Annotated in this window: 101 protein-coding genes, 1 tRNA gene and 1 other RNA gene (2 of these 103 cut by a window edge); 53 read left to right on the top strand and 50 right to left on the bottom strand. The window is 69.2% G+C overall.

Features of this window, described 5'->3' with window-relative positions:
- On the top strand, positions 1–2490 hold the 3' portion of the coding sequence (gene aceE, locus FJ887_RS14525; protein ID WP_140955723.1) for a pyruvate dehydrogenase (acetyl-transferring), homodimeric type. 276 nt of this gene lie to the left of the window's left edge; 2490 of the gene's 2766 nt are visible here — the last part of the coding sequence; the start codon falls outside the window, past its left edge; it ends in the stop codon at positions 2488–2490.
- A 3-nt stretch (positions 2491–2493) separates the two neighbouring features.
- Here the strand turns inward: aceE and FJ887_RS14520 are convergent, their stop codons facing one another.
- A complete protein-coding gene (locus FJ887_RS14520) occupies positions 2494–3279 on the bottom strand; it encodes an IclR family transcriptional regulator (RefSeq protein WP_137826657.1) in 786 nt (261 codons plus the stop codon).
- A 156-nt stretch (positions 3280–3435) separates the two neighbouring features.
- On the opposite strand from FJ887_RS14520, the gene FJ887_RS14515 reads away from it, so the two are divergent.
- The 3 genes from FJ887_RS14515 (at position 3436) to FJ887_RS14505 (ending at position 7062) form a co-directional block, all read left to right on the top strand.
- On the top strand, positions 3436–4815 hold the full coding sequence (locus tag FJ887_RS14515) for an NAD-dependent malic enzyme (RefSeq protein WP_137826656.1): 1380 nt from the start codon (positions 3436–3438) through the stop codon (positions 4813–4815).
- Positions 4816–4906: 91 nt separating this feature from the next.
- On the top strand, positions 4907–6256 hold the full coding sequence (locus FJ887_RS14510) for a DUF6986 family protein (RefSeq protein ID WP_137826655.1): 1350 nt from the start codon (positions 4907–4909) through the stop codon (positions 6254–6256).
- Positions 6253–7062 (top strand): bifunctional allantoicase/(S)-ureidoglycine aminohydrolase, encoded by an 810-nt coding sequence (locus FJ887_RS14505; RefSeq protein ID WP_137826654.1) that lies wholly within the window; start codon positions 6253–6255, stop codon positions 7060–7062. The genes FJ887_RS14510 and FJ887_RS14505 overlap by 4 nt, the downstream gene beginning before the upstream one ends.
- A gap of 82 nt (positions 7063–7144) precedes the next feature.
- Here the strand turns inward: FJ887_RS14505 and mqo are convergent, their stop codons facing one another.
- Both mqo and FJ887_RS14495 read right to left on the bottom strand, forming a co-directional pair.
- Positions 7145–8620 (bottom strand): malate dehydrogenase (quinone), encoded by a 1476-nt coding sequence (gene mqo, locus FJ887_RS14500; RefSeq protein WP_137826653.1) that lies wholly within the window; start codon positions 8618–8620, stop codon positions 7145–7147.
- A 116-nt stretch (positions 8621–8736) separates the two neighbouring features.
- Complete coding sequence (locus FJ887_RS14495; protein ID WP_140955724.1) at positions 8737–10467, bottom strand: RNA polymerase sigma factor; 1731 nt, start codon at positions 10465–10467, stop codon at positions 8737–8739.
- A 431-nt stretch (positions 10468–10898) separates the two neighbouring features.
- Between FJ887_RS14495 and FJ887_RS14490 the strand changes: the two genes are divergently transcribed.
- Together FJ887_RS14490 and FJ887_RS14485 are read left to right on the top strand one after the other, a co-directional pair.
- Positions 10899–11975: a histidinol-phosphate transaminase gene (locus FJ887_RS14490; RefSeq protein WP_137825123.1), complete on the top strand. Its 1077-nt coding sequence runs from the start codon at positions 10899–10901 to the stop codon at positions 11973–11975.
- Entirely contained in the window at positions 11975–13357 is a 1383-nt protein-coding gene (locus tag FJ887_RS14485) for an FAD-binding oxidoreductase (RefSeq protein WP_137825122.1), read from the top strand. The genes FJ887_RS14490 and FJ887_RS14485 overlap by 1 nt, the downstream gene beginning before the upstream one ends.
- Here FJ887_RS14485 and mmuM read toward each other — a convergent pair.
- The gene (gene mmuM / locus FJ887_RS14480; protein WP_137825121.1) at positions 13335–14279 is read right to left on the bottom strand and encodes a homocysteine S-methyltransferase; all 945 of its coding nucleotides are present in this window, start codon (positions 14277–14279) and stop codon (positions 13335–13337) included. The genes FJ887_RS14485 and mmuM overlap by 23 nt on opposite strands.
- 21 nt (positions 14280–14300) lie before the next feature.
- Here mmuM and tgt point away from each other — a divergent pair, with 21 nt between their 5' ends.
- Positions 14301–15551: a tRNA guanosine(34) transglycosylase Tgt gene (tgt, locus tag FJ887_RS14475; protein ID WP_137825120.1), complete on the top strand. Its 1251-nt coding sequence runs from the start codon at positions 14301–14303 to the stop codon at positions 15549–15551.
- On the opposite strand, the gene FJ887_RS14470 is transcribed toward tgt, so the two are convergent.
- Both FJ887_RS14470 and FJ887_RS14465 read right to left on the bottom strand, forming a co-directional pair.
- On the bottom strand, positions 15542–16267 hold the full coding sequence (locus tag FJ887_RS14470; protein WP_171007017.1) for a queuosine precursor transporter: 726 nt from the start codon (positions 16265–16267) through the stop codon (positions 15542–15544). The genes tgt and FJ887_RS14470 overlap by 10 nt on opposite strands.
- Positions 16248–18902, bottom strand: coding sequence for a M3 family metallopeptidase (locus FJ887_RS14465; RefSeq protein ID WP_137825119.1), 2655 nt, complete (start codon positions 18900–18902; stop codon positions 16248–16250). Before FJ887_RS14465 ends, FJ887_RS14470 begins: the two co-directional genes overlap by 20 nt.
- 99 nt (positions 18903–19001) lie before the next feature.
- On the opposite strand from FJ887_RS14465, the gene FJ887_RS14460 reads away from it, so the two are divergent.
- Positions 19002–20063, top strand: a complete 1062-nt coding sequence (locus FJ887_RS14460) for an AI-2E family transporter (protein ID WP_137825118.1) — start codon at positions 19002–19004, stop codon at positions 20061–20063.
- A 97-nt stretch (positions 20064–20160) separates the two neighbouring features.
- On the opposite strand, the gene FJ887_RS14455 is transcribed toward FJ887_RS14460, so the two are convergent.
- Positions 20161–20394: a hypothetical protein gene (locus tag FJ887_RS14455; RefSeq protein WP_137825117.1), complete on the bottom strand. Its 234-nt coding sequence runs from the start codon at positions 20392–20394 to the stop codon at positions 20161–20163.
- Between the two features lie 101 nt (positions 20395–20495).
- Positions 20496–21488: an alpha/beta hydrolase gene (locus FJ887_RS14450; protein ID WP_137825116.1), complete on the bottom strand. Its 993-nt coding sequence runs from the start codon at positions 21486–21488 to the stop codon at positions 20496–20498.
- Between the two features lie 143 nt (positions 21489–21631).
- Here FJ887_RS14450 and FJ887_RS14445 point away from each other — a divergent pair, with 143 nt between their 5' ends.
- Positions 21632–22654: a GlxA family transcriptional regulator gene (locus tag FJ887_RS14445; RefSeq protein ID WP_137825115.1), complete on the top strand. Its 1023-nt coding sequence runs from the start codon at positions 21632–21634 to the stop codon at positions 22652–22654.
- A gap of 429 nt (positions 22655–23083) precedes the next feature.
- On the opposite strand, the gene FJ887_RS14440 is transcribed toward FJ887_RS14445, so the two are convergent.
- Positions 23084–25273, bottom strand: a complete 2190-nt coding sequence (locus FJ887_RS14440; protein WP_140955725.1) for an HNH endonuclease signature motif containing protein — start codon at positions 25271–25273, stop codon at positions 23084–23086.
- Between the two features lie 609 nt (positions 25274–25882).
- On the opposite strand from FJ887_RS14440, the gene FJ887_RS14435 reads away from it, so the two are divergent.
- Positions 25883–26347 (top strand): DUF779 domain-containing protein, encoded by a 465-nt coding sequence (locus FJ887_RS14435; protein WP_137825113.1) that lies wholly within the window; start codon positions 25883–25885, stop codon positions 26345–26347.
- A gap of 54 nt (positions 26348–26401) precedes the next feature.
- Here the strand turns inward: FJ887_RS14435 and FJ887_RS14430 are convergent, their stop codons facing one another.
- The 6 genes from FJ887_RS14430 to FJ887_RS14405 are packed head-to-tail and all read right to left on the bottom strand — an operon-like array spanning position 26402 to position 34657.
- The gene (locus FJ887_RS14430) at positions 26402–27751 is read right to left on the bottom strand and encodes an alkylhydroperoxidase domain protein (RefSeq protein WP_137825112.1); all 1350 of its coding nucleotides are present in this window, start codon (positions 27749–27751) and stop codon (positions 26402–26404) included.
- Complete coding sequence (locus tag FJ887_RS14425; protein ID WP_137825111.1) at positions 27748–28959, bottom strand: LLM class flavin-dependent oxidoreductase; 1212 nt, start codon at positions 28957–28959, stop codon at positions 27748–27750. Before FJ887_RS14425 ends, FJ887_RS14430 begins: the two co-directional genes overlap by 4 nt.
- Positions 28960–28966: 7 nt before the next feature.
- Positions 28967–30883 carry a dipeptide ABC transporter ATP-binding protein gene (locus FJ887_RS14420; protein ID WP_140955726.1) on the bottom strand — a complete coding sequence of 639 codons (1917 nt, stop codon included), beginning with the start codon at positions 30881–30883 and terminating at the stop codon, positions 28967–28969.
- Positions 30880–31806, bottom strand: coding sequence for an ABC transporter permease (locus tag FJ887_RS14415; protein WP_137825109.1), 927 nt, complete (start codon positions 31804–31806; stop codon positions 30880–30882). The genes FJ887_RS14420 and FJ887_RS14415 overlap by 4 nt, the downstream gene beginning before the upstream one ends.
- A complete protein-coding gene (locus FJ887_RS14410; protein WP_249356709.1) occupies positions 31803–32939 on the bottom strand; it encodes an ABC transporter permease in 1137 nt (378 codons plus the stop codon). The genes FJ887_RS14415 and FJ887_RS14410 overlap by 4 nt, the downstream gene beginning before the upstream one ends.
- 2 nt (positions 32940–32941) lie before the next feature.
- Entirely contained in the window at positions 32942–34657 is a 1716-nt protein-coding gene (locus tag FJ887_RS14405) for a TIGR04028 family ABC transporter substrate-binding protein (RefSeq protein WP_137825107.1), read from the bottom strand.
- A 225-nt stretch (positions 34658–34882) separates the two neighbouring features.
- Here FJ887_RS14405 and FJ887_RS14400 point away from each other — a divergent pair, with 225 nt between their 5' ends.
- The 3 genes from FJ887_RS14400 to FJ887_RS14390 all read left to right on the top strand — a co-directional run bounded on the left by FJ887_RS14400 (position 34883) and on the right by FJ887_RS14390 (position 37097).
- Positions 34883–35578: a VOC family protein gene (locus FJ887_RS14400; RefSeq protein ID WP_137825106.1), complete on the top strand. Its 696-nt coding sequence runs from the start codon at positions 34883–34885 to the stop codon at positions 35576–35578.
- Positions 35566–36228, top strand: coding sequence for a VOC family protein (locus tag FJ887_RS14395; protein WP_137825105.1), 663 nt, complete (start codon positions 35566–35568; stop codon positions 36226–36228). Before FJ887_RS14400 ends, FJ887_RS14395 begins: the two co-directional genes overlap by 13 nt.
- A gap of 83 nt (positions 36229–36311) precedes the next feature.
- Positions 36312–37097, top strand: coding sequence for a DUF3152 domain-containing protein (locus FJ887_RS14390; RefSeq protein WP_249356708.1), 786 nt, complete (start codon positions 36312–36314; stop codon positions 37095–37097).
- A gap of 39 nt (positions 37098–37136) precedes the next feature.
- Here FJ887_RS14390 and FJ887_RS14385 read toward each other — a convergent pair whose 3' ends face one another.
- Complete coding sequence (locus FJ887_RS14385; protein ID WP_137825104.1) at positions 37137–37832, bottom strand: MerR family transcriptional regulator; 696 nt, start codon at positions 37830–37832, stop codon at positions 37137–37139.
- Between the two features lie 123 nt (positions 37833–37955).
- On the opposite strand from FJ887_RS14385, the gene FJ887_RS14380 reads away from it, so the two are divergent.
- Together FJ887_RS14380 and FJ887_RS14375 are read left to right on the top strand one after the other, a co-directional pair.
- Entirely contained in the window at positions 37956–38426 is a 471-nt protein-coding gene (locus FJ887_RS14380) for a DUF4188 domain-containing protein (protein WP_137825103.1), read from the top strand.
- A 149-nt stretch (positions 38427–38575) separates the two neighbouring features.
- Positions 38576–41122 carry an ATP-dependent Clp protease ATP-binding subunit gene (locus FJ887_RS14375; RefSeq protein ID WP_137825102.1) on the top strand — a complete coding sequence of 849 codons (2547 nt, stop codon included), beginning with the start codon at positions 38576–38578 and terminating at the stop codon, positions 41120–41122.
- Between the two features lie 160 nt (positions 41123–41282).
- Here FJ887_RS14375 and FJ887_RS14370 read toward each other — a convergent pair whose 3' ends face one another.
- The 3 genes from FJ887_RS14370 to FJ887_RS14360 all read right to left on the bottom strand — a co-directional run bounded on the left by FJ887_RS14370 (position 41283) and on the right by FJ887_RS14360 (position 43739).
- The gene (locus FJ887_RS14370; RefSeq protein WP_137825101.1) at positions 41283–42302 is read right to left on the bottom strand and encodes a DUF4073 domain-containing protein; all 1020 of its coding nucleotides are present in this window, start codon (positions 42300–42302) and stop codon (positions 41283–41285) included.
- A 76-nt stretch (positions 42303–42378) separates the two neighbouring features.
- Positions 42379–43164 (bottom strand): YidC/Oxa1 family membrane protein insertase, encoded by a 786-nt coding sequence (locus FJ887_RS14365; RefSeq protein ID WP_137825100.1) that lies wholly within the window; start codon positions 43162–43164, stop codon positions 42379–42381.
- Positions 43165–43391: 227 nt separating this feature from the next.
- Complete coding sequence (locus FJ887_RS14360; RefSeq protein ID WP_250786256.1) at positions 43392–43739, bottom strand: hypothetical protein; 348 nt, start codon at positions 43737–43739, stop codon at positions 43392–43394.
- An 81-nt stretch (positions 43740–43820) separates the two neighbouring features.
- Here FJ887_RS14360 and FJ887_RS14355 point away from each other — a divergent pair, with 81 nt between their 5' ends.
- The gene (locus FJ887_RS14355; RefSeq protein WP_137825098.1) at positions 43821–44480 is read left to right on the top strand and encodes a ClpP family protease; all 660 of its coding nucleotides are present in this window, start codon (positions 43821–43823) and stop codon (positions 44478–44480) included.
- Positions 44480–45061, top strand: a complete 582-nt coding sequence (locus FJ887_RS14350) for a ClpP family protease (RefSeq protein WP_137825097.1) — start codon at positions 44480–44482, stop codon at positions 45059–45061. Before FJ887_RS14355 ends, FJ887_RS14350 begins: the two co-directional genes overlap by 1 nt.
- A gap of 74 nt (positions 45062–45135) precedes the next feature.
- Here the strand turns inward: FJ887_RS14350 and FJ887_RS14345 are convergent, their stop codons facing one another.
- The 3 genes from FJ887_RS14345 to FJ887_RS14335 form a co-directional block, all read right to left on the bottom strand.
- Positions 45136–45498 (bottom strand): helix-turn-helix domain-containing protein, encoded by a 363-nt coding sequence (locus FJ887_RS14345; RefSeq protein WP_137825096.1) that lies wholly within the window; start codon positions 45496–45498, stop codon positions 45136–45138.
- A 197-nt stretch (positions 45499–45695) separates the two neighbouring features.
- Entirely contained in the window at positions 45696–46739 is a 1044-nt protein-coding gene (locus tag FJ887_RS14340) for a CNNM domain-containing protein (RefSeq protein WP_349290514.1), read from the bottom strand.
- Positions 46736–48082, bottom strand: coding sequence for a hemolysin family protein (locus FJ887_RS14335; protein WP_140955727.1), 1347 nt, complete (start codon positions 48080–48082; stop codon positions 46736–46738). Before FJ887_RS14335 ends, FJ887_RS14340 begins: the two co-directional genes overlap by 4 nt.
- Positions 48083–48337: 255 nt before the next feature.
- On the opposite strand from FJ887_RS14335, the gene FJ887_RS14330 reads away from it, so the two are divergent.
- A complete protein-coding gene (locus FJ887_RS14330; RefSeq protein WP_140955728.1) occupies positions 48338–49366 on the top strand; it encodes an iron-siderophore ABC transporter substrate-binding protein in 1029 nt (342 codons plus the stop codon).
- On the opposite strand, the gene FJ887_RS14325 is transcribed toward FJ887_RS14330, so the two are convergent.
- On the bottom strand, positions 49296–50369 hold the full coding sequence (locus tag FJ887_RS14325; RefSeq protein ID WP_140955729.1) for a helix-turn-helix transcriptional regulator: 1074 nt from the start codon (positions 50367–50369) through the stop codon (positions 49296–49298). The two genes, FJ887_RS14330 and FJ887_RS14325, sit on opposite strands and share 71 nt — an antisense overlap.
- Positions 50370–50476: 107 nt before the next feature.
- Here FJ887_RS14325 and FJ887_RS14320 point away from each other — a divergent pair, with 107 nt between their 5' ends.
- The gene (locus FJ887_RS14320) at positions 50477–50872 is read left to right on the top strand and encodes a RidA family protein (RefSeq protein ID WP_140955730.1); all 396 of its coding nucleotides are present in this window, start codon (positions 50477–50479) and stop codon (positions 50870–50872) included.
- Here FJ887_RS14320 and FJ887_RS14315 read toward each other — a convergent pair.
- The 5 genes from FJ887_RS14315 to FJ887_RS14295 all read right to left on the bottom strand — a co-directional run bounded on the left by FJ887_RS14315 (position 50814) and on the right by FJ887_RS14295 (position 54882).
- Positions 50814–51344, bottom strand: coding sequence for a GbsR/MarR family transcriptional regulator (locus FJ887_RS14315; protein WP_140955739.1), 531 nt, complete (start codon positions 51342–51344; stop codon positions 50814–50816). The two genes, FJ887_RS14320 and FJ887_RS14315, sit on opposite strands and share 59 nt — an antisense overlap.
- Positions 51344–52810, bottom strand: coding sequence for a L,D-transpeptidase (locus tag FJ887_RS14310; protein ID WP_140955731.1), 1467 nt, complete (start codon positions 52808–52810; stop codon positions 51344–51346). The genes FJ887_RS14315 and FJ887_RS14310 overlap by 1 nt, the downstream gene beginning before the upstream one ends.
- 182 nt (positions 52811–52992) lie before the next feature.
- An RNA gene (gene ffs, locus FJ887_RS14305) (signal recognition particle sRNA small type) lies at positions 52993–53088 on the bottom strand.
- Between the two features lie 55 nt (positions 53089–53143).
- Positions 53144–54457, bottom strand: a complete 1314-nt coding sequence (locus tag FJ887_RS14300; protein WP_140955732.1) for an RNA polymerase sigma factor — start codon at positions 54455–54457, stop codon at positions 53144–53146.
- Positions 54457–54882, bottom strand: coding sequence for a YciI family protein (locus FJ887_RS14295; RefSeq protein WP_140955733.1), 426 nt, complete (start codon positions 54880–54882; stop codon positions 54457–54459). The genes FJ887_RS14300 and FJ887_RS14295 overlap by 1 nt, the downstream gene beginning before the upstream one ends.
- 270 nt (positions 54883–55152) lie before the next feature.
- Between FJ887_RS14295 and FJ887_RS14290 the strand changes: the two genes are divergently transcribed.
- From FJ887_RS14290 to FJ887_RS14280, 3 genes are read left to right on the top strand one after another with little or no spacing between them, the layout of a single operon-like run.
- The gene (locus FJ887_RS14290; protein WP_140955734.1) at positions 55153–56223 is read left to right on the top strand and encodes an efflux RND transporter periplasmic adaptor subunit; all 1071 of its coding nucleotides are present in this window, start codon (positions 55153–55155) and stop codon (positions 56221–56223) included.
- The gene (locus tag FJ887_RS14285; RefSeq protein WP_140955735.1) at positions 56223–57032 is read left to right on the top strand and encodes an ABC transporter ATP-binding protein; all 810 of its coding nucleotides are present in this window, start codon (positions 56223–56225) and stop codon (positions 57030–57032) included. Before FJ887_RS14290 ends, FJ887_RS14285 begins: the two co-directional genes overlap by 1 nt.
- Positions 57029–58228, top strand: a complete 1200-nt coding sequence (locus tag FJ887_RS14280) for an ABC transporter permease (protein ID WP_140955736.1) — start codon at positions 57029–57031, stop codon at positions 58226–58228. Before FJ887_RS14285 ends, FJ887_RS14280 begins: the two co-directional genes overlap by 4 nt.
- Positions 58229–58445: 217 nt before the next feature.
- Here FJ887_RS14280 and FJ887_RS14275 read toward each other — a convergent pair whose 3' ends face one another.
- A complete protein-coding gene (locus FJ887_RS14275) occupies positions 58446–59963 on the bottom strand; it encodes an MFS transporter (protein ID WP_140955737.1) in 1518 nt (505 codons plus the stop codon).
- A 101-nt stretch (positions 59964–60064) separates the two neighbouring features.
- Between FJ887_RS14275 and FJ887_RS14270 the strand changes: the two genes are divergently transcribed.
- Together FJ887_RS14270 and FJ887_RS14265 are read left to right on the top strand one after the other, a co-directional pair.
- Positions 60065–60994 carry a helix-turn-helix transcriptional regulator gene (locus FJ887_RS14270; protein WP_181365676.1) on the top strand — a complete coding sequence of 310 codons (930 nt, stop codon included), beginning with the start codon at positions 60065–60067 and terminating at the stop codon, positions 60992–60994.
- Positions 60995–61055: 61 nt separating this feature from the next.
- Positions 61056–61143 (top strand) — tRNA-Ser (locus FJ887_RS14265).
- 826 nt (positions 61144–61969) lie between these two features.
- Here the strand turns inward: FJ887_RS14265 and FJ887_RS14260 are convergent.
- The 3 genes from FJ887_RS14260 to FJ887_RS14250 all read right to left on the bottom strand — a co-directional run bounded on the left by FJ887_RS14260 (position 61970) and on the right by FJ887_RS14250 (position 65044).
- Positions 61970–63559: a SpoIID/LytB domain-containing protein gene (locus FJ887_RS14260; RefSeq protein ID WP_250786255.1), complete on the bottom strand. Its 1590-nt coding sequence runs from the start codon at positions 63557–63559 to the stop codon at positions 61970–61972.
- 130 nt (positions 63560–63689) lie between these two features.
- Complete coding sequence (locus FJ887_RS14255) at positions 63690–64223, bottom strand: type 1 glutamine amidotransferase domain-containing protein (RefSeq protein ID WP_140955467.1); 534 nt, start codon at positions 64221–64223, stop codon at positions 63690–63692.
- Positions 64224–64453: 230 nt separating this feature from the next.
- Entirely contained in the window at positions 64454–65044 is a 591-nt protein-coding gene (locus tag FJ887_RS14250; protein WP_140955468.1) for a TetR/AcrR family transcriptional regulator, read from the bottom strand.
- Between the two features lie 28 nt (positions 65045–65072).
- On the opposite strand from FJ887_RS14250, the gene FJ887_RS14245 reads away from it, so the two are divergent.
- Positions 65073–65744: a hypothetical protein gene (locus FJ887_RS14245; protein WP_140955469.1), complete on the top strand. Its 672-nt coding sequence runs from the start codon at positions 65073–65075 to the stop codon at positions 65742–65744.
- On the opposite strand, the gene FJ887_RS14240 is transcribed toward FJ887_RS14245, so the two are convergent.
- The gene (locus FJ887_RS14240) at positions 65734–66693 is read right to left on the bottom strand and encodes an NADP-dependent oxidoreductase (protein WP_140955470.1); all 960 of its coding nucleotides are present in this window, start codon (positions 66691–66693) and stop codon (positions 65734–65736) included. The two genes, FJ887_RS14245 and FJ887_RS14240, sit on opposite strands and share 11 nt — an antisense overlap.
- 188 nt (positions 66694–66881) lie before the next feature.
- Here FJ887_RS14240 and FJ887_RS14235 point away from each other — a divergent pair, with 188 nt between their 5' ends.
- Positions 66882–67280 (top strand): YciI family protein, encoded by a 399-nt coding sequence (locus tag FJ887_RS14235; RefSeq protein WP_140955471.1) that lies wholly within the window; start codon positions 66882–66884, stop codon positions 67278–67280.
- Positions 67281–67388: 108 nt separating this feature from the next.
- Positions 67389–68063, top strand: coding sequence for a DNA alkylation repair protein (locus FJ887_RS14230; protein ID WP_140955552.1), 675 nt, complete (start codon positions 67389–67391; stop codon positions 68061–68063).
- A 30-nt stretch (positions 68064–68093) separates the two neighbouring features.
- Here the strand turns inward: FJ887_RS14230 and FJ887_RS14225 are convergent, their stop codons facing one another.
- From FJ887_RS14225 to FJ887_RS14215, 3 genes are all read right to left on the bottom strand, one after another.
- Positions 68094–68465 carry a winged helix-turn-helix domain-containing protein gene (locus FJ887_RS14225; RefSeq protein ID WP_140955472.1) on the bottom strand — a complete coding sequence of 124 codons (372 nt, stop codon included), beginning with the start codon at positions 68463–68465 and terminating at the stop codon, positions 68094–68096.
- A 29-nt stretch (positions 68466–68494) separates the two neighbouring features.
- Positions 68495–68914, bottom strand: coding sequence for a hypothetical protein (locus FJ887_RS14220; RefSeq protein ID WP_140955473.1), 420 nt, complete (start codon positions 68912–68914; stop codon positions 68495–68497).
- Positions 68915–69045: 131 nt separating this feature from the next.
- Complete coding sequence (locus FJ887_RS14215; protein ID WP_140955474.1) at positions 69046–69495, bottom strand: flavodoxin family protein; 450 nt, start codon at positions 69493–69495, stop codon at positions 69046–69048.
- Positions 69496–69537: 42 nt separating this feature from the next.
- Here FJ887_RS14215 and FJ887_RS14210 point away from each other — a divergent pair, with 42 nt between their 5' ends.
- The 3 genes from FJ887_RS14210 to FJ887_RS14200 all read left to right on the top strand — a co-directional run bounded on the left by FJ887_RS14210 (position 69538) and on the right by FJ887_RS14200 (position 71798).
- Positions 69538–70452: a Sir2 family NAD-dependent protein deacetylase gene (locus FJ887_RS14210; protein WP_140955475.1), complete on the top strand. Its 915-nt coding sequence runs from the start codon at positions 69538–69540 to the stop codon at positions 70450–70452.
- Positions 70453–70472: 20 nt separating this feature from the next.
- A complete protein-coding gene (locus FJ887_RS14205; RefSeq protein WP_140955476.1) occupies positions 70473–71051 on the top strand; it encodes a TIGR03085 family metal-binding protein in 579 nt (192 codons plus the stop codon).
- A 255-nt stretch (positions 71052–71306) separates the two neighbouring features.
- On the top strand, positions 71307–71798 hold the full coding sequence (locus tag FJ887_RS14200; RefSeq protein WP_140955477.1) for a DUF4190 domain-containing protein: 492 nt from the start codon (positions 71307–71309) through the stop codon (positions 71796–71798).
- 156 nt (positions 71799–71954) lie between these two features.
- Here FJ887_RS14200 and FJ887_RS14195 read toward each other — a convergent pair whose 3' ends face one another.
- The 8 genes from FJ887_RS14195 to FJ887_RS14160 form a co-directional block, all read right to left on the bottom strand.
- Complete coding sequence (locus FJ887_RS14195; RefSeq protein WP_140955478.1) at positions 71955–73577, bottom strand: polyamine aminopropyltransferase; 1623 nt, start codon at positions 73575–73577, stop codon at positions 71955–71957.
- Positions 73578–73656: 79 nt separating this feature from the next.
- On the bottom strand, positions 73657–74085 hold the full coding sequence (locus FJ887_RS14190; protein WP_140955479.1) for a DUF350 domain-containing protein: 429 nt from the start codon (positions 74083–74085) through the stop codon (positions 73657–73659).
- A gap of 154 nt (positions 74086–74239) precedes the next feature.
- Positions 74240–74794, bottom strand: a complete 555-nt coding sequence (locus tag FJ887_RS14185; RefSeq protein WP_219993836.1) for a hypothetical protein — start codon at positions 74792–74794, stop codon at positions 74240–74242.
- Positions 74794–75414, bottom strand: coding sequence for a DUF2617 family protein (locus tag FJ887_RS14180; RefSeq protein WP_140955480.1), 621 nt, complete (start codon positions 75412–75414; stop codon positions 74794–74796). Before FJ887_RS14180 ends, FJ887_RS14185 begins: the two co-directional genes overlap by 1 nt.
- Positions 75414–76037 (bottom strand): DUF4178 domain-containing protein, encoded by a 624-nt coding sequence (locus FJ887_RS14175; protein ID WP_250786254.1) that lies wholly within the window; start codon positions 76035–76037, stop codon positions 75414–75416. The genes FJ887_RS14180 and FJ887_RS14175 overlap by 1 nt, the downstream gene beginning before the upstream one ends.
- Positions 76038–76080: 43 nt before the next feature.
- Positions 76081–77121, bottom strand: coding sequence for a GNAT family N-acetyltransferase (locus tag FJ887_RS14170; protein ID WP_140955481.1), 1041 nt, complete (start codon positions 77119–77121; stop codon positions 76081–76083).
- An 83-nt stretch (positions 77122–77204) separates the two neighbouring features.
- The gene (locus FJ887_RS14165; RefSeq protein WP_140955482.1) at positions 77205–77408 is read right to left on the bottom strand and encodes a hypothetical protein; all 204 of its coding nucleotides are present in this window, start codon (positions 77406–77408) and stop codon (positions 77205–77207) included.
- Entirely contained in the window at positions 77408–78097 is a 690-nt protein-coding gene (locus FJ887_RS14160; protein WP_140955483.1) for a DUF1707 SHOCT-like domain-containing protein, read from the bottom strand. The genes FJ887_RS14165 and FJ887_RS14160 overlap by 1 nt, the downstream gene beginning before the upstream one ends.
- Before the next feature lie 140 nt (positions 78098–78237).
- On the opposite strand from FJ887_RS14160, the gene FJ887_RS14155 reads away from it, so the two are divergent.
- The 12 genes from FJ887_RS14155 (at position 78238) to FJ887_RS14100 (ending at position 93978) form a co-directional block, all read left to right on the top strand.
- Positions 78238–81852, top strand: a complete 3615-nt coding sequence (locus tag FJ887_RS14155; RefSeq protein WP_140955484.1) for a DNA polymerase III subunit gamma and tau — start codon at positions 78238–78240, stop codon at positions 81850–81852.
- A gap of 5 nt (positions 81853–81857) precedes the next feature.
- Entirely contained in the window at positions 81858–82454 is a 597-nt protein-coding gene (recR, locus tag FJ887_RS14150) for a recombination mediator RecR (protein WP_137825126.1), read from the top strand.
- Between the two features lie 209 nt (positions 82455–82663).
- Positions 82664–83983, top strand: a complete 1320-nt coding sequence (locus tag FJ887_RS14145) for an aspartate kinase (RefSeq protein WP_137825063.1) — start codon at positions 82664–82666, stop codon at positions 83981–83983.
- Positions 83980–85032 carry an aspartate-semialdehyde dehydrogenase gene (locus tag FJ887_RS14140; protein ID WP_140955485.1) on the top strand — a complete coding sequence of 351 codons (1053 nt, stop codon included), beginning with the start codon at positions 83980–83982 and terminating at the stop codon, positions 85030–85032. Before FJ887_RS14145 ends, FJ887_RS14140 begins: the two co-directional genes overlap by 4 nt.
- Before the next feature lie 144 nt (positions 85033–85176).
- A complete protein-coding gene (locus FJ887_RS14135; RefSeq protein ID WP_140955486.1) occupies positions 85177–86244 on the top strand; it encodes a metal ABC transporter solute-binding protein, Zn/Mn family in 1068 nt (355 codons plus the stop codon).
- A complete protein-coding gene (locus FJ887_RS14130; RefSeq protein ID WP_249120905.1) occupies positions 86244–87209 on the top strand; it encodes a metal ABC transporter ATP-binding protein in 966 nt (321 codons plus the stop codon). The genes FJ887_RS14135 and FJ887_RS14130 overlap by 1 nt, the downstream gene beginning before the upstream one ends.
- The gene (locus FJ887_RS14125) at positions 87206–88120 is read left to right on the top strand and encodes a metal ABC transporter permease (RefSeq protein ID WP_140955487.1); all 915 of its coding nucleotides are present in this window, start codon (positions 87206–87208) and stop codon (positions 88118–88120) included. Before FJ887_RS14130 ends, FJ887_RS14125 begins: the two co-directional genes overlap by 4 nt.
- A gap of 10 nt (positions 88121–88130) precedes the next feature.
- On the top strand, positions 88131–89033 hold the full coding sequence (locus tag FJ887_RS14120) for a metallophosphoesterase (RefSeq protein WP_140955488.1): 903 nt from the start codon (positions 88131–88133) through the stop codon (positions 89031–89033).
- Positions 89034–89088: 55 nt separating this feature from the next.
- Positions 89089–91749 carry a Sp36 family protein gene (gene sp36, locus FJ887_RS14115; RefSeq protein ID WP_250786253.1) on the top strand — a complete coding sequence of 887 codons (2661 nt, stop codon included), beginning with the start codon at positions 89089–89091 and terminating at the stop codon, positions 91747–91749.
- Positions 91750–91779: 30 nt separating this feature from the next.
- Complete coding sequence (locus tag FJ887_RS14110) at positions 91780–92253, top strand: RidA family protein (protein ID WP_140955489.1); 474 nt, start codon at positions 91780–91782, stop codon at positions 92251–92253.
- Positions 92243–93217: an NUDIX hydrolase gene (locus FJ887_RS14105; RefSeq protein ID WP_140955490.1), complete on the top strand. Its 975-nt coding sequence runs from the start codon at positions 92243–92245 to the stop codon at positions 93215–93217. The genes FJ887_RS14110 and FJ887_RS14105 overlap by 11 nt, the downstream gene beginning before the upstream one ends.
- On the top strand, positions 93214–93978 hold the full coding sequence (locus FJ887_RS14100; protein WP_140955491.1) for an MBL fold metallo-hydrolase: 765 nt from the start codon (positions 93214–93216) through the stop codon (positions 93976–93978). Before FJ887_RS14105 ends, FJ887_RS14100 begins: the two co-directional genes overlap by 4 nt.
- A gap of 157 nt (positions 93979–94135) precedes the next feature.
- Here FJ887_RS14100 and FJ887_RS14095 read toward each other — a convergent pair whose 3' ends face one another.
- Positions 94136–94813, bottom strand: a complete 678-nt coding sequence (locus FJ887_RS14095) for a Crp/Fnr family transcriptional regulator (protein WP_137827074.1) — start codon at positions 94811–94813, stop codon at positions 94136–94138.
- A gap of 198 nt (positions 94814–95011) precedes the next feature.
- On the opposite strand from FJ887_RS14095, the gene nth reads away from it, so the two are divergent.
- Entirely contained in the window at positions 95012–95752 is a 741-nt protein-coding gene (nth, locus tag FJ887_RS14090; protein WP_181365654.1) for an endonuclease III, read from the top strand.
- Positions 95749–96522 (top strand): NUDIX hydrolase, encoded by a 774-nt coding sequence (locus tag FJ887_RS14085; RefSeq protein WP_140955492.1) that lies wholly within the window; start codon positions 95749–95751, stop codon positions 96520–96522. The genes nth and FJ887_RS14085 overlap by 4 nt, the downstream gene beginning before the upstream one ends.
- 323 nt (positions 96523–96845) lie before the next feature.
- Here FJ887_RS14085 and FJ887_RS14080 read toward each other — a convergent pair whose 3' ends face one another.
- Together FJ887_RS14080 and acs are read right to left on the bottom strand one after the other, a co-directional pair.
- Positions 96846–97253, bottom strand: a complete 408-nt coding sequence (locus FJ887_RS14080) for a phage holin family protein (protein WP_140955493.1) — start codon at positions 97251–97253, stop codon at positions 96846–96848.
- A 115-nt stretch (positions 97254–97368) separates the two neighbouring features.
- The gene (gene acs, locus FJ887_RS14075; protein WP_140955494.1) at positions 97369–99303 is read right to left on the bottom strand and encodes an acetate--CoA ligase; all 1935 of its coding nucleotides are present in this window, start codon (positions 99301–99303) and stop codon (positions 97369–97371) included.
- A 289-nt stretch (positions 99304–99592) separates the two neighbouring features.
- On the opposite strand from acs, the gene FJ887_RS14070 reads away from it, so the two are divergent.
- From FJ887_RS14070 to FJ887_RS14050, 5 genes are all read left to right on the top strand, one after another.
- The gene (locus FJ887_RS14070) at positions 99593–102892 is read left to right on the top strand and encodes a hypothetical protein (protein ID WP_140955495.1); all 3300 of its coding nucleotides are present in this window, start codon (positions 99593–99595) and stop codon (positions 102890–102892) included.
- Between the two features lie 218 nt (positions 102893–103110).
- Positions 103111–104118, top strand: coding sequence for a septum site-determining protein Ssd (ssd, locus tag FJ887_RS14065; RefSeq protein ID WP_137826959.1), 1008 nt, complete (start codon positions 103111–103113; stop codon positions 104116–104118).
- Positions 104115–105284 (top strand): TadA family conjugal transfer-associated ATPase, encoded by a 1170-nt coding sequence (locus FJ887_RS14060; protein ID WP_140955496.1) that lies wholly within the window; start codon positions 104115–104117, stop codon positions 105282–105284. Before ssd ends, FJ887_RS14060 begins: the two co-directional genes overlap by 4 nt.
- Positions 105281–105970 (top strand): type II secretion system F family protein, encoded by a 690-nt coding sequence (locus FJ887_RS14055; RefSeq protein ID WP_140955497.1) that lies wholly within the window; start codon positions 105281–105283, stop codon positions 105968–105970. Before FJ887_RS14060 ends, FJ887_RS14055 begins: the two co-directional genes overlap by 4 nt.
- A 6-nt stretch (positions 105971–105976) precedes the next feature.
- Positions 105977–106612 carry a type II secretion system F family protein gene (locus tag FJ887_RS14050; protein ID WP_137826962.1) on the top strand — a complete coding sequence of 212 codons (636 nt, stop codon included), beginning with the start codon at positions 105977–105979 and terminating at the stop codon, positions 106610–106612.
- 165 nt (positions 106613–106777) lie between these two features.
- On the opposite strand, the gene FJ887_RS14045 is transcribed toward FJ887_RS14050, so the two are convergent.
- Both FJ887_RS14045 and FJ887_RS14040 read right to left on the bottom strand, forming a co-directional pair.
- Entirely contained in the window at positions 106778–108136 is a 1359-nt protein-coding gene (locus FJ887_RS14045) for an MFS transporter (RefSeq protein ID WP_250786252.1), read from the bottom strand.
- A gap of 206 nt (positions 108137–108342) precedes the next feature.
- The gene (locus tag FJ887_RS14040; RefSeq protein ID WP_137824838.1) at positions 108343–109377 is read right to left on the bottom strand and encodes an MBL fold metallo-hydrolase; all 1035 of its coding nucleotides are present in this window, start codon (positions 109375–109377) and stop codon (positions 108343–108345) included.
- A 99-nt stretch (positions 109378–109476) separates the two neighbouring features.
- Between FJ887_RS14040 and FJ887_RS14035 the strand changes: the two genes are divergently transcribed.
- The 4 genes from FJ887_RS14035 to FJ887_RS14020 all read left to right on the top strand — a co-directional run bounded on the left by FJ887_RS14035 (position 109477) and on the right by FJ887_RS14020 (position 111650).
- Positions 109477–110394, top strand: a complete 918-nt coding sequence (locus tag FJ887_RS14035) for a LysR family transcriptional regulator (protein WP_137824839.1) — start codon at positions 109477–109479, stop codon at positions 110392–110394.
- Between the two features lie 170 nt (positions 110395–110564).
- Complete coding sequence (locus FJ887_RS14030) at positions 110565–110963, top strand: DUF4244 domain-containing protein (RefSeq protein ID WP_250786251.1); 399 nt, start codon at positions 110565–110567, stop codon at positions 110961–110963.
- A gap of 1 nt (position 110964) precedes the next feature.
- Entirely contained in the window at positions 110965–111336 is a 372-nt protein-coding gene (locus tag FJ887_RS14025; RefSeq protein ID WP_137824840.1) for a TadE family type IV pilus minor pilin, read from the top strand.
- Entirely contained in the window at positions 111333–111650 is a 318-nt protein-coding gene (locus FJ887_RS14020; protein WP_137824841.1) for an Rv3654c family TadE-like protein, read from the top strand. The genes FJ887_RS14025 and FJ887_RS14020 overlap by 4 nt, the downstream gene beginning before the upstream one ends.
- Before the next feature lie 40 nt (positions 111651–111690).
- Here the strand turns inward: FJ887_RS14020 and FJ887_RS14015 are convergent, their stop codons facing one another.
- Positions 111691–113329: the 3' portion of a DEAD/DEAH box helicase gene (locus FJ887_RS14015; protein WP_137824842.1), read on the bottom strand. The gene runs 638 nt beyond the window's last position; 1639 of the gene's 2277 nt are visible here — the last part of the coding sequence; its start codon lies beyond the right edge, outside the window; its stop codon occupies positions 111691–111693.

Raw genomic sequence — 113329 nt, 5'->3', positions numbered from 1 at the left:
CGCTGGAACGCCGCGATGCTCGTCCACCGCGCGCAGCGCCCCGACGTCTCCGTCGGCGGCCACATCTCGACATACGCCGGGGCCGCGACCCTCTACGAGATCGGGCTCAACAACTTCTTCCGCGGCCAGGACCATCCCGGCGGCGGCGACCAGGTCTTCTTCCAGGGCCACGCCTCCCCGGGGATGTACTCCCGGGCGTTCCTCGAGGGCAGGCTCACCGAGGCCCAGCTCGACGGCTTCCGCCAGGAGGCCTCGCGGGCCCCGCACGGCCTGAGCTCGTATCCGCATCCGCGGCTCATGCCCGAGTTCTGGCAGTTCCCGACCGTGTCGATGGGCCTCGGCCCGATCAACGCGATCTACCAGGCGCAGATGAACCGCTACCTCCACCACCGGGGCATCGCCGACACGAGCGACCAGCGGGTGTGGGCGTTCCTCGGCGACGGGGAGATGGACGAGCCCGAATCGCGCGGGGCCCTCCAGCTCGCGGCGAACGAGGGCCTCGACAACCTCACCTTCGTCGTCAACTGCAACCTCCAGCGCCTCGACGGGCCGGTGCGCGGCAACGGCAAGATCGTCCAGGAGCTCGAGGCGACCTTCACCGGGGCCGGCTGGGACGTCATCAAGGTCCTCTGGGGCCGGGAATGGGACGAGCTGCTCGCCGCCGACCGCACGGGAGAGCTCGTGCGCATCATGAACGAGACCCTCGACGGGGACTACCAGACGTTCAAGGCCGAGTCCGGCGGGTTCATCCGCGACAACTTCTTCGGCCGCTCACCGGTGACGAAGAGCCTCGTCGAGCACCTGAGCGACGACGACATCTGGAACCTCAAGCGCGGCGGCCACGACTACCAGAAGGTCTACGACGCCTACGATCGGGCGGTCGCGGTGACCGGCAGGCCGACGGTCATCCTCGTCCAGACGGTCAAGGGCTACGGGCTGGGCACGAGCTTCGAGTCGCGCAACGCCACGCACCAGATGAAGAAGTTCACCGCCGCCGACATCAAGGTCTTCCGCGACCGGATGGACATCCCGATCAGCGACAAAGTCATCGACGACGATCCCTACGCCGTGCCCTACTATCATCCGGGCGCGGGCGACGAGGCGATCGAGTACCTTCTCGAGAAGCGGCGGAGCCTCGGCGGCTTCGTCCCCGAACGGCGGCGCTCCCGCTCGCAGATCTCCCTGCCCGCGGTCAGCGACAAGGCGTTCGCGCAGGCAGCGAAGGGCTCGGGCCACCAGCAGGCGGCGACGACGATGGCCTTCGTCCGCCTGCTCAAGGACCTCATGCGCGAGAAGGGCGTCGGCGAGCGGATCGTGCCGATCATCCCCGATGAGGCCCGCACCTTCGGCATCGACGCGTTCTTCCCGACGGCGAAGATCTACAACCCCAACGGCCAGAACTACCTCGCCGTCGACCGGGAGCTCTTCCTCTCCTACAAGGAGGCCCCGACCGGGCAGCTCCTCCACGTCGGCATCAACGAGGCGGGGGCGGCGGCCGGGTTCACCGCGGCGGGCACCGCGTATTCGACGCACGGGCAGCCGATGATCCCGATCTACGTCTTCTACTCGATGTTCGGCTTCCAGCGCACCGGCGACGCGTTCTGGGCGGCGGCGGACCAGATGACCCGCGGGTTCATCATCGGCGCGACCGCAGGGCGGACGACCCTGACCGGGGAGGGGCTCCAGCACGCCGACGGGCACTCGCCGGTGCTCGCGGCGACGAATCCGGCGCTGCGGATCTACGATCCCGCGTACGGCTACGAGATCGCCCACATCGTCCGCGACGGCCTCCACCGGATGTACGGCGAGCACGACCTCGGCGACGATGAGCGCAACGTCATGTACTACCTCACCGTCTACAACGAGCCGATGCTCCAGCCGGCCGAGCCCGAGGACGTCGACGTCGATGGGATCCTCGCAGGCCTCCACCGCATCGCCGAGGCGGGGGCCGGTGCGCCGTCCGACGCCGGTACCCAGCGGCCGCAGGCTCAGCTGCTCGCCTCGGGCGTGGCCGTGCCGTGGGCGCTCGAGGCCCGCGAGCTGCTCGCCGCCGACTGGGGCGTCGACGCGGCCGTGTGGTCGGTGACGTCGTGGGCGCAGCTGCGCCGAGAGGCGCTCGACTGCGAGGCGCAGCGTCTCCTCGACGTCGAGGCGGAGCCGCGCGTGCCGTATGTGCGCCGGCGCCTCGGGGCAGAGCCGGGGCCGATCATCGCGACGAGCGACTTCGATTCGACCCAGCCCGATCTCCTCCGGCCGTTCCTCACCCAGGACTTCGCGACGCTCGGTGCCGACGGCTTCGGCTTCTCCGACACCCGGGCCGCGGCGCGCAGGCACTTCAGGATCGATGCGCACTCGATGGTCGTGCGCACCCTGCAGCTCCTCGCCGACCGCGGTGAGGTCGACGAGAGGGCACCGGTCGAGGCCGCGGCGACGTACCGCCTCGGCGAGGTCACGGCGGGCACCTCGGGCACCGCCGGCGGGGACTCCTGAGGCTCAGGCCCCGGGCTGCATGTCCGCGCTGATCTGCTCGGCGACCGAGCGCAGGAGCGGGATCGCGCGGGCGGCGAAGTCGTCGTCGACGCGGCTGATCGGGCCGGACACGGAGATCGCGAGCGGAGAGGGGGCACCGGGCACCGACATCGCGAAGCAGCGGACGCCGAGCTCCTGCTCCTGCTCGTCGATCGAGTACCCGCGCTGCCGGATCCGCTCGAGCTCGGCCTCGAGCTCCCCCAGGGTGCCGATGCTGTGCTCGGTCGGCGTCGGCATCCCGGCGGTCGCGACGATGCTGCGGACCTGCGCGGGGTCGAGCTGCGCGAGGATCGCCTTGCCGACTCCCGTGTCGTGCATGTGCGTGCGCCGGCCCACCTCGGTGAACATACGCATCTGCCGGTCCGAGGCGACCTGATCGACGTAGACGACCATGTCGCCGTCGAGGGTCGCGACGTTCGCCGACTCCCCGAGTTCGGCGACGAGGGTGCGCAGGTGGGGGCGGGCGATCGCGCCGAGCTGCGCGCCGGCGAGGTTGCCGAGGCGGACGAGGCCGGGGCCGAGCGCGTACCCGCGGTTGGGCAGCTGCCGGACGATGCCGAGGCTGACGAGCGTGCCGAGGAGACGGTGGATCGTCGGCAGCGGCAGGTTGACGTCGGCGGCGATGTGGCTGAGCGTCGCCGACCCGGCGGAGTTCGCGATGCACTCGAGGAGGCCGAATGCGCGTTCGACGGATTGGACTCCGCCCTTGGTCTGGCGGACCGCAGGGGTCTCGGCGTCGTTCGTGGTCATCCGTTGTCCTCTTCCTCGAAGTGGGCGACACTTCCGCACAGTCTAGCGTCGAATGGAAGAAAGTTTCCGTTCGGCGCCGTCGCCCGCTAGATATTCCGCAATACAGAAGCTAACATCCATAATACGGAAATGATTCCATCAGAGAGGATGACAGTCATGGCTGTTCCCAGCCCCGGATACTCCATCACCCTGCGTGTGGCCACCGCCGTCGGCCAGTCGTCGACGTCCGATCTCGTCGCGGCCGCGGCGAAGACGGGAGCGGGCATCACCGCGCTCGACGTCGTCGAATCCACCCCCGACACCGTCGTCATCGACGTCAGCGCCGACACCCGCGACGTCCCCCACGCCGAGGAGGTCGCGAGCGAACTCGGATCCCTGCCCGGCGTCGACGTCAGGAAGGTCTCCGACCGCACCTTCCTCCTCCACCTCGGCGGGAAGCTCGAATCGACCCCGAAGGTCCCGCTGCGCAACCGCGACGACCTCTCCCGCGCCTACACCCCGGGGGTCGCCCGCGTGTGCAAGGCGATCGCTGAGAACAAGGACGACGCCCGGCGCCTGACGATCAAGCGCAACACCGTCGCCGTCGTCACCGACGGCACGGCGGTGCTCGGGCTCGGCGACATCGGCCCCGAGGCCGCGATGCCGGTCATGGAGGGCAAGGCCGTGCTCTTCAAGCAGTTCGCCGGAGTCGACGCGTGGCCGGTCGCGCTCGATACGAAGGACACCGAGGAGATCATCGCGATCTGCAAGGCGATCGCCCCGGCCTACGGCGGGATCAACCTCGAGGACATCTCCGCGCCCCGCTGCTTCGAGATCGAGCGGCGCCTGCGCGAGGAACTCGACATCCCCGTCTTCCACGACGACCAGCACGGCACGGGCATCGTCACGCTCGCGGCGCTGAAGAACGCGCTCACCGTCGTCGGCAAGGACATCGGCGACGTCCGCATCGTCGTCTCCGGCGTCGGTGCCGCCGGCCACGCCATCATCCGTCTCCTCCAGGTCGCCGGCGCCCGGACGATCATCGCATGCGGACGCGACGGGGCGATCGGCCCGAACTCGACGGTCGACACCGAGCACAAGCGGTGGCTGCAGGAGAACACGAACCCCGAGGGGTTCACCGGAACACTCAAGGAGGCGGTCGTCGGCGCGGACGTCTTCATCGGCGTCTCCGCCCCGAACATCCTCGACGGCGCCGACATCGCGGCGATGAACGAGGGCGCGCTCGTCTTCGCGATGGCCAACCCCGACCCGGAGGTCGACCCCGCCGAGGCGCTCAAGCACGCCGCGGTCGTCGCCACCGGGCGCAGCGACTACCCGAACCAGATCAACAACGTCCTCGCGTTCCCCGGCATCTTCCGCGGCCTCCTCGACGCCGAGGCCACCGATGTCGACGAGAACATCATGGTCGCCGCCGCCGACGCGATCGCCTCGTGCATCGCGCCCGAGGACCTCCACCCCGGCTACGTCATCCCCTCCGTCTTCGACCCGGAGGTCGCGAACAGGGTCGCCGAGGCGGTCGCCTCGGTGTCGAAGTGAGTCGGAGGGTGCTGAGATCAGACATGAGCGACAATGGGGTGATCCCGGCATCGTGGCCGGACTCACGCCGACAGACAGGGAAAGAGGAACAGTGAAGCAATCCACGCTCGATGACATCGATGCTCTCCTCACGGACACCGACGAGGTGCTGAGCACGCGTTATCCGGGCGATCGGGACGTCCGCCAACCCATCCACACGGTCTACGTCCCAGGTCACCAGGTCACCCCGACACTGCCGCGGGAGTGGGGTGAACAGGCGCTGGCGGCCGTCGAGGCCGGCGGCGGCATGGTCCAACTGGCCGAACGCGTCATCGTCGCCTCCCGCAAGGAGATGGGGGAGAGCTTCGGGGCGACCCCGCCGAGCCTCCACCAGGTCGCCAGAGAGGCCGAGCAGCTCGCCGAGGCGGTGACGACGAAGCTTGCGACCGAGCCGATCGAGGATCTGCGCATCGACTTCGAGGACGGGTTCGGCGACCAGGGCGACGCCGCCGAGGACGCGGCCGTCATCGCGGCCGCGCGCACCGCGGTGGCCGGTCGCGCCGAGACCGGGGCGCCGGCCTTCGTCGGCATCCGGTTCAAGTCGCTCGAGGCCGCGACGCGGGCGCGCGGACTGCGCACACTCGACCTCTTCGTCACCGAGGTGCTCGCCGCGAACGGGGGAGCGCTGCCGACCGGGCTCGTGCTCACCCTGCCGAAGGTGAGCACCGTCGACCAGGTCAGCGCCATGGTGCTCGCGGTGCGCAGCCTCGAGGAGGAGCACGGCCTGCCCGCCGGATCGATCACCTTCGAGGTCCAGGTCGAGACCCCGCAGATCGTCCTCGGCGCCGACGGCACCGTGCCGCTGACCCGGGCGCTCGACGTCGGGCAGGGCCGGATCACCTCCCTCCACTACGGGACGTACGACTACTCGGCCTCGCTCGGCATCGCCGCGGCCTATCAGTCGATGGAGCACCCGGTCGCGGACTTCGCGAAGAACCAGATGCTCCTCGCCGTCGCCGGGACCGGGGTTCACCTCTCCGACGGGTCGACGAACATCCTCCCGGTCGGCGACCCCGAGGCGATGCACCAGGCGTGGAGCCTCCACGCCCGCCTCGTCCGCCGCCACCTGCGCCGCGGCATCTACCAGGGCTGGGACATGCACCCGCACCAGCTGCCGACCCGGTTCCTCGCGACCTTCCGGTTCTACCGGGAGGGCCTCGAGCTCGCCGCCGCCCGCCTGCGCAACTACGTCCACGCGACGGATTCGGCGGTCCTCGACGAACCCGCGACGGCGAAAGCGCTCGCCCGCTACCTCAGCCGCGGCCTCACCTGCGGCGCCCACACCCCCGACGACATCGCCGAGCGCACCGACCTGTCGGCCGGCGACCTCGAGCTGCTCGCCCGGACGGGAACGCTGACCGGTGAGCCGCTGTCCACGACGACGAAGGAGACGCACGCATGACCACCTACTGGGCCCCGACCGGGGGACACCCACCGCAGACCGATCTGCTCACCGACCGGGCGATCGTCACCGAGGCCTACACCGTCATCCCGCGCGGCGTCCTGCGCGACATCGTCACCTCGGCGCTGCCGGAGTGGACGGACACGCGGTCATGGGTGCTCTCGAAGCCGGTGGCCGGGGGCGCGGTGACGTTCTCGCAGACGATCCTCGAGGTCGCGCCCGGCGGCGGGTCGGAGGCACCGGAGCCGCAGCAAGGGGTCGAGGGCTTCCTCTTCCTCATGGCCGGCGAGCTCACCGTCACCCACGAGGGCACCGCACATGTCCTCACCCCCGGCGGGTTCGCGTACCTGCCGGCCGGGTCGGCGTGGAGTGCGCGCTCGACCGGCACCGAGGCGGCCCGCTTCCACTGGGTGCGCAAGCGCTACCAGCCGGTTGCGGGGCTGACCCCGGAGGCGGCCTTCGGCAACGAGGCCGACGTCGAGCCCGCAGCGATGCCGGGCACCGACAACCGGTGGCGGACGACGCGGCCGCTCGATCCGGCGAACCTCGCCTACGACATGCACGTCAACATCGTGACGTTCGAACCCGGGGCGGTCATCCCGTTCGCGGAGACGCACGAGATGGAGCACGGGCTCTACGTCCTCGAGGGCAAGGCCGTCTACCGCCTCAACGGCGACTGGGTCGAGGTCCAGGAGGGCGACTTCATCTCGATGCGCGCGTTCTGCCCCCAGGCCTGCTATGCCGGTGGTCCCGGGCGCTTCCGCTACCTGCTCTACAAGGACGTCAACCGGCAGGTCGAGCTCTAGGACTCCGGGACTCAGGGACGACTGCCGCCCTGCGGCTCGGATGAGCGGCAGGGCGGCAGGGGCTCCGTCGAACTGGAGCGCCTCAGATGAGCTGGAGGGTGCGGGCGGTGTATTCGGAGAGCTCGGTGAGCAGGGTCTCGTCGTCGGCGAGGTCACGGCCGAGCGAGGGCACCATGTCCTTGAGTGCCGGCTCCCAGCCGTCGTACTGACGCGGGAAGCACGTCTTGAGCAGGCCGAGCATGATCGCCACGGCCGTCGAGGCTCCGGGAGAGGCGCCGAGGAGGGCGGCGATCGAGCCGTCGGCCGAGGACACGAGTTCCGTGCCGAAGCCGAGGACGCCGCCCTTGCCCGGGACGTTCTTCATCACCTGGACGCGCTGACCGGCCTGGATGAATTCCCAGTCGGAGGGGTCGACGGAGGGGATGAACTCGTTCATCGACTCGAAGCGGGCCTTCTTCGAGGCCGCGAGCTCCGAGAGGAGATAGGTGACGAGGTCGGTGTTGTCCTTCGCGACGCCGAGCATCGTGCCGAGGTTGTTGCCGCGCACGGAGAACGGCAGGTCGGTGAAGCGGCCCTGCTTGAGGAACTTCGGGGAGAACCCGGCGTAGGGGCCGAAGAGCAGGTACTCGTTGCCGTCGACGACGCGGGTGTCGAGGTGGGGCACCGACATCGCCGGGGCGCCGAAGGACGCCTGACCGTAGACCTTCGCCTGGTGGCGGGCGACGAGGTCGGGGTTGGCGGTGCGGAGGAAGATGCCGGAGACGGGGAAGCCGCCGTAGCCGCGGCCCTCGGGGATGCCGGACTTCTGGAGCAGCGGCAGGGCGCCGCCGCCGGCGCCGATGAAGACGAACTTCGCCCCGATCTTGTGCGTCTCGCGTGAGAGCAGGTCGCGCACGGTGACGGTCCAGCCGTCGGAGGAGCGGTCGAGGTCGGTGACCTGGTGGCTCGTGCGGATCGTCGCGCCCTTGTCGGCCATGTAGCGCAGCAGCTGGCGGGAGAGCGACCCGAAGTCGACGTCGGTGCCGATCTGCGTGCGGGAGATGCCGTTGACCTGCCCGGGGCCGCGGCCCTCGAACATCAGCGGCAGCCATTCGGCCTGCGTGGCCGGGTCGTCGGTGAACTCCATCTCGGCGAACAGCGGGTTGCGCACCATCTGCTCACGACGGTTCTTGATGTAGTCGCGTCCCTTCTCGCCACGTCCGTAGCTGATGTGCGGGACCTGGTTGATGAAGTTCTTCGGTTCGGGGAGGACGCCGTTGTCGACGAGGTGCGACCAGTACTGGCGTGAGTGGTGGAACTGCTCGTTGATCTGCGCGGCCTTCGTCAGGTCGATGTGGCCGTTCGCGTCCTCAGGGGTGTAGTTGAGCTCGCAGAGAGCGGCGTGGCCGGTGCCGGCGTTGTTCCAGGGGTCGGAGCTCTCCTTCGCGACATAGTCGAGCTTCTCGTAGACCCGGATGTCCCATTCGGGCTGGAGTTCGGTCAGCATCGCGCCGAGGGTGGCGCTCATGATGCCGCTGCCGATGAGGACAACGTCGACCTTTTCCTGCGTTGAGGGCATTTCCACTCGCAATCTTCGTCAGAGGCGTGAAGTATCGACCTTCAGACTACTCCGAGCACAGGTTCAACCCGAAGTCGGGGGACGGGCGCACCGGTGTCAGGAGACGAGGATCACGCTCAGTGGCAGTGCCATCCCCAGCCGACGTCGTGGCAGCGGCCACCCGGGTCCGAGGGCGTCGGCGTCGGAGTCGGCGTCGTCGGCGGGGGCGACGTCGGGGGAGGTGAGGTCGGCGGTGGCGACGTGGGCGGTGGCGTCGTCGGCGGTGGCGACGTGGGCGGCGGGCTCGTCGTCGGCGGATCCGAGGGTGTGGGCGGCGGAGGTGTCGTCGGTGGCTGCGTCGGCGATGGCGGCTGTGGGGGATCGGTCGGCGGTGCCGGGGGAGGCGCAGGCTCCCCGGGGCCGGGGTCTCCTGGGCCTGGATCGCCGGGACCGGGATCTCCAGGACCCGGGTTGCCGGGGCCGGGGTCGCGCGGTGCCGGCGGTTCCGCGTTCGGCCCGCCGGGCTCTCCCGGGGCCGGGGGCGCCGGGACCCGCGGCTGCGCCGGAACCGGAGCCGCGTTGCGGGGGCCCTCGTCGTCGGGGCCCGCGGGATCCTCGGCGTCGGGAGACCCGGCCTCCGGCGGTGCCGCCGGCGAGCGCACATCATCGCCGAGGTCGTCGTCGGTCAGGCCGGTCTCCGGCTGCACCGGTGACGACGTCGGCCCTTCGGCCTCCGGGGTGCCCCGGTTCGGGTTGAGTGCCCAGACGCCCGCGGCGATCGCCGCCGTCGCGATGACGACGGCCGCGGCGATCTTGAGGCCGAGGGCGAACCCGGATCCTGTGCCCGACGAGCCTCCCTGACCGCCGGCCGACTCCGGACTGAAGAACACGGTCTCGGAGTTCTGCGCGGCAGAGGCGTCGGGCGCGGTGGCACCGCCGGCGGCTCCAGCGAGAGCCTCCGGGAACTGCTCGGACTCGATGAGAGCGCCGGCGAGGACGGCGGGGGTGAGCCACGCCCCGAGCTTCGTGTTGATCTTCGTCAGCAGCACGGACTGGCGGCGACAGTAGCGGCAGTGGCGCAGGTGCGTCTCGACCGACTTTCCGCGTTTGATGCCGAGCTGATTGCGGACGTAGCGCGCGAGCTCCGAGGAGTACTCCGCACACGACGGCTTCGCCGGTTCGACATGCTCCTGCAGGTACGCCGTCCGCAGACCCTCCCGGGCGCGGTGGAGGAGCGAATGGAACGAGTTGACCGACAGTCCCAGCGACTCCGCGGCGGCAGCGGTCGGGGTGCCGTCGATGTCGATGAGCGTGATCGCCGTCTGCCACGTCGCCGGCAGAGTCCGGAAGGCGCGGCCCAGCTGGTCGCGTTCGGAGACCTCGCTCGCATGGTCCCGGCTCGTGCCGCCGGCGAGGAACGCCAGCACGTCGGGTTCGACGGTCGTCGTCGCCCCCGTCATCGCGGTGAGCCGGAACGACTCCGAGCGCACCGCGGTCATGAGGTAGGACTTGAAGGACTCCTGCGGACCGGCGCCGTTGCCCCACGCGCGCCAGATCTTCGCGAACGCCTCGGCCACGGCATCCTCGGCGCGGGTGTAGTCGCCCGTCAGCCGCAGAGCGAAGTGGAGGGCCGGCAGGCGGTGGCGGGCGTAGAGCTGCGCGAATGCGCGGCGACCGGCTTCGGAATCGGGACCGCGGTCGACGATGACCGTGCAGAGCTCGGCGTCGGCGGCCTCGCGCTCCGCGGCCTCGGGGTCCTCCGCGGCGGATGCGGCGGATTCTGAGTCGTATTCGGCGTCGTGTTCGGCCTTGCGTGCCGCAGATTCCGGGTCGTCGGAAGCGGAGTCGGGAATCCTGGGGTCGGACATCGGTTCTCTGCCTCGGGTGGGGATCAGGGCGTCGCTGCTCACGGGGAGGGCGCAGCGTCGGCGGCGGGCGCGGAAAGCGGGGAAGCGCTGATTGAATATTCTAGTTTCCCCACTGCCATCCCACAATCGCTCACGTGCGATCGTCGGCAGGATGTCTGGAGCCGTCGGCAGGACGCCAGTGATCGCCGGCAGCTGCGGCTGTGACGAAGAATTCACCCGATCTCGCGAACGAAGGGCGCCTCCCGCGGGTCTACTTCTGCAGAAGGGGCCGCCACCCACGGCCGCTTCGCATCCGGCGGCGACCACCCACCGAGTCCGGATGCCCCTCGAGTCCGCGACTCATCCCCGGTGGCCCTGCAGAATCACGTGACTGCAGGGCCATCTTCGTCCCCGCCGTGCCCTGCGCCTGTTGCGTGTGTCACGATAAGACCATGTCGAAACGATTCCTCCTTCGTGATGCGCTGTCCCAGTTCCCGCCCTACAAGCCGGGCAAGCCCCCGGCCGACGCCCCGGGACTGACCCCGTACAAGCTGTCGTCGAACGAGAATCACCTCTCACCGCTGCCGGGCGTCCATGACGCCGTCGTCGCGGCCACGCAGACTCCGGCGGCCTACCCCGATCCGAAGTCGACGGGTCTCGTCGCCGATCTCGCCGCCTACCTCGACGTCGACCCGTCCGAGGTCGTCACCGGGGCGGGGGCCTCGGAGATCCTCTCGGCGCTGACGAACATCACCCTCGAGGCCGGCACCTCCGTCGTCTACCCGTGGCCGTCGTTCGAGATGTACCCGATCCTCGCCGCCGCCCGCGGGGCGGAGAAGCGGGCCGTGCCCCTCCTGCCCGACGGTCGGCACGACTTCGCCGGGATGCTCGCGGAGATCGACGAGACGACCCGTCTCGTCCTCCTCTGCTCGCCGAACAATCCCACCGGACCGTCCGTGCGCACCGCGGAGCTCGAGGGCTTCATGGCCGAGGTCCCGGGCGACGTCATCGTCGCCCTCGACGAGGCGTACTGGGAGTTCGCCACCGACGCGGAGGCGGTCGACGGGCTCGCGGCCTTCCGCGAGTACCCCAACCTCGTCCTCGCCCGCACGTTCTCGAAGGCGCACGGGCTCGCGGGCCTGCGCGTCGGCTACGGGGTCGCCGACCCGGAGATCGCGACCGCGCTGCGTCAGGTCGTCGCTCCGTTCAGCGTCACCGCCGCCGCCCAGGCCGCGGCCGCGGAGTCGCTGGCCCGCACCGATGAGGTCCTCGTCCGGGCCAAGGAGGTCGCGGCCACCCGCGACCAGTTCGCCGCCGACCTGCGTGCCCTCGGGTTCGACGTCCCCGATGCGCAGGGCAACTACGTGTGGATCGCGCTCAGCGATGAGGATGCCGAGGCGTTCGAAGAGGCGTGCGGCGCCCAGGCCGTGGCGATCCGCCGTCTGGCCGGCGGGGTGCGCGTGAGCATCGGCGCCGACGAGGCGCTCGACCGGGTGCGTGCCGTCGCCGCGGACTTCGCCGCCCGCTGATGCCCGAGCTCGCCGACCTCGCCGCGCAGCTGAGCCCAGGGGCGCTCGTCACCGACCGCGATGTCGTCGACGGCTACCGCTCCGATCGGGCCCTCTTCTGTCCGGCGGGGGAGGCGCTCGCCCTCGTCCGCGCCCGCACCGTCGACGACGTCGTCGCGGTCATGCGCTTCGCCACCGCGCACCGCATCCCCGTCGTCACCCAGGGAGCGCGGACCGGTCTGTCCGGCGGTGCCAACGCCGTCGACGGGGCGCTCCTGCTCAATGTCGCGGGGCTGACGGAGATCCTCGAGATCGATTCCGTCAACCAGCTCTGCCGGGTCCAGCCCGGGGTCATCAACGCCGACCTCAAAGTGGCGCTTGCCGCCGAAGGGCTCGCCTACCCGCCGGACCCCGGATCGGTGGCGATCTCGACGATCGGCGGCAACGTCGCGACGAACGCCGGGGGCATGTGCTGTGTCAAGTACGGGGTGACGAAGGACTACGTGCGCGCACTCACCGTCGTCCTCGCCGACGGCACGCTCACCCGCCTCGGCCGGGAGACGGCGAAGGGGGTCGCCGGCCTCGACCTCGCCGCGCTCTTCACTGGTTCCGAGGGCAGCCTCGGCGTCATCGTCGAGATCACCCTCGGACTCACCCCGGCACTGCCGGCACCGGTGACGGGGGTCGGGATCTTCCCCGACACCGAGGCGGCCGGGGCCACGGTCTCGGCGTTCATGGCGGCCGGGGCGGCGCCGTCGATGCTCGAGTTCCTCGACGGGGCGACGATGGCGATGATCAACGCCTACGGCGACTTCGGTCTGCCCGCCGACGCCGGTGCGCTCCTCCTCGTCCAATCCGATGCCCCGGGCGCTGACGGCCGGGCCGAGCTCGCCCGGTTCGCGGAGATCGCGACCGCGCACGGGGCCACCGAGGTCGTCGTCTCCGACGATCCCGCCGACAGCGACCTCCTCGTCGCCGCCCGGCGGGCCGTGGCACCGGCGATGGAGCAGTACGCCACTGGGATCGGCGGCGGGGAGCTCGTCGACGACGTCTGCGTGCCCCGGTCCCGCCTCGGCGAGTTCTTCCGGCGGCTGCGGCTCATCGACGAGACGTACGACGTCGAGGTCGCCACCGCCGGTCATGCCGGGGACGGGAACATGCATCCGAGCGTCGTCTTCGACGCCCGGGACGAGGCGATGGTCGCGCAGGCGCAGGCGGCGTTCGCCGAGATCATGCAGCTCGGCCTCGACCTCGGGGGGACGATCACCGGCGAGCACGGGGTCGGCTACCTGAAACGCGAGTGGCTGGGCCGGGAGCTCGATGCCGGGGCGGTGCGGATGCACCGCGCGATCAAGGACGCGCTCGACCCGCTCGGCATCCTCAACCCGGGGAAGATGCTCTGAGCCGGCCGGCGAGGACGGCGATGTCGTCCGGGGTCGTCCGGCAGCAGCCGCCGATGAGGCGGGCGCCGAGGCGGGTCCACGTCGCGACGGGCCACGCGGCCGGAGTCGCGGCCCCGGTCGTCCACCTCATCGTCGCGGCGTCATAGGTCTCACCCGAGTTCGGATAGGCGATGAGCGGCAGGTCGGTGGCCGCGGCCAGCGCCGCGAGCGCGGGGGCGACGAGAGACGGGCGGACGCAGTTGACGCCGAGGCCCCGGATCAGCGGGGTGCCCGCGACCGCCTCGGCGACGGCCGACAGCGGGGTGCCGTCGGGCAGGTGAGTGCCGTCATCGGACAGGGTGACCGTGAGCCAGGCGGGCACGGCGTGGGCGTCGACGAGCTCGGCGAGGACCCGGATCTCCGGCAGGCACGGCTGCGTCTCGAGCGCGAGGACGTCGACCCCGGAGTCGACGAGAGCGTCGATACGGGGACGGTGGAAGGCGGCGAACTCGCCGGCGGTGAGCCGGTAGTCGCCGGTGTACTCCGAGCCGTCGCCGAGGGCGGCCCCGTACGGTCCGACCGAGCCGGCGATGAGCGCCGCGCCGGCCGCGGCCTTCCTTGCCGCGGCCTCCCTCGCCGCTGCCTCCCTGGCCACAGCGACGCTGTCGGTGATGAGCGCCCGCCCCGCGGCCGGTGAGAGACCCGCGCGGGCGAGGCCGAGCGGGCTGATCTGATAGCTCGCGGTCGTGAGCACCTGGGCACCGGCAGCGGCGAAGGCGGCGTGCACCTCGGCGAGGATCTCCGGTCTCTCACGCAGCAGGGCCGCCGACCACAGGTCGTGGTCGAGGTCGAGCCCGCGCGCCTCGAGGGCGGTGCCGAGCCCGCCGTCGAGGACGGTGGGAGGGGAGGAGCCGTCGAGGACGGCGCTGACGGTCGGGGCCATCCACCCAGTTAAACTTGGCGGGTGACCGAAATCGAATCGCCCGCAGCATCTGAGACAGCGCCCATCAACGACCGTTCGCAGTTCGGCTTCGAGGTCGGCACTCGGCTCGAGACGGGCGGGCGCACCGGCGTCATCACGACCCCGCACGGGCAGATCCGCACCCCCGCCTTCATCCCGGTCGGCACGAAGGCCACGGTCAAGGCCGTCAAGCCCGAGGACGTCGCGGCCCTCGGCGGGCAGGCCGTCCTCGCCAACGCCTACCACCTCTACCTCCAGCCCGGTTCGGACATCGTCGACGAGGCCGGCGGTCTCGGCCGATTCATGAACTGGCCCGGCCCGACGTTCACGGATTCCGGCGGCTTCCAGGTGATGAGCCTCGGTGCGGGATTCAAGAAGGTCATCTCGATGGAGGTCACCGGCGAGCAGAACGACGATGCGATCGCCGTGGGCAAGGAGCGGCTGTCGAACGTCGACGACGACGGGGTGACATTCAAGTCGCACCTCGACGGGACGATGCACCGCTTCACCCCGGAGGTCTCGATGCGCGTCCAGCATGAGCTCGGCGCCGACATCATGTTCGCCTTCGACGAGCTGACGACGCTCGTCAACACCCGCGGCTACCAGGAGACCTCGCTCGAGCGGACCCGGTTGTGGGCGATCCGCTGCATCGAGGAGCACCGGAGGCTCACCGCCGAGCGGACCCACCGGCCCTACCAGGCGCTCTTCGGCGTGCTCCAGGGAGCGCAGTACGAGGATCTGCGGCGCAAGGCCGCGCGTGACCTCGGTGCGATGGACTTCGACGGGTTCGGCATCGGCGGGGCCCTGGAGAAGGAGAACCTCGGCACGATCATCCGCTGGGTGTGCGAGGAGCTGCCGGAGGACAAGCCGCGGCACCTCCTCGGCATCTCCGAGCCCGACGACCTCTTCGAAGCGATCCGCACCGGTGCGGACACCTTCGACTGCGTCTCACCGTCACGGGTGGCGCGCAATGCCGCGATCTACACCCGCGACGGACGCTACAACCTCACCGGGGCGAAGTACCGCCGGGACTTCGGGCCGCTCGACCCCGAGTGCACGTGCTACACGTGCGAGAACTACTCCCGCGCGTACCTTCGGCATCTCTACAAGGCCAAGGAGATGCTCTTCTCGACGCTGTGCACGATCCACAACGAGCACTTCGTCGTCAGCCTCGTCGCCGAGATCCGGCAGGCGATCGAGGACGGCCGCTTCGCCGAGCTCGAGTCCGAGGTGCTCGGCCGCTACTACGCGTGACCCGGTGACCCGTCACCCGGCTGCCCGTAGCTCGGTTCGTGGCGTTTGACGACCGTGATCACCCGGTAGGTGACCGGCAGGAGGATGACCTCGACGGCGACCTTGTAGACGAAGCCGACGACGACGTAGTTGACGAAGTCCCAGCCGGGGATGACCCCGGCGAAGGCGATCGTGCAGAAGAGGAGCGTGTCGACGAACTCGCCGACGCCGGTCGAGGTGAGCAGCCGGACCCACAGCTTCGATTCGCCCATCCGCTTCTTCACCGCGACGAGGACGTAGGAGTTGAGCAGCTGGCCGACGAAGTACCCGGCGAGTGAGGCTGCGACGATGCGCGGGTAGAAGCCGAGGACGGCGGCGAAGGCGTCCTGGTTCTCGTAGCCGGGTCCCGGCGGGGAGATGAGGACGAGCCAGAAGACGAAGGTCGCGAGGATCTGCAGGGCGAAACCGGTGATGACGGCCTTGCGGGCGGCTCTGAAGCCGTAGACCTCGCTGATGACGTCGCCGAGGATGTAGGCGATGGGGAAGAGGAACGCTCCGCCGTCGGTGACGATGGGGCCGAAGCCGATGACCTTCGTCGCCGAGATGTTCGAGATGATGAGGACCGCGCAGAAGACCGCGAGGAAGATTGCATAGTAGCGACCCCGGGACGAGGCGAAGGCGGCGAGGCGGTGGCTCGGCTGGTCGAGATGATCCTGCTCAGGATTCGTCTGCGACAACGTCGATCTCCTTCCCGCCGGTGAGGTCGACGAGCTGAGCGTAGGTCAGGGGCATCATCGAGTTCGGGGTGCCCGCGGCGGCCCAGAGCTCCGGGTAGCCGCGCAGGGCGACGTCGATGTACGTGGGAATCGGGGCGGGGTGGCCGACCGGGGCGACACCGCCGATGACCTGCCCGGTGGCGGCCCGGACGAGGTCCTTGTCCGCCCGGTCGAGCGCGTCGACGCCGATGAGGCGGGCGACGTGGTCGGTGTCGACGCGGTGCGCGCCCGAGGTCATGATGAGCACCGGGTCGCCTCCGGCGGAGAAGATCAGGCTGTTGGCGATCGCCCCGACCTCGACCCCGACCTTCTCCGCCGCCGAGGCGGCCGTGGGCGTGGCCTCATCGAAGAGTCGGACGCGGGGAACGATGCCGTGGGTTTCAAGGATCTCGGCGATGCGGGTGTTGTTCGCATGGTGCTTCGGATCCGGGGGCGCAGCAGTGTCGGAGGCGGCCGGAGCTGCGCCAGGGTCGGCAGTGTCGGCGCCAGAGGCAGTGTCGGCGGCTGGGGCCGTTGCGTGCGCCTCAGCGTCCGCCGCGGAGTCGCGTTCGTCCGCGGTCACCGGTTCGGCGAGTCCGCGGCGGCGCAGGACCGGGGCGACGTCGGGGCGGACGCCGAAGAACTGCTCGATCGCCGTCATCGGGTCGACCGAGTAGCCGGGGGCGAGGATCGCCTCGCGGAACGCCTCACCGGCCTCCCGATTGAGTCCGCCCTGGGATTCGAACCATTCGCTCACCCATGCGGCGATGACCTCGGAGTAGAGGTACGAGTAGTAGCCGGCGGCATAGCCGGAGGCGAAGATGTGGCCGAAGTACGTCGTGCGGTAGCGCGGCGGGACGAGCGGGGAGAACCCGGATGCCGCGAGGACCTCGGATTCGAAGGAGAGGACGTCGGTGATGTGCTCGCCGGCCTCGAGCGAATGCCAGGAGAGGTCGAGCATCGCCGCGGCGAGGTATTCGATCGTCGAGAATCCCTGCCCGAACGATTCGCTGTCGATGAGCGCCTGGACCAGGTCCTGCGGCATCGGCTCGCCCGTGTTGACGTGCTTCGCGTAGTGGGGGAGGACCTGCGGGTGGAAGCGCCACATCTCGTTGAACTGCGAGGGGAACTCGACGTAGTCGCGGGGCACCGAGGTGCCGGCCGTCGACGGGTACGTCGAGTTCGCGAAGAGACCGTGGAGGACGTGGCCGAACTCGTGGAAGAGGGTCGTCAGCTCGGTGGGGGAGAGCAGCGTGGGTCGACCGGGACCGGGCTTGGCGAGGTTGAGGGAGAGGGTGACGACCGGCAGATGGCCAGTCAGCCGGGACGCGGGGACGAGCTGGTCCATCCAGGCGCCGCCGCGCTTCGTGTCACGGGCGAAGGGGTCGATGAGGATGAGGCCGAGGGTGCGTCCGCCGAGATCGGTGACCTCGACGGCGATGACGTCGTCGTGCCAGCCGACGATCCCGTCGCGCCGGGTGAACGTGATGCCGTAGAGACCGGTGGCGGCGCGGAAGACGCCGTCGGTGAGCACTGAGTCGAATTCGAAGTACTGCGCGACCTCGTCGGGGTCGACCCCGAATTCGTCGGCCCGGTACTTCGCGAGGTAGTGCATGACGTCGGCAGGGGCCACCTCGGTGAGTCCGTAGCGGTCCTTGACCGTGTCGAGTTCCGCGGTGAGCTGGGCGTTCGCGGGGGCGATGAGGGAGGAGACGATGTCCGCGGCGGCGTCGGGACCGCCCGCGGTCTGGTTGTCGATCGCGTACGAGGAGTACGACGGGTAGCCGAGCAGCTTCGCCTGCAGGGCGCGCAGGGCCGTGATGTCGGCGACCTGGGTGCGGGTGTCCCCGTCGCCGCCGCGGGAGCCGCGGGCCATCGAGTTCGTCAGGACGTGCTCTCGGGTGGCGGGGTCGTCGAGGGATCCGAGGACGAGCTGCTGGGTGAAGTTGTTGAGCGGCAGGAGGAAGCCGTCGACCTCGCGCTCGCCGGCACGGGCGGCGGCGGCCGCGATCTGGTCCTCGCTCAGGCCGGTGAGCTGGGCGGCCTCGCCGAGGTGGACGGCGAGCTCGCGGGTGTCGGTGCCGAGCGCGCGGGAGAAGGACGTCGAGAGCGCGGTGAGCTCGGCCTCGATCGTCGCCATCTGCTCGCGCTCCTCGTCGCCGAGGCGAGCTCCGGCGCGGACGAAGTTCTCGATCGTCAGCTCCTGCTGGCGCTTGTCCTCGGGGTTGAGGTCGGTGGTCGGGACCTGCTCGATGCGGTGGAAGAGGTCGACGCTGAGCAGGATCGCGGTCCGGGTCGCCGACAGCCGAGCCCACACCTCGGCGACGGCGTCGGTGAGGTCGGGGGTGAGGTGGTTGGATTCGACGGTGCGGACGAGGGCGGCGAGCCGGGCCATCGGCACGGTCGCGGATTCGAAGCGGACGGTCGTCGTCGCGAACGTCGGGTCCGCCTCGTCGGCGACGATCGTGTCGACCTCGGACAGCGCGAAGGAGGTGGCCGCCTCGGCGGCGGTGAGGAGGGACTCCGCGGTCACCGCGGTGAAGTCGGGAAGTGAGAAGTCGCCTTGTGGGTCGAGGAGGGAGTCCCAGACATCGATGGCGGTGGATTCGGAACTCATCGTCGACGTTTCGCTTTCTTGATGGTCTTCTCAGGTTTCGCCTCCGATCCTAACGCGTGGCGGCGGCTGAGCGCATGGCTCCTGGCTAGACTGGGGCGCATGACCAGCGCATCTCTCCCCATCACCAGCGCCTTCCGCGTCGGGTTCACCGGCACGCTCGGCGTCGGTCTGGCCATTGCGCTCATCACTGCACTGCAGTCGGTGGGCACGGTGATCATCTACATCGGGCTGGCGCTGTTCCTCGCGCTCGGGCTCGATCCGATCGTGCAGTGGCTCGTGGCGCGCAAGCTCTCGCGGACCTTATCGGTCATCGCCGTGGTGCTCGCCTTCATCCTCGTCGTCGCCGGGATCATCCTCCTCATCGCGCCGACGCTCATCGCGCAGATCCAGCAGTTCATCGGGGATCTGCCGGGAATCATCTCCCGACTGTCGACGACGGAGTGGGTCAACGAACTCGAGAGGCGGTTCACCGGCTCGGTCGATCTCGACGCGATCTTCGCGAGCGTGAGCTCGTGGGTCTCCGATCCCAAGAACGTCCTGTCCGTGGGCGGCGGCGTCGTATCCGTGGGGGCGGGGATCCTCAGCTTCCTCACCGGCGTCATCATCGTCGTCATCCTCACGATCTACTTCGCCGTGACCCTGCCGACGATCAAGTCGGCGATGCTCTCGCTCGTGGCGAAGAGCTCGCGCGACACCGTCGATTCCGTCACCGAGGAGGTCACCCGATCGATCGGACGCTACGTCCTCGGGCAGCTGTCCCTCGGCGTCATCAACGGCGTGTGCTCGGCGATCTTCCTCACGATCATCGGGGCACCGCTGCCGGCGCTGCTCGCGTTCGTCGCGTTCCTCGCCTCGCTCATCCCGCTCATCGGTCCGATCTCCGGTGCGATCGTCATCACCGCGTCGTGCCTCATGGTCTCGCCCGGACTCGGCATCGCGGCGGGCATCTACTACCTCATCTACATGCAGGTCGAGGCGTACCTGCTCAGCCCCCGCATCATGAAGGCCGCAGTCGATGTGCCCGGCGCGCTCGTCATCATCGCCGCGATCGCCGGCGGCACGCTCGGCGGGGTGCTCGGCGCGGTGGTCGCCGTGCCCGTGGCCGCGTCGTTCCTCATCGTCATCCGCAAGGTCGTCATCCCCGCCCAGGACAGGAAATAGGGGGCGGCTGACTCTGCTGGTGTCGGGGTCGGTAGACGGTCAGGGTTCGTGAACTGAGGTCAGGGCTCGTGAACTGAGGTCAGGGCTCAGTCGGCGGTCAGTGCCCGGTCGGGGTGTCATCGTCATCCTCGCCGAGGCTGTTCCCCCGTGAGACGAGACGCTCGATGACGAACCGGCTGAGGTAGAAGGTCGCGAAGTACGCGACGGCGCCGATGAGGATCCGGAACACCCAGTCGACGTCGCGGCCCACCGGAATCCCGACGACGACGATCGCCGTGATGGCCAGGAGATAGGGGATGAGCCGGAGGACGGGGCTCAGTTCGCTGCTCATGACACGAGCCTAGCAACGAGGGCGGGCCGGCGGCCCGCCCTCGTGCTCGTTCGTCGGAGACAGAGGCTCATCCCTCAGCTCGCGACTGGCGTGCTCGCGGGTCAGCTCGTGAAGGGCTTCGCCTCCTCGTGGAGGGCGTTGTGGAGGAAGTCGATGGCGACGGCCCGGGCGAGGTTCGCGGCCTTCGTATCGCGCAGGCTGTCGAGGAGCAGGAAGTCGTGGACCATGCCGGCCACCCGCATCGAGGTGACGGGGACGCCGGCCTCACGCAGCTTGTTCGCGTACTGCTCGCCCTCGTCGCGGAGCACGTCGGCCTCGTCAGTGATGACGAGAGCCTCGGGCAGTCCCCTGAGGTCCTCGAGTGAGGCCTGCAGCGGTGAGGCGTACTTCTCCTTCCGCTGTGCCTCGTCGGTGGTGTAGGCGTCCCAGAACCACTTCATGCCGTCGCGGGTGAGGTAGTAGTCGTCGGCGAACTGGATGTAGGACGGGGTGTCGAAGTCGGCGTTCGTCACCGGGTAGAGCAGGGCCTGTGCCTTGAGCTCGAGGCCGCCGCGATCCTTGTTCATCAGGGCGAAGACGGCGGACATGTCACCGCCGACGGATTCGCCGGTGACGGCGATGCGCGAGGTGTCCATGCCGTGGTCGGCGCCGTTGGCGGCGACCCACTGGCCGACGGCGTAGTTCTGCTCGACCTGGGTCGGGTACTTCTTCTCCGGGGCGCGGTCGTAGACCGGGAAGACACCGACGGCGTTCGCGCCGACGGTGAGCTCGCGGAACAGGCGGTCATGGGTCTTGTCGTCGCCGAAGACCCAGCCGGCGCCGTGGATGTAGAAGAGGACGGGGAGGTCGCCGGTCGCGCCCTTGGGGCGGATGATCCGGGTCTTGACGGTGCCCCATTCGTCGGCGTCGACGTCGACCCACTCCTCGTCGACATCCGGGCGTTCGACGCCCTCGCCGCTCTGGAGGTCGAGGAGGATCTTGCGGCCTTCCTCCGGCGGGACTTCGTAGATGCGCGGATGCGGTGCGGTCGCCTCGGCGAGGTCCTTGGCTTCAGGTTCGAGATACGGGGTGACGGGCTGGGGGATCTCGGTCATGGGAATCATGCTCCTTCGTTGTCATCGACGGCGCCGGGTCATCGTGGTCGTCAGTGCCGGGTCCACGTGGGCGACGGGGTCGGCGGGTGGATGCTGCAAGCCGACCTGTGCATTCAGCCTATGGACGGGGATATCATTCCGCTATGGTCACAAACGACATGTACCAGGGAGATCGCGACAGGCGGAGTCCGGAGATCGCTGTTGTCCGCTACGGTGACTGCCAGTTGGCGGCGGTCTATGGGCTGACCGATGTGTTCCGGGTGACGAATGAGCAGCTCGAGCTGCTCGGCGGTGATGAGCGGCGCGTGCGGGTGAGTCATTGGGAGTGGACCGGTGACGCGGTGACGTGCACGTTCGATTCGCATCCGGGGACGCCGCATGCTCCGACCCATGTCATCTTCCCACCGAGTCTCGTGGCGCCTGAGCTCATGGGGGAGTCCGGGATTCTGCGCGATTGGGCGCTGGCGCAGCGGGCCGACGGGGCGGTGCTGTGCGGTCTGTGTGCGGGGGTGTTCGTGCTGGCCGAGACGGGACTTCTCGATCATCGACGGGCGACGACGCATTGGGCATTCGTCGATGAGTTCGCGCGGCGGTTTCCGCGCGTGCGCCTTGATGCCAGCCGGATGGTCATCGACGAAAGCGATGTCATCACGGCCGCGGGGATCATGGCGTGGCTCGACTTCGCACTGTCGTTGGTCGAGGCGCTCTTCGGGCCGAGCATGATGATCCGGACGTCGCGGTTCATGCTCGCCGATGCGCCGCGGACCGAGCAGCTGCCGTACATGGCCCAGCTGCCGTCGACGGCGCATCAGGACGAGGTGGTTCTGCTCGCGCAGGAGACGATCGATCGAGAGCTCGGGTCGTCGTTGACGCTGAGTCGCCTTGCTGCGGTCACGTCGACGCACCCGCGGACCCTGCAGCGTCGCTTCAAGCAGGCGACGGGGATGACCGTGACGCAGTACGTTCAGAGGCTGAGGGTTGAGCGGGCCAACCATGCCCTCGCGACGACCGGTGACACCTTCGAGGCGATCGCGCGGTCGGTCGGCTACGACGATCCGACGACGCTGCGTCGGCTCATCCACCGCGAGACCGGTCTGACTCCGACCGGTTACCGGCAGCGGTTCGGTGCGAAGGGGGTGCTGGAGGATCGAACCGACGCGCGATAGCGGAGGGCTGCGGTATTCGTGAGATCGGGAGTCATCTGTCGGCCGGGCAGGACCCTGCCTATCGGTGGGGTGGGTCCACGCTAATCTGCCGGGTCGGGTCGGGTCCGTGCCGCGCCGGGTGCATGTTCGTCGGCGGGGTCGGGTTGACGCATTGCCGGGTCCGCGCCGACGCCTTGCCGGGTCCGGGCCGAACTGAATCGGTCAAGATCTCTGTCGTCGCGACGCTGCGGGCCTGAATTGTTCGATCATTCCGGACGTGAGCAGGCTGGGACTCGAGGGGGTTCGGATTCGGGGCGGATGTTCACAACAGCGGTGATCCAGAACAGCGGTGATCCAGAACAGCGGTGATCCAGAACGGCAGTGATCCAGAACGACAGTGGTTCGGAACGACAGTGGTTCCGAATGACGGTGGTTCCGAATGACGGTGGTTCAGAACGGCGGAGGTTCGCCGTTGTCCCAGACCCACTCCTGTTTCGCGGGGTTCTTCCTTTGAATCGAACTCGTGCGCTTCGTCCATCCCGGCGATCCTCTGTCTGCGGCCGGTCCCGGGCAATCCCTGGAGATCCGCACCTCCCCGGGCTCTGGGGCAGTCGAGTCCGCCTGAGGCGGGCTGGGGTCAGGAGCTTCACGTTCGGAAGTGCCGGCATGGTCGAAGGAGGCTGCATGATCGGAGGAAACAGCGTCCCCATGAGTCTCGATGAGGCGGGCGTTCTCGGCGTTGACAGGGTTCTCCCCGGGGACTGTGGTCACACGTGTCCCGTGGGCGAACGTGAACTCCAACACTCCGGGGCGGTTCATCCGAACCGAGTACCTGCCATCCGTTTTGCCCTGATGATGCTGCTCGCACATCGGGTGGAGATTGCGGAAGACTGTGAGCCCGCCGGCGGCGGGATCGTCGTGGTTGAACGGAATGATCTGGTCGATCTGGGAGGACTCGGCGCGCCTGCGGCATCCGGGCATGGAACACCACTGCCATTGGGAGACCAGTGTGTTCCGGACGCCTTCGGGAATGTAGTACGACGTGGCTTTCGCATCGATCGGAGTGCCGGTGGCAGGGTCGGTGAGGATCCGCATCCACGATGAGCAGTTCCCTGCGATCATTCGGGCGGTGTCGGCGGGGACGGGTGTGCCGTCGGAGAAGGTGCCGGGCAGATCGGAATCGCCCATGAGGCTCATGCACGGGACGGTGATCATCATGCGCGCCTGCCCTGCCAACCAGTACGGGGCCGTCGGGCTGACGAGGACGAGGGAGAACGCAACTCGCCCCTGCTCGTCGCACTCGATGCCGTCCAGGCGCGTCATCCGGATTCCGGTCGAGGACTCGCGTTTCCGATCGTTCGACGTCGGGTCGAGGTGGGCGGCGGTCCCGTTGTCCCCAATGGTGAGTGGGGCGGCAGAATCGCCGGAGCCGACGGTTTCGGCGGTGCCGTTCTTCTCCGGTTCGCCGGACAACCCCTCATTGCCTGCCGCGGAGACAGTGCTGGCCGCAGGACTCATGCCGTTCGAAGAGTCGATTCCGTCCGCAGAGTCGATGCCGATCGCCGTGTGGATCGCGGCAGCCATGTCATCGACTGTCTGCACGTTCTCGAGGTCGAGCGGGATGTCACGAGTCGTCGTCGACCCTGTTTCGGTGTCCCGGGCCCGCACTTGAATGCGCAGCTGGGGAACGCTGCTGGTGAGAATGTCGAACATCAGTGCGTCGATGCCGCGCAGATCGTCGAGGCAGGCACCCTCGGGCAGCTGATCGGCGAAAGCGGCGGTATTGCCATTGCGAATCGCCTTCGCGAATGCCTCGATGCGCAGGTAGCAGGCCTGCAGTTCGGCAGAGGATCCGGTGAGCATCATGCACGCGCTGCCGTCGGGGTTCGTCGTGAGAGATACGCGCCGCCGCTCGTGTGCCGTTTGCGTGCGGTCCTCGGGCGGCTGCAGGATGCCGATCTTCATGCTCAGTGACTTCTTGAAGGTCTGGATCGTGACATCCGGGCGCCGCTGGCACAGGTATTCGTCGATGACGGGCAGCAGTGAGAAGTGCACGTTCTCGCACTGACGGGTCGCGGCGATGACGTGTTCGATGGTGAATTCTCCGGCCAGGCAGCGGGTATGGAACTTGGGGAGCCCGTGGACGAGCGTCATCGCGTGTGTGACGTGAGCGTACGTGCTGCCGATGGTGGTTCCGAGGATCGAGGTGAGCTCGGCGATGTCTTCGGAGTGGGAATGCATGTGGACCCAGCCGTTGAAGGTCTGCGTGGGCCGGAAACGGGGAAATCCGGGCAGGGTCGCCGAGGCGGTCCCAGGCTTCCCTGCGGAAGCATCCTCGGTGTCGTCGGCAGTGTCCCAGTCGGCGGTACAGCCGGCGCTCTTGGCGAATCGACGCACGGTCTCGGAGAAGCTCGCGTGCTCGTACGGCCGGTCGGGGTCGGGATTGAGCAGGTTGAGGTGTGCGATGACATCGGCGAGGAAGAGCTTCGCTGTGACCTCGAATGCCGTGATCTGGGCCCGATCGCTGGCGGTGTAGAAGGCGACGGCCTCGGCGTACGGAGACGAGGGATCGATGTCGATGCGTGACGGTGTGCGGCCAGGTTCGTCCGCGGAAAGAGCGGATTCGGTTGTGTCTTCCACGGCTGGTCACCTGTCTTCCCACCTCAGCGAGGCTGATGACAACAGTGTAGTTCACATCACATCTGAAGTCAACGGTTAGATCGAAACCAGTTAGAACAGAGAATTCATTCATTTCGAATAGCTCAGTGATTCTCGGTCGGTGGAAGATCGCCCTGGAGGGGTGTGGTGACGGGGTGTCCAGAGGTCGTGTGGGGCGGTCTGGGTGCGCGCGGGCGTGCCGTCGAACCCGGGGGCTGTGGCGGAATTATCAGGCCCCTCAAGCGAGCCTGGTAATTGTGCAATCGGAAGCAAACTGGGCGCTCGCCCGCAGGCCCTCACCGACCCCGGGATGTCTCAGTTTCGTGCCGGAGGTCGGCGCAGCTGCGAGCGCAGATTCTCCACTGCACCCTGCGCCGCACGGCATCCAGCTGCGCCGCACGATATTCAGCTGTCGAACGAGTCCTGTTGTTCCGCAGCGCTCAGCGGCATAGTGTGGAATGAAGCCTGTCGAATGCCGCGCGGGCCGAAGAGGTTCAGGCAGAACGGCAAGCAGCCCACGTCAGAGTGAGCAGCCCACTGGAAGAATTGCGGGGCCGCACCGCCCGGGCAGCCCAAGCACGAAGGAGTGCCATGACCGATACCCCCGAACAGACGTCGACGACGCCCGAGCAGACGTCCGCCGCGGTCCTCGACTCCGCGCCGACGATCGAAGGGGAGTCGAAGTCGCGGGTCGCGATGACGCAGGCCGCCGTCGACCTCCTCGGCGACCTCGTCGCCAAGCACGGCCAGCTGATGTTCCATCAGTCCGGCGGCTGCTGCGACGGGTCCTCGCCGATGTGCTTCCCCGAAGGCGACTTCATCACCTCTGACGCCGACGTCCTCCTCGGCCACTTCGACCTGCCCCTGCCCGCACCCGACGCGAACGGGGCGACGACCTCGGGCATCGACTTCTGGATGTCGACCGAGCAGTTCGAGTACTGGAAGCACACCCACCTCACCGTCGACGTCGTCCCCGGCCGCGGCAGCGGATTCAGCGTCGAATCGCCGACCGGCAACCGCTTCCTCATTCGCTCGACGCTCATGGACGTCGCGTGAGCTGCCAGCCCAACGCCTGACACGCGCCGGTCTCGCGCGCCCTGCCCTCGCGCCCTACTTCCCCGGCGCGATGAGCTCGGGCTCGCCGAGGGAGAGCATCAGCCGGTTCGCCCAGTTGAAGAACGCCGCACCGCCGAGCACATCGACGATCTCCGCATCGTCGAGGCCCGCCGCGCGCAGCGCACCGACGCGCTCGGGTCCGAACGCCGACGGCGTGAGGCTGAGCGCGACCGAGGCATCGACGACGGCATCCCACACCGGATCGCCGAGGCGCGACGCCGTCCCCGTCCCTTCATCGAGCAGCGCCTGCACGAGGTCCCGCCGCCCCGACTCCTCGGTCGCGCGATCAGCATGGATCGACGCGCAGAACAGGCACCCGTTGAGTCGCGAGGCCGCCGTCGCCGCGAGCTCCCGCTCCGCCCGCCCGACCCCGTCGCTGACGTTGAAGAAGATGTCGAGATCCGTCAGCGTCCGCGCCCGCAGCGCCGCCGGATCCCGCGCGAGCAGACGGAAGTACGGATTCTTCGCCCGTCCCGCCTCGATGAGGGCATCGCGCTGAGTCTCGGTGAGATCCGCCTCGGCGACCGGCGCGATCCACGGCACCCACCCGAGCCCCGCCTGCTGGAACACCTCGGGCCGCTTGAGGCCGGGATACGTGTTCACCCGGGCGCGCGCCTCGGCGATGTCCGGGGATTCCTTCCCGGTGGCAGAGCTCCGATCAGGCGCCGAGGCGGTGCCCCGATCCGGGACCTCCGCGGCGGTCAGCGGCCGCAGTGGAACCTGCTCCTCGGCCGCCGCCGGCGCGTGCGAGAGCGCGGTCAGTCCGACGCTCAGCCGGATCTGGAAGTTGAGGAACGACACGAGCTGCGCGAGCGTGACGATCCCGTCCTCATCCCAGCCGGCCGCGAGCAGCCGCACGAGATCCTCCGGCCCGGCATCGCGGGGATGGAGGACGAGCAGGTGGGCGAACTCGAGCGCCGCCGAGGTGACCGGTCCGAGCGTCTCCCGTGACTTCGCGTCGACGACGAGCTCCGGTCCGGGGACGCTCTCCCCGGCCAGGGCCGCAGAACCGTAGGACCCGAAGGGACCGCGCACGGGACCGCTGGCATCGAGGTCGACGACGACCTCGTCGAGGAGCTCCGCCACGGCCCACGAGGCGGCCTCGTCCTCGTCGCGGAGCAGATCGCGGTAGAACTCCTCACCTGTGCTCGACCCGATCAGCCCCGCGGTGAACGCGGCGACGACGTAGCGATCGCGGTGGGAGAAGTCGCCGGGGTCCTCGGGTTCGAGCAGCGCCTCGAAGCTCAGCTGCGCATTCTCCTTCGCCTGCGCACGGTGGTCGCGGACGAGATCGAGCGGGTCACCGGGGGCGATGCCGGCGAGCGTGTTGATGATGTCGGTCATGGCGCGACCCCAGCAGACTCTGCGATTCCCACAGCCTGTGCGACCCCCGCGGACTCCGCCGGATCCGCCCCGTCGACCCGCAACCCGAGGGCGGGGGCCACCTCGGTGGCGAGCAGCTCGATCGAGCGCAGGGTGTGCGCGTTCGTCGCGGGCACCGAATGGACCTGGAAGCTGACATCCGACACCCGCCCGAGCACCCGGTCGGCAGCGAGCCGCTCGATGACCTGCTCGGGCGTGCCGAGGTAGGTGTCGGTCGCGGTGAGCAGCTCGTCGAGGGTGAGCCCCGAGGTGTCGTATCCGACGAGCCGGTCCGCCTCGGCTCGCAGCGCGGGTTCGGTGAGCTCGCGGAGGCGGGGCAGGTCCTCGGCATCGGCGACGACAGCGGTCCGCGACGCGAGGATCCGCGGTGCGACACCTGCCGGCAGCGCCTCGAGGTACGTGTCGATGACGGGCAGCTGGATCTCATCGAGGCTCGCCCCGAGGTTGTCGCCCGGCCGCGGCTGCGTGCGCGAGAGCATGAGACCGTCGCCGGCCGCTCCCGCAGCACCGGCCCCTCCGGCGGAGAACGTCGCCTGCCAGAGCCGATCGCTGAGCCTGCGCCGGGTCGGTGACCCATCCAAGGCAGACCTGCCCGCCGACTCGGACGATCCACCCGCAGACCCAACATGGTCCGGTCCTGGATAGAGGAGATGTCCGGTCTCGAGCGCGTCGCCGGCGAGCAGCGTGCGCAGGGCCGCGAGGTTGCCGGCGAAGACCTCGCGCCGGTCATCGAACGTCGTCCCGAAGGCCGGGAACGATCGGGGATTGCCGCCCGAGCCGAGGCCGATCTCCAGCCGTCCGCCGGCGAGCACGTCGACGACCGCGGCGTCCTCGGCCACGCGCACCGCGTTCTCCATCGGCAGGGTGATGATCGCCGTGCCCAACCGGATCCGGTCCGTCCGCGCAGCGGCGTGGGAGAGGAAGACGAGCGGGGAGGGCAGCCCGCCCTCGGCGGCGGAGAAGTGGTGCTGGGCGACCCACGCCGTGCCGAACCCGAAGCGCTCGGCCTGCTCGATCTGCTCGAGCGCGAAGCGATACCGCTGGTCAGCGGGGGCGTCCTCGAGGAGGCGGGTGAAGAATCCCAGCGTCGGACCGGCGTCGGTGATCGCAGGGTTTTCAGTCGCAGAGCTCTCAGTCGCAGGGCTCTCAGTCGCAGAGTTCTCAGTCATCGGTGTCTCAGCTTTCTGTCGTGGCGGTGGCCGGTGCAGTGACCGGCGCAGTGGACGCTGCAGTGACCGGTGCAGTGGACGTTGCGGCGGCAGGGGTCGGCACGCCCAGCGGTCGAGGGATCGCGTCGAGGAGCGAGCGCGTGTAGGCGGTCTGCGGTCGGGTGAAGAGGTCCTCCGTCCGACCGCTCTCGACGAGGTGTCCGCGCGACATGACCGACACGGTATCAGCGATCTGGCGCACGATTGAGAGGTCGTGTGAGATGAAGACGTACGTCAGTCCCAGCTCGGTCTGCAGCTGTCCGAGGAGGTCGAGGATCTGCGCCTGCACCGTGACGTCGAGGGCGGAGACCGCCTCGTCGAGGACGACGAGCTCGGGTCCGGCGATGAGCGCACGGGCGATCGCGACGCGCTGCAGCTGCCCGCCCGAGAGCTCCCGCGGCCGCCGATCGAGGAACGACGACGGCAGTGCGACCCGCTCGAGCATCGCGGCAACGCGTGCACCGCGCTCGGCCCGGGTTCCGATCCGGAAGTTCCGCAGCGGCTCGGTGAGGATCGCCCCGATCGACTGCTGCGGGTCGAGCGCCGAGTACGGGTTCTGGTGGACGAGCTGGACGGTCCGCCGCAGGCTCCGCAGATTCGCCCGGCGGTCCCGGCCGACGCCGAGGTCAGCGGCATCGATCTGCCCGATCCGCACCGTCCCGGCCTGCGGAGTGAGGAACCCGGCGAGCGCCCGGCCCGTCGTCGTCTTCCCCGACCCGGACTCCCCGACGATGCCGTGCGTCGTCCCGCGCGCGACCGTGAGCGAGACGTCCTCGACCCCGATGACCTCGCCGAGGCGGCCGGCAGTCCCGCTCTCCCCGGCACTCCCGCTCTCACCAGCAGACCCGTTCTCCACAGCAGCCCCGTTCTCCCCAGGAGCGTCGTCCCCGCGGGCGTAGATCTGTGTGAGTCCCTCGACCGCGACGAAGGGGCTCTCGCCTCCCGTGCTCGTGTCGGCATCCGCATCCGCATCCGCGCCCACAACCGCACCGGCATCCCCAGGCTCACCGACAGCGCGGGCCACCCGGTCCCGGAGTCCGGTCCGTGCCTGCAGCGCAGGGGCGTCGGCGAGGAGTCGGGCGGTGTAGTCGGCCGCGGGGCGGGAGAAGAGGTCGGCAGCCGTGCCGGTCTCGACGACGCGGCCTGCGCGCATGACGACGACCTCGTCGGCCCGCTCACCGGCGACCGCGAGATCGTGGGTGATGAGGAGGACACCCATGCCCGTCTCCGCGCGCAGCTCGTCGAGGAGGTCGAGGATGCGCTTCTGCACCGTGACATCGAGCGCCGAGGTCGGTTCGTCGGCGATGAGCAGCCGGGGCCGCAGCGCGATCGCCGCCGCGATGAGCACCCGCTGGCGCATGCCCCCGGAGAGCTCGTGCGGATACTGATCGGCGCGCATCATGGGCCGGTCGATGCCGACACGCTCGAGGAGGTCGATGACCTGGGCGCGGGCGGCACGGCGGTCTGCCCGCTTGTGGATGCGCAGCGCCTCGGCGACGGAGGTCCCCACGGTCTGCAGCGGGTTGAGTGAGTTCCCGGGGTCCTGCGGCACATACCCGATCTGCGCCCCGCGCACCCCGCGCCAGCCCTGCCGGGACAGCGTCGTGAGATCGATGTCGCCGAGGCGGATCCCTCCTGAGGTCACCCGCGCGGTCTCCGGGAGGAGTCCGAGGACGGCGTTCGCCGTCGTCGATTTGCCCGACCCGGACTCGCCGACGACCGCCGTCGTCTCACCGGGAAGGACGACGAGATCGACGCCGTCGACCGCGGGATCGGCGGGACCGCTTCGGCGGGAGTAGTCGACGGTGAGGCCGCGGACGGCGAGCAGCGCAGCGGTTCCGGCGGGAGCCGGCAAGGCCGCAGCGGGAGCGGTCGAGAGGGTCATGAGGTGACCTTTCGCAGGGTGGTGCCGATCTGGTGGGTGGCGAGCACGACGGCCATGACGACGAGGCCGGGCAGGACCGTCAGCCACCAGGCGGTGGCGACGAAGTTGCGGCCCTCGGCGATGATGAGACCCCATTCCGGGGTCGGCGGCGGGGTGCCGTAGCCGAGGAAGCCGAGCGTCGAGATCTGGAGGATCGCCGAGCCGATCTGGAGGACGGCGAGCGTGAGGACCGGGGAGATCGAGTTCGGGAGGATGTGGCGCCCGAGCACCGACCAGTACGTGCCGCCGGACCCGTAGGCCGCGGCGACGTAGTCACTCGTGTTGATCCGCACCGCCTCCGACCTCGTCAGACGCGCGAACTGCGCGATCGCGGTGACGCCGACCGCGATCGCCGCGTTGATCGTGCCGAAGCCGAGGACGATGACGATCGAGAGGCTGAGCAGGATCGCGGGGATCGAGAGGAGGACGTCGACGGCGCGCATGAGCACGTCATCGACCCAGCCGCGGCGTGTGCCGGCGATGAGCCCGATCCCGGTGCCGACGATGAGCCCGACGCCGACGGCGATGAGGGCCGCCAGCAGCGACTGGGAGGCGCCGTAGACGACTCGGGCGAAGACGTCGCGGCCCGTCTGATCGGTGCCGAACCAGTGGTCGGCGCTCGGCGCGAGCAGGGCGGCGGTGTCCCCGCCGTCGTTGGGGTCGTACTGCGTGAAGAGACCGGGCACGAGCGCCCAGGCGACGGCGATGAGGAGCACGAGGGCCGAGACCGCGGTCGCCGGCCCGATGACCGTGCCCGCAGTCCGGAACCGACTGTTCCGGAGCCGCGTGCTGCGGGACCGGTCGGGTCCGGTGCCGTCAGGACCGGCGCCGTCACCGGTCGGTCGGTTGAGGCTCGTGCGGGTGAGACTCGAGATGAAGCTCATGGCCTCGCCTTCCGTGTTCCGTGATCGTCAGTACCCCAGTCCAGGTCGACGCCGACGCTGCTCGCGCTCGCCGCCAGGGCCTGCTTCGTCCGGTCGTCGGGTGTCCGTTGTCGTGTCATCGTCTGCGGTGCTGCCTGCGATGCCGCCTGCGATGGTCTCCGCAGCCCCCGCGCCGAGGCGGCTGTCCGGCCGCGTCGGAGGCGGACGTCGACGACGGGGTAGAGGAGGTCGACGATGAGGTTGATGACGACGTAGCCGAGCGTGGCGAGGACGACGACGGCGAGCAGGATCGGATTGTCCCGGTTCGTCACCGCCTGCGCGGTGATCTGGCCGATGCCGTTGCGGCCGAACACGGTCTCCGTGACGACGGCACCGGCGACGAGTTCGCCGAAGATCAGACCGACGATCGTCAGCCCCGGCAGCAGTGCGTTGCGGGCGACGGCGTGGACGAGGATCCACAGCTCGGAGGCCCCCTTCGCGGCCGTCACCTTGACGAAGCCCGCGGCCTTGACCTCGGTGATCGAGCGGATGAGGACCTGCGCGATCGGGGCCGACAGCGGGACGGCGACGGTGAGCGTGGGGAGGACGAGCGCCTCGGCGGGGCCGGGGGAGACGACGGAGACGAGGCCGAGCTGGAACGAGAACACCTGGATGAGGAGGATCCCCAGCCAGAACACGGGGATCGAGATGAAGAGGCTCGGCACGGAGTCGAGGACCCGGCGCACCCACGCCCGGGGGCCGGTCGTCGGGCCGAAGGTCGCGAACACCGCGATGAGCACGCCGAGGACGACCGCGGTGAGGAAGCCGGAGACGGCGAGTGCGAGCGTCGAGGGCAGGGCGGCCGCGACGATCGTCGACACGGCGGCTCCCGTCTGCACGGAGAAGCCGAAGTTCCCGGTGAGGAACCCGCCGAGAGTGATGAGGTAGCGGGTGAGCAGCGGTTCGTCCGCCCCGGTCTCCGCGCGGATCGCCGCGACCTGGTCGGCGGAGAGCCCGAGTGCGGGATCGGCGAAGCGGGCGGTCACCCCGTCCCCGGGGATGACGGAGAGGAGGACGAACGCCGCGGTGAAGGCAAGGAGCAGGACGAGGACGGCCTGCCCGAGCCGCAGCCAGAGATATCTCACGTCGATCATCATCAGCTCGCAATCCAGGTGCTGTAGAAGTCGGGGCGGCCCACGGGTTCGGTGGTGAAGCCGCGGACGCGGCGGCGGAAGGCGAAGACCTGCGGCTCCTCGAAGAACGGGAGGACGTAGGCCTGGTCGACGAGGTAGGTCTGGACCGCCTCGGCGGCGGCCTGGCGACGCTCGGTCTCCGGTTCGGAGGCCAGGGCGTCGAGGAGGCGGTCGATCTCCGGGTCGACGGTATCGTCCGCGGCGTCGTCACGGCCGACGGCGTTGAGGAAGACGTCCCGATTGACCGAGGCGTAGTTCGATCGCAGGTTGTCGTAGTCGGCCCGGGCGACCATCGAGTGGTAGATCTGGATCGAGTCGAGGTCGAGGGCGTCGAGCGTCTGCTTCGCCTGGTCGCCGGGATTGATCGACAGGCGCACCCCGACGCGGCGCAGCTGCTGCTGGACGAGCGTCTGCACCTCGTTCGACCGCGGCTGCGGCAGCGCCGTGTTGACGGTGAGTGCGAGGACCTGTCCGTCCTTGACGCGGTAGCCGCCGGCTCCGCGCTCGGCCCAGCCCGCCTCGTCGAGGAGGCGGTTCGCGGCGGCGGGGTCGTAGACCCAGGCTCCGGTCTGGTCCGTGTAGCCCATCGCGCCCTGCGCGAGCAGTCCCGTGGCGAGCGGGTAGTTCGGGGTGAAGAGCTTGTCGACGATCTCCTGGCGGTCGATCGCTGCGATGAGGGCCCGCCGGACGCGGATGTCGGCGAGCAGCGGGTGGCGGAAGCGGAAGTTGATGCTGTTGTTGATCCCGTTCGTCGCCTTCGCATAGAGGCGCAGCCCCTGCTCGGTCACGCGCGGTTCGTCGGGGGCCTGGACGTCGCGGACGCCGTCGGCCTGACCGGAGAGCACCGCGCCGATGCGCACCGAGTATTCATTGTTGACGAGGTAGTCGATGCCGTCGAGGTACGGCCGTCCCTGGTGCTCGAGGTGCGGCGGCGCCCAGTCGTAGTCCTCCCGGGCGCGGATGGAGAGCTTCGTCCCGATCGTCTCGGCGGTGATGCGGAAGGGGCCGGCCGTGTGGATCTTCGTCGCACTTCCCGGTCCGAAGCCCTCGGCGTCGAGGTCGAGGGTGGAATCGGCGAGGAGGCCGGCGTTCATCGTCGACGTCGCCTGCGCGAAGCCGGGGGAGGGGGCGGTGAAGTGGAAGCGCACGCGACGGTCGTCGAGGACCTCGGCGCGGTCGTAGTTCGAGATCTGCTCGGACACCGGCAGGGTGCGCGATTCGTCGCCGCGGCCGAAGAGGTCGAAGTTCTTCGCGACGTTCGCCGCCGTCAGCGGCGACCCGTCGGAGTACGTGACGCCCTGCCGCAGGGTGAACGTGAACTGTGTGGCGTCGGCGCTGATCTCCGGCAGTGCGGTCGCCAGCCACGGGAAGAGCTCGAGAGTCTCGGGATCCTGCCAGAGCAGGCGGGCGGAGATGTTGTTCATGATCCCGCCGTTGGGGTAGAACCCGACGGACGGCGGGTAGAGGAGCGTCCACGTCTGCGGCTCGAAGTACGTGAGCACCCCGCCGTTCACGGGCGGACCGTCGGTGAGCGGATCGGTGTCGGTCGGGGTGCAGGCGCTCAGTGCGGCGAGCGCCCCGAGGCCGAGGCCGACGCCGAGCACGCTGCGCCGGGTGGTTGCGCCGAGGCGGGCGCCAGGCACACCGGTCGCGCGGTGCGGGGGACGGAGGTCCGTCATGGTGGTGGGATCCTTCGAGCAGGTGGGACGGTTTCAACGGGGCTGCGGCGAGAGCGGGCACCGCGGCCAGGCACGAGCTGTTTAGCTCAACAATCGACGCGGTGAATCGATTCCGCGTCGGCGCACATCGGCATTCGACACGGCGCGCCCCAGGTGGTCGTCTCCATGCCCTGAAGTCAATCCCATCCCCGTCACGGCTGTCAATTCGTGGCTTAACATTGAGACATGCTTCTGCCTGCGACCTTCGATCACCTCGTCATCGCCGTCCCGGATCTCGTGCAAAGTGTTGAGCAATGTGAGGCTGTTCTGGGAGTGAGGCCCGTGATGGGCGGTGTCCACCCCGGGCGCGGCACCGCGAACGCGCTCCTCGGCCTCGACATCGCCGGGACCCGGGCCGCGCGCAGCTACCTCGAGCTCCTCGGGCCCGACCCCGAGCAGAGCCCCGATCCTGCTGCCGACGCGGACCCGACGGCACCGGACCCGACGGCACCCGCCCTGCCCTCGGCTCTCGCGGGAGTCACCGCACCGTTCGTGCAGCGGTGGGCGATCCACCCGCGGGGATTCGACCGGGCCGTCGCGGTCGCCGCGGAGGCGACGGATCCGCCCGTCGACCTCGGCGCGGTCGTCGACATGTCCCGCCGGACACCGGACGGTGAGACGCTGCGGTGGCGGCTGACGCGACGGACTCCGCTCGCGCTCGGCGGGATCCAGCCCTTCCTCATCGACTGGCTGGACTCCCCGCACCCGGCGAGCCGGGCGCTGCCGACCGTCGCCCTCGCCCAGTTCTGGGCGACGAGTCCTCAGCTCGCGGACACCCGCGCCGTGCTCGCTGCCCTCGATGCGAGAATCGAGGTCGAAGCGGGGGAGGCCGATGCTCTCCACGCCCGACTGGAAGGACCCGGTGGCACATGGCTGCTCTGATCCCCGCCCACCTCGACCACCTCGTCGTCACCGTCCCCGACCTGCCCGCGGCGGTCGCGGAGATCGAACGGGCCACCGGAGTGCGGGCCGTGCCCGGCGGTCGACATCCGGGGCGCGGGACCGCGAACTTCCTCATCGGGCTGGCGCCGGTCGGCTGGACGGGCGGGGCGCACACGTATCTCGAGATCCTCGGACCCGATCCCGAGCAGGAGGCTCCGGCCGACGGCACGCTGCCGCTCGACGCGCATCTCGCGACCGTCCCGACCCTGCGCACGTGGGCGATCCACCCGCCGGCGATGGCCGCGACGCTCGCCGCCGCGCGCGCCGCGGGCATCGACGTCGGCGAGGTCAGGGACATGTCACGCGAGACCGCCGAGGGCAACCTCCTCGCCTGGCAGCTGACGACCCGGTCCCCGCTCCCGCAGGAGGGGATCCAGCCGTTCCTCATCGACTGGGGTGACTCGATCCATCCCGCCGAGGCGGCTCTGCCCTCGCTCGACCTCCTCGAGTTCGTCGTCGAGTCGCCCGACGTCGGTGCGACGCGGGCGCTGCTCGAGGTCCTCGGCACCGGTGACACCGAGGTGGTCGCCGGGCCCGAGCGTCGTCTGCGGGCGCGGCTGCGCGGGCCCGGCGTGGAGCTGAGGTTCTGAGCGCGTGGTCCCACGTCACCGCGACGTCTCCGATCACTGCGCGATCGGGCGGAGACGGGGGACCCGCGGCTAGACTCGCAGGTGTGATTCCGCCCCTCACCCCCACCGGCCGCAGACCGCGCGCTGCACGGATCGGTCGCGCCGCCTCGGCGATGGTCGTCGCTGTCCTGCTCACGGCGATGAGCGCATGCGCGCCCGAGGAGGCCGACGAGACCCGGCCGACGCCGCAGGCGGTCGAGACGATCGCGGCCCCGTCGGTGACCGATCCGGCCGATCTCCCGGGACCGACGGCCACGGGACCCGGCGGGGATTCGGCCGGTGCCGTCGGCGTGACGGAAGGCGACATCGAGATGCAGGGCAGTGGGAAATGGGCGCGCCCGGCCGGTGAGGTCGGGCCCAATCGCCAGGGCGGCAAGGCGTTCGCGGTCGCCGTCCGCGTCGAGGACAATCTGCCCATCGACGTCGACGGCGCGTCCGACTTCATCATCGCGACCCTCCAGGACGAGCGCGGCTGGCAGGACATCGACGACGTGTCGATCGAACTCGTCGATTCGGGGCAGGACGCGATGATCAGCATCGCGAGCCCGAACACCGTCGATGAGATGTGCCTGCCGCTCAAGACGCTCGGGAAGCTCTCGTGCCGCAACGGCCCGAACGTCATCCTCAACGCCAAGCGCTGGGTGAGCGCGACCCCGGAGTTCGACGACATCACGCAGTACCGGCAGTACCTCATCAACCACGAGGTCGGGCACGCGCTCGGTCACGGCCACGAATCGTGCCCGGGTTCGGGGGAGACCGCCCCGCTCATGCAGCAGCAGACGAAAGGTCTGTCGGGCTGCACGCCCAACGGCTGGCCGTCGCAGGGGTAGTGGGTTTGGCCGTGATCGACAGCGAGTGGGGAGTCGCGGTCACCCCTCCCTGAACCGTCTGATCGCGACGTCCTGTTGGGCGAGGCGGCGCAGAGCCAGGAGCACCGGCTCGAGGAGCAGTGTGCCGAGCACGGCCTGCCGGACGGCGCTGTCGATCTCGGCGGTGGGCACGGTGTCGACCTCCGCCTCGGCGAGGTCGTGGATGGTGCGCCCGTAGCGGGCGAGGCCGCCGTCGATGAGGTCGATGCCCGCCGCATCGAGAGCCCGCAGCGCCGTGGCGAGCTGGTCGACTTCGACGCTGTCGGGGTCGATCGTCCACCCGAGTTCGGCGATGAGGTCGAGGGCCGCCTCGGTGGCGGTTCCCTCAGGCCCCTGACGGGACGAGCGTGTCTGACGGGACGAACCAGTCTGACGGGATGAGTCTGTCTCACGGGACGAGCCGGTCGGACGGTGGGACTCCGCGGGCATCGTCGCGTGCTGTGCCGCGCCGAGCACCTCGGAGAACGTCTCCGGCGGGTCGTCGATGACGCCGAGCACGCGTCTGGCCGCCTCGATGCTCAGTCGGGCCGGGCCGAGGAGGGCGCGGATGAGCTCGAGACGGTCGACGTGCGCCTCGGAGTAGACCGCCTGCGTCGCCGACGTCCGCTCGCCGGCCGCCAGCAGTCCCTCCCGCAGGTAGTACTTGATCGTCGCCACCGGCACGTCGCTGCGCCGTGACAGCTCGGAGATCCGCACAGAGTCCTCCTTCTCTCGTCCGATTCTTCTTCCGAATGATTCGGGCCTTCGACCCCTTGACATTGGAAAGTATAACTATCCAAAATTGGAGAGTGAAAGTATCCAATAGCTCAGGAGTTCACGATGACGACGACTCGACTCACCCATGACTATGACGACGAGCTCGTCGTCTTCCACATCGGCATGCGCATCCGCCAGTGGTGGCGCCCCGATCTCTGGCTGCCCGTGTTCCGCGCGATGCCCCCGATGCTCCGCGAACTCTCGCAGGACCCCGACTCCGGACTGCTCGGATTCCAGTTGATCGCCGACCCGCGCGGTCCGTGGACGGTGCAGTACTGGAGTTCGCTCGAGAAGCTCTATGCGTACGCCTCCGATCCGCAGTCGTCCCATCGGCCCGCATGGTCGGCGTTCAACCGCCGCGCGCGGAATGCGCCGCGGGCCGTCGGCGTGTGGCATGAGACCTACCCGGTGGCCGGCGCGGAGTCGATCTACGTGGGCATGCCTCCGATCGGCCTCGCCGAGGTGGTCGGATCCCGGCCGGTCACCGGTCGCAGCCATCGCGCGGCCGACCGGCAGGCTCGCCGCGACCGGTGAAACCCCTGGTCAGAGCTTTGGTTCCCGTGGGTAATCGAGACGTCCGTCACGCCGGGGAGGGGCGGGGAATAACCCCGGGAGGATTCTCGTTGATTGAGTCAAACAGACGTACATGAGTCACCCTGGCTCAACTTCCAAAGGAGACCGTTTTGGCTAACTTCTTCGGACCTTCCAGTGGTGGCGAAGGCTCTTTCGACGAGTTCCTCGCCCGCTACCTGCAGGGTCAGAACACACCACGGCAGGGCCGTTCCGTCGACATCAATCGTTTGCTGTCCAAGCGCACGCGCGAAGTCGTCGATGGCGCTGCCGAGTACTCCCGCCGTCGCGGGCAGGAGGAGGTCGACGCCCTCCACCTGCTGCGCGTGATGGTCGAGTCCGAGCACGGCTCGGCGTCCCTGCGCCAGGTCGGCGCGGACCCCGAGGCGATCGCCCGGGCCATCGACGAGCGCCTGCCCGAATCCGCCGAGGCACGCGAGACCGACGGCGCCCCGACACTGACCGGCGCCGCCCAGAAGTCGCTGCTCGACGCCTACCAGGTCGCCCGTGCGTTCGGCTCGACCTACATCGACCCCGAACACCTCTTCTTCGCCTTCGTCCTCAACCAGGAGATGCCCGCCGGGCGGATCCTCGCCCAGGCCGGGGTCACGCAGGCAACCCTGCAGGCCGGCGCCCAGGCGGCTGAGGCCAAGCAGACGCAGGGCGGGTCTCCCGAGTCCGGTGAGGGGGAGTCGATGCTCGAGAAGTTCGGCACCGATCTCACGGCGCTCGCCGCCGAAGGCCGGCTCGACCCCGTCATCGGCCGCGCCACGGAGATCGAGGAGACCATCGAGATCCTCGCCCGCCGGACGAAGAACAACCCCGTGCTCATCGGCGAGGCCGGCGTCGGCAAGACGGCGATCGCCGAAGGACTGGCACAGGCCATCGAATCCGGTGACATCCCCGCGCAGCTTCTCGGCAAGCGGGTCATCGCCCTCGACCTGCCCGGCATGCTCGCTGGCACCCGCTACCGCGGTGACTTCGAAGAGCGTCTGACGAAGACGCTCGACGAGATCGCCGAGGACGGCGACACGATCGTCTTCGTCGACGAGCTCCACACCCTCGTGGGGGCCGGCGGCAGCGGCGAATCGAATTCGATGGACGCCGGCAACATCCTCAAGCCGCGCCTGGCCCGAGGGGATCTCCACCTCCTCGGCGCGACGACGCTGCGTGAGTTCCGCACGATCGAGAAGGATTCGGCGCTCGCTCGCCGTTTCCAGCCGGTCATGGTCGGCGAACCGAACATCGAGGACGCGGTGACGATCCTCGCCGGACTCGCCGATCGGTACGCCGAGCACCACGGTGTCACCTACGACGCCGAGGCGATCCGCGCCGCCGTCGAGCTCTCGCACCGCTACATCACCGACCGGTACCTGCCGGACAAGGCCATCGACCTCATCGACCAGGCCGGCGCCAGGCTCTCGCTCAAGCGGGGTCCCGTCGTCGACACGGCCGCGATGCGCTCCGAGCTCGGCGAGCTCGAGGCGGAGAAGAACTCGGCGATAGCGGCCGAGAACTTCGAGCGGGCCGGCGAGATCCGCGACGAGATCTCCCACCTCACCGATCGGCTCGAGGAGATCCTCAGCTCGAGGACCGCCTCGGCGAATGACGGGGAGGACGGCGTCGTCGACGCCGAGCAGATCGCCCAGGTCGTCTCCCGGGCCACCGGGATCCCGGCCTCGTCGATGACGCAGGAGACGAAGATCCGGCTCGCGGGACTCGAGGACATGCTCCACGCTCGCGTGGTCGGTCAGGACGACGCCGTGTCCGCAGTGTCGAAGGCCATCCGCCGGTCGCAGACCGGGATGGGCGATCCGGCACGCCCGATCGGCAGCTTCCTCTTCCTCGGCCCCACCGGCGTGGGCAAGACGGAGCTGGCGAAGGCGCTCGCGTCGACGCTGTTCGACGACGAGTCGGCGATGATCCGGTTCGACATGAGCGAGTTCGGGGAGCGGCACACCGTGTCCCGTCTCGTCGGCGCCCCTCCCGGGTACGTCGGCTACGACGAGGCCGGTCAGCTCACCGAGCAGGTCAGGCGCCGTCCGTACTCGGTCATCCTCCTCGACGAGGTCGAGAAGGCGCACCCGGACGCGTTCAACCTGCTCCTCCAGGTTCTCGACGACGGTCGGCTCACCGATGGTCAGGGACGCACGGTCGACTTCCGCAACACCGTCATCATCATGACGTCCAACCTCGGTTCCGAGTTCATCGGAGCGTCGACGCCGCTGGGCTTCACCTCGGCTGACGCCACGGTGACCGAGCGGGACCTCAAGGCGAAGGTCATGGGTCGGCTCAAGGAGGTCATGCGGCCGGAGTTCCTCAACCGGATCGACGACACCGTGATGTTCACCCGGCTCGATCGGGTGCAGCTGCGGGAGATCGTCGGGCTCCAGCTCGAGCAGTCGATCGATCGGCTCTCGCGGCAGGGCATCGCGCTCGAGGTGTCCGGGGACGCCATGGACTGGCTCGCCGAGGCGGGCTACGAGCCCGAGTTCGGTGCGCGTCCGCTGCGCCGCGTCATCCAGCGCGAGCTCGATGACCGGATCGCCGACATCCTCGTCACCGAAGCCGTCGCCGAAGGCGGCACCGTCGACGTCACCGTCGTCGACGGACAGCTCACGGTGACTCCTCGCACCGAGGCGGCTCCGCTGGCGGCCTGACCGGCCGCCGGCGCGGGGCGCCGCCCTCTTCGACGCGGTGATCCGACATATACGCCCTCTGCTAACAGCGTATATGTCGGATCACCGCGTTGTTGTGTCTGCGCAGGCCTTGAGCAGGGCCTTGAGGGCGCTGGCTGGGACCGTGGGGCGCGGCACCCGGTCAGTCGAGGGGGACCGTGATCTCCTTGAGCCACGCCTTCTTCCCGAAGTCGCGAGCCCGCACCGTCACGGTCTTGTTCGTCACCTCGACCTGCAGCCCCTGATTGAACCCACCGGCGACCGTCTGCTCGCCGCCCTTGCCGTTGTCGGTGTAACCGGTCTCGATCGCTCCCGTGTTGAAGACATTGAACCCCTGGAGGTTGCCCGAGGAGGCGACGACCCGGCGGGTGTACCAGTCGGAGAGGTCGAGGTCCCAGTGCGTGTGTCCGGAGAACAGGAAGACGTTCCGGTACGGACCGAGCACGTCGAGAAGGCGATCGGACTGCAGATAGTCGGACAGGTAGAGGGAGTTCCTCGTCCCTGAGACCGTGTTCGGCAGCGGATGGTGAGTGATGATCATGATCGGCTTGCTGCGCTGGTTCCAATACTTCAGCCGATCGTCGAGCCAGTTGAACTGGGCGTCGCTCATCCACACTTCGTCCCAGAGCTTCTCGTCGTGGTACCGCATGTAGCGTTCCGTGCCGATCGCGAGGACGGGAATCCCGCCGAAGCTGAACTCCTCGAAGATCGAGTTGCGTCCGGCGAAGTTGTAGAAGCTCTTGAACAGCGAGTCTTCGACGACGCCGTTGGGCCACGTGTCCTGAGACAGCGTGTTCGGATCCTTGTACTTCGGCACGTAGAACTCGTGATTGCCGATCGCCCACGCCACCGTGTCCGGGTGGGAGTGCTTGTCCATGCGCTTCTGCACATCGGCGTATTCGAAGTCGTATCCGCGCGGCGTGATGTCTCCGGCGATCGCGAGTCCGGCACTGCCCGGATTGGTCGTCGCCATATCGTCGAGGGCGACCCCGAGATCGTTGAGATCGCCCTGGATGTCGGAGATGACGTTGAACGTTGTGCTGTTGCCCTGTCCTTTGCCGTTGGGCTTCGCGGCCGCCGGAACGGCGCCGAGGGACGCGCCGAGCGAGGCCCCGAGGGCACCGATCCCGGCCCTCGTGATGAGTGTGCGTCGATTGACCATGGCGACAGGATAGGTTGACCCGACGGAGCCCAGCTGTCCGGCAGGTTGACCGTTGCTGAACCCTCCGGTTCAGCTTCTATTCACGTGGGGCGCCCGTGTGGTCGACGCCGAGGGCGCGGTTGATGGTGATCCGCTCGACGAGTGTCCACGCGGTCGTCGTCATGAGGTAGAGGGTCGCGGCGAGCGGCACGAACGCGGCGAAGACGGCGGTGAGGAACGGCATGAAGCTGAGCATCCGCGTCATCCCCGACAGGTCGACCCCGCCGGGCAGCTGGTTCGCGGAGTCGGTCGCCGAGGCGGTCGGCTGCGGCATGAGCAGATGGCGGGAGAGCGCGGCGACGACGGCGATCGCGACGATGAGCCCGGCATAGAGCACGCCCGCGACCCAGGTGAGCTCGCCTGCGCCGATGAGTCCGACGAGACTCGAGCTCAGCGGAATCCCGAAGAGCGTGTGCCCGAGCAGCTCGTTGGCCTGACCGCCGATCGTCGGCTGGACGAAGAGGCCGTAGACGGCCATGAGCACGGGAATCTGCAGGAGCACCGGCAGGCAGCCGGCGAACGGTGAGGCGTTCTCCTCCCGGTAGAGCTCCATGAGCTTCTCCTGCATGACCTGCTGGTTGCCCTTGTGCCGCTTCTGCAGCTCGGCGATCTTCGGGGCCAGGCGCTTGCGCGTGATGCCGGCCCTGACCTGGGAGAGGCCGACGGGGATGAGGAGGGTGCGCACGGCGAGGGTGAGGACGATGACGGCGATCGCCGCACTGCTCTCACCGGCGAGTGGGGCGAGGAGATCGCTGAGCGCGGTGACGAGCCAGTACGCGCCGGAGACGAGGAGTTTGATGGGTGGGAATTCGTAGATGTTCACAGACGGTGTCCTTCGTTCGTCCGCGTGGGCACGGAACCGAGCTCACGCGGCGTGCACGAGCACTGCGACAGTGCTCGGGCACAGGGGTGGGGTCGTCACCTGAACGAGGAATGGATCTGCTGCCCTCCCGCGCGGAGGCGGGAGTAGGAGACAGCGCCGAGGTGGGGCAACGGGGCCGTGCCAACAGGGCAACGCTGGCAGGGCCGTCCCGTCAGAGCATCCGTCGTTCAGGCGTGGGCTGAGACGACGAAGGACGGCGCTCTGGCCATCACGGTGCCCGGGGTGCCGGGCTCGGCCGGCATGCGGAAGTCGCGGACCGCCGAGGGCTCACGGCGCGTCCACGGACCGTGCGGGGCCAGGGAGAGCACGCGCACGAGCGCACTCGCCGCCCACACCCCGACGGGAGTGAGGAACGCGGCTCCGAGGAGGACGAGGACGAGGAGATGCGCCGGCGACTGCGGAAGCACCGCGTCGACATCGGCGCTGAGCACGACGACGATGAGCTGGATCGCCATCCACAGACTCAGCATCGCACCCGCCTCCCACATCAGTTCCTGCGCTGTCGACGATAGCATGCGCGTCTGCCCACGGCAGGCACGATCCGCTCCCGGCAGAATCCTTGTCGGCGACCGCCTCGGCGCTGTCATCGTGGGGACATGTTCACACTCACCGCTCCACCGGTCTGGGACGAGAACGACGACGTCCCCACCGTGACCCCCGTCCCCGAATCCCAGCGCATGCTCTTCGCCCATCGCTCGGTCGTCTTCAACGGCGAACTGCGCGACGACAACGGCATGGAGATCGCCTCCCGCCTCATCCTCCTCTCGGCCGAGGACCCGAGCGCCGACATCTTCCTCTGGATCAACTCCCCGGGCGGGTCGGTGCCGATGATGCACGCGATCGCTGATGTCATCGCCGCCGTGCCGAACGATGTCGTGACGATCGCGTTCGGGTGGGCCGCCTCGGCGGGGCAGTTCATCCTCACGATGGGCACGCCCGGCAAGCGCCTGGCGCTCCCGCACGCGAAGATCCTCCTCCACCAGGGGTCGGCGGGGATCGGGGGTGCGGCCGCCGACATCGAACTCCAGGGCGGGGACCTGCGCGACGTCCGCGATTCCGTCCTCACCCGCATCAGCGAGGCGACCGGGCAGACCTTCGACCAGGTGTTCCATGATTCCCTGCGCGACAAATGGTTCTCCGCCGAGGCGGCCGTCGAGTACGGGTTCATCGACCGGGTCGTGTCCGCCTCGTCCGAGCTCTTCGCGCCGCTGGGACCAGGGCGCACGCGCGGACTCGCAGCGGACGGGGTCCGGTGATGAGCCAGTACACGATCCCCCATGTCGTCGACCGGTCGGGGAACTCCGAGAAGATCGTCGACGTCTACTCGCACCTGCTCGGCAATCGGATCATCTACCTCGGCGTGCCGATCGACGACGGCGTCGCCAACACCGTCATCGCTCAGCTCCTCCACCTCGAGGCGGCCAGTCAGGAGCTGCCGATCCATCTCTACATCAACTCACCGGGCGGTTCGCTCACCGCGATGACGGCGGTCTATGACGCGATGTCGCACGTGTCCGCGCCGGTCGCGACGACGTGCGTCGGGCAGGCGGTCGCCGACGCCGCGGTGCTGCTCGCCGGAGGAGAGGCGGGGCAGCGGTCGATGCTCGCCCACGCCCGGGTCGTCCTGCGCCAGCCGCACGCGGACGGGGCGCGGGGGACGATCCCCGACCTCATCGTCGCCGCCGACGAGATCGTGCGGCAGCGCCGGGAGGTCGAGGCCATGCTCGCCGCCGACACTGGGCGCAGCCCCGAGCAGATCCACGCCGATCTCGACCGTGACCTCGTCCTCGACGCGACCGCGGCGAAGGCGTTCGGGATCGTCGACCAGATCGTGTGAGGGGGCGCGGCGGGCCGTGCAGGTTGGTCGCGGGGCGGGGTCGGCGTGCTGGAGGTTCGCCGTGATTCACGACCTCAGGCTGCGAGTGAGAGCTGCGCCTGGCCGGAGCTGCGCGCGGGTGCGGGAGCGTGACGCGTGGGAGTCTGGGCGAGGGTGAGGCGGGCGAGCTGGAGCGAGCCGGCCTGGAGATCGGCGGCAGCGAGCACGAGTACCTGAGGGAGGGAGAGGCCGAGGACGGCGGCGATCGCCTCGATGACCTCCGAGGACGGATCCTTGAGGCCGCGTTCGATCTCGGAGAGATACTGCGTGGAGACTCCCGACAGCTTCGAGACGGCGGCGAGGGTGAGCGCGAGCTCTGTGCGCCGCACCCGCAGCACGCGGCCGAGGGTCTCACGCCAGAGCCGGGGCGGGGTCACGGGGGCGCGATGGTCGTCCATGCTGTGAGCCTAGGCCGACGATCGACCGCTCGCGAGGCTTTCCGCTGTGAGCAGACGACCGGGGCGGGATCGCGGGAGGCGCCCCGAGGTGGATTCCGCTCGACAATCACGTCGATCTCGAGCGGAATCCACCACTCAGCTCACGTCACCGCGGCCGACTCACGGCACCACGGCCGACTCGTTTCGTCGAGCCCGGCTCACTTCGTCGGCGCATCAGCGACGGTCGAGTCGGCGCCCGCGGAGAGCAGGTAGCGGAGCACGTCGGTGGCGGTGACGACACCGAGCGAACCGTCGGCGCGCTCGACGAGGGCGAGCTGCGAGCCCTCCTCCTTCATCACGGCGAACGCCTGGATGACGGTCATCGTGCCCGGCAGCACGGTGACCGGGCGCAGCGCCTCGGTGACGGGATCGGCGTCGTCGAGCATGAGGACGTCGCGCACGTGGACCATGTGGGTCGGGGGTCCGTTCTCCTCCGATCGCACGAGGATGCGGCGGTGCCGCTTCTCGTGCGAGGCGCTGCGCACGTCCCCGGCGGTGGCTCCGGGACCGACGACCGTCGGTGCCCCGTGCCCGGCGACGAGGTCGTCGAGCGTGAGCTTCGACAGCGCCAGAGCGCTGAGCAGGGAGTCCGAATCGTCCTTCTCGAGGGTCCCGGCCTGCGCCGAATGCTGGAGCAGCTGCCGCAGATCGTCCGGGTTGTGGGTCTGGTCGACCTCGTCGACGGGTTCGACGCCGACGCGCTTGAGACACCAGTTCGCCGCGTTGTTGAGCGCGATGAGCAGCGGCCGGGTGACGAACATGAACGCCCGCATCGGCAGTGCGAGCATGATCGCCGACCGCTCCGGGTGGGCCACGGCCCACGACTTCGGCGCCATCTCACCGACGACGAGGTGGAGGAACGTGACGATGACGAGCGCGAGGACGAACCCGATGACGTCGGCGAGCCACAGGGGCAGGCCGGCCGCCTCGGCGATCGGGGTGATCCAGTAGTGGACGGCGGGCTTCGTGATCGCACCGAGGGCCAGGGTGCAGGCCGTGATGCCGAGCTGGGAGCCGGCGAGCAGCACCGAGAGCTCGGTCGAGCTGCGCAGAGCAGCCCTGGCCGAACGGCTCGTCGGGGCGGCATCCTCGAGCCTGTGGCGCTTTGCCGCGATGAGGGCGAACTCGACGGCGACGAAGAACGCGCTGAGCCCGATGATGAGGATGGTCAGGGCCGCAACGACCCACGGGTTGCTCATCATGACGCCTCCTCGATGGTCACGGTCAGGCGGGAGGGCACGTGCGAATCGACCTCCACGACTTCGGCGGCGAGCACCTCGGCGACCGGGGGTTCGGCACCGGCGAGATCACCGGGATCGATCGGCAGGGGGATCTCGAAGCGGTCTCCGACCTCCGGGAAGCCCTTGGCATGTTCGACGACGAGACCGGACAGGGTCTGCGCACTCGTCTCCGGCAGCTCGCGCTGCAGGGCCCGTTCCACCTCGTCGAGCGGGATGACGCCGGGCGCCGACCAGCGGCCGGGCACGATCTCGACGATCTCCTCGACGACGGCGTCGTGCTCATCGACGATGTCGCCGACGATCTCCTCGCCGAGGTCCTCCATCGTGATGACGCCGGCGAAGCCGCCGAACTCGTCGACGACGCACGCCATCTGGGCGTGGTTGTCGGTGAGCACCCGGACGGCGTCGGGCAGCGGCAGCGACTCGGGCACGAACACGGGATCCTTCATCAGCGACGCGAGGTCCGCGTCGTCCGGGTCGGCGGCGATGACGTCGAGGAGGTCGATCGTGCCGATCACCTCGTCCTCGTCGGAGAGCACCGGATAGCGGGAGTGCCCGGTCTGCATGAGCGCACGGATCTCGCGCAGCGGGGTGCCCTCGTCGATGACGTCGACACGGGAGCGGGGCACGACCGCATGGTCGACGGTCTGCTGCGGGAAGTCGAGGATGCGGTCGAGGACGAGGGAGTCCTCGTCGACGAGGTCGCCGCTCTCCCGCGACTCCGCCACGATGTGCTTGAGGTCGCGCCGGTTGACGGCGTGATCGACGTCGTGGACGGGTTCGATCCCGAGCACCTTGAGCAGGGCGTTCGAGGAGGCGTCGAAGATCTTGATGAGCCACCCGAAGATCGCCAGATAGATCGAGGTCGAGCGGGCCAGCCACAGCGCCAGGGCTTCGGGGCGGGCGATCGCAAGGTTCTTCGGGAAGAGCTCGCCGAAGAGCATCTGGATGATCGTCGAGACGACGAGCGCGAGCACGGTGCCGATGAGGACGCCGGTGCCGGTCGGGATCGGGGTGCCGCCGAGGGCCTCGCCGACAGCGGTGCCGATGAGCGGCTCGGCGACGTAGCCGACGAGCAGACCCGTCACGGTGATGCCGAGCTGTGCGCCCGAGAGCATGAAGGAGGTGCGGCGAGTGATGCCCAGCGCGCGATCAGCGGCGCGATCGCCTCCAGCGGATCTGGCCGCGAGGCGGGAGCGGTCGACGGCCATGTAGGCGAACTCCTGGGCCACGAAGTAGCCGGTGGCCACCGTGATGAGGAGAACGACGATGAGGCCGATGAGCAGAGAGAGCAGCCAGGTCATCGTCGGCCACCTGCCTCTGCAGGATGAAGTTGTCGAGTGTGGTGCGAAGTGATGTCCCAGCCGGGACTTCGATAGTCGTCCATGTTCCTTCCGAAAGAGACTGTGGCAACGGCTGAGCACGATTATCCGGGTGTCAGCTGGCAAAAAGCTGAGTCGATGACGGCCGGGGTTTCAATTCTCTTGAAAACTTAAGTTAGGCTGTCCTTGTCAAGCACACGGACCGCGTCGCGGTCCACCACTGTCGAAAGGGCAGGGATGTCGATTCCATTCGCGCGCCGGGCACTCGCCGCGGGCACCATCGTCGCACTCGCGTTCACCGCGAGTGCATGCAGCACAGACTCCTCGGCGTCGGAGGCCACCGCGTCCTCGGACTTCACCCCGGTGACGATCGAACACGCACTCGGCCAAGCCGTCATCGAGGAGGAGCCGCAGCGCGTCGTCACGCTCGGACAGGGCTCGACGGAGACCGCGATCGCCCTCGGCAAGACGCCGGTCGGCATGGAGGAGTACGCGTGGGGCAGCGATGACACCGGCTACATGCCGTGGATCTACGAAGCCGTCCAGGAGCGCGGTGACGAACTGCCCGAACAGTTCCAGGGCGCGACCGAACTCGACGTCGAGAAGATCGCCTCGCTCGAACCCGACGTCATCCTCGCCCCGTGGTCGGGCATCACCGCCGACCAGTACGAGCAGCTCGACGCGATCGCCCCGACCGTCGCGTACCCCGAGCAACCGTGGACGATCGAATGGGATGACCAGATCACGACGATCGGCAAGGCGCTCGGGCAGGAGGAGGAGTCGCAGCAGCTCGTCGAGGACGTGCAGAGCCAGCTCGACAGCGCCAAGCGCGACGAGTACAAGGACCTCACGTTCTCCTTCATCTACAACGACGGCCCCGGCACGCTCGGCGTCTTCTACCCGCAGGAGCAGCGCGTGGCCATGGTCTCGGCGCTCGGTCTCACGCCCGATCCCGTCGCCGAGGAGCTGCGCGCCGACTTCGATGCGCCGGGCACCGATTCCGCACTCATCGGTCTGGAGAACGCCGACAAGCTGAACAACTCGGACCTCATCTTCACGTTCTACTCGGATCCCGCGAGCCGTGAGGAGATCGAGGGGCAGAGCGTGTACGCGAACATCCCCGCGATCAAGGCCGGTGCCGTCGTCGCCCCGGAGGACCAGTCGTTCGTCACCGCGTCCTCGATCATCAACCCGCTCACCGTCCCCTGGGCGCTCGAGCGCTACGTCCCGATGATCGACGCCGCCGTGGAGAAGGTGCAGAAGTAAGGCAGCGCGCCGCCATCGCTCGGGCCCGATCGCCGAGGTGGTCCCGGATGTCGTCCGGGGCGATGACCTCGGCATCGGGCCCGAGCTGCCACAGCGCCCAGATCGCGTGCTCGGCATCCTGGAAGGTCACGGTGTAGTCGAGTTCACCGCCTGCGACCGTGCTCTGCTCGAGAGGCCGCTGCTCGACCGGCCGCGCCTGATCGATGTCGATCGCCGTCGCGCGCAGGGCCGCGGCGCCGGCGCCGGTCGTCCGCACCGTCACCTCGACGGTGTCACCGGCCGTGCGGAAGCGCTCACTGCGCTCGCGCCACAGCGCCGGCAGATCCACGGTCTCGGGGCGGTCGGCCGCCTCGGCGAGGAGTTCAGCGGCCTCGATCCGCGACAGCCGGTACGTCCGATCCTCCCCGCCGGCCAGGGCGAGGAGATACCCCCGACCCCGCGCGGAGACGAGTCCGACCGGATCGACGATGCGCCACCTCGGTGAGCGCTCGGGTGAGCCTCCCGCGGACCGGTAGAGGAGCCGGAGCCTGCGGCCGCGGAGCACACCGAGGCGAACGGACTCGAGCACGTCGGCCGACACCGCCTCCGATGCGCGGGGCCTGGCGAGAAGGTCGATGTCGGGGTCGATGAGGATCCGCTCGCTCACCGTGGTCGCCTGGGAACGATGACTCTCCGGCAGGGCGTCGACGAGTTTGCGCATCCCCGAGCCGAGTGCCGGAGCGAGCCCGAACAGCTCCTCACCGCGGGGGAGTCCGGCGGTGAGCAGCGCGAGCGCCTCATCGTGGCGCAGGCCGGTGAGCTCGGTGCGGAAGCCGGGCAGGAGCGAGAAGCCGCCGTGACGACCCCGCTCGGCATAGACGGGCACGCCTGCGGCCGAGAGCGCGTCGATGTCGCGCAGCACCGTGCGCGTCGAGACCTCGAGTTCGCGGGCGAGCGTCGGCGCCGACAGTCGGCCGCGCTGCCGCAGCAGGAGGACGAGGGAGACGAGGCGGTCCGCGCGCATGTCGTCACTCTATGCGAATACGTGACAGGAGGTGTCGTGATTGTCGGACAGCCTTGAGGGACGGGGCGTCGTCCACGGCGTCCTCACACCCACCTCAAGGAGGAACGATGGACCGCACGGCAGTCAATCCCGTCACCTGGTCGACCGAGCTCGGCTTCAACCAGGGCGAGCTCGTCACCGGCCCCGCCCGCACCCTCTTCATCTCCGGTCAGACGGCCATGGACGCCGAGGGCCGACCCCAGCATGAGGGTGACATCGCCGCCCAGCTGCGCCTCAGCCTCGACAATGTCGAAGCCGTCCTCGCCGCGGCGGGCATGGGGTTGAGCGATCTTGTGCAGCTCAACGTCCACACGACCGACATCGACGGGCTCTTCCCGCACTACGGGGAGCTCGCCGGGCGCCTCGCCGCAGCAGGCGTCGCCCCCACGACGACGATGCTCGAGGTCAGTCGGCTTGCGGTGCCCGGCCAGCTCGTCGAGCTCGAGGGGATCGCGCTTGCGTGAGCGCGGCCTTGTGCTCCTCCCACGCCGCGGCAAGATCGACGTCGTCGATGAGCCACGACATGTAGTCGTGCATGTTCGTCACCCGGGCATGGGCATCCGTGCCCGGGGCGACGCGCTCGAGCGCCGAGGCGGCAAGGCTGCGCTGGGCGCGCAGGTACGCATACTCGCGCTCGAGGAAGCCCGCCCACACATCCTCGTCCATGATGAACCGGTCCGCCCGGGTCCCCGGACGGCGCACCCGGCGGACGAAGCCGGAGTCGACGAGGCGGCGGGTCGCCGTCGACACGGTGCCCGCACTGATGCCGAGGGACTCGGTCAGCTCGGCCGCGGTCACCCCGCCGGAGGAGTCGAGGAGCAGGTAGCCGGCGATCCGGCCCTCGAGGACCGAAGCCCCCGACATCGCCCACATCGTGCCGAAACGGGTGCTGAACTCGATCCGGAAAGCGCGGCCTGCGGTGCTGTCGTCGGACATCAGCTCAGCGCGCTCAGCTTCTTCCATTCGTCCCAGGAGTACACCCAGTCCGAGATGTCGCTGTCCTCGGTCGACAGGTCGACCGAGGAGTCCTTGATGATGACCGGATCCCCGTAGATCGCGGAGTCGTAGTACTCCTTCGCCCGCTGCGTCGTCAAGTTGATGCACCCGTGGGAGACGTTCTGCGACCCCTGGACGCCGGCCGACCACGGGGCGGCATGGACGAACTCGCCGTTGTTGTGGATCCGCACTGCCCACTGCACCGGGGTCGTGTAGCCCCACCGCGCCGAGGTCATCGTGTAGTTCGCGTGCTTCGACATGACGACATGCGTGCCGTTGTACGACGGCGCCTTCGCCGAGCCGAGCGACGTCGGGAAGTCCATGACCTCCTTGCCGTCGCGGGTGACCGTCATCCGGTGGGTCTTCGCGCTCGCCTCGGTGACCTGCTCACGGCCGATCTCGAAATCCAGGGTGAGATCGTTGGCGCCGACGCGGCCATCGGCCATCGGCACGTTCTTCACCGGCGCGTCGACGGAGACCTTCGAGTACGCGGGCCAGTACTCCTTCGGCCGGAAGTGGAGACGCGACTCCGGATCGTTCGGCAGCCACGCCCACGACCCTTCGACCTCGCGCTTCTTCCCGTCCTCGTCGGTGACGTCGACGGAGAGCCGATGCTCGACATCGTCCCGGTACTCCTTCGCGACCGTCGACCCGAAGGTGAGGACGATGGGCGCTGCGACCCCGACGGTCTGATCGTCGGAGAGCACGGTGCGCATCGTCATCGGCTCACCGTCGGCCGCGGCGACCGTGGCCGTGGCCTCGAAGTCGTGGTCCTTGCCGTCGGGCGTCGTCGCCGTCGCGCTCACCTCGTATGTGCTGTCGGCGACGAGATCGAAGTCCGAGGTCCACCCCGCCGCGCTGTCCGGTGCCGTCACGGTGTCGGCGTCATCCGGCGCCGAGGTGGTCGACGGGCTCTCCGACGACTCCGGCGCCGAGGTGGTCGCCGGGGACGGCGCGTCCGTGTCCTCCGGTGAGGTGAGTCCGCCGGCGGTCGGGTCGCCGTCGCTCTCGAGTTCCGTGCCGGCGGCGTCGACGAACGTGCCGGGATCGACGGCGATCCTCGGGTGGTCGGGATCGACGAGGGTGACGTCCTTGAGCACCGCGCCGTCGACGCTGAGGACGAGGCGCTTGCCGGGGTCGACGTCGATGTCGGCACCGGTCTGCACGGTCTCGCCGACGGAACCGCCGGTCGCGGTCGGGGAGGCGCTCGCCTCGGCGGAGTCCTCCGCCTCGGAGGCAGCGCTGTCGGCGACGGTGCCGATGCGGAACTCGGGTGCGGGGGAGACCTCGGCGGACGTCGAGTCGTCACGGGTGTCCTTGGGATCGGAGCTCGACGGGGTGCAGGCGGCGAGGAGGGCCAGAGCGGAGACGGCGGCGATCGCCCCGGAGATCTTCGTGCGTGACAAAACAGGGAACCTCGTTCGGAAGACAGAGAAGGGGAGCGGAATCAATGCTATTGATGCGAAATCACGAAAGTATTGAGAATGCGTGACAAAGCGCGCGTGGAATTCCGGTCAACGCCTCTCACCTGGGGAATCGGTGCGTCAGGGAGTTGTGGAATCGTGATGTGACTGGAAAGCCGCGAAGGAAGAAGGACTCCCCGTGCACCCGCCAGAGCTCGCTTACCCTTGCTGCCTTCCGGCCCTGGGGGAGTTCACAAGATGACGCCGCACGGGGAGCCACCGACCAGTCTAGGCGAGAGCGCGGGCTGCGGACAAAATGAGCGCGTGCGAGGTCGATCACTGCAGCCGGCGCGCCTTCGCCAGCAGCACCTCCCGCTCCCGGTCGTTCGTCGCCAGCGCGGCGGCCCGCTCGAACTCGGCCACCGCCTCGGCGCTCCGTCCGGCCCGGGCGAGGAGCTCACCGCGCACGCTCGGCACATGGTGGAACCTCGGCAGCGCCGCGGTCACGCCTCGGTCGGCGATGTACTCGAGCCCCGCCTCGGGGCCGTGGGCCTCAGCGAGGGCGATCGCCCGGTTGAGCGTCGTGATCGCCGAGGGGGCGGCCAGCTCGAGGTCGCCGTAGAGGGCGGCGATGCGCTCCCAGTCCGTGTCCGCGAGCGTCCGCGCTCGCGCATGGACGGCGGCGATCTCCGCCTGCAGCGTGTACGTCCCGCGGGACTCGCGCAGGGCCAGGGCCGTCGTCAGCGAGGCCTCGCCGAGGCGGATGAGCGACCGATCCCAGCGCGTGCGGTCCTGGTCGGCCAGGAGGACGGGTTCGCGGTCGGGGCCGAGCCGGGCGGGGAAGCGCGCGGCCGTCAGCGCCATGAGGGCGACGAGTCCGTGGACCTCGGCCTCCCGCGGCAGGAGCCCCGCGGTGATGCGGGTCAGTCGCAGGGCATCGAGCGACAGTGCCGGTTTCATCCAGTCCGGGCCCGAGGTCGCCACGTGGCCCTCGGAGAACATGAGGTAGAGGACAGCGAGCACCCCGGTGATGCGGCCCGGCCAGGAGTTCGCCGGCGGCAGCTCGAAGGGGACCTCGGCGGCGGCCAGCGCCTTCTTCGCGCGGACGATGCGCTGCTGGATCGTCGGAACGGGAAGGAGGAATGCCCGGGCGATCTCCTCGCTCGTCAGACCGCCGACGACGCGAAGATTGAGCGCGAGCTGCGCCTCCCGGGAGAGCACGGGATGGCACGAGATGAAGATGAGGCGCAGCACATCGTCGTCGATGGCATCGGGATCCCACGGCAGGGCGGTCGCCGCAGTCTCCTGCTCGTCCTCGAGACCCTCTCCGAGGGCGGCGATCCGCTCGGCGAATCGCTCCTGCCGCCGCCACGTGTCGATCGCCCGGCGCTTGGCCACGGTCATCAGCCAGCCGGCGGGGTTCGCGGGGATCCCCGCCTCCGGCCACTGGCTCAGCGCCTCGGCCACGGCCTCCTGCGCGAGATCCTCGGCGAACCCGAAATCGCCGACATGGCGGGTCAGGGACGCGATGATCTTCGCCGCCTCGATCCGCCACGTCGCCGCGACCACCCGAGCCACCGCCTCGGCGGTGCTCCGGTGGTCGCGGTCGGCACCGCCGGCAGTCGGCGCCGTGGTCTCCGGCGGGACCATCAGTTCCCGGCGAGCCGGCCCTCGGCGATCCACTCCTGTTCCTTCTGCACCCATTCGTTGTCCTGGGGGAAGTCGTCGGGCCCGGTGACGCGGCGGACCTCGATCTGGGAGCCGGCGCCCAACGGTGCGCGCTTGGCCCATTCGACGGCCTCCTCCTGCGAGGAGACCTCGACCATCCAGAATCCGTTGAAGAGCTCACGCAGCTCCCCGTAGGGGCCGTCGGTGACGACGGGATCGTCCTCGCTGAAGTCGACGACCGCGCCCTCCGAGGCGTCGGTGAGTCCGGCGCCGTCGGCGAGGACACCGGCCTCGATCATCGATTCGTTGTACCGTCCCATGGCGGCGATGACCTCGTTGAAATCGGCCTGTTCGAAGGCGTCGACGGCGGCCTGGTCGACGGCCCGCATGATGAGCATGTACTTCATGATGACTCCTAGCAGTCAGATGAACCTCGGAGAGTCCCGGTCGAGACCCTCTCATGCACTACGTCGAACAAGCCTAGAGCGGATCGACAGGGTGGCGAGGAAAACTTCGAGAAACTTTTCCGCCGCTGCGCGTGTGGGCGACGTCACCGGCCGAGACCACAGTGTTATCACCTCGTGACCCCGTCGCAACTGCAGATGGTGTGACCTCTGCTTAGGGTGGAGTGTCCTTCCCGTCGATCCCCGTCCCCGATCCCCGCCGTCTAAGGAACCATGCAGATCTTCCGCCGCGTCATCCTGCCCAGCGCCTTCCTCTTCGTCCTCGTCGTCATCGCCGCGATCCTCGCCTGGATCGCCTTCAAACCGGCGCCCGAGGATGGCTTCGACGCCGCCTCGGCGACGGGTGAGCCGGTCGGCTCCTCGGTCTTCGCCGAACGCGGATCGATCGCCAACACCCTCGAGCTCAAGGGCACGATCGCCGTCGACAAGCCGACCGCGGTCAAGGCCGGACGTGAGGGCACCGTCAACCACTTCTTCGTCCAGCCCGGCGACGAGGTGCTCAAGGGCGCCCAGCTGTTCCAGGTGAGAAGCGAAGGCCAGCCCGCCGAGGCTGCCGCCGGTGACGCATCCGACGCCGCAGGCGACGGGCAGGAGGCTCCCGCTGCCCCGGCACCCAAGCCGAGCTATCACACGGTCGTCGCTCCCGACGACGGCACCGTCGGCGACTTCGCGGTCGAGAAGAACGACACCGTGACCGCCGACACCGAGGTCACGCAGCTGCTCAAGGACTCCTTCACCGCCCAGGCCGACATCCCCGCCGTCGACCTCTACCGGGTGCCGAAGCTCCCGGAGACCGCGTCGATCGCCATCACCGACGGCCCCGAGCCCTTCGACTGCACGGCCCTGCGCCTCGACCAGGGGTCCTCGGTCAAGAGCGCGCCCAAGCCCGAGGACGCCGGTGCCGAGGACGGCACCATGCCCGAGGACGGCGGGACAGGAGCCGCCGGTTCCGGAGACGGGCCGAAGCTCATCTGCGGAATCCCGGACAAGCAGACGGTCTACAACGGACTCGCCCTGACGATGACCGTCGAGGCGGGCAGTGCCGACGACGTCCTCGTCGTCCCCGTCACCGCGGTGCGCGGAGTCACCGACTCCGGCACCGTCTGGGTCGTCTCTGAGGACGGCAGCCAGGAGGAGCGTCCGGTCGAGCTCGGCCTCAACGACGGCGCGATGGTCGAGGTGAAGTCCGGTCTCGAGGAGGGTGAGGAGATCGAGGAGTTCGTTCCCGGCACCGAGCCCGAGGACGAGGACGACATGTCCGGCGGCGAAGAGTTCGACTTCTGATGGGGGCGACGCCAGACATCCCCGCCCCGCCCGGAACCGCACCAGCAGCAGAGGAGGCCACGGCCGCCTCGGCGCCTCTGCTCTCCCTGCGCCACGTCGCCCGCACCGTGCCCATCGGTGAGGGCAAGCTGCTGACGATCCTCTCCGACATCAACCTCGACGTTCGGTCGGGTGAGCACATCGGCATCGTCGGGCGCTCGGGCACCGGCAAATCGACGCTGCTCAACATCCTCGGCCTCCTCGACCTGCCGACGGCAGGGGAGATGGACTTCAACGGGGAGCCGGTGCAGTCGATTCCCCGCAACCGGGCGGCGAAGACGCGAGGCCGGGACATCGGGTTCGTCTTCCAGCAGTTCAACCTCCTGCCCGGCCGCACCGCCGTCGAGAACGTCGAGGCGCCGCTCATGTACGGCACCGGCAGCGAATTCCGGAACCGTCGGAGGATCGCTGCCGAGATGCTCGGGCGTCTCGGTCTCGGCGACCGGATCGATGCGAAGCCGAACCGGCTCTCCGGTGGTGAGCAGCAGCGGGTTGCGATCGCCCGCGCCCTCGTCCGCCGGCCCAAGCTCGTCCTCGCCGATGAGCCGACCGGCGCCCTCGACGTCGAGACCGGCAAGACCGTCATGGGCCTCCTCGACGGGATCACCCGCGAGTCGGGAGCCGCGCTCATCACGATCACCCACGACCTCAGCATCGCGAACATGGCCTCCCGCCGCTACGCCCTCCACCGGGGCGAGCTCCAGGCGATCCGCGACGACGCGACGGCGCAGGCGCTCTCCGGCGCGCCCGCGGCAGGAGGTGCCCGATGATCTCAGCATTCCTCGCCTCGATCGTCGAGGCCTGGCAGGAGCTGCGCGTCCACAAGGTCCGGGTCCTCATGTCGCTCATCGGCGTCGGGGTCGCCGTCTGCGGCCTCACCCTCGTCGTCGGCTTCGGCAACATGATGCAGAAGGGACTCGTCGACGACTTCGAGCGCTCTGGCGGTCGTGATTCGACGTACATGTTCTCGGTGGTCAGCCCCAGCGGCGAGACGAGTGCGGCAGACGCGGAGAAGATCTCCGACGCGATCGAGCAGGCTCAGAGCCGCTTCGACATCGACTACGTGTCAGCGACCGGGCAGTCGGAGCTGCGGCTGCAGAGCCCGACGGGCAGCATCGACGCGACGCTGACCATCGTCGATGCCGACTACGAGGTCATGCACAGGGTGCGGGTCGAGCACGGACGATGGTTCACCGCGGCCGACGCCGAGAACATGGCCCCGGCGATCGTCGCCGATCAGGTGTTCCTCGACCAGTACGGCCTCGATGCCGGTGCGCTTCCTGCGACCGTCGACCTGCCCGGGCATCAGGCGGGAGTGGCGACCGTCATCGGGTCGGTCGCCAGCCCGAGCTATGCGGAGATGGGCACCTTCTACGCGCTGAGCGCGCAGGCGGAGAAGTTCGGACCGACGGTCTCCCGTCCCACCGAGTTCGAGATGTGGCTGCCCCCGGACGTCGCGCAGCAGCTGAGCAAGCAGGTCACCTCCGACCTCAAGCGGCAGCTTCCCGGGTACACCATCGACAGCTATCGCAGCGATTTCGCCGAGGACGCCGCCGGCGCTCTCGGCCCCGTGCAGAACGTCCTCCTGGCCATCAGCATCCTCATCCTCTTCATGGGCATGCTCGGGCTCATCAACATCTCGATGGTGACGATCCAGCAGCGGATCAGGGAGATCGGCATCCGCCGCTCCTTCGGCGCGACGAGCCGGCGGATCTTCTTCTCCGTGATGATGGAGAGCGTCGTCGCGACGACCGTTGCCGGCGCGATCGGCGTGCTCATCGCCGTCCTCGTGCTCAAGGCCCCGATTGTCGGGCAGGTGCTCTTCGACGGCATGGTCACCCCGCAGGTGCCGTTCTCCGCCGTCATCGTCGGCATGCTCGTGTCGATCGGGATCGGAGCGCTCGCCGGACTCGTCCCCGCGCTCGTGGCGATGCGGGTGCGCATCATCGACGCCATCAGGGCGTAGCGCCCGGCGGGAAGCAAGAGTCCGGCGAATGGAGCCATGCGTCTGGTGACTGCTGCGAGCCCTGTGACTGCTGCGGGCCCGACGAGCCCAGCGAGCCCGGACCGAGACGATCGGTCCGGGCTCGCGGTGGTTTCCGGCCGGTGCACCCGCGCTGGGCTAGTTCGGAACGCTCAGACGGTTAGCGCCGCGGCCGAGGCGATCCGGCGTCCAGCAGCGCTCAGGCTGCGATCGTCCGCCTCGCTTCGCGGAGCAGGACGAGGGCGCCGATGCCGAAGATCACGCTCATCCCGATCTGGGCGAGGCTCGCGACCGCGAAGGCCGTGTCGAAGCCGAAGCCGGCCGCCACCGCGTGGAAGAGCGCACCGAGGAGGGCGACACCCACGGCGATGCCCGCCTGCTGCATCGTCGCAATGAGTCCGCCGCTCAGGCCCGCCACCCGGTCGGGCACGGCGCTGACGACCGTGCCGACGAGCGGACCGAACTGCAGCGCCTGACCGACGCCGAGGAAGAGCGAGGGCAGCTGGATCCACAGGTTGAAGGCCTCGCCGGCGGCTGCGGCCACCCAGGCCACCCCGAGCAGGCCGATGACCTGGAGCAGCGTGCCGAGCAGCATCGTGCCCGGGCCGGTGAGCCGCCGGACGACGCGGGGGACGGCGAGCGAGGTGAGGAGGAAGGCCGCGGCGAAGAGGCCCAGGGTGAGCCCGGAGATGTAGGCGGGATCGTGGTGACCGGTCTGGCTCGTCTGCGCGAAGTTGTACATGAACGTGCCGAACCCGCCGAAGAAGACGAACGACATGATCATGCCGACCCATGCCGCCGGCATGCGCACGACCTGCGGGGGGATGAGCGGATGGCGGTCGGTCGCCTCGGCGCGGGCCTGCCAGGCGATGAACGCGCCGACGGCGAGGATGGCCGTGACGAGGAGGATCGCGGGCAGCGGCAGCCACCCGGTCACCGGTCCGAGGGCGAGGCCGATGACGAGGCAGAGCATGCCGATGCCGAGCAGTCCCGCGCCGAGCAGGTCGAGCGGCACCGGATGAGGCGTCCGTGACTCGGTGAGCCTGAGCGAGCCGAGGAAGGCGGCGAGGGCGACGACGGCGCAGCTGAGGAACGCCGCGCGCCAGCCCCACGTCGCACCGAAGAGGGAGATGAGGCCGCCGCCGATGACCTGACCGCTGACGGTGCCGACCCCGGAGAACGCCCCGAAGAGGCTGATCGCCCGCAGCCGCGCCGCACCGGCCAACGCGTGCTGGATGCTCGCGAGGATCTGCGGCATCATCAGTGCCGCGGCCAGGCCCTGGCCGGTGCGGGCGACGAGGAGCGCGGCCGTCCCCGGGGCGAGGCCCACGGCGAGGGAGACGATGACGAGGGCGGCCGTGCCGATCGTGAAGAGGCGACGCCGGCCGAAGCGGTCGCCGATGCGGCCGCTGAGGATGAGCCCGGCGGCGAACGATGCGGAGAACAGGCCGACGACGAGGGCGGAGGCGGAGTCCCCGGCGCCGAGGTCGGCCTTGACGGCGGGGATCGCGATGTTCGAGACGGAGAAAATGTAGGTCGCGAGGAACGCGCCGACGTGCAGCGGCCACAGAGTCGCCTCGGACTCCGAGGCTGCGGTCGGTTGGCGGCGCGATGGCGGCTGCGTCGTTGATGCGGTCGGGGCGGTCGCCTCGGCGGGGTTGTCGTTGTGGACGGGAGCACTCGATTCTGCCGTGGCGGCACCGGGAGAGATTCTCATGCTCCCATTGTTCGGCCGCGGTGACCAGGGTGGGAGGGCGTGCTCATGGTGGTGGTCGCGCCACCTGGATGCGGGCGGGGGAGTGGGCGGACAATGAGGGCATGGCACAGGAGAGGACAAGTGAGCTGGGGCGGTTCCTGCGGTCGCGGCGCGATCGCGTGCGGCCCTGCGACGTGGGGCTGGCGAAGGGGACGAGGCGGCGGGTGCCGGGTCTGCGGCGCGAAGAGGTCGCGGTGCTCGCGAACATCGGCACGAGTTGGTACACGTGGCTTGAGCAGGGGCGGGAGGTCCACCCCTCCGAGTCGGTGCTCGAGGCGATCGCCGAGGCGCTGCTGCTCGACCGGGAGGAGCGCGCGCATCTCTTCCTCCTCGGCGGATACCCGGATCGGGCGACGAATCCCGGCGACTCGGAGGTCGGCGAGCAGCTGCGGATGATGCTCGACGAGGTGCTGCCGCTGCCGGCGATGGTCACCGATCCGACGTACACCATTCGGGCGTACAACGAGGTCGAACGGTATCTCACGACCGATCTCGCCGAGGTGGCCCCCGCCGACCGCAACTGCGTCATCCAGGCGTACGAGAACCCCGAGTGGGCCTCGATCTTCCAGCCGCTCGACGAGCACAAACGACTGCTCGTGGCGAAGATGCGGGCGGCGTACGCCGAGTCGCTCGAGGATCCGGCATGGGGTCCGCTGCTCGAGCGGCTGAGCCGGTACCCCGACTTCCGGGCGCTGTGGGATTCGGGCAATGTCGGGCGGACGCCGGGCCGGACGAAGGTCGTCGAGAACCCTTACGTCGGCACGCTCAACCTCACGATGGCCACGCTCATCGCGCAGGAGAACCAGCGGCTGACGCTGTCGGTGTATCTGCCGGTCGACTCCGTGACCCGCGCGCGGCTGGAGACGCTGCACGGGTGGATCCGGGACGGCAGCATCGAGAAGAAGCGCGCCGAGGTCGTCGCCGAGCACGAGCGGGCGCTCGCGGGTGCGGCTGATGGGGGCGAGCGGCCCGTTCACCTGCGGGTCGTGTGATGGTTCACACTGGGCCTCGGCGATTTCGCATTGCGGTCACGACTCCGATAAGCTGATCCGCGGAGGATTCGCCTAGTGGCCTATGGCGCTCGCCTGGAACGCGGGTTGGGTTAACGCCCTCAGGGGTTCGAATCCCCTATCCTCCGCCAGCAAGCACAAGCCCCTCACCTGGGAAGATTCAGGTGAGGGGCTTCTGCGTGCGGGGACGGCTGCGCGACACGGGCATCGTTGCAGCGGCACGCGATGTCTGTGTGTTGACACGCTGCGATCGGCACGGCGCAGGCGCGACACGGGGCGGATGTCGGCCAGAAGTGAAATTGCCCCACGACTAGTCGCCTGCGTTTCAACTTTTGGCCTGCAGTGTGGCGCGCACTAACGTTCGCTCGGTCGCTACTGGCCGGGGCCGTCCCTGCGCGCGCCGCAGCTCGCGAGGCTCAGCCGCTCGTGTGTGGGCCTCCCGGAGCGGTCTCTGCGGGACGCCAGAGGTTGGCGCGATTCGGGGCACTTGCCGACACGACACGGGGCAGATGTCGGGCAAAAGTAAGATTGCCCCACGACTTGTCGCCTGTGCTTCAACTTTTGGCCTGCAGATTGTCGTGCGCACTAGCGTTCGCTCGGTCGCCGCTGGCCGGTGCTTTCCCTGCGCGCGCCGCAGCTCGCGAGGCTCAGCCGCTCGGGAGCGTGGGCGCTCCGGAGCGGTCTCTGCGGGACGCCGGATGCCGGCGCAATACGGGGCACTTGCCGACACGACACGGGGCAGATGTCGGGCAAAAGTAAGATTGCCCCACGACTTGTCGCCTGTGCTTCAACTTTTGGCCTGCAATGTGGCGCGCGCACTAGCGTTCGCTCGGTCGCCGCTGGGCGGCGCCGTCCCTGCGCGCGCCGTAGCTCGCGAGGCTCAGCCGCTCGTGAGCGTGGGCGCTCCGGAGCGGACTCTGCCGGACACCAAGCGCCGGCAGTGCTGAAACCCTCCGCTCACCCCATGGTGAACGACGCGGACTTGAGCTTGAGCGCACTGCGCAGCTCGGCGCCGGTGCRGGTCGCGGTCGCCCCCTTCGTCGAGGTCGCCTTCGCCGAGGTGACAAGGCCCGCCTTCGTCCGCGTCAGCGACACCGTCGCGACGTCGGGCAGGCCGAATGCCTTCGCCATCGCCGCCTGCGAGGGCGTCACGGTCCATGAGGCGTTCGGGTTCCCGGCGGCTTTCGACTTCGACGCCGCATCGTCACGGGACTGCAGGTAGGGGACGTCACTGCCCCACACCTCGGCGGCGGAGTTCGTCACCCCCGCCGAGGACGAGGAGTACACGGCATCGATGAGCGCGCCCTTGTACATGACGACCTTCGCGTTCCGCACGTTCGCCCCCGACCCCGACTGCGTGGCCTGGACGGCCCTGCGCCAAGGACCGCTGTCGCGGGCATTCTCGTGCGCCCAGCCCTTGAAATGCTGCGAGGTGACCTCGTCGTAGACATTGCATGCGCAGTCGGCCTTGAGCGGCCCCAGATTGCGGTAGGCATACGTCCGCGCGGCGATCGCCTGCGCCTCGAGCGCGGGGGACTGCCATGACGCGGGGGCCTCGGCGATGCCCGGCAGGTATTCGGAGTTCGTCCGCATGACGCCGAGGACGTTGAGCGCGTTCTTCAGCTGCCGGATCTCGATCTTCCCGTGCCGATAGGTCCCCGTCGACCCCGACTGGGCGCGGCTGACCGCGACCGTCGTCGCCTGCGACCCCGACCAGTAGCGCGTGTTCTGCCACTCGACGGTCAGCCACGAACCCTCGTAGGACTTGCCCCCGACCTTCGCCCTGACCCTGCCCGACGACGTCCGCTCGACGGTGATCGCCGAGCCCGACTCGACCGTCGTGCGCCCGACCTTGACCCGCAGGCGGCCCGCGGACGGGGTGAGCGTCACCGACTTCTCCCCGGCGAGGAGCTGGACGGTGATGTCGGAGTTCGCGTTCGCCGAGGTCTGCGTGACCGTCGCCGGGTTGTAGTAGTGCTCGAGGATCTGCGTCGCGCTCTTGCCGGCGGCGGCCATCCCGCGGGCCCCGTACTGGCTCATCCCGACCCCGTGGCCGAACCCGGATCCCTTGAGGGTGAACGACGACGGCGCCTTCGTCAGCTCGATCTTCGCCCCGGCGGCGCTCGTCCACGTGATGCGCCCGTTCTCGAAGTCCTGCCGGGTCACCGAGCCCGCCCTGTACTCATTGCTCGTCGGGTACCCGAGCGGCCCGTTCTCCCAGCCCGACTTCTGCCACGCCGCGCGGATCGCACCCCACGTCGCGTGGGCCCCGGTCGCCTTCGTCCAATGGATCGTGCCCGCCCTGAAGGTCTGGTAGCACCCGCCGTCCCTGAGCGTGCAGCGCTCGGGGCTGACCGCCGGGCCCAGCCGTCCGGTGTCCCCGCCGAGCGAGCGGTGCATCGCACCGATGCCGCCGCCGGTGGGATAGGCCGCCGCGGCCGGCGCGGGCACGGTGAGGGTGAGCACGCCGGAGACGGCGACGAGGAGAACGGTGAGAAGACAGGAGAGGACGCCGGACGGCATACGCCCGGTGGAGGAAGCACGCATGTGATGATCATATGCGCAGGTGGCGCGTCCACGGACACACCGAGGTGAAACGCAGACGAACTCCCCGGAACCGCGGTCCCGGGGAGTTCGCACGCCGAGGCGGCTGCCTCAGCTCAATCCGCCAGCCGGCTCACTTGAGGGCGTCGGCGATCGCGGCGTTGAACGCGTCGAGATCGCCGGGGTTGCGGGAGGTGATGAGATTGCCGTCGACGACGACCTCGGAATCGCTCCAGTCAGCCCCCGCATTCTCCAGATCGACCTTCGTCGACTCGAACGACGTGAGCTTCCGGTCCTTCGCGAGGTCGGCCTGCGCGAGGATCCACGGGGCATGGCAGATCGCGGCCACCGGCTTGTCGGCGGCGAAGAACGCCTTGACGAGAGCGACGGCGTCCTCATCGGTGCGCAGGGTGTCGGCGTTGATCGTGCCGCCGGGCAGGACGAGCGCGTCGTAGTCGTCGGCGTTCGCCTCGGCGACGGGCACGTCGACGGTGAACGTGTCGCCGTGGTCCCAATCGTTCTCCATCGCCTGCAGAGTGTTGTCCGCGGGCGAGATGATCACGGTCGTCGCGCCCGCCTCATCGAGTGCCGTCCGCGGGCTCGTCAGCTCGACTTGTTCGACGCCGTTGGTGAGCAGGAATGCGATCTTCTTGTCGGATACGGCCATGGTGGCTCTCCTTCTCTGGTGCACTGCTGTCGGACACGGGCCGGCGCGATGCCGGTCGACCCGAAGGCTGCGCTTTGACGCAACTCGGGTTGTCTCCATTCAACAGCCTGACCCTGGGAGAACATTCCGAACACCGAGCGGCGGGTCAGGGCAGATGATCCGCCGCGACCTGGTCAGAGCGTGGGGACCGCGCCGGTCGGGGCGGGGGCGCGTGATCCGTGGCATCCCGGTCAGGTCGTGGGATCGCCGAGGCGGACGATCGCCTCAGCGGAGGCGGCGACAGCGTCGTCGACCCAGTCGGGAATCGCCGTGCCGATGAATGGGCGGACGATGCCGTAGGGGGCCAGGCGCGTTCCCATCGAGAGGAGTTCGCGCCGGTGGGGCGTCGGGTCGGCGAAGCGCCGGGCGAGGAGGCCGTCCATCGCCGCGTCGATGTCGTCGTTGATGTGCGCGGCGTCGTCGCGGACGCCGAGCGGGCCCTCGGCGGCGAGTGCCGACTGACGGTAGAGCAGCATCGAACGCGCCTCCTCGGGGTGGGCGCGGCAGAACGCCGGGATGTGGCGTGCCGCGGCCCGCACGGCCTCGTGCGGATCGTCGAGGTCGTATGCGGCGAGGAGGCCGACGTGGAAGCGGCCGATCGAACGCAGCCAGAGGCGGGCGAAGACGTCGTCGCGGGAGGGGAAGCGGTGATAGATCGAGCCCGTCGGGCCGCCGATGCTCCGGGCGACGTCGGCGATCGTCGCCCGGGGGCCGCTGACGGAGAGCGCATGAGCGGCTCCGTCGAGGATGTCGTCATCGGAGAAGCGCGCAGGTCTTGCCATGGCATCCGATCATAGCTAGTTTTAGAGCATGAGTTTTAGAACGAAGGGTTTAAAACCGGCGAGGCGGGAACCGGAGGACGGGGAGCCAGAAGGCAGGCGGTCAAGCAACCGGGAGCCGCAGAGCCGAGAGCCACGGAACCCCGAGATCCCCCGCTGGGCGCTCATCGCAGGCTGGGGCGCGCTCGTGCTCCCGCTGCCGAGCGTGGCCTGGCGGATCGCGCTGCTCGCCGGTCTCGATGTGGGGTTCGGCCTCGCGGACGAGGTGCGGTTCTCCGCAGGCGGTGTCGTCTACGTCCTCGGCCTCGAGGTGCTCACACTCCTCGTCGCGGTGGCGGGTTTCGGACTCATCCGGCCGTGGGGCGAGGTCGTCCCTCGGTGGGTGCCCCGCCTCGGCGGGAGGACGATCCCACCCCTGGTGCCGCTCCTCGTCGGCGGCATCGGCACCGTGGTCCTGCTCGGGCTCATCGGATCGGTGCTCGTGAAATTCGTCCTCGCCTGGACCGGGATCGTCCCCGGGTGGACGCCCGATGCGGGGATGAGCGCGGGGGAGCGAGCCGTTCTCCTGGCCTGCTACATCCCGTTCTTCGTCTGGCCCGTCGCGGTCGCGGTCGCGCTCATCGGCTATGGGCGCAGACGCCTCGGGGCCCGATCCGCGCGCGTGCCTGCGGACCGGACCCCGGGGTCGGCCGTCACTGCGTGAGGTAGTCCCTCTGCTCCGCGGTGAAGGGCTTGGGCTCCATCCGCAGCAGCACCTTGCCGACGGGATGGCCGCCGGTGAGGAACCCGTAGGCGGCGCGGACGTCGTCGAGGTCGAACACCCCGCCGATGGGCACGACGACGTGGCCGTAGGCGATCGCCATCGCCAGCCAGGGGAGGTCGTCGCGGCGGGCCTTCGCCTGGCCGTCGGTGTGGACGCCGAACTTGTCGGCGACCTGCGGACCTGCGGCGATCGAGTTGATCCGCGCGGCGGGAACGCCGAGGCCGAGGAGCATCTCGATCTCATCCTCGCCGCGCGTCGAATACGCGGCCTGGATGCCGTCCGGGGCGGCTTCGCGCAGACGCTCCTCGAGCCCGGGACCGTACTCGACGGCGTCGATGCCGAGTCCGTCGAGCAGCTGGACGTTGCCCGGGCTCGTCGTGCCGATGACACGGGCGCCGAGGCCGAGGGCGAGCTGGGCGGCGATGATGCCGACCCCGCCCGAGGCGCCGGAGACGAAGATCGTCTCGCCGGCCTGCGGGGCGATCGCGCGGATGCCGGCGACCGCGGTGCTCCCGGCGACGTTGAGGCCGCCGGCGACATCGGTGCCCAGTCCCTTGGGGATCTTGTTGAGATGCTTGCCGGGATCCTTGACGAGGACGTAGTCGGCCTCGGACTGGTTGGGGACGCCGCCGAAGACGAGGTCGCCGGGGGAGAAGTCCTCGACGCCGTCGCCCACTTCGGCGACGACACCGGAGAAATCCATGCCGAGGCCGCGCGTGCCGCTGCCGGACCCGAAGCTTCCCGAGAGGATTGCGAGGTCGACGGGGTTGAGACCGGCGAAGCGGACGTGGACGCTCACCTGTCCCGGGCCGACCGTGGGGGACTCGACGTCGACGACCTCGAGTTCGTCGGTCGTGCCGTGATTGTCGTACTGGACGCGCTTGGTCATGCTGCACTCCTCAAAAGGTGGGAATCGCTCGGGGTCGGGACCGTGGCGCAGGCTGAGCCCTGCACTGTCACAACGACGCACGTGCGGAAGGCATTCCCGGGACGCGGGCCTACTCTGGGAGGTGGGAAGGCGCAGATCGGGCTCGCCGAGGTGGTCCGGCGCTCCCGTGATCGGAGGAGGAGCCAGCGATGGCCAAGTACCAGATCTTCAAGCACTACCGGGGGACGCCGGAGTACGTCGACTTCGTTCCCATGGACCAGTGGACGCCCGCCGAGGTCGACGCCCACGTCCAGTACATGAACGATTTCGCCGATCGGCTGCGCGAGTCCGGCGAATTCGTCGACTCGGCGGCGCTGTCGCCGGACGGCGCCTTCGTCCGGGCGTCGGGGCCGGATCTCTCCCCGGAGGTCAGGTCGCCGTTCCCCGAGTCGAAGGACCTCGTCGCCGGGTGGATGATCATCGACGTCGCCGACTGGGAACGCGCGCTCGCGCTCGCCGCCGAACTCTCCGCGGCCCCCGGCTTCCAGGGTGCCCCGATCAACGAATGGCTCGAGGTCAGGCCCTACCTCGGCGACGACGCGCACTGACGGTGCGACGATGCGCACTGACGATGCGCACTGACGACGCGCGGCGAGCACGCGATGTGGGGCAGAATGAGCGTGCGCGGCAACGGGAACGACAGTGAGGGGACGAGCATGGTCGAGGCGACGGTGGCTGGTGTCAGGGCGGAGCTCGCCGAGCTCGAGGACCCCAAGGCGCGTGCGGTCAACGAGCGGCACGGCGACGACCACGGGGTCAACCTCACGAAGCTGCGCGGCATCGCGAAGGAGCTGAAGAAGAACGACGACCTCGCCCGGCAGCTGTGGGCGACCGGGGACACCGCCGCCCGCCTCGTCGCGATCCTCATCATGCGTCCGCGCAGCTGGGACGCGGCCGAGCTCGACGCGATGCTCCGGGAGTCGCGGGTGCCGAAGGTCCACGGGTGGCTCGTCAACTACATCGTCAAGAAGTCGAAGCACGCCGAGGCGCTGCGGACGACGTGGATGGCCGACCCGGACCCGGTTGTCGCCTCAGCCGGATGGGCTCTGACCTCGGAGCGGGTGGCGAAGGATCCCGAGGGCCTCGATCTGCCGGGCCTCCTCGACGTCATCGACGCCGAGATGAAGGAGGCGCCCGAGCGCCTGCAGTGGGCGATGAACGAGACGCTGGCGTCGATCGGCATCGAGAACCCCGAGCTCAGGGACCGTGCGCTCGAGATCGGCGAGCGCCTCGAGGTGCTCAAGGACTATCCGACGCCGCCGAACTGCACCTCGCCGTTCGCCCCGATCTGGATCACGGAAATCGTCCGCCGCCGCGCCGAGGGGAAGTGACGGCCGCACCAGCGTCTGACCGGTGCGGCCTCACCGTCCGCCGGCGAGTTCGCGCAGCGCCTCAACGTGGCCGTCGAGGCGGGCCGCGCCGTCCTTCGTGATCGAGACCCAGGTCCGCGGCCGTTTCCCGACGTAGCCCTTCGCGACCTCGACGAGGCCGGCCTTCTCCAGTGCCGTGATGTGCCGGGAGAGCACGGAATCCGAGACCCCGAGCGAATCGCGCAGCAGCTTGAACTCCGCGCGATCCCGGTTCTTCAAGCTGGCGACGAGTCCGAGCCGGGTCGGGTTCCCGAGGTCCGGATCGATCCGGGAGAGGGTCTCGCCGAGGTGGGGGATCGTCTCCTCGGGCGCGGACTCCGAGTCGGCTCCCGTGCCGTCGGTGGGTGCGGTGGAGGGGGTCATCGCGGTCTCCTCATTCGTCTCTGCGCGCCTCACCGGCGCAGTCCGAGGAGAGCCCCGAGGATGCCTGCGACCCAGACGATTCCGGCGGCCGCGAACGTCACCCACGATCCCGCGGTGAGGCTGTCGGCGATCACCCCGGCGATGAAGGCGAGGATGATGACCGGCAGCCATGTCAGCAACAGGAGCGTCGACCGGCGGCTCCAGCTCAGGGCCGAGACGAGGTAGACGACGAGCGCGGCGGCGAGCCACGCGGCGCTCGCCCCGAGGAAGGTGAGCTGGGTCGCCGAATCGTCGATGAGCGCCATCCCGACGAGCCCGATCGAGGCCGCGGCACTGATGACGAGGAGGAAGAGGACGAGCGGCCACGCGTCGGTGCTGCGGGCCTGCTTCTGCGTCGAATCGATCTCGGCGAGGAGGTCGGTGGCTTGCTGCGGGGTGGGCGTGGTCATGGCTGCTCCTTCAGTGCGATCGCGGATCCGCCGAGGCGGCCGATCCGACGAGATGACCGTTGACTTCCGGTGGAAGTGATTTCACCCTACCAACTACTTTCCATATTGGAAAGTAGTTTCTCGAAACAATCTCAGAGCGCCGAGGCGGCCACCGTCGCGGCGAGCTCCGTCGCGGTCTCGAGATGCTCCTCGTCCACCGCGCCGGTGAGGACGAGCGGATCGAAGACGAGCGACCATCCCAGCCCGGTCGTGATCTGCGTCATCGCGGTCTCCGCGCCGGTCGTGTCATAGCCGCCGTGTATCCAGTAGGAGAACGGCCGACCGGCCGTGGGCTCGCGCACCGCGTCGTACGTGGTGTCGAAGAAGTGCTTGAGCGCCCCGGAGATGTAGCCGAAGTTCGCCGTCGTCCCGAGCACATAGGCGTCGGCGGCGAGCACGTCGTCGACGGTGGCCTCGAGGGCGGGTCTGACGGTGACGTCGATGTCGCCGAGCTCGGGCAGGCGCAGTCCGGCCTCGGCCGCCTCGGCGATTCCCTGCGTCGATGGTGACGGTGAGTGATGAACGAGCAGTACGCTGACCATACGGCCACGATAGACGCAGTCGATGGGGACTGGGGAGAGAGAATGAGCAAGGAGACCGAGGAGACCATGGCAGTCATCGTCGATCCGCTGCGCGGGCGCACCCGTCCGGTGGCCAGCCACACCGACTCCGAGATCATCGACGTCCTCACCACCGGCCACGACCCGAGCGACTGGGCGGTGCTCACCGGGGCGGGGATGAGCACGGATTCGGGCATCCCCGACTACCGCGGCCCCGATGCCGCGCCCCGCCGGCCGATGACGATCCAGAACTTCCTCTCCTCACCCGAGCAGCGCGCCCGCTACTGGGCGCGGTCCTGGGTGGGCTGGCCGCGGATGGAGTGGGCGGATCCCAACCCCGGTCACCTCGCGCTCGCCCGCCTGCCGGTCGCCGGCATCATCACCCAGAACGTCGACGGGCTCCACCAGACCGCGGCGCGGGAGGTCGGCAGCCGGAGTCCCGTCATCGACCTCCACGGCAGCCTCGACCGAGTCGTGTGTCTGAAGACCGGCCACACCTTCGACCGCGACTGGGTGCAGGACGAGCTCACCGCGCTCAACCGCGATTTCATCGCGCTCACCGGCATCGACCCGATCGACGTCGAGACCGCGCCCGACGGCGACGTCGACCTCGAGGAGACCGCGCACTTCCGGGTCCTCGACTGTCCGATCTGCGGCGGACTCCTCAAACCCGATGTCGTCTACTTCGGCGACGCCGTCCCGCCCGATCGCGTCGCCGAGGCGAATCGGATCTCTGATTCGGCGCAAGGTCTCCTTGTTCTCGGATCATCGCTCGCGGTGCTCTCGGGGCTGCGCTTCGTGCGGTCAGCGGCGAAGGAGGGCAAGCCGGTCGTCATCGTCACCGACGGCCCCACCAGGGGAGATGACCTTGCCGATTACCGGTCGATCTCCCGGGTCACCGACTTCGTCAGAGAGTGGGCGTCCAGAGAAATCCAATGAGGCAATGACAGACTGCCACCATGACCAGTCTTGCTCGCGCAGAACGACTGCGCCTCGTTGCCGCTGCCCGCGCCGCCGGTGAGGACGCGCCCACCCTCTGTGAGGGATGGACGACCAGGGACCTCGCCACCCACCTCGTCATCCGCGAACGCGAACCCGTCGCGGCCATGGGGATCATGGTCCCCGCGTTCGAGGGCAGGCTCGAGGACAAGGAGCGCGACTACGCGTCGATGCCGTACTCCGAGCTGCTCGGACTCGTCGCCGCCCCACCGAAGTGGACCCCGGGAGCGTGGCCCGGCGTCGGCTCGGTGATGAACACGACCGAATACCTCGTCCACCATGAGGACATCCGCCGCGCCGAACTCGAATGGTTCCCCCGCCGCCTCTCCCGGAAGGACAACGCGACCGTGTGGGCCCAAGCCCGGTTCGCGCTCCTGCCCTACGCGGCGAAGGCGAAGGGCCGCACCGTCATCGTCAGTCCCGGCTTCGGCACCCACGCCGCCGGACGCGGAGAGACGACGACCGTGACCGGCGAACCCGTCGAGGTCCTCCTCTGGCTCCTCGGCCGCACCGACCACGCCCTCGTCGACGTCCGCTGAGGCCCGCCGAGGCGGGGCGAACCGCGGGTGCTGTGCCGGTGCTGAGCCGTCCGCCGAGGAGATGTCGGGCGCGCACCGAGGAGGTGCCGGGCGCGCACCGAGGAGGTGCCGGGCACCCGCTGGATGAGCCAGTCGGGTCCGACCGGGGGAAAACCCCCGCCGAGGTCGACGGATAGGTCCCTTTCCCCTTCCCTGTGCGGTTCCTAGGCTGAAGTCATCAGCCTGGAGTTCGGACCACACGAGAGAGGCACCGCGATGAGCACACCGGTCGCACCCCAACCCGACAATCGATTCGACCCGACCGGACCCGGCCCGCTGGGAGCCCGGCCGGACATGGCCGATCCCGACCGGCAGTCGGCCTATCCGCAGCAGCCCGACGCGCCCCAGTCGTACGCCCGGGGGCCCTACGCGCAGGGTCCCTACGCGCAATCCGATCAGCCCTATCCCGACCAGCCGTACGCTGATCGGCTCTACCCGGCCCAGCGGGCGGCAGAGGATCCGGGCAAGGTGCTCGGCATCATCTCGCTCGTCGCGACTCTGTCGACGTTCATCGGCTTCAACTTCATCGGCCCGGCCATCGGCATCATCACCGGGTACATGGCCCGCCGCGCCTCGAAGGAGGCGGGCTTCGGCGACAACGAGTTCGGCAAGTGGGGCTTCATCCTCGGCCTCGTCTTCATCGGCATCGCCGTCGTCGGCGGCTTCCTCGGCGTCTCGCTCAGCGTGCTCGCTGCGATGATGTCCTAGCCGCGATGATGTCGCAACCGCGACCGCAGCAGAGGGCCCGCGCCCGGTCACCACGACCGCGCGCGGGCCCTCTGCCGTGCTCAGCACCTGACCGCGTGCTCAGCACCCGAGCTCGTGCGCAGTGTCCGACCGCGTGCTCAGTGTCCGACCGCTTGCTCAGTACCCGACCCAGGCTCCGCGCTCCTGGTCGAGCACCTTCGGGTGGAGGAGGGTCGAGGCTTCGACGTTCTTCACCGACGCACGGTCGCGGTCGGGCGGGAACGTCGTCGAGGCCGCGAGCACTTCAGGGGTGACGAATTTCAGATCCGACGGCGCATCCGCAGGCAGGGCGACGGTCGGACCGTTGCCGCTGTCGGTCCCCACCAGGGTGCCGCTGCTGCCGGCATCCCCGGGAGCCGCGGCGAGGAAGTAGCCCCAGTCGCCGAAGCTCGGGACGTCGACGTGGTAGGGCGTCGTCGCCAGTCCCGCCTCGGTGACGGCCTGCCCGATTCCCCAGTACGCCTCCGGGGCGAAGTACGGGGACCCCGCCTGGACGACAAGACGGGCACCGGGGGCCATGACCTGCCTGATGAGTCCGTAGAACTCGACGCTGTAGAGCTTCGAGGTGGCGACGTCGTCGGGATCGGGCAGGTCGGCGATGACGGCGTCATAGGCCGGGTGCTCGGTTTCCCGCAGCCACGTGAACGCATCGGCGGCGACCGTCGTCACCCGCGGATCGTCGAGCGAGTTCTCATTCGAGGCCGTGAAGTGGGGCGAAGTGCGGGCGAGGTCGACGACGCGGGGATCGAGGTCGACGAGGGTGACGGTCTCGACGTCGGGGTACTTGAGGATCTCCCGCACGGCGAGCCCGTCGCCGCCGCCGAGGACGAGGACATTGCCGCGGGGCCCGTTCATCAGCGGATGGACGAGCGATTCGTGGTACCGGTACTCGTCGACCGAGGCGAACTGCAGGTCCCCGTTGAGGTAGAGGCGGGTGTCGCCGGTGCGCAGGGACTCGGTGACGACGATCTCCTGGTAGTCGGTGCGCTCGGAGACGACGATGGGGTCGCGGTAGAGGCGCTGCCGCGTCGTCACCTCGATGTCGTCGGTGAAGACCCACACGACGGTGAGGCCGCCGACGATGAGGACGAGGAGGCCGGCGAGCAGGACCCGGGTGCGGCGGGCCACCTCGGCGCGGAAGAGCCAGAGGACGATGAGGATGCCGACGACGGTGTTCGTGATGCCGACCGCGAGCGCCCCCTTCGTCAGCCCGAAGAGGGGGAGGAGGACGAACGGGAAGGCCAGACCGCCGACGAGGCCGCCGACATAGTCGGCGGCGAAGAGATCGGCGACGGCGCTCGAGGCCCGCTGCGCCCGGATGCGCTGGACGAGCTCCATGAGCAGGGGGATCTCCGCGCCGATGAGCGCTCCGATGAGGAACGCGAGCCCGACCATCGCCACCGTGTAGACGTCGGCGAAGGCGAACGCGAGGTAGAGGAGGATGACGGAGAGGCCGCCGATGATGCCGAGCGCGGCTTCGATGAGGGCGAACGCGACGGCGGCGAAGCGGGTGAGGCGCTTCGTCGCGAGCGACCCGATGCCCATCGCGAAGACCATGACGGCGAGCACGATCGAGGCCTGGACGATCGTGTCGCCAAGCAGGTAGGACCCAAGCGCGACGAGCGCGAGCTCGTAGACCATCCCGCAGCTCGCGCAGATGAAGACGGCGAGGAGGACGAAGAAGCGGGCAGGCCCCGGTTGCAGCGGGAGTGTCAGCGGTGCCGGCGCGGTCGTGCTCAATGCGGTCGCATCCTGCGGGCAGCGCCCGAGCCGGGCCGGGCAGCGCCCATGCCGGGCCGGGCAGTCGGCGAGCCCGAGGTCACAGGAGTGCGGCGGCCATGATGCCGGCGATGCCGATGTGCGCCGAGGCGTTGACCCACACCTCGGGGTGGAGAGTGGTCGCGTTGACGATGTCCCCGCGCTTGCCCGGGGTGAGCGCGTCGATGAGGAGGAAGCTCGCGGCCATGAGGATGATGCCGATGATGCCGAAGAGCAGGGTCGTCACGATGCCGGCGCCGAGGTCGTCGGCGCTCGCGCGGATCGCGGCGATGACGATGATCGCGACACCGAGGAGGTCGGAGGCGACGAGGACGGCGGCGTTCGGCGACTTCTGCTCCCAGAGCACGACGTGGAGCTTGCCCGGGGTGAGGAGGTCGACGACGAAGTAGCCGATGAACATGAGGAGGATTCCGCTCGCGGCATACGCGAGGACGACCCCGGTCTCGTAGAGGAGCATGTCGAGGATCATGGCTGCCTTTCCTGGTGCTGTCGTCGCTGGTTCGGTCGCTGTCTGGTCGTCTGGCCGAGGTGGTTCGACCGGCCGGGGCGGCTCCTCGGCGTCGTGCTGGTCCTCGGCGTCGTGCTGCTCCTCGGTGTCGTGCTGGTCCTCGGTGTCGGGCCGCTCATTTGCCCGACCCCGGTCCGCCGCCGCGGAAGTTCGAGCCGTCCCCGTAGTTCGACCCGGTTCCGCCCGAGCCGCCGCCGAAGAAGAACGGGAAGAAGAAGAATCCTCCGCCGCCGGAGCGGGAGGCGTCGCATCCGACGTAGTCGTAGTTGTCGCCGTTCTTCACGTAGTCGCCCTGGCCGGGGTTCTCCACGTACTGGTTGTCGACGAGGTCGTAGTCCCCGCAGTTCGCGCCGCCCGAACTGCTCCCGCAGCTCTGGAACATCATCGCGACGAGGAGGAGGACGACGACGAGTCCGATGACGGCGCCGCAGCCGAAGCGGCGCGGCTTCTTCCCCGAGCCGCCACCCGAGCTTCCGCCGCCGGGGCCGCTGCCGCCGGGGCCATTGCCGAACGGCCCGTTGCCGCCGCGTCCGTTGCCGCCCGGCCCTCCGCCGCCCCGTCCGCCGGGGCCGTTGTCGAAGGGCCCGCCTCCGAACCGGTTGCCGCGGTTGTGCTCGGCGTCGAAGTCGAAGGAACCGCCGCCTGTGGAGATGTTCGGATTGTTCGACATCACCGCCCACCCCTCGCCGAGGCGGTCGCCGGCTCCGGTGCGCCCGTGAGCGCGGTCGTCGTGTGGACGATCTCCGCGTGCTGCGGGTAGACGTGCCACGTCTCCCACGCGAGGTGTCCGGGGCCGGCGGTCGTGAGCGCGAGTGCGGTGAGCGCATCGCGGTCACCGGGGAACCGGGCGATGACGTGACGGTCGTGGGCCCGGACACGGTCGAGCGCCTCGGCGACGGATGTGCGGAACTCCGCCGGATGCGCGGTGCGGGTGCACCGGAACTCATGGCGCGTCAATCCGGCCCACGCACCACGGGTCCGCACCGGGACGTCCCACGTCGGCGAGGCCGTCGCGGTGCTCGGCGCCTGAGCCGGCGCCTGGGCCGGCGGGCACGCGAAGGTTTCGATGAGGAGGTCACGGGCCGCGGTGGCGAGGATGACCTGATGCGAGGAGCCGATGACGTGGAGCTCGAGCCGCAGCCCCGCACCGGTGACGCCGACCGGCTGAAGGTCGACGATCTCACTGGCCAGCGGCGCGATCCGCGGACGGTCCAGGGAGAACCGGAGGTCGTCGGCGCTCGTGTCGGCGAAGGGGACGTCGACGGTGGCGTGCGGGGCGGTCAGGCTCATCAGCTGCTCGAGTAGATCGTGAACGAGCCGACGGGGACGGGTTCGCCGGTGCTGACCTCCCAGCGGCCGTGGTCGAAGCGCTCGAACGCCAGCAGCTTCCCGTCGGGGGATTCGTAGTCGACGTAGTCGAGGCCGCCCTTCTCGTTGAGCCCCGTCGTGCCCTCCGAGCGGTAGGAGGCGGTGCCGTGTTCGACGAGGCTGTAGTCGGTGCCGTCGATCGTGATCGACTTCGACGTCGGTTCGATGTCGAGGTCGGGACGGTCGCGCCAGCGCGAGACCTGGAGGTCGGGGTCGTGCTCGACGGTCAGCCACAGGCGGGTCGCGGAGTCGTCGGACTGGAAGAAGTGCTCGGCCCAGTCGTAGCCGCCCTCGGAGATCCGCAGGGTGCCGCGCACGAAGTACTTCTCGTTGCCGAACTCGAGGAGGTCGCCGGCCTTGATCTGGGCGGGGTCGCCGCCGGTGTTCTGGTCGGCGGCGAAGGGGTCGCGCGGGGCGCTCGGGGCAGAGTTCCGCGCCTCCCGCTCCCTCTGCGCCTTCTTCGCCCGCGACCGCACGATGACGATCGTGACGATGACGACGATGATGAAGACGACGATCATGATGATGACGTTGGAGGAGGACACGGTAGCCTGCTTCGCTTCGATAGCCGGTGCGGTCAGGGTCAGTCTAATCGACAACCGGGCTTTCGAGAGCGGTCATCGTGTCGGCGACGACGAAGCCGAGCTCTTTGTTGAGCGCGAGCATCGCCTCGTTGTCCGTGGCCGTGTACGTCTGCAGCCAGCGGACGGCGGCGGCCTCCGGGAGGTCGTGGAGCTGGCGCAGGTTCGCGATCTTCAGCGCCCGCCCGATGCCGCGGCCGCGGTACGCGCGGTCGACGAGGGTGTCCTCCTGGACGGCGATCTCCGGGGCGTGTCGGGAGACCATGATCTCCGTGTACCCGACCGCGAGGGGCTGTTCACCGGTCATCTCCGCCATCGAGCTGACGAGGACCCAGCCCTGTTCGTCCATCCGCTCCTCGTGGCTACGGATCGCCGCGACGTCGGCGTGGTGGTCGGTGCGGGTGAGAGCGCCGAGGGGGACGTCCTCGTCCATCTGCTTGCGCAGGGTCGCCCACGCCTCGACGAGCTCCTCGGGGCACATGCCGATCCACGAGACGATCGACCAGTCGGGATCGGGGTGGACCTCGGTGGGATCGGCGGGGCCGACGTCGGGGGTCGGAGTCGTGCGGGTCTTGTAGCGGTTGGCGTCGGCGTCGAGATAGGCGGGCAGGTCGAGGAGGAGACGCTGCTCGGCATTGCCGACGTGCATGCCGCGGGATTCGGCGAAGGCGATGCCGGCAGGCGAATAGGTCTCGGTCTGGACGATCGTCGCCGCGGAGTCGCGGAGGATCTCATCGACCGCCTCGGCGATCGTCGTGCCGTGACCCTGCCGCCGATGGGCGGGGAGGACGGTGAGTTCGACGAGGGCGGGGGAGTCGGAGACGAGGGTGATCTCCGCCCCGCCGATCATTTCGTCGCCGAGGCGGGCGAGCAGGGCGATGTCCGTCCTGTCCGTGCGCGGCTGGGAGAACTGCAGGAGCATCGACTCCTCGCTCTGCCACCACACGGCTCTTCGGTCGTCCGTGTAGCCCTCGCGCATGATCGTCCGCCACTGCCTGAGATCGTCGGCGTCGTCGGCGTCGAGGCGGGTCACGATGAGCTCAGCCATGCAATGAGTGCATCATGTGACGCGTGCCATTGCAAGGGTTTTCCCCGGTCAGATGGGGTGTTCGGGCAAATGCCCTTGCCGTGTCAGTGGTCCTTCGGGCCTGGGTGCTGGGGGCCCTTCGATCCTGCACCGGGACGCTGCTCGCCGTCGTGGCCGTCCTTGGGCAGGCGAGAGCCGATGTGCATGCCCGGCTTCGTCATCACCCGGTGGACGAGGAAGAAGCCCACGCTGAAGACGATGACGATGGCGATCGTGAGGAAGATGATGGCGCCGAGTCCCGGAGGCATCACTTGGCCAATCGCCGGCGGTCGAAGAAGTTCGCGTACCGGGCGCGGAAGCTGCCCATCCCGATCGACCCGCCGACGACGACGGTCGGGGCGCGTCCGGTGGGCACCGCGTCGACGAGGGTCTTGACCGACCCCCACGACTTCGAGAGATCTTCGACGTTGACGGCCCAGTCCTCGGGGACGACGACGATGAGCGAGCCCATCCCGGCGACGACCTCGATGTCGATCGTCGCCAGCGTCGTGTCGGCCTCGAGGAAGTTGAGCTCGATGTTCGACATCGACGGTTCGGCCCGGATGTAGGGCGGGACCTGCCAGCGGCCTCGGCGGTGCTCGGACTCCCACGTCGCCTTGACGACGAGCGGATCGGACGGGTCCCAGCCGCGGGTCTGCTGATGGGGCGGGAGCCGGCGGGCCGGTGCGGAGGGCGGGGTTCGGCGGGCCACCTCGGTGCGGGGACGGTAGCGCTCCGAGGGCAGCTGGGTCGTGAGATCGGAGAGGACCTCATCGAGGTCGATGGGGAACTTCGCGCGCTGGACGAGCTCCATCCTCTCGTCGAGCTCCTCGACGGTGATCCGGCCGTCCCCGGCGGCTTCGCGCAGCATCTCGATCGCCTCGTCGCGCTCCTTGTGCCCGATCCGGAAGGTGCGAGCGGGATCGGAGTCCTCGGGCGGGGAGACGGCGTCGGTCATACGCACTATCGTGCCCGACATGGGGTCAGGGTCACAACGGGGACCGGGTCACAACGGGGACCGGGGCGGGGGACCGGCTGGCGGACTGGTTGGCGACGATGGCCGTGTCCTGTGTCAGGGGGTGGCATTAGGCTTGTCCTGTGTCCACCGCACTGTACAGACGTTACCGCCCAGAGACCTTCGACGAGGTCATCGGTCAGGAGCATGTGACCGAGCCGCTCAAGGCCGCGATCGAACGCGGTCGCATCAATCATGCCTACCTGTTCTCGGGGCCGCGTGGCTGCGGAAAGACCACCTCGGCGCGGATCCTCGCGCGCTGTCTCAACTGCGAGAAGGGGCCGACCCCGACTCCGTGCGGTGAGTGCCCGAGCTGCCGCGACCTCGCCAACGGCGGACCCGGGTCGCTCGATGTCGTCGAGATCGACGCGGCCAGCCACAACGGCGTCGATGATGCCCGTGACCTGCGCGAACGCGCGATCTATGCGCCGGCCCGCGACCGGTACAAAGTGTTCATCCTCGATGAGGCGCACATGGTGACCTCGCAGGGCTTCAACGCTCTGCTCAAGATCGTCGAGGAGCCGCCGCCGCACATCAAGTTCATCTTCGCGACGACCGAACCCGAGAAGGTCATCGGGACGATCCGCTCCCGCACTCACCACTACCCGTTCCGGCTCGTGCCGCCCGAGGCGCTGGGGAACTACCTCGAAGAGCTCTGTGCGCGGGAGAACGTCCAGGTGGACAAGGGCGTGCTGCCGCTCGTCGTGCGTGCCGGCGGCGGGTCGGTGCGGGACACGCTGTCCGTGCTCGACCAGCTCATCGCGGGATCGGGACCCAACGGCGTCGACTATGCGACGGCGGTGGCGCTGCTCGGCTACACGCCGGACTCCCTGCTCAGCGACATCGTCGACGCGTTCTCCGCCGGGGACGGCGCAGGCGTCTACCGGGCGATCGAGCGCGTCATCGAATCGGGGCAGGATCCGCGGCGGTTCGTCGAGGACCTGCTCGAGCGGATGCGCGATCTCATCGTCATCCACGCCGCTCCCGAGGCCGCGCATGCGTTCCTGCCCGAGGTGCCGCCGGACCGTCTTGAGCGCCTCACCCTGCAGGCCCGTGGGTTCGGTCAGGCCGAGCTCTCCCGTGCCGCGGACATCCTCAATCAGGGTCTGACGGAGATGTCAGGGGCGACCTCGCCGCGGCTCCAGCTCGAGCTCATCTGCGCCCGCATCCTCCTGCCCGCCACCACCCGCAGCCGCGACGCCGTGCTCAGCCGCGTCGAGCGGATGGAGCGCCGGATCGGCATGTCCGCCTCCGGATCGGGTGGGACGGTGCCGCAGGCTGCGGTGCAGACTGTTCCGCAGACCCCCGCCGAGACGGTCGGTCCGGCTGCTGGGGCTGCTGGTCAGGATGGTGCGCCGGTTGGTGACGGTCGGTCGGGTGCTCCGGTCGGTGGCGGCCAGGGTGGTGCCGGTGGTCAGAGTGGTGCGCCGGCAGGTGCCGGTGGGCCGGCGCAGGGCGCTGGGCCTTTCGCGGATTCCGCCCCTGACGATTTCGACGAGCTCACCGCGATCGCGGCCGCTGCCGAATCCATGCTCAACGACGTGCCGGCGGTGGACTCCGCTCCGCACGCGGGTTCCGGTCCCGCACCGGGGTCGACTCCTGCTGGGAACTCGGCTCCTGCTGGCAACTCTGCTCCTGAACGCTCCGCGTCCGAGAGCCCTGCTCCGAGAGCAGAGGGGGCTCGCGGCTCGAGCGATGCCCCGGCGGGCAACAGGACGGATGCGGACCATCGCGGATCACCTCGTCCCGGGTCGAACGCGCCGTCTGAACACGGGCCGTCCGAGTTTGGACCTGCCGAGCATGGGCCGACCGGGCGCGGGTCTGCAGACGCGCGGCCTACTGACGCGCGGCCCGTCGACTCACGGCCTGCCGGGACGCGACCGACTGACCCGCGAGCTGCCGACCTCAGACAGGGACAACCGCTGCAGTCGGCCGAACAGCCCCAGCCGTCGGCCGGACAGCCACCGCAGGACGTGCCGATGCACGCACACCCGGGATCGCAGGGCCTTGGCGACGGTCAGCGCTCTGGTTCGCCGGAGCCTGCTCGACAGGGCGACGGTGGCGAGCAGCGTTCCACGACCCAGCCGTCCGATTCCCGGCCCGCGTCGCCGTCTGCCGATCGTCCGTCGCGATCTGAAGCCCAGCGCCCCGACCCGGCCGCTGACGAGAGTTCAGCGACTTCGGCACCGGCGACGTCCGGCGGCGGTGCTGGCGGCATCGGCGGAGAGATCGAAGCGATCCGACGCGCGTGGCCGAGCATCCTCGCCGCAGTGGAGAAGCGCAGCCGCCTGACGCGCGCGATCATCGCCGCGAATGCGATCCCGCAGTCGTTCGCCGACGGCGTCGTCTACCTCGGCTTCAACAACGCCGGTTCGGTGCAGGGCTTCCAGCAGCGCGATCACGCGGCGAAGCTCGCCATGGCGATCAACGATGTCCTCGGCATCGAGGCTCGCATCGACATCGGCGATGTCGGACGCATCGGCGGCAACCAGGGCGGGAGCTCAGGCGGACACGACTCGTCCGGACCGGGCCAGAACCCGACCGGCGGCAACCGCGGGCCGAGTGCTGACTTCCGGCGGCCGAGCCCGCAGGAGGTCGCCGCTGTCGTCGGCACCCGCGAGGTCGACAAGCCCCAGGTCGACCACGAGAAGTTCTGGGAGACCGGCGACTCGCCGCAGGGCCCCTGGTCCTCCGACGACGAGGAGGGTGAATCACCGGCTCAACCGGGTGCGTCGGAGAACTCTGCCGAGGCAGAGGACGGCGCCGATTCGACCCCCGCGGCATCCGTCGCTGACGGACCGGCCGGAAGCGTCGACTCTGCTTCCGCTCTGGCTGATTCCGCTCAGTCTGACCCCGACACCGGCGCTGCTCCCGTCGACACCGGCATCGCTTCGGTCGACTCCGACATCGTCGTTCCTGACCTGTCCGATGAGGACTTCTTCGGTCCGCCCGCGACGGGTGCCGGCCTCGGCGCCCCGGACGGCAGCGATTCAACTGGCGGAGACGCAGCGTCGCCAGCGGCCGAGACGAACCCTGCGGCGGACTCGCGAGCCGACGAGAACAGCACTGCGGGTTGGACTGACACCGGTGGAGGGGCCGGTGCTTCGACGTCTGCCGCCGATGAGCCGACCGACGAACCGATGGAGTACGTCCAACCGCGCTGGGAAGAACCCGTCTGGCACGATGCGCCGCAGCAGTCGAGCCCTGCGCCCGCGGACGTCGACTCGACGAGTGCCGGCAGCGGTGCCGTCGACGTCGGGGCTGTCGTCGTGCCTCCTCCCGAGGACGACGACCTCGACTACCTCGGCGCGTATGCCGATCCCGATGTCGACTTCAGCGGGCAGGGAAGTGCGGGCCAGCCGGCACCGAATTCGACTCCGGCGCCTGCCTCGACGGGAGGCGCCGGTGCGGCGAAGCCCTTCAAATCCCGCTTCGCCGCGATCGCCGAACGCCACGGCATGGACACCGGCGGTTCGGTCGCACAGAACCCGCGCGGCGGTGTCGGCGCGCCCGCCAGCCAGGCGCCAGGCGGCTTCGCCCCGCAGCGCGCCGACGCCCCGGAACCCCCTTCCTCCGGGTCGATGGAGGACGAGTATGATCCGGAAACGGACCTCGACATCTCCGACGCCCCACAGGTCGGGGTCTCGGTGATCGCCAAGGTCCTCGGCGGAGAGATCATCGATGAGAGAGACGTATGAGCGCAGTGTATGAAGGTGCCCTCCAGGACCTGGTCGAGGAATTCGGCAAGCTCCCGGGCATCGGGCCCAAGTCGGCCCAGAGGCTGGCGTTCCACATCCTCCAAGCCGACTCCGGAGATGTGAACGCGCTCGCCCAGGCGCTGAGCGCGGTGAAGAAGCGTGTGCGCTTCTGTGAGATCTGCGGCAACGTCTCCGAGGAGGCCGAGTGCACGGTCTGCCAGGATCCGCGACGCGATCGCACGATGATCTGTGTTGTCGAAGAGCCCAAGGACGTCGTCGCCATCGAGCGCACGCGCGAGTACCGGGGCCTCTACCACGTCCTCGGCGGAGCGATCGATCCGATGGCGGGCATCGGGCCCGACAACCTGCGGATCAAGGAGCTCATGCCCCGCCTCCAGGACAGTGAGGTCGACGAGGTCGTCATCGCCACCGACCCGAACCTCGAGGGCGAAGCGACGGCGACCTACCTCGTGCGTCTGCTCGGCACCCTCGGTGTCACCGTCACCCGCCTGGCTTCCGGCCTTCCTGTCGGCGGCGACCTCGAGTACGCCGACGAGGTCACCCTCGGCCGGGCGTTCTCCGGCCGCCGCGAGATCGACTGAGCAGATTCCGCCGCGGAAACCGTCACCCCGACAGGTGAGATGACTGTCTGCATGACGGGCACCCCCACGAGCGGCAGGAGCCACCTCCTACAATGGTGGGGACGCCGGTTCGCCGACGCCGCCTGCACGTACGAGCATCATCGCGGGCATCGGCACCGCGAGAGCATCGACCGGCGCAGTCCGCACACGCGAACAGGAAGAGACTTTCAGTGAGCATTGTCGTCCAGAAGTTTGGCGGGTCCTCCGTTGCCGACGCCGAGTCGGTCAAACGGGTGGCCCAACGCATCGTCGAATACCGGCAAGCCGGCCACGAGGTGGTCGTGGTGGTGTCGGCGATGGGGGACAGCACGGACGACCTCATCGACCTCGCCCAGCAGGTCTCCCCGCTGCCGCCGGCCCGCGAACTCGACATGCTGCTCACCGCCGGTGAGCGGATCTCCATGGCCGTGCTCGCGATGGCGATCGCCAACCTCGGCTTCGAGGCCCAGTCCTTCACCGGTTCGCAGGCCGGCGTCATCACCGACGAGCAGTTCGGCAAGGCGCGGATCATCGACGTCACGCCCGGCCGCATCCGCTCCGCCCTCGACGACGGCAACATCGCCATCGTCGCGGGCTTCCAGGGAGTGAGCCAGACGGCGAAGAACATCACGACGCTCGGCCGCGGCGGCTCGGACACGACCGCAGTCGCACTCGCGGCCGCGCTCGGCGCCGATGTCTGCGAGATCTACACCGACGTCGACGGCGTCTTCACCGCCGACCCGCGCATCGTCTCGACAGCGCGCAAGATCGACGAGATCGGGTTCGAGGAGATGATGGAGATGGCCGCCTCGGGGGCCAAGGTCCTCATGCTCCGCTGCGTCGAATACGCTCGCCGCTACGACGTGCCCGTCCACGTCCGCTCGTCGTTCTCCCGCAAACAGGGCACCTGGGTCACCGACTCGCCCGTCCCCGAAGCATTTCTGCCGGCACGCAGTGCGAAGGCAGCGGAATCAGAAACGGAGTCCACCATGGAACAGGCAATCATCTCCGGTGTCGCCCACGATCGCTCGGAGGCCAAGGTCACGATCGTCGGCGTACCCGACATCCCGGGCAAGGCGGCGGAGATCTTCAAGACGATCGCCGGCCAGGAGATCGACATCGACATGATCGTCCAGAACATCTCCACCCGGGAGCCCGGCAAGACCGACATCTCCTTCACCCTGCCGAAGACGGACGGGTCGAAGGCGATCGAGGCCCTCGACGCCGCCAAGGCGAAGATCGGCTTCGACCAGGTCCGCTACGACGACCAGATCGGCAAGCTCTCCGTCGTCGGCGCCGGCATGCGCTCCCACCCGGGTGTGACCGCGACGCTCTTCGAAGCGCTCAGCGACGCCCAGGTCAACATCGACATGATCTCCACCTCGGAGATCCGCATCAGCGTCGTCACCAGGGCCGACCTGCTCGACGACGCCGTCCGCGCCGCACACGCGGCGTACGGACTCGACAGTGACGAAGACGAAGCAGTGGTCTACGGAGGGACAGGACGATGAGCGTTTCAATCGGAGTGGTCGGAGCGACCGGCCAGGTGGGCGGGGTCATGCTCGACCTCCTCGCCGATGATCCCGGGTTCGAGATCGACACCCTGCGCCTCTTCGCCTCGGCGCGCTCGGCCGGCAAGGTCGTCGAATTCCAGGGCCGTGAGATCGTCGTCGAGGACGCCGCCGAGGCGGACCCGACGGGTCTCGACATCGCCCTGTTCTCCGCCGGCGGAGCGACCTCCCGGGCGCAGGCCGAGCGCTTCGCTGCGGCCGGCGTCATCGTCGTCGACAACTCCTCTGCGTGGCGCTCGGACCCCGAGGTCCCCCTCGTCGTCAGCGAGGTCAACCCCGGCGCCCTCGATTCCGTGCCCAAGGGGATCATCGCGAACCCCAACTGCACGACGATGGCCGCGATGCCCGTGCTCAAGGCCCTCGACGCCGAGGCGGGGCTCAAGCGCCTCATCGTCGCGACCTACCAGGCGGTGTCCGGCTCAGGTCTCAGCGGTGTCGAGGAGCTCGCCGGTCAGCTCGAAGCCGGCGTCGCCGATGCCCGCAAGCTCACCCGCGACGGCAGCGCCGTCGACCTTCCCGAGCCGAACAACTACGTCGAGCCCATCGCCTTCAACGTCCTGCCGCTGGCGGGCAGCATCGTCGACGACGGTGAGCTCGAGACCGACGAGGAGAAGAAGCTGCGCAACGAGAGCCGGAAGATCCTCGACCTTCCCGACCTCCTCGTCGCCGGCACGTGCGTGCGCGTTCCCGTGTTCACCGGGCACAGCCTGAGCATCCACGCGGAATTCGACGGGGACATCACCCCCGAACGCGCCACGGAGATCCTCGGCAGCGCGCCGGGTGTCGTCCTCGACGAGGTGCCCACCCCGCTCAAGGCGGCCGGGAACGACCCGAGCTACGTCGGGCGCATCCGCGCCGACCAGTCGGCTCCCGCGGGCAAGGGGCTCGTGCTCTTCGTCTCCAACGACAACCTGCGCAAGGGTGCGGCGCTCAACACCGTGCAGATCGCGGCGCTCCTCGCCGAGAAGCTCGCGACCCAGGCGGCCTGAGCGCAGAGCGCCCGACGGGCGCAGGCGGCAACCTGAGCTGACGCATAAACAGGTTGCTATATATAAATATTTATATTAGTGGCGGGCCCTTCGGCTGAGTAGTGTGAGCGACAGCAACGCTCACCTGCAACCGAAAGGCCCGCCATGCGCTTGTCCCGTCTTCCCCTCCGCAGCGGGGCGATCCTGCTCTCCTGCGGCCTGCTGCTCGCCGGGTGCGGAGGCGGTTCGGCCACCGGATCGAGCGAACTCTCGATCGTCACCTCGACGAACGTCTACGCCGACATCGTCTCCCAGGTCGCCGGCGATGCGGCGAGCGTGACCGCGATCATCGACGACCCCAACCAGGATCCCCACTCGTATGAGGCGACGACCAGGGACCGGCTCAAGCTCTCCAAGGCCGACCTCGTCGTCATCAACGGCGGCGGGTACGACAGCTTCATGACGACCATGCTCGAGGCCTCCGACGCGACACCGGAGATCATCGACGTCGTCGCGATCTCCGGACTGCCCGGCTCCGAGGACGTCAGCAGCGCGCCCCATTCCCACGGTGACGGCGAGGATGAGTCTGCGGGCGGCGAGCACACCGGGCACACCGAAGCCGACGGTCATGATGCCGACGGCGACAGCCACGAGGGCCACGACCACGGCGAGGCCGGCCATGAGGGTCACGACCACGGCGAGTTCAACGAACACCTCTGGTACTCGGTGCCGACGATGGTCAGGCTCGTCGACGACGTCGCCGTCCACCTCGGCGAGGCCCTGCCGGACCGCAAGGACGACATCGCCGCGAACGCCGAGGCCTACAAGGAGCAGCTCGGCGGACTCGAGACGACGATCGACGCGATCAGGACCGACCACGGGGGCGAGAAGGTCGCGACGACCGAACCCGTCCCGCTGTGGCTCTTCGACGACATGGGGCTTGACAACATCACGAGTCCGGAGTTCCTCGCCGCCGTCGAGGAGGGCAATGATGTGCCGCCGCTCGTGCTCAAGGATGCCGAGGAGCAGATCTCCTCCCGGGAGGCGGTCCTCCTCGGATACAACACGCAGGCGGCGGGGCCGCAGGCCGAACAGCTCAAGGCCACAGCCGAATCCTCGGACGTCCCCGTCGTCGACCTCGCCGAGACGATGCCCGCAGGCGTTCAGTACACCGATTGGATCGGGGAGAGCATCGACGCGATCTCCCAGGCACTCGAAGGACACGATCACTGATGAACGCTGAGACGAACACGGCCGCCCTGCCGCAGAGCATCGCCACCGCACCGGGCGCGCCGCCTTCCGGCGGGGACGGTGCGGAGGTCAGACAGGCCCCGGTCATCGAACTCCACGATGCCGAGCTGCGCTTCGGCGACCGGGTGCTCTGGCACGACCTCAACCTCGAGGTCGCGCCGGGGGAGTTCCTCGCCGTCCTCGGCCCCAATGGGACGGGGAAGACGACGCTGCTCAAGGTCCTCCTCGGCGAACATCAGCTCCACCACGGCAGCGCGGAGATCGACGGCCGGCCGATCCACGCGGGCAACCCGGCGATCGGCTACATCCCGCAGCAGCGGGGAATCGACCCGCACACCCCGATGCGCGGGCGCGACATCGTGCGGATGGGCATCGACGGCTACCGCTGGGGGCCGGGATGGCCGTCGCGGAAGCGGCGCAAGCACGTCGACGAACTCCTCGCCTCCGTCGGCGCGACCGCCTACGCCGACGCCCCGGCGGGCACGCTGTCCGGGGGAGAGCTGCAGCGGCTGCGCGTCGCGCAGGCCCTGGCGAGCAACCCCTCGGTGCTCCTGTGCGACGAACCCCTGCTCTCCCTCGACATGCACCATCAGCAGGTCGTCGCCGGTCTCATCAACGAACAGCGTGAGACGCGCAACGCCGCCGTCCTCTTCGTCACCCACGAGATCAACCCGATCCTGCCGTACGTCGACCGCGTCCTCTACATCGTCGGCGGGCATTTCCTCATCGGCACCCCCGCCGAGGTGATGACCACCGAATCGCTCACCCGGCTCTACGGCTCACCCGTCGAAGTCGTCCGCGTCGGCGGGCGCCTCATCGTCGTCGGCGGCGAGGACGAGTGCATCGACCACCACGTCCACCCCGGCCACCACGCCGGCGGCGAGACCGCGGACACGGGTGCTTCGGCACATACGGGTGCCGGCGCGAGCCGAGGAGCGCACCGATGACCGTCACCGAGATCTTCGGCAGCCTGTTCTCCTTCGAGGACTACGGCGAACTCGTCGCCCTGCTCGCCAACTCGCTCATCGCCGCCGGCCTCCTCGGCGTCGTCGGCGGCCTCATCAGCGTCTTCGTCATGGCCCGTGACATCCCCTTCGCCGTCCACGGGATCTCCGAGCTCTCCTTCGCCGGCGCTGCGTTCGCCCTCCTCGTCGGCTTCGACGTCGTCACCGGGTCGATCGTCGGTTCGATCCTCGCGGCCCTCATCATCGGCGTCGGCGGGGCCAGAGCCTCGGAGAAGAACGCGATCATCGGCGTGCTCATGCCCTTCGGGCTCGGCCTGGCGATCCTCTTCCTCGCCCTCTACGACGGCCGCTCGGCGAGCAAGTTCGGGCTGCTCACCGGGCAGATCGTCGCGATCACCCCGGGCCAGATCACCACGCTCGTCGTCTGTGCGCTCATCGTCCTCGCCGTCCTCGCGTTCGTCTGGCGCCCGCTCCTCTTCGCCAGCCTCGACCCCGAGGTCGCGCGGGCGAAGGGGGTGCCCGTCTCCGTGCTCACGATCGTCTTCATGCTCACCCTCGGCCTCGCCGTGGCCCTGAGCGTCCAGATCGTCGGGGTCCTCCTCGTCCTCGCCCTCCTCATCACTCCGGCCGCCGCGGCCACCCAGGTCTCGGCGTCGCCGGTGTGGGTGCCGGTGCTCAGCGTCATCTTCGCGGTCACCGCCTCGGTGGGCGGCATCCTCATCGCCCTCGGCTCACCCGTGGTCCCGATCAGCCCGTTCGTCACGACGATCTCCTTCCTCATCTACCTCGTCTGCCGGGTCATCGGCCACCGACGCTTCACCGCGCTGCACCGTCGCCGGGTCGCTCGGGCGGGACGAGCTCGGACGTCGGCTGAGCCTGCGGCGACCGCCTAGACTGGGGCGAATGAAGAAACGCGCACTTGTCGCCGGTGCCCTCGCCGTCCCCGCGGCCGCCGGCATCTGGGGAGCGGGCATCGAACCCCACCTCTTCACCGTCCGCCGCCACACCCTGCCGCTGCTGCCGGCCGGTGCCGAGCCGATCCGCATCCTCCACGTCGCCGACCTCCACCTCACCTCGTGGCAGAGGCATCGGGCCGCGTGGGTGGCGGGTCTGACGAGGCTCGAGCCCGACCTCGTCGTCAACACCGGAGACAACCTCTCCGCCGACATCGTGCCGACCGTCCTCGACGTCTTCGACGGCCTGCTCGATGTCCCCGGCGTCTTCGTCCTCGGATCCAACGACTTCTTCTCCCCGCAGGCGAAGAATCCCGCGAAGTACCTGCGCTCGCCCTCGGAGGTCAAGCACCGCACCGAACCCGACCTCGACGTCAGGTCCCTGGTCCGCGGGTTCGAGGACCGCGGGTGGGTGTTCCTCGACAACGCCGAGGCGGTGCTGGAGATCCGGGGGACCCGCATCGGCTTCGCGGGGCTCGGCGATGCCCATATCGATCGTGACCGGATCCGCCTCGACGCCGCCGGCGAGCTGGTCTTCCCGCACTTCGATCCTGCGGCGGAGCTGACGATCGGCGTCACGCACGCCCCCTACTCCCGCACCCTGGAGGCGTTCGCCTCGGCGGGAGCCGACCTCATCATGGCCGGACACACTCACGGCGGTCAGATCCGGGTGCCGTTCTGGGGCGCGCCGGTGACGAACTGCGACCTCGATCGGACACGGGCACGCGGAGTGTTCCCATATCGTGATGCAATCGTCGAGATCTCCGCCGGCCTCGGGTTCTCACCGTTCTCACCGGTGCGTTTCGCCTCACCACCGGAAGTCGCACTGCTCACCCTGGTGCCCCGCCCCTAGGGTTTTCACCGTTCTTTGAGTGAGCGCTCATCTGCGGTTGGTTAAACTTGGTTTCATGGTGTCTCCTGAGTCAAATGCTGAACCGACCAAGATGGCGGCCTTCCTCCAGTTCGTCGCGGTGAGCGCGGTGGCTGGAATCGTGGCCGCCGGTCTTGCCATCCCCGGAGTCGGTGTCGCCACCGCCAGCGCGAATAGCGCGGTCGACATCTTCAACGCCCTTCCCGCGACCCTCGAGGAACGCGACCTCGGCGAGAAGTCGACGATGCTCGCCGCCGACGGCTCGAAGATCGCCGACTTCTACTGGCAGAACCGCGTCGAGGTTCCCCTCGAGGAGATCTCGCAGCCGATGCAGGACGCGACGATCTCCGTCGAGGACTACCGGTTCTTCGACCACGGCGGCATCGACCTCGAGGGCATCGCCCGCGCGGCCGTGCACAACATGGTCTCCTCGACGACGCAGGGCGGATCGACGCTGACTCAGCAGTACGTGAAGAACGTGCTGGCGGAGAACGCCAACGCGGAGTCGAACCAGGCAGGCATCGACGCCGCGAAGGAGTCGGAGGGCACCGCCGGCTACGCGCGCAAGCTCCGTGAGGCCAAACTCGCCGTGGCGGTCGAGAACAAGTACAGCAAGCAGGAGATCCTCAACCGCTACCTCAACATCAACAACTACTCGGGCTCGCCGAACGTCTACGGCGTTCAGGCGGCCGCGTATCGGTACTGGGGCATCGACGCCAAGGACCTCAACATCCAGCAGTCGGCGATGCTCGCCGGCATCGTCCAGAACCCTGCGGCGTTCAACCCGCAGCGATTCCCCGACGCCGTGCTCGAACGTCGCAACGTCGTGCTCGGACAGATGCTCAAGTACGGCCACATCACGCAGGCGGAGTATGACGAGGCGGTCAAGACGGGCCTCGACCTCAACCTCAAGGAGACGCCGAACGGCTGTTCCGCCGCTGAGAACAACGCGGAGTTCTTCTGCGACTACGTCTCCAACGTCATCAAGAACGACGAATCCTTCGGTGAGACCGTCGAAGACCGGCTCGCGCTCCTCCAGCGCGGCGGTCTGACGATCACGACTAGCCTCAACCCCGACATCCAGAAGATCGCGGACAAAGAGGTCAAGAAGCGCGTTCCCGTCGGCGACCCCTCGGGTGCCGGCCACGCGCTGGTGACGATCGAACCCGGCACCGGCGAGGTCATCGCCATGGCCGAGAACCGTGAGTACACGGTCGGGGAGGTCAGCGAAGAGGACAAGAACACCAAGACGAGCATCAACTACACAGTCGACAAGAAGCACAACGGCGGTGGTGGGTTCCAAGTCGGATCGACATGGAAGCCGTTCGTGCTCGCGACATGGCTCAAGGAGGGCAAGAGCCTCAACGCGACGGTGAATGCGACGAAGCGCAACTTCCCGGCGAGCTCGTGGAAGTACAGCGGCTGCCCCGCGATGGGCGGCGACTGGGATCCGAACAACGCCGGTGACGGCGGCGGCAACGGCTCGATGTCCGTGCTCGAGGCGACCAAGAAGTCGGTCAACACCGGTTACGCCGCGATCGGCAACCAGCTCAACATGTGCGAGATCATGAACACCGCGACGGATCTCGGCATCCGCTACGGCAGCGGCGCACCGCTGGACCAGGCTGACGACGCCGGCTTCATCCAGGCGCTCTCGCCCTCGTCGATCCTCGGAACGACGGAGACGACCCCGATCGCCATGGCGGCCGCGTTCGCGACGTTCGCCAACGACGGAGAGTTCTGCGGCCCGAAGCCGATCCTCGAGATCACCGACCGCAACGGCAAGAACATGGACGTCCCCGGTGAGGGTTGCAAGCAGGTGCTCGACAAGGACGTCGCCCGCGGCGTCGCGTACGCGCTGTCGCAGACGTTCAACGGCGGCACGACGAGCAGCCTCGGCATCGGCGTTCCGGCCGGCGCGAAGACCGGTACGACGAACTTCGAGGTCGGCCACACCTGGCTGCTCGGCTTCACGAAGACCCTGTCGACGGCCGTGTGGACCGGTGACCCCAGCGGTACCCGCGACTGGCGCAAGAACAGCAAGGGCAAGGTCCGCGGCCAGATCTACGGTGCGACGATCTCCGGTAAGACCTGGCAGTCGTACATGAGCAAGGCCGTGAAGTACACGAAGGGCAACACCGGGTTCCCCAAGCCCAGCTCGAAGTACTTCCAGGGCGGCGGCAGCGGCGGTGGATCCGGCAGCGGCGGCAGCTCGAACGGCGGCGGTGGAGGCACCGGCAGCGGAGGCGGAGGCGGCGGCACCGGTGGCGGTGGCGGTGGCGGCGGCTCCCAGAGCGGTGGCGGTGGCGGAGGCGGCACCGGCGGCGGAGGCGGCGGCGGTGGAGACACCGGCGGCGGAGGCGACGGCGGCGGGGACGAAGCTCCCGGCCTCTCTCGCCCCGCTTCGCATGTGTCGGCGATGCCCCACGCCCAGCGCATCTCCGCTAGTGTGGGGAGCGGCGTCGTCGCGGGTCCTCCGGGCACCGACGACGCCCGATCCCGCCCGGGCGACCCGGGCGACGACAACCAGGCAAGGAGAGCCATGACCAAGTGGGAATACGCCACCGTTCCGCTAATCGTCCACGCGACGAAGCAGATCCTCGACCAGTGGGGTGAGGACGGCTACGAACTCGTGCAGGTCGTGCCCGGACCGGACAACAACGGACTCGTCGCCTACCTCAAGCGCCCCAAGGCCTGACCCACCGCACCTCGTCGAAGGAGACCACCCATGTCGAAAGTGCTCGACCGCATCGCCGAACTCGACCTTGAGCTGCCCACGGTCGCCGCCCCCGCCGGCGTCTACGTCCCCGCGCTGCGCACCGGCAACTACGTCTACACCTCGGGTCAGCTGCCGGTCGTCGACGGCTCCCTGCCGACGACGGGCCACCTCGGCGCCGAGGTCGACGTCGACACCGGCTATCAGCTGGCCAGGATCGCCGGGCTCAACGCCCTGGCGGCCATCGCCTCGGTGATCGGGGATCTCGACAGGATCGTCCGCGTCGTCAAGGTCACCGGCTTCGTCAACTCGACCGACGACTTCACCCAGCAGCCGGCCGTCATCAACGGCGTCTCCGAGCTCTACGGTGAGATCTTCGGCGAGAAGGGCCAGCACGCGCGCAGCGCCGTCGGCGTCAACACCCTGCCCCTCGGCACTCCCGTCGAGGTCGAGGTCGTCGTCGAGGTCGAGGACGATGCCGCTTAGCGGACGCAATCTGCCCGTCTCCTCGGAGCTGACCTGGCTGCTCGATCTCTGGCGCACCGAGGGGCGGCGGCCCGTTCCCGAGCCTCCGCGTCCCGCCTCGGCGATCATCCTCGTCCGGGACACCCGGGAGGGGCTCGAGACGTTCGTGACCCGCCAGCTCGACGTGCGCGGGGTCGAGGACCGCAACCGGCTCGCCTACCCGGTGGGGGAGCTGCGGCCCACCGACCTGCGCAATGTTCCGGTGACCGGGTGGAAGTCGACGCGCTGTGCGCGGACGCTGGCGCTGGAGAACAAGTCGCGGGCGCTGCAGCAGTTCTCGGCGGCCGCACGGGTTGCGTTCGCGGCGACCGGCGTCATGCTCGCCGAGAACGTCGACCATGACCTCGTCGCCTCGCCGCAGACGGACTGGCAGTCCGTCCGGTACAAGCTCCTGTCGAATGAGATCGGCTGGACGCAGGTGCTGCGCGAGCGCGATCTCAAGCTGCGCCCGGATCTGCTCAAACCGTGGATGCGGTGGATCAACACCGCCACGCAGCTCCACCGCTTCGACACGACGTACTTCCTCGCCGCGGTGCCGTTCGGTCAGGAGGTCGACTTCCTCACCTCGAACGAGAGCTCGGGGCGGTGGCAGCGGCCCGAGGAGATCCTCGCCGATGCGGCCGACGATCCGAACCGGATCAGTGCGAGCACCCGCCTCATCGTCGAGAGCCTCGTGCCCGTCCACAGCGTCGGTGCCGCCATGGCGCAGGTGCGCGACATCCACCCGCTGCGTCCGGAGATCATCGACGAGGACGGGGAATGGCGGCTGATCATCCAGCCCCGCCGCGACTTCCATCGCAAGGGAACGCTGCGCGACAACGAGGTGGCCGTCGGCGACGACGAGAAGGACGAGAGCCCGAGCCTCATGAGCCTGGGCGGCGAGGACGACGACGCCGTGGTCGACGAGGAGAACGAGGACACATGAGGATCCGCGCGAACAATCCCTCACCGATGACCCTGACCGGGACGAATACGTACGTCATCGCCTCGGCCGATGACACCTCGGCGGTGGTCATCGACCCGGGACCGGAGCTGGCGGAGCACCGGGAGGCCATCCTCGCCGAGGTGGGGGACCGGAGACTGACCGCGATCGTCCTCACCCACCAGCACGCCGATCATTCCGATATGCTCGGGTCCGTCGACGAATGGGCGCCCGAGGTGCCCGTCTATGCGGTGCTCGACCGATTCGCCCGGCACACCCCGCCGGTGCGCGATGGGCAGCGGATCGCGTTCGGCAGCGATCCTGCCGATGTCCTCGAGGTCGTCGCGACCCCGGGGCACACGAGCGACAGCATCAGCATCATTTACGACGGCGTACTCTTCAGCGGCGACACGATCCTCGGGGAGGGGACGACGATCGTCACGTACCCGGAAGGCTCCCTCGGCGACTATCTCGACAGCCTCGATCGCCTCCGTGCGCTTCTCGATGCCGGTGCGTACACCCGGATCGAACCGGCGCACGGACCGACGATCGACAATCCCGCCGAGGTGATCGACCACTACCGCACCCACCGGCAGGAGCGCATCGGCCAAGTCCGCGCCGCTCTCGCTCAGGGTGCGACGACGGCGGCTGAGGTCACTGACATCGTCTACCACGACGTCGATCCCAGCGTCCGCGGGGCCGCCGAGCAGATCGTGCGCGCCCAGCTCAGCTACCTCGGTGAGCTCGCTGCCGAGGACGCGTAGGAGGTCAGCGGACGACCGCCTCGGTAGCCTGACCGCCGGCGGGCGACGAGGACGCTCATCGAGAGACCTGGACTTATCGGACGGACGACGAACGCCCCGACTGCTGTCGGGGCGTTCGTCTCACTCTGGAGGCCGGTTAGGGGCCTGCGGGGTGTGATCAGCGGGCGCGGTTGCGCATGCGCTCCATGTCGAGGATGACGACCGAACGCGCTTCGAGGCGGATGAAGCCACGGGCGGCGAAGTCGGCGAGGGCCTTGTTCACGGTCTCACGGGAGGCACCGACGAGCTGGGCGAGCTCCTCCTGCGTGAGGTCGTGCGCGACAAGCACACCGTCGGGAGCCGGCTTCGAGAAGCGTGCGGCGAGGTCGAGCAGCGCCTTGGCGACACGACCGGGAACATCGGAGAACACGAGGTCGCCGACCGTCTCGTTCGTCCGGCGCAGTCGCTGGGCCAGCGCCTTGAGCAGGTTGAGTCCCGCCTGCGGACGATCCTTGAGCCACGTCGTGAGGTCCTCGTGCTTGAGGCTGAGCAGCTCGGACTGGGAGACCGCGGTGACGGTGGAGGAGCGCGGGCCCGGATCGAAGAGGCTGAGCTCGCCGATGATCTCACCCGGCCCGACGACGGAGAGCAGGTTCTCGCGGCCGTCGGAGGACTCGCGGCCGATCTTGAGCTTTCCGGTGGACACGATGTAGAGCTCGTCTCCGGCATCGCCTTCGTGGAAGAGCACGGTGCCCCGGCGGAGGCTCCGCGGGTTCATGAACTTCATCAGCGCGCTCGTCGATTCGTCATCGAGTCCGGCAAAAAGTGTTGCGCCCCGCACAACTTCTGTATCCACAATGTCCTCCTTGTGATGGTCTCCACACATAAATCTACCTGGTCAAGGGTACCTATACCACCAAATGCGCGCGTGTGGGCGGATGAATGAGGAATATGAGGGTGTGTTGTCGTTTCCTGGAGACTGCCTCGCTTGGGTCCCTTCATGTGTGAGCGGGACAACTGCGGTTTCGATTCCCGCGGATTAGGATGGTGAGTCGTGTTGACGGTGGCAGAGAAGAGTGCGCGGAAGTTCGCGAAGGAGACCCCGCTGGGGAAGAAGCGACGTGCCCGGAAGATCAACCGGATCCTCGCCGAGGTGTACCCCAACGCCCAGGTCGAACTCGACTTCGCGACCCCGTTCCAGCTCCTCATCGCCACCGTGCTCTCCGCCCAGACGACGGACATCCGCGTCAATTCGGTCACCCCGGGACTCTTCGCCGCGTTCCCCGACGCGCACGCGCTCGCGGTGGCCAACCTCGGCGAGGTCGAGGAGCTCATCCATTCGACAGGGTTCTACCGGGCGAAGGCCCGCAACATCGTCAAGCTCGCCGGCGACCTCGTCGAGAAGTACGACGGTGAGGTGCCGCGGACGATGGAGGAGCTCGTCGAGCTCGCCGGCGTCGGACGGAAGACGGCGAACGTCGTCCTCGGCAACGCCTTCGACACCCCGGGCATCACCGTCGACACCCATATGGGCCGCCTCGCGCGCCGGTTCGGGTGGACGACGGAGACGGACCCGGTCAAAGCCGAAGAGGACATCGCCGGACTCTTCGAGACCAAGGACCTCACCCTGCTCTCGCACCGGGTGATCTTCCACGGCCGTCGCATCTGCCACTCCCGCAGACCCGCGTGCGGAGCGTGCCCGCTCATGACCCTGTGCCCGTCGTTCGGCATCGGCGAACTCGACCCCGAGAAGGCCCGTGAGATGTTCCGGTACGAGATGGCGCCCTTGGCATGAGCGATTTCCTCCACGGACTCCACGATGCCGACCGTACGGGATCGGGGTCGACCGGCGCCGAGGCGGCAGGCAGTGACAACCCGGCCGACGCCGAGCTGCGCGACCAGCTCACCCGCCTCGCCGCCTCACAGGGTTCGCCGCTGTGGCTGCGCCGGGCGAAGGCCCGCGGCGATGCCGTCGTCCGCGACGCCGCAGTCCTCATGCTCTTCGGTCGCGGCGGGAAGCCCCGCACCGCCGCCGGCCGCGACGTGCTCCCGGCCCTGGCGGACAAGGGCGTCTCCGACGTCGACCTCGTGCTCCTCCAGCGCGCGAGCACGCTGCGCCACCACCCCGGTCAGGTCGCCTTCCCCGGAGGCGGACGCGATCCCGAGGACGACTCGCTCATCGCCGCGGCCCTGCGCGAAGCCGAAGAGGAGGCCGGCATCGTCCCCGCCAGCGTCGACGTCCTCGGCCAGCTCGAGCCGCTCTACATCCCCGTGAGCAAGTTCCAGGTCACCCCCGTCATCGGCTACTGGGCGGTGCCCGGCGTCGTCGCCGTCATGGACGAAGCCGAGTCGTACTCCGTCTACCGCGTCGCCATCGCCGACCTCGTCGCCCCGGCCAACCGCGGCAGCTTCTCCCGCCCCGACCTCGCACTGACCACCCCCGCCTTCGACGTCGGCGTCTTCAAGGTGTGGGGCTTCACCGCGGGCATCCTCGACTTCGCCCTCGACGAACTCGGCTGGGCCGTCGACTGGGACCGCGACGCCCACATCGACATCGACTTCTGAGGACGCGGTCTCGGGGGAGGGCTTCGCAGGCTCGGAGCCGCCTCGGTGCAGGTGAATCTGCGGGCGAAAAGTCGTTCTGTCGGTCAGAGGTTTCGCGCTGACAGTGGATGATGGCGAAAAGTCGAAATGCTCCACAACTTGTCGACCGCGCGAGTACTTCTGGCCGACACGATCTCGGCACCGCCGGCGAGTCGCCCAGGCAGCGCCTGCCGGACGCGACTTGAGGCGTCTCCGCGGGGACGCGAATGGCGCCGAGCTCCCAGGGGAGTCTCGGCGCCATTCGCGTCTGTGCGGTGTTGTCGCCCCGGTCGCGGGGCGCCGGCTCAGTAGCGGGGGCCGGAGGGGTTCTTCAGGGCCCGCTTGACGGCGGCGACGAGTGCCTGTGCCGAGGCGATCGCCCCGCCGGGCACCGGGTTGCCCTTCTTGAGGATCGGCACCGCGATGAGCACAAGGATGATTGCGAGCACCGCGAGGATGCCGAAGATCATGAGGAAGCTTCCCCACCACGGCCATCCGAGTCCCTCACGGAACGCCGAGGCACCGGCGAAGATCACCATGAACGATGACAGGAACAGGAAGAACAGGGCGACGAGCGCGAGCGCCGAACCGATGCCCAGATTCTTCGCACCGGCGGTGGCCTCGGCCTTCGCCAGGGCGAGCTCCTCCTCGGCGATCGCCTTGGAATCGTCGCCGATGTCCTTGATCAGTTCGCTGATCGACCTCTCGGCCATGAGTGCTCCTAACGACGTGAACGGTGTGACAATCTTCCTTAAGAGTAGTCTCAACGTTCGTGCTCGCCAAAGACGTTGCGGACTGAATTCGGCCCGCGCCGAGCACGCCGTCGGGTCAGGACTTCCCTACCGTTTCCTCGATGAGCTTCATCACCGAGGAATCGGCGAGGGTCGTGGCGTCCCCGACCTCGCGGTTCTCGGCGACATCCTTGAGCAGGCGCCGCATGATCTTGCCCGACCGGGTCTTCGGCAGCTCGGAGACGATGTGCACCTGCTTGGGCTTGGCGATCGGACCGATCTCCTTCCCGACGAATTGACGCAGCTCCTCGGCGGTCTCCGGGCTGTCCTCGACTCCGCCGACGGTGATGACGAACGCGATGACGGCCTGCCCGGTCGTGTCGTCGGCCGCACCGACGACCGCCGCCTCGGCGACGGAGGGATGGGCGACGAGCGCGGACTCGATCTCAGCGGTCGAGAGCCGATGGCCGGAGACGTTCATGACGTCATCGACGCGGCCGAGGAACCAGATGTCCCCGTCTTCGTCGCGGCGCGCCCCGTCACCGGCGAAGTACGTGTCGGGGAACCGCGACCAGTAGGTCTCCTTGAAGCGCTCTGGATCCTTCCAGATCCCGCGCAGCATCGACGGCCACGGCTGGCGGATGACGAGGAGACCACCCTCGGGCCCGGCCGGGTTCTCGCCGGTGTCGTCGACGACGTCGACGGCGATGCCGGGGATCGGACGCTGAGCCGACCCCGGTTTCGTTGCGAGCACGCCCGGCAGGGGGGCGATCATGTGGGCGCCGGTCTCCGTCTGCCACCACGTGTCGACGATCGGGCAGCGACCGCCGCCGATGACCCGGTTGTACCAGCGCCAGGCCTCGGGGTTGATCGGTTCGCCGACGCTGCCGAGCAGGCGCAGGCTGGACAGGTCGTACTTCGCGGGGATGTCCTCGCCCCACTTCATGAACGTGCGGATCGCCGTCGGTGCCGCGTAGAGTGTCGTCACCTTGTTCTTCTCGACGATCTCCCACCAGCGACCCTGATCAGGGGTGTCGGGGGTGCCTTCGTAGATCACCTGGGTCATGCCCATGGCCAGCGGGCCGTACGCGACGTAGGAGTGTCCGGTGATCCATCCGACATCGGCGGTGCACCAGAAGACATCGGTCTCCGGCTTCGCATCGAAGACGGCCTTCATCGTGTAGAGGACCTGCGTGAGGTATCCGCCCGAGGTGTGGAGGATGCCCTTGGGCTTGCCCGTCGTGCCGGAGGTGTAGAGGATGAACAGAGGGTTCTCCGCGTCGAAGAACTCCGCCTCGTGCTCGGGGCTCGCCTTCTCCACGGTGTCGTGCCACCACATGTCGCGGCCCTCGGTGAAGTCGACGTCCTGGCCGGTGCGGCGGACGACGAGCACGGATTCGACCGGGGTGTCTCCCGTCGAGAGGGCCTCGTCGACGGCGGGTTTGAGGCTCGTCTCCTTCCCGCGACGGTAGCTGCCGTCGGCGGTGATGACGACCCGTGCCTCGGCGTCGATGATCCGTGAGCGCAGCGCATCGGCGGAGAACCCGCCGAAGACGACGGAATGAGCAGCGCCGAGGCGGGCCGACGCGAGCATCGCGATGACCGCTTCGGGAATCATCGGCAGGTAGATCGCCACGCGGTCGCCGGCTTTGACGCCGAGCTCGGTGAGCGTGTTCGCGGCCTTCGACACCTCGGCGAGGAGCTCGGCATAGGTGTATTCACGGGAATCGCCGGGTTCGCCTTCGAACTTGATGGCGACCCGGTCACCGTTGCCGGCGAGCACATGGCGGTCGAGCGCGTTGTAGGCGACGTTGAGCTTGCCGTCGGCGAACCACTTCGCGAAGGGCGGATTCGACCAGTCGAGCACCTCGGTGAAGTCCTGCTGCCAATCGACGAGGTCACGCGACTGCTCCGCCCAGAACGCTTCGAAGTCGTCGGAACCGCGCTCATAGGCGTCTGCCTTGACGTTGGCTGCGGCCGCGAACTCCTCGGGCGGGGCGAAGGTTTCGGTCGCCTCGGTGCTGTCGGTCATGATTCCCTCCGGCTTCTTTGATGGAACGAAGATTCTCTCTGCACTGTATACCCGGGCCAGGCGGTGCGGTCACCGCCGTTCAGGCGCTGAACAGCGTCAGTCGGGGGTAGTCATCGGCACCCTGCTGTGCTAAGACTTGCCGGGTTCGCACGGTCGCCGACGGTCGGACAAGGGGACTGTCGGTGTCGAATGACTGCACATGAGGGCCGAGGTCTGCAAGGATGGCCCTAGGCCTGCGGTGATGGACGCTGCAGACATGACCTTGTTCCCCGATCGACTGGAGCCCGCGATGAGTTCGCCGCAATACCCCAACGGCCAGGGAGTGCCGCCGTGGCATGACCAGAACGCGCCGAATGCAGGGCCGAACAATCAGCCGCCTGCGGGACAGGCGGGAGCCTACGGCGGTCAGCAGTTCGGCGGTCAGTCCGCCGGCGCCGGACAGTACGGTTCCGGCCCCGGACAGTACGGTCCCGGGCAGGGCGGTCAGCCGGGTCAGCCGGGACAGTACGACTCGAGCCAGGGGCAGTACAGTCCCGGGCAGGGCGGATCTGAGCAGTATGGTGCAGGCCAGCAGGGCGGTCAGCCGGGCCAGTACGGTTCCGCACAGCCCGGAGCTGCCCAGCCCGGATCGGGTCAGTACGGATCTGCCCAGTACGGTTCCGGTCCGTCAGCGTACGGGCCGCCTGCCGGCGGCCAGCCCGGTGCTCAGCCGGGGCCCTATGGTTCGGGTCCCTCCCAGTACGGATCGGGGCCTTCGCAGTACGGGTCAGGTCCGGCTCAGTACGGTTCAGGACCATCGCAGTACGGTGCGGGTCCGGGACAGTACGGCTCCGGACCGTCGCAGTACGGGTCGGCTCCCGCCCAGTTCGGGCCGGGAGCGCCCGGGCAGCAGCGACCACGGCGTTCGGGTCCCGGTCTCATCGGCCCGCTGACGCTGCGCGATCTCCTCCTGCTCTTCGCGGGACTGCTCGCTCTCATCGTTCTCTTCGTCCCGTTCAAGAGGTTCGAGTTCATCCCGCTGCCGCTGTGGTCGTGGAACATCGATGCGATGGGCACTCTCGTCTTCAATGTGCTCGCGATCCTCCTCATCGTCGCGGCGGTGCTCGTCAACAAGCTCGGCAACGGCGGCCTGCGGGTCGGATCGCTCGGTATCGACCAATTCATCTCCGTGCTCGCCGCCGTCGCGTTCACGTACGCGTTCGTCGATCTCGTCACCTCGGTGCCGTACTGGCATGTCGGTGCCTACCTCGCGTTCTTCGCCGCTCTCGTAGCGTTCTTCGCCGGGGTCTTCACGATGCTGCCGTTCTTCGGCAAGGAATTCGACGCCCGCGAGAGCGTCCGGGCGCACCCCAAGGCGCGACCGGTGAGCAAGCGGGCACAGCACCCGGCTCCCCAGGCCAATGTGCCCGGCGCTCAGGCTGCCGCGTTCGGCAGCGCACCCGGCCAGGACGGCTGGGGCGCACAGGGTCAGCCGGGACCGCAGGGCCAGTTCGGTGCGCAGGGCCAGTTCGGTGGACAGGGCCAGGATCAGGTTGGTGGCCAGTCGGGTCAGTTCGACAGCCAGTCCGGATCGGGCTCATTCGACCCCCAGGGCCAGCAGCAGTTCGCCGCGGATCCCACGGCACAGGGTCAGGGATACGGTGCCACCGGCGCCTCCGACCAGCCGGGGTATTCCGGCCAGCCCACCGGCGGCGAACAGGGGCACGCGGGTCGTCACTCCTACCCGTCGTCGGACTACAGCGGTTCCGCGGGGCGGTCGGATTCGTCCTTCGCCCCGCCGACGGCCGGATCCGAGGAGCAGTCGGTGCAGAGCACCGGGTCGGGACAGACCTACCTCGGCGCTCAGCATCCGCGTGACCCTCAGCATTCGCAGAGCGAGCCGACCCAGACCTTCGGGTTCGGTGCGCAGCGCGAGGAGGAGTCGTGGGAATCGGAGACCGTGATCTCGGACGAACCGCTCGTCGGCGATGATCCGACTGGTGCCGGGGCCGCCGGAACCGACGGTCGCGCAACCGACGCCGGCCAGGGTGACCGCCGTGATTCCGGCCAGGATGACCACCGTGGCTCTGACAATGCCGGTGCCGCCACGGGTGCGGCAGTGGCAGCCGGGGCTGCTGGTGCGGCCGTCGGGGCCGCCTCGACGCGATCCGGCGACGCCTCGACGAGAGACAGCGCCGGCGCAGACGGTGTGCCTGCCGACCGGGCTGCCTCGGAAGCCGGCACCGCCGACCGTCGTGGTGCCGACCGTGCTGGCTCTGACGGTGCTGCCCCCGACGGCGACGCCTCGGATCGGTCCACCGAGCGCGGACCCGATGACACCGTCGCGATCAGCAAGGCCGTGAGGAACGACGATTCGGCGGACGCCGGCTCGGAGCGGATCACCTCGGTGTCCGAACGTCGCCGCGGACGCCACGCCGCACCTGACGCGGACTCGGCCACGACCACCTCGGCGACAGGAGAGTCGACCACGTCAGGGTCGGCCTCGACCGCCACCGAGGCGGCACGCGGTACCGGGCAGACTGATGCGGAGAGGTCGGCGACGGCCACGAGCTACGAATCCGCAGGGAACCGGACGCCCGCTGATTCCGAGACCACCGCAGCGGCTCGGTTCGCCGACGGCAACACCGTGGCCTCCTCGACAGCGACCGGCGAGGACGAGCCGGGTCCCGGTCCGATGGGGATCTTCGTCGGCGGCCCCGGCGGTGTGACCGAGGAGAGCACCGAGACGACCGTCGTCGACGAGACGGCGACCCCGGACGGTGATGAGACGAACATCCGCACGACGGAGGCGACCGTCGTCACCGCTGACGGACACATTGATGAGGCGCCCGGAGCCGACCCGACCGGCACCGATGTCGCCGACGACCGCCGGTCGCCGGACTCCTCGAGGTCCGCGACGGGAGCTGCCGGCGCGACGACCGCCGCCGCGGGCGGCTCCGCAGGTGGAAACTCGGCGACAGCTGGCCCGTCGGCCGGCACGGACGCCGATGTCACCCGGGATGACGACGCGACTGCGCGATTCGACGCGGCCGCGGTCCGGGACGGCGCCGCATCCGGTGGCGACCGCACAGCAACCACGGGCACGGACGCTGATCGCACGGAAACCGCGAGCACCGACCCTTCCCGCACGGAAGCCGGGGCGGACACCACCCGCTCCGCCGCCCCGGGCGACCGCGACGGTGCTGCTGGCAGCGGAACCAGCGAGCGGACGACTCCGCCCGACTCGGACGAGCCGACGCAGTACGTGCCGATGGCGAACTACCGGGAGGACTCCGACAGGGACACCCGCACCGGTGCGCCTGCGGCCGGCACGGGTGCCTCGTCCGACGACTCGGCGTCGACCGATGCGGCTGCCTCGGGCGACCGCAGCGGTGCGGACGAGGGTGAGCGGGGGGTCATCCAGGCCTTCTGGTTCGCCGTGCCCGAGCCGCGGGAGGCCGTCGACGAGAAGACCGGCCTGCCGGTGTTCACGATCTACCCCGGCGAATGGTTCCTCGCGCTCGAGGACCGCGGAACGACGTTCACCGTCCGCGATTCCGACGGCAAGGAAGGCCTGCTGCGCAACATCGAGGGCATCCAGCGCGGCTGACTCGTGTGCTGGGCCTGTGGACGGGCCGGGCACTCAGCGCGGGTCGATCCCGCCCGGGCTGCCCACGCTCAGCGCCGTCACCAGCGGTGATGCGCACATCGTCGCCGAAGGGGCGGCTCCTGTGACTCAGATGCACAGGAGCCGCCCCTTCTCCGCTCTGTCCACAGGCCCGCGCCCGACCCTGGCGGGGAGGGGGCCGCCGGGGTCAGGCTGTGCGCATGCAGATCGCCCTCATCACCGACCTCGGCGCCATCACCGAGGAGTGCGCCCGCGTTGCCGAGAGCATCGGCATCGAGCTCACGGTGCTCCCACCGGACTCCGGCGGCTGGCAGGGCGCGGCGCTCATCCTCCTCGGCGAGGACGTCCGCGAGGTCCCCATGACCGACCGCGCCGACCGCATCCTCGTCGTCCTCGACGGAGACGAACCCGCATCGGCCTGGCGGCGGGCCGCGACCCTCGGTGTCGAACAGCTCGCGATGCTGCCCTCGGCCGCGGAATGGCTGAGCCAGCGGATCATCGCCGCCGTCGAACCCCCGGTCACTCCCGGTGTGACCGTCGGCATCGTCGCCGGCTGCGGGGGAGCGGGCGCCTCGGTGCTCGCCAGCGCCCTGGCCAGACGCGCTGCGAAGGAGGTCTCGACGGTCCTCGTCGACGCCGACCCGCTCGGCGGCGGACTCGACCTCGTCCTCGGCGCCGAACAGGTGCCCGGCCCTCGCTGGGCGGACCTCAGCGCCTCCCGCGGCCAGCTGCGTCCCTCGGCGCTGCGCCACGCCCTGCCCGTCCACGACGGACTCGCGATCCTCTCCTGGGGACGCGATGACACCCTCGATCTCGCCCCGGAGGTGTTCGACGACGTCCTCGCCGCCGCCGGTCAGGCCTTCGACCTCGTCATCGTCGACCTGCCCCGCCACGCACCGCCGCAGTGGACGCGGCGCTGCCACCACGTCCTCCTCGTCGCCCCTGCCCGGGTCCGCTCCGCCGTCGCCGCCTCACAGGTGGCCAAACGGCTCTCCCACTCCCACCCGGATGTGCGCTTAGTCGTCCGGGAGACCGGAGCCGGCGGCCTCGACTCCGACCTCCTCGCCGACTCGATCGGACTCGGCCTGGCCGGCAGCATCCGCGACGATCGCGGACTCTCGGCCGCCGTCGACCGCGGTGAGGGCATCCCCGGCGGGGCGCGCCTGGGCCGCCTCGTCGATCGGCTCCTCGGGGAGTGGGTCGGATGAGCGAATGGCTCGACGCCACCCTCGTCGCCGAGGTCCGCAAGACCCTGCTTGACAATCCCGGACCGGTGACGACCGCCGCCGTCGCCGAGGCGGTCCAGCGCACCGGCCGGGTGCTCGGTTCGGCGGCCCTCCTCGATCTCGTCACCCGCCTCTCCGCGCAGCTGTCCGGTGCCGGCCCGCTCCAGGCCGTGCTCGAGGTGCCCGGCACCACCGACGTCTTCGTCAACGGGCCGCGTGAGATCTTCGCCGACACCGGATCCGGGCCGACCAGCCTCGACCTCTCCCTCGGCTCCGAGGACGACGTGCGTTCGCTCGCGGTGCGCCTGGCCGCGCTCGGCGGGCGTCGCCTCGACGATTCGAGTCCGTTCGTCGATGTCCGCCTGCCCGACGGGGTGCGGATGAACGCGATCGTCCCTCCGATCTCCGGGGACCACACGACGATCTCCTTCCGGGTGCCTCGGCGGGACGGGTTCACCGTCGCTGACCTCCTCGGCGACGGCTTCATCCCGGCCGCCGTGCACGACCTCCTCGCCGAGGCGGTGCGCTCGCGGGCGAACATCCTCATCTCCGGGGGCACGGGCACCGGCAAGACCGTCCTCCTCGGCGCGCTCCTCGGACTCGTCGACCCCGCCCACCGGATCGTCGTCGTCGAGGACTCCCGCGAGCTCATCATCGGCCACGGTCATGTCGTCCAGCTCTCAGCGCGGCAGGCCAACGTCGAGGGCGGGGGCGAGGTCACGCTCACCGATCTCGTCCGCAACGCCCTGCGGATGCGCCCGGACCGCCTCGTCGTCGGGGAGTGCCGCGGCCCGGAGGTCAGGGACATGCTCACCGCGCTCAACACCGGGCACGAAGGCGGGTGCGCGACGATCCATGCGAACACCGCCGAGGCGGTCCCCAGTCGCTTGGCCGCGCTCGGGGCGCTCGCGGGGATGAGTCCGCAGGCCGTCCATGCGCAGTTCGCGACCGCGATCGACCTCGTCGTCCACCTCCGCCGGGTCGGCTCCGACCGCGGGCTCACCGAGCTGGCGATCCCGGCCGGGCCGGAGGGGGAGACGATGTCGATGGAACCGGTGTGGGGCCGGCCCTCCCCGCGGTCGGACGGGGAGTTCAACCGGCGCGCGCTCGCCCGCTTCGAAGCCGTCCTCGAGACGCGGTCGGCATGATCGTCCTCACCGTCGCCGTGCTCATAGCCGCCGGGATCGTGCTCGCGGCCCCACCCGATCCGCGGGCGCGCTTGGCCCAGCTCCTCGCGTCGGACTCGCGCCGAGGCGGCCGGCCGGGTCCGCGATCACGGGCGCGGCGCGGGCGGGAGGAGGCCGAGGCCGACCAGCTCTGGGCGATCGGGGCGGTGGAGAACTGCGCGCATCTGCTCAAGGTGGGGATGACCCCGCAGGCGGTGATGGCGACGCTGGCCGGGCAGGACGATCGCCTCCGTCCGATCTCCCGGGCGATCGCGCTCGGTGAGGATCCCGGGCGGGCGATCGCCGCCCGCGGTCATAGCCTGCCGGCCGCGGCCGCCGAGGTGCTCACCGGGATGGCTGCGGTGTGGACGGTCTCGGAGCGGTCGGGGGCACCCGCGGCCGACATGATCCTTCGCTACGCCGCGGCTCAGCGTGATGCTCTCGATGCGAGCCGGGAGCGGCGGATCGCGATGGCCGGACCCCGTGCCACCGTGCGAGTCCTCAGCTGGCTTCCCCTCATCGGCATGGGTCTCGGACTGCTCATCGGCGTCCGCCCGCTCACTCTCCTCACCGGTCTGCCGGGGCAGCTGAGCATCGGCGGCGGCATCGTCCTCTACGCGCTGGGCCGGTGGTGGATGATGCGGATGATGACGCGGGCGGAGCGCTGAGGGACGATGGCTGCGATCCTCATCGGCCTCCTCGTCGCCGCGGCCGTGCTGCTGTGGACCGCCCGCCCCGCGGGACGGCTCGAGATGCTGCTCAGCGGCGGTGTCCGGGCTGGGCACGGGTCCGGCTCCGGACCTGGGGCGACCGGTCCGACGGGTGGTGGGGCCGCCTCGGCGAGGGACAGGGACGCGGCCACCGCCTCGGCGCGGGAGGGGACCGCGGTCGCCGACGAACAGCTCGCATTCGACCTCGACCTCGTCGCGATCTGCCTCACCGCCGGACTGCCGATCCCCGTGGCGCTCACCCTCACCGCCGAGGCGACAGGCGATCGGTCGGGGCTGCTGCGGATCGCGCGGGCGAAGACGATCGGCGGTGACGATCTGTCCGAGGACGACCGGCTGCGACCGGTCCTCGACGTCTTCGTCTTCTCCGAGCGCACCGGGGTCGGACCGGCCCCGCTCATCGAAGCCGTCGCCGGGGAGCTGCGGGACTCCTCTCGGCGCAGGCGGCAGGAAGCGGCCGCCGCACTCGGGGTGCGCCTCGTCGTGCCGCTCGGGGTGTGCATCCTGCCGGCGTTCCTGCTCCTCTCCGTCGTGCCCGTCGTCATCTCCCTGCTCACGGATCTCACCTCGGTGTTCTTCTGATGCCGTGGCCCGGCACCGCGGCGAGGCGCGCGGCAGATCCGCTGCCTTGGGTGGGAGGCACGGCTGCCTTGGGTGGGGGCACCGCTCGTTCCGGTGCGAGACACCCGAGTGCGGCGCCCCGATGCCGGGACGCCGCACGCGAGGGCTCGTCACATGGTGCCGACCTCAGCGCTTGATGCCGTGGCGGTCCATCGTCACCGGTCGGGAGACCTGCGTGAGCGTCGGTCCCGACTTCGGCGCGACGATGAGCGAGAGGATCGTGATGAGCGCGACGACGATCCACAGGAAGCCCAGCGGCAGGACGCTGCCGGCGAAGGCGACGGCCAGGGCCGCGGCGACGGTCGGAGCGAGCCCGCCGAGGGTCGAGGCGATGTTGTAGACCAGCGCGGTGCCCGTGAAGCGCACCGCCGTCGGCAGGCGCCGGGCGATGAATGCGGCGAACGGGCCGTAGAGGGCACCCTGGATGATGACGTTGCCGAGGAGGATCGCGAGGACGAAGCCCCACACCGTGCCGTTGCTGAGCATGAGGAGGATGGGGATCGCGAGGACACCGCCGGCCACGGCGCCCATCATCAGCACCTTCGTCGTGCCGATGCGGTCGCTGAGGCGGGCGAAGAGGACCGTGGTGATCATCAGCCCGAGAGCACCGCCGGCCTTGAGGTAGAGCGATTCGGAGACCTCGACGCCGTTCTGGGTGGCCAGGGCCAGGCCGTAGACGGTGACGATCTGCTGGGTGAAGACCATCGAGGTGTAGACGCCGACACCGATGAGGATCGTCTTCATGTGCTTGCTGAAGACGTCGAGGATCGGCAGGCGCTTCTCCTTCTTCTCCTCCTCGAGCTGCTCGAACAGCGGCGATTCGGTGACTTTGAGGCGGATGATGAACGCGGCGACGACGAGGATCGCGCTGAGGAGGAACGGCACGCGCCATCCCCAGACGAGGAAGTCGTCGCCGGAGAGCACCGCGGTCGTCGCGACGACGAGGGCGGCGAGCACGGTGCCCGCGGGACCGCCGGAGACGGCGATCGCACCGGCGAAGGCACGACTCTTCTCCGGGGCGTGCTCGACGGCCATGAGGGCGGCTCCGGTCATCTCACCGCCGACGGCGATGCCCTGGAGGACGCGGAGGAAGACGAGAGCGAAGACACCGAAGTAGTTGCCGTCCTGGGTCGTCGGCAGCAGACCGATGCCCACCGAGGCGACGCCGATGAGGGCAAGGGTGAAGACGAGGATCGGCTTGCGTCCGATCTTGTCGCCGAAGTGACCGAGGATGATTCCGCCGAGCGGTCGGATGAGGTAGCCGACGGCCAGCGTGGAGAACGACGCGAGCAGCGCTCCCTGGGGTCCGAGGCCGGAGAAGAAGAGCGGCCCGAACACGAGGCTGGCCGCCGTCGCGTAGAGCATGAAGTCGTAGTACTCGAGCAGCGTGCCCATGAAACCGGAGGCGAGCACGGTGCGCACTTCCTTCGGGTCGGGAGCGCGGGTGGGCGGATTTTCGGGCAGGGGTGCAGAGGGCTGGGTCACGGGATTCTCCTCGGATCGTGCGGAATTCTCTGCCAGGAGTGCAGATCGTCGTACGTGCAGGCAGGCATCGGCGCAGGGTGGAGCGTCAGCGCGGAGTGTGGCGACGGTGCGGATGCGGCGGCCCGGTGGTGGGGCGCGGTGGGTCGTCATCGTCGTGGTGGTGGTGATCCGGAGTCGCTCGCCGAGGTGGCGGCTCCGGATGTGTGTCAGCGCAGGATGAACTCGTCTCGGTCGTGGGGGATGGATGCCCGCGAGTTCCGTACCGCGGACAGCTGCGCCTGGATGCTCGACCGGTTGTTACCGGGAACGATGTGATGGAGGAGGAGCTGCTGGGCTGAAGCGGAGTCAGCCACCCTCAGTGCATCGGCGACAGTCGTGTGGGACCTCAGGTGGTGGGCCCGTGAGGCGCGGGCGACGGGGTCGGTCGGCGAGCCGTGGACGGCGTTGATCCACTCTTCGTCGATCGCCTCGTGGAGGAGGATGTCGGCATTGTCGGCCAGCGCGATCATATTCGGGGTGAACGTCGTGTCCCCGGAGATCGCGACGACGCCGTCGTCGGTTTCGATGCGGAAACCGAAGGCCGGTGCCACGGGCGGATGGAGTGCCAGGGTGGCGAGCACTCGGACGCGATCGTCCTCGTAGACCGTGAACGGCGCGATCTCCGGGGCCGGATTGTCGTCGGTGTGGTAGCCGATGGACGTGGGCACGGCGATGTCGGAGGCGGTGAAGAGCTGCTTCGCGGTGGGTTTGAGCCCGTCGAGGTAGCGGTCGTTGAGGTCGGTGGCGAAAGCGCGGAAGAGCAGGTCGACCATGTCGGCGGTGCCCGGCGTCGGCTTCTCCGGGTAGAGCGGGGTGCGGGCTGCCGTGCCGTCGGAGGCTGCGGCGTGCTCCGACAGCGGTGGGGGCGTGCCGCGGTCACCGGGGCCGAGGATCTGCACGGGGTCGCTGTCTTCGCGCTTGCGGTCGTAGCTGCTGAAGAGCAGGAGGCTCGGGAGGGCAGCGACGTGGTCTGAGTGGAGGTGGGTGAGGAACATCGCTCGCATCCGGTCCATCGGCAGGCCCGCACGGACGAGGTTGCGTCCGGTGCCCGAGCCGGCGTCGATGAGGTAGAAGGCGTCGCCGACGACGACGGCGGTCGCGATGCCCGAGGGCTCTTCGGAGGCGGTGGCCGGCCACCAGCGGGGTCCGCCTGCCACGCCCAGGGTGATGACGCGGGTGGCAGTGGAGCTGGTGGATGGCATAGCGGTGACCTCTCGTCGGTGTCGGGGTTTCATCCAGTGTGGCCGAGGTCATAAAATTGATCCAATTAATTAAATGTCGAACGCACATAGGGAACTTCAATGAGCGACATCACACTGCGGCAGCTCGAATACTTCCTCGCCGCCCTCGACGACGGGTCGATCACAGCGGCAGCGCGCACGTGCAGCGTCACGCAGGCGACGGTGTCGACGGCGCTCAACGAACTCGAGCGCGCGGTGGGCACCCGTCTGCTCGTGCGCAGTCGCACAGCGGGAGTCCGGCCGACGAGCGCGGGGACGGCCCTGGTGTCACGGGCCAGAGCGATGCTCGATCTGGCCCGCGAGATCCCCGATGTCGCGATGGGGGACCAGTCGACGATCGTCGGTTTGGTCCGGGTCGGGTGCATCTTTCCGCTCGGACCGTATCTGCTGCCGCAGCTGATCAGTGATTTCGCCGAGGCGCACCCCGAGTTGGACATCTCTTTCGTAGAAGGGGCGACCGGGGATCTGCGGCGAGAGCTCGACGTCGGTCGTCTCGATCTCGTCCTCACCTTCGGCGGTCAGCTTCCGCCGACGGTGCCGGCGCAGGAGATCGCGAGCTTCCGTCAGATGATCCTCCTTGCGGCCGACCATCCGCTGGCCGGCCGCAAGGAGATCGCCTTCCGCGACGTTGCCGAGATGCCGGTCATCCTCTTCAACCAGCCGCCGTCGCGCGACAGGGTCGAGGCGATGATCCGCGGGGCCGGAGTCGAGCCCGATGTCCGCTGGGAGAGTGCGAGTCCGGAGACGGTGCGCGGACTCGTTCGCCGGGGGCTGGGCTATTCCGTGGGCAACATCGGCTCGGAGGCCGAGGGCCGGGACTCCGACGACGGCATCGCCTACATCCCCATCGATGACCCGCAGGCACCGAACTCGATCGTCGCCGTCTACGAGACCGGGCATCCGGTGCCGCGGCGGGTGAGCAGCATCGTCGACTACTTCATCGAGCAGAGCCCGACCTGGGAGTGGCTCTCCGAGTGACTTGTGTGCGATCGCCTGTGCATGAGTCGCCGACTCGTGTGCGCTGGGCCTGTGGACGCCCGGGCAGTGTCCACAGGGGTGTTCTCGGGTCTCGACGTCCGTGGTGATCGCTGACCAGTCTGGAGGTCGGTCCGCGCAGGGTGTGCGGGCCTGTCCCCGAGGAGGAGACCATGAGCACAGACACGATGAGCACTGGCACTATGAGCACTGGCACTATGAGCACTGACGCCATGCCGGCCGGCCCCGCGTGGGGGAGTGGACCCGCACCGACCGGGGGCGACGATTCAGTCGGCTCCGGGACGAGCGCCGACACCGCGTCGTCGCTCGAATCGACACCGGGCACCGATCTGCTCCCGGCCGACCCCTCCGGAGCGGGTGACCACCCCACTGGAATAGTGCGGGCAGACGCGGGGTGGGGTGCCGACACCGGGGCGACGACGGCGGAGTACGCGATCACCACGCTCGCGGCCTGCGGCTTCGCCGCGCTCCTCGTCGTCATCCTCAAATCGGAGCCGATCAAGGAACTCGTCACCGGCGTCATCCAGGCAGCTCTCGGCCTCGGCGCCTGACATGCGCGCGCCCGGGTCCCGCGGTCACGACGATGCCGGCACGGCGACCGCGGAGTTCGCCGTCGTCCTCCCTGCCCTCGTGCTGCTCGTCGTCGTGCTCGCGGGAGCCGCCGCCGTGGGATTCTCCCAGTTGAGAGCCTTCGACGCCGCGCGGTCGGCGGCACGTGAGATCGCGCGCGGCGAACCGCAGGCCGCCGTCGTCGACGAGGCGAAGAAGCATGCGGGCGCGTCCTCGAGAATCGCCGTCGGCACCGACGGCGGGTATGCGACGGTGACCGTGACGATCGCCCTGCCCGACGCGATCTTCTTCCTCGACGAGGTCAGCGCCGAGGCGACGGCGCGTTCCGAGGGCGGACGGGGAGACGGGTCATGACGAACATCGTCATCGGACTGTGCGGGATGATCCTCGCCTTCGTCACGGCGATCGGGGCCCTCAGTCAGGCGTTCGTCGCCCACAGCACCGCACAGGCGGCCGCCGATCTCGCAGCGCTCGCCGCCGCGGACGCCGCGCGGGGACTGGCCACCGGCGACCCCTGTGAGACGGCGAAGGAGGTGGCTGAGCGCAACGGTGCGACGCTGCGGGACTGTCGGGCCTCGAGCGCGCAGCAGAGTGCGTTCGTCGAAGTCGACGTCGACATTCCCGGACCTCTGCCGGCGGTGCGGGAGGCGGCCGTGGCGGGAAAGTAGGGATGCGAGGCAGCGGCGTCAGGATGAGACGCCGGTGGCCTCAGTCGAGGACGCCGCGCAGCAGGCGCAGAGCGGCAGCCTTGTCGAGCGGTTCGTTGCCGTTGCCGCACTTCGGTGACTGCACACACGACGGGCAGCCGTCGACGCACTCGCAGGCCGCGATCGCATCCCGGGTGGCGCCGAGCCACTCCTCGATGACCTCGCTGCCGCGCTCGGAGAATCCGGCCCCGCCGGCCAGTCCGTCGTAGACGAAGACCGTGGCCATGCCGGTGTCGGCGTGCAGCGATGTCGAGACCCCGCCGATGTCCCAGCGGTCGCACCCGGCGAAGAGAGGCAGCAGGCCGATCGAGGCGTGCTCGGCGGCATGGACGGCTCCGGGCAGATCCGCCTTGAGGACCTCGGTCTCCTCGATCAGTGCCTGGGGGATCGTCCACCACACCGCCGAGGTCCGCAGGGTGCGCTCGGGCAGGTCGAGGTCGTGTTCGGCGATGATCGCGCCACCGCGCTTCGCTCGCATCCGGTAGGCGATGACCTGATCGGTGACGTCGACGGTGCCGCTGGCCACGGTCACTCCCGACGGCAGGGTGCGCTGGGAGGCGGTGTCGACGATGGAGATCTCCGTCGTCGACCGCGGCTGCGTCGTGTAGTCGACGTCGGCGCGCTCGATGAACGCGACCCTTTCGTCGAGATCGAGGTCGGCGACGAAGAAGTCCGTGCCCTGATGCGTGTAGACGGCCCCCGGGTGGGCGCCGGTGTGCGCGCCTGCCTCGTCGACGGTGCCGAGCAGCGTTCCCGTGCTCGCCTCGACTAGGCGGAACTGACCGCCGCCGGTGCCGCGGATGTCGGCGAGGTCGGTGGCGGGCATTTCCTTGGCCCAGAACCACCCGGCCGGCCGGGCCCGCAGCATCTTCTGCTCGACGAGGTCGTCGACGACCTCGGCGGCGTTGTCGGGGAAATGGGTGAGGTCGGCCGGTGTCAGCGGCACCTCGGCGGCGGCCGCGCACAGGTGCTCGCTGAGGACGTACGGGTTGCCGGGATTGATGACCCCGGCATCGACGGGCGCGTCGAAGATGACCTCCGGGTGGTGGACGACGTACGTGTCGAGCGGGTCGTCCCGAGCGATGAAGACGGCCATCCACTTCTGCCCGGCCCGGCCCGCACGGCCGGCCTGCTGCCACAGTGAGGCGAGAGTTCCCGGCCAGCCGGAGATGATGACGAGGTCGAGCCCGGAGATGTCGATGCCGAGTTCGAGGGCGTTCGTCGACGCCACCGCGAGCAGACGCCCCGACCGCAGTGCGGCCTCCAGGGTGCGGCGCTCCTCGGCGAGGTATCCGCCGCGGTAGGCGGCGACCTTGCCGGTCAGGGAGTCGTCGACGGCTCCCACCTGCTCGCGGACCGTCGAGGCCAATGCCTCCGAGCCGCGGCGTGAGGCGATGAACGCGATCGAGCGGAAGCCTGCGCACATCGCGTCGGTGAGGACGTCGGCCGCCTCGGCGAGACCGCTGCGACGGTCACCGTCGGGCGACACCGGCGGCTCCCACAGCGCGAAGCTGCCTGCGGCACGCGGGGAGGCGTCCTCGGTCACCGGGTGCGCCGGCCGCCCGGTCAGCCGCGCGAACGCCGCATCCGGCTGGGCCATCGTCGCCGAAGCGCCGATGACGACCGGATGCGCGCCGTAG

The organism is Brevibacterium sp. XM4083 (assembly GCF_006489205.2).
In the GTDB taxonomy this organism is placed as follows: domain Bacteria; phylum Actinomycetota; class Actinomycetes; order Actinomycetales; family Brevibacteriaceae; genus Brevibacterium.
This window is presented reverse-complemented; position numbering and strand designations above follow the sequence as displayed.

Bases quoted from the DNA above. Each gene is read 5' to 3' on its own strand.
- acs (WP_140955494.1), bottom strand. From the start codon at position 99,303: ATGACCGACAGCACCGAGGCGACCGAAACCTTCGCCCCGCCCGAGGAG.
- FJ887_RS14240 (WP_140955470.1), bottom strand. From the start codon at position 66,693: ATGACCAAGCGCGTCCAGTACGACAATCACGGCACGACCGACGAACTC.
- FJ887_RS14285 (WP_140955735.1), top strand. From the start codon at position 56,223: ATGGGGGCGACGCCAGACATCCCCGCCCCGCCCGGAACCGCACCAGCA.
- FJ887_RS14060 (WP_140955496.1), top strand. From the start codon at position 104,115: ATGAGCGAATGGCTCGACGCCACCCTCGTCGCCGAGGTCCGCAAGACC.
- FJ887_RS14255 (WP_140955467.1), bottom strand. From the start codon at position 64,223: ATGGCCGTATCCGACAAGAAGATCGCATTCCTGCTCACCAACGGCGTC.
- FJ887_RS14105 (WP_140955490.1), top strand. From the start codon at position 92,243: ATGCCGCTTAGCGGACGCAATCTGCCCGTCTCCTCGGAGCTGACCTGG.
- FJ887_RS14505 (WP_137826654.1), top strand. From the start codon at position 6,253: ATGACCACCTACTGGGCCCCGACCGGGGGACACCCACCGCAGACCGAT.
- FJ887_RS14315 (WP_140955739.1), bottom strand. From the start codon at position 51,344: ATGTCCGACGACAGCACCGCAGGCCGCGCTTTCCGGATCGAGTTCAGC.
- FJ887_RS14125 (WP_140955487.1), top strand. From the start codon at position 87,206: ATGACCGTCACCGAGATCTTCGGCAGCCTGTTCTCCTTCGAGGACTAC.
- FJ887_RS14320 (WP_140955730.1), top strand. From the start codon at position 50,477: ATGGACCGCACGGCAGTCAATCCCGTCACCTGGTCGACCGAGCTCGGC.
- FJ887_RS14180 (WP_140955480.1), bottom strand. From the start codon at position 75,414: ATGAGCCTGACCGCCCCGCACGCCACCGTCGACGTCCCCTTCGCCGAC.
- FJ887_RS14185 (WP_219993836.1), bottom strand. From the start codon at position 74,794: ATGTCGAACAATCCGAACATCTCCACAGGCGGCGGTTCCTTCGACTTC.
- FJ887_RS14425 (WP_137825111.1), bottom strand. From the start codon at position 28,959: ATGACTGAGAACTCTGCGACTGAGAGCCCTGCGACTGAGAGCTCTGCG.
- FJ887_RS14410 (WP_249356709.1), bottom strand. From the start codon at position 32,939: ATGATCGACGTGAGATATCTCTGGCTGCGGCTCGGGCAGGCCGTCCTC.
- FJ887_RS14130 (WP_249120905.1), top strand. From the start codon at position 86,244: ATGAACGCTGAGACGAACACGGCCGCCCTGCCGCAGAGCATCGCCACC.
- FJ887_RS14225 (WP_140955472.1), bottom strand. From the start codon at position 68,465: ATGACCCCCTCCACCGCACCCACCGACGGCACGGGAGCCGACTCGGAG.
- FJ887_RS14450 (WP_137825116.1), bottom strand. From the start codon at position 21,488: ATGACCGAGATCCCCCAGCCCGTCACCCCGTATCTCGAACCTGAAGCC.
- FJ887_RS14140 (WP_140955485.1), top strand. From the start codon at position 83,980: ATGAGCGTTTCAATCGGAGTGGTCGGAGCGACCGGCCAGGTGGGCGGG.
- FJ887_RS14325 (WP_140955729.1), bottom strand. From the start codon at position 50,369: ATGCGCGCGGACCGCCTCGTCTCCCTCGTCCTCCTGCTGCGGCAGCGC.
- FJ887_RS14275 (WP_140955737.1), bottom strand. From the start codon at position 59,963: ATGAGAATCTCTCCCGGTGCCGCCACGGCAGAATCGAGTGCTCCCGTC.
- FJ887_RS14370 (WP_137825101.1), bottom strand. From the start codon at position 42,302: ATGGTCAATCGACGCACACTCATCACGAGGGCCGGGATCGGTGCCCTC.
- FJ887_RS14030 (WP_250786251.1), top strand. From the start codon at position 110,565: ATGAGCACAGACACGATGAGCACTGGCACTATGAGCACTGGCACTATG.
- FJ887_RS14170 (WP_140955481.1), bottom strand. From the start codon at position 77,121: ATGGCTGAGCTCATCGTGACCCGCCTCGACGCCGACGACGCCGACGAT.
- FJ887_RS14250 (WP_140955468.1), bottom strand. From the start codon at position 65,044: ATGGCAAGACCTGCGCGCTTCTCCGATGACGACATCCTCGACGGAGCC.
- FJ887_RS14215 (WP_140955474.1), bottom strand. From the start codon at position 69,495: ATGGTCAGCGTACTGCTCGTTCATCACTCACCGTCACCATCGACGCAG.
- FJ887_RS14455 (WP_137825117.1), bottom strand. From the start codon at position 20,394: ATGAGCAGCGAACTGAGCCCCGTCCTCCGGCTCATCCCCTATCTCCTG.
- FJ887_RS14295 (WP_140955733.1), bottom strand. From the start codon at position 54,882: ATGAAGTACATGCTCATCATGCGGGCCGTCGACCAGGCCGCCGTCGAC.
- FJ887_RS14445 (WP_137825115.1), top strand. From the start codon at position 21,632: ATGGTCACAAACGACATGTACCAGGGAGATCGCGACAGGCGGAGTCCG.
- FJ887_RS14085 (WP_140955492.1), top strand. From the start codon at position 95,749: ATGAGCGATTTCCTCCACGGACTCCACGATGCCGACCGTACGGGATCG.
- FJ887_RS14395 (WP_137825105.1), top strand. From the start codon at position 35,566: ATGGCTGCTCTGATCCCCGCCCACCTCGACCACCTCGTCGTCACCGTC.
- FJ887_RS14405 (WP_137825107.1), bottom strand. From the start codon at position 34,657: ATGACGGACCTCCGTCCCCCGCACCGCGCGACCGGTGTGCCTGGCGCC.
- FJ887_RS14040 (WP_137824838.1), bottom strand. From the start codon at position 109,377: ATGCCATCCACCAGCTCCACTGCCACCCGCGTCATCACCCTGGGCGTG.
- FJ887_RS14330 (WP_140955728.1), top strand. From the start codon at position 48,338: ATGTCGATTCCATTCGCGCGCCGGGCACTCGCCGCGGGCACCATCGTC.
- FJ887_RS14190 (WP_140955479.1), bottom strand. From the start codon at position 74,085: ATGATCCTCGACATGCTCCTCTACGAGACCGGGGTCGTCCTCGCGTAT.
- FJ887_RS14380 (WP_137825103.1), top strand. From the start codon at position 37,956: ATGACGACGACTCGACTCACCCATGACTATGACGACGAGCTCGTCGTC.
- FJ887_RS14210 (WP_140955475.1), top strand. From the start codon at position 69,538: ATGAGCAAGGAGACCGAGGAGACCATGGCAGTCATCGTCGATCCGCTG.
- FJ887_RS14280 (WP_140955736.1), top strand. From the start codon at position 57,029: ATGATCTCAGCATTCCTCGCCTCGATCGTCGAGGCCTGGCAGGAGCTG.
- FJ887_RS14135 (WP_140955486.1), top strand. From the start codon at position 85,177: ATGCGCTTGTCCCGTCTTCCCCTCCGCAGCGGGGCGATCCTGCTCTCC.
- FJ887_RS14300 (WP_140955732.1), bottom strand. From the start codon at position 54,457: ATGGTCCCGCCGGAGACCACGGCGCCGACTGCCGGCGGTGCCGACCGC.
- FJ887_RS14230 (WP_140955552.1), top strand. From the start codon at position 67,389: ATGGTCGAGGCGACGGTGGCTGGTGTCAGGGCGGAGCTCGCCGAGCTC.
- FJ887_RS14055 (WP_140955497.1), top strand. From the start codon at position 105,281: ATGATCGTCCTCACCGTCGCCGTGCTCATAGCCGCCGGGATCGTGCTC.
- FJ887_RS14340 (WP_349290514.1), bottom strand. From the start codon at position 46,739: ATGATGAGCAACCCGTGGGTCGTTGCGGCCCTGACCATCCTCATCATC.
- FJ887_RS14355 (WP_137825098.1), top strand. From the start codon at position 43,821: ATGTTCACACTCACCGCTCCACCGGTCTGGGACGAGAACGACGACGTC.
- FJ887_RS14495 (WP_140955724.1), bottom strand. From the start codon at position 10,467: ATGTCCGACCCCAGGATTCCCGACTCCGCTTCCGACGACCCGGAATCT.
- FJ887_RS14100 (WP_140955491.1), top strand. From the start codon at position 93,214: ATGAGGATCCGCGCGAACAATCCCTCACCGATGACCCTGACCGGGACG.
- FJ887_RS14160 (WP_140955483.1), bottom strand. From the start codon at position 78,097: ATGACCGACGCCGTCTCCCCGCCCGAGGACTCCGATCCCGCTCGCACC.
- FJ887_RS14515 (WP_137826656.1), top strand. From the start codon at position 3,436: ATGGCTGTTCCCAGCCCCGGATACTCCATCACCCTGCGTGTGGCCACC.
- FJ887_RS14290 (WP_140955734.1), top strand. From the start codon at position 55,153: ATGCAGATCTTCCGCCGCGTCATCCTGCCCAGCGCCTTCCTCTTCGTC.
- FJ887_RS14345 (WP_137825096.1), bottom strand. From the start codon at position 45,498: ATGGACGACCATCGCGCCCCCGTGACCCCGCCCCGGCTCTGGCGTGAG.
- FJ887_RS14335 (WP_140955727.1), bottom strand. From the start codon at position 48,082: ATGACCTGGCTGCTCTCTCTGCTCATCGGCCTCATCGTCGTTCTCCTC.
- FJ887_RS14110 (WP_140955489.1), top strand. From the start codon at position 91,780: ATGTCGAAAGTGCTCGACCGCATCGCCGAACTCGACCTTGAGCTGCCC.
- FJ887_RS14350 (WP_137825097.1), top strand. From the start codon at position 44,480: ATGAGCCAGTACACGATCCCCCATGTCGTCGACCGGTCGGGGAACTCC.
- FJ887_RS14035 (WP_137824839.1), top strand. From the start codon at position 109,477: ATGAGCGACATCACACTGCGGCAGCTCGAATACTTCCTCGCCGCCCTC.
- FJ887_RS14205 (WP_140955476.1), top strand. From the start codon at position 70,473: ATGACCAGTCTTGCTCGCGCAGAACGACTGCGCCTCGTTGCCGCTGCC.
- ssd (WP_137826959.1), top strand. From the start codon at position 103,111: ATGCAGATCGCCCTCATCACCGACCTCGGCGCCATCACCGAGGAGTGC.
- FJ887_RS14400 (WP_137825106.1), top strand. From the start codon at position 34,883: ATGCTTCTGCCTGCGACCTTCGATCACCTCGTCATCGCCGTCCCGGAT.
- FJ887_RS14465 (WP_137825119.1), bottom strand. From the start codon at position 18,902: ATGAGTTCCGAATCCACCGCCATCGATGTCTGGGACTCCCTCCTCGAC.
- FJ887_RS14485 (WP_137825122.1), top strand. From the start codon at position 11,975: ATGCCCGAGCTCGCCGACCTCGCCGCGCAGCTGAGCCCAGGGGCGCTC.
- FJ887_RS14490 (WP_137825123.1), top strand. From the start codon at position 10,899: ATGTCGAAACGATTCCTCCTTCGTGATGCGCTGTCCCAGTTCCCGCCC.
- FJ887_RS14020 (WP_137824841.1), top strand. From the start codon at position 111,333: ATGACGAACATCGTCATCGGACTGTGCGGGATGATCCTCGCCTTCGTC.
- FJ887_RS14430 (WP_137825112.1), bottom strand. From the start codon at position 27,751: ATGACCGACATCATCAACACGCTCGCCGGCATCGCCCCCGGTGACCCG.
- FJ887_RS14360 (WP_250786256.1), bottom strand. From the start codon at position 43,739: ATGCTATCGTCGACAGCGCAGGAACTGATGTGGGAGGCGGGTGCGATG.
- FJ887_RS14415 (WP_137825109.1), bottom strand. From the start codon at position 31,806: ATGAGCTTCATCTCGAGTCTCACCCGCACGAGCCTCAACCGACCGACC.
- sp36 (WP_250786253.1), top strand. From the start codon at position 89,089: ATGGTGTCTCCTGAGTCAAATGCTGAACCGACCAAGATGGCGGCCTTC.
- mqo (WP_137826653.1), bottom strand. From the start codon at position 8,620: ATGCCCTCAACGCAGGAAAAGGTCGACGTTGTCCTCATCGGCAGCGGC.
- FJ887_RS14120 (WP_140955488.1), top strand. From the start codon at position 88,131: ATGAAGAAACGCGCACTTGTCGCCGGTGCCCTCGCCGTCCCCGCGGCC.
- FJ887_RS14220 (WP_140955473.1), bottom strand. From the start codon at position 68,914: ATGACCACGCCCACCCCGCAGCAAGCCACCGACCTCCTCGCCGAGATC.
- FJ887_RS14200 (WP_140955477.1), top strand. From the start codon at position 71,307: ATGAGCACACCGGTCGCACCCCAACCCGACAATCGATTCGACCCGACC.
- FJ887_RS14460 (WP_137825118.1), top strand. From the start codon at position 19,002: ATGACCAGCGCATCTCTCCCCATCACCAGCGCCTTCCGCGTCGGGTTC.
- FJ887_RS14080 (WP_140955493.1), bottom strand. From the start codon at position 97,253: ATGGCCGAGAGGTCGATCAGCGAACTGATCAAGGACATCGGCGACGAT.
- FJ887_RS14165 (WP_140955482.1), bottom strand. From the start codon at position 77,408: ATGCCTCCGGGACTCGGCGCCATCATCTTCCTCACGATCGCCATCGTC.
- FJ887_RS14235 (WP_140955471.1), top strand. From the start codon at position 66,882: ATGGCCAAGTACCAGATCTTCAAGCACTACCGGGGGACGCCGGAGTAC.
- FJ887_RS14070 (WP_140955495.1), top strand. From the start codon at position 99,593: ATGAGTTCGCCGCAATACCCCAACGGCCAGGGAGTGCCGCCGTGGCAT.
- FJ887_RS14435 (WP_137825113.1), top strand. From the start codon at position 25,883: ATGACCGATACCCCCGAACAGACGTCGACGACGCCCGAGCAGACGTCC.
- FJ887_RS14420 (WP_140955726.1), bottom strand. From the start codon at position 30,883: ATGACCCTCTCGACCGCTCCCGCTGCGGCCTTGCCGGCTCCCGCCGGA.
- FJ887_RS14520 (WP_137826657.1), bottom strand. From the start codon at position 3,279: ATGACCACGAACGACGCCGAGACCCCTGCGGTCCGCCAGACCAAGGGC.
- FJ887_RS14050 (WP_137826962.1), top strand. From the start codon at position 105,977: ATGGCTGCGATCCTCATCGGCCTCCTCGTCGCCGCGGCCGTGCTGCTG.
- mmuM (WP_137825121.1), bottom strand. From the start codon at position 14,279: ATGGCCCCGACCGTCAGCGCCGTCCTCGACGGCTCCTCCCCTCCCACC.
- FJ887_RS14025 (WP_137824840.1), top strand. From the start codon at position 110,965: ATGCGCGCGCCCGGGTCCCGCGGTCACGACGATGCCGGCACGGCGACC.
- FJ887_RS14245 (WP_140955469.1), top strand. From the start codon at position 65,073: ATGAGTTTTAGAACGAAGGGTTTAAAACCGGCGAGGCGGGAACCGGAG.
- FJ887_RS14270 (WP_181365676.1), top strand. From the start codon at position 60,065: ATGGCACAGGAGAGGACAAGTGAGCTGGGGCGGTTCCTGCGGTCGCGG.